Source organism: Pseudomonas sp. GW821-FHT11D10, assembly GCF_058808435.1.
This window is the reverse complement of record NZ_JBXARR010000002.1, coordinates 453098-566001: the sequence shown is the minus strand read 5'-3', so window position 1 is coordinate 566001 and position 112904 is coordinate 453098. Positions and strand designations below refer to the sequence as shown.

105 protein-coding genes and 1 pseudogene (2 of these 106 running past the window's edge) are annotated in these 112904 nt (G+C 60.5%); 68 read left to right on the top strand and 38 right to left on the bottom strand.

Annotated elements, in window-relative coordinates; translation table 11 throughout:
• Positions 1-811: the 5' portion of a D-hexose-6-phosphate mutarotase gene (locus AC1RT4_RS09035; RefSeq protein WP_493085068.1), read on the bottom strand. The gene continues 89 nt to the left of window position 1, outside the view; only the first 811 of its 900 coding nucleotides appear in the window; the start codon lies at positions 809-811; its stop codon lies beyond the left edge, outside the window.
• A gap of 57 nt (positions 812-868) precedes the next feature.
• Positions 869-1273 carry an acyl-CoA thioesterase gene (locus tag AC1RT4_RS09030; RefSeq protein ID WP_003229628.1) on the bottom strand — a complete coding sequence of 135 codons (405 nt, stop codon included), beginning with the start codon at positions 1271-1273 and terminating at the stop codon, positions 869-871.
• 378 nt (positions 1274-1651) lie between these two features.
• On the opposite strand from AC1RT4_RS09030, the gene AC1RT4_RS09025 reads away from it, so the two are divergent.
• Complete coding sequence (locus AC1RT4_RS09025) at positions 1652-2950, top strand: MFS transporter (protein ID WP_102718391.1); 1299 nt, start codon at positions 1652-1654, stop codon at positions 2948-2950.
• 14 nt (positions 2951-2964) lie between these two features.
• On the opposite strand, the gene AC1RT4_RS09020 is transcribed toward AC1RT4_RS09025, so the two are convergent.
• Entirely contained in the window at positions 2965-3456 is a 492-nt protein-coding gene (locus AC1RT4_RS09020) for a PIN domain-containing protein (protein WP_493085067.1), read from the bottom strand.
• Positions 3453-4511, bottom strand: coding sequence for a helix-turn-helix domain-containing protein (locus AC1RT4_RS09015; protein ID WP_493085065.1), 1059 nt, complete (start codon positions 4509-4511; stop codon positions 3453-3455). Before AC1RT4_RS09015 ends, AC1RT4_RS09020 begins: the two co-directional genes overlap by 4 nt.
• A 187-nt stretch (positions 4512-4698) precedes the next feature.
• On the opposite strand from AC1RT4_RS09015, the gene AC1RT4_RS09010 reads away from it, so the two are divergent.
• The 7 genes from AC1RT4_RS09010 (at position 4699) to AC1RT4_RS08980 (ending at position 13832) form a co-directional block, all read left to right on the top strand.
• Positions 4699-5700: a phosphate ABC transporter substrate-binding protein PstS gene (locus tag AC1RT4_RS09010; RefSeq protein ID WP_007954316.1), complete on the top strand. Its 1002-nt coding sequence runs from the start codon at positions 4699-4701 to the stop codon at positions 5698-5700.
• A 424-nt stretch (positions 5701-6124) separates the two neighbouring features.
• Entirely contained in the window at positions 6125-8158 is a 2034-nt protein-coding gene (locus tag AC1RT4_RS09005) for an ABC transporter permease subunit (RefSeq protein WP_230737782.1), read from the top strand.
• A gap of 16 nt (positions 8159-8174) precedes the next feature.
• Positions 8175-9845, top strand: a complete 1671-nt coding sequence (pstA, locus tag AC1RT4_RS09000; RefSeq protein ID WP_074689923.1) for a phosphate ABC transporter permease PstA — start codon at positions 8175-8177, stop codon at positions 9843-9845.
• A gap of 82 nt (positions 9846-9927) precedes the next feature.
• On the top strand, positions 9928-10761 hold the full coding sequence (pstB, locus tag AC1RT4_RS08995) for a phosphate ABC transporter ATP-binding protein PstB (protein WP_065258233.1): 834 nt from the start codon (positions 9928-9930) through the stop codon (positions 10759-10761).
• 71 nt (positions 10762-10832) lie between these two features.
• Entirely contained in the window at positions 10833-11594 is a 762-nt protein-coding gene (gene phoU / locus AC1RT4_RS08990; protein ID WP_007954334.1) for a phosphate signaling complex protein PhoU, read from the top strand.
• Positions 11595-11771: 177 nt separating this feature from the next.
• Positions 11772-12728 carry a response regulator gene (locus AC1RT4_RS08985; protein ID WP_011336612.1) on the top strand — a complete coding sequence of 319 codons (957 nt, stop codon included), beginning with the start codon at positions 11772-11774 and terminating at the stop codon, positions 12726-12728.
• Positions 12729-12935: 207 nt separating this feature from the next.
• Positions 12936-13832 (top strand): peptidoglycan DD-metalloendopeptidase family protein, encoded by an 897-nt coding sequence (locus AC1RT4_RS08980; protein WP_493085064.1) that lies wholly within the window; start codon positions 12936-12938, stop codon positions 13830-13832.
• 6 nt (positions 13833-13838) lie between these two features.
• On the opposite strand, the gene AC1RT4_RS08975 is transcribed toward AC1RT4_RS08980, so the two are convergent.
• The 3 genes from AC1RT4_RS08975 to phoB all read right to left on the bottom strand — a co-directional run bounded on the left by AC1RT4_RS08975 (position 13839) and on the right by phoB (position 17343).
• On the bottom strand, positions 13839-15179 hold the full coding sequence (locus tag AC1RT4_RS08975; RefSeq protein WP_007954342.1) for a hemolysin family protein: 1341 nt from the start codon (positions 15177-15179) through the stop codon (positions 13839-13841).
• 111 nt (positions 15180-15290) lie between these two features.
• On the bottom strand, positions 15291-16577 hold the full coding sequence (gene phoR / locus AC1RT4_RS08970) for a phosphate regulon sensor histidine kinase PhoR (RefSeq protein ID WP_218887987.1): 1287 nt from the start codon (positions 16575-16577) through the stop codon (positions 15291-15293).
• Between the two features lie 76 nt (positions 16578-16653).
• A complete protein-coding gene (gene phoB / locus AC1RT4_RS08965) occupies positions 16654-17343 on the bottom strand; it encodes a phosphate regulon transcriptional regulator PhoB (RefSeq protein WP_003229608.1) in 690 nt (229 codons plus the stop codon).
• A 151-nt stretch (positions 17344-17494) separates the two neighbouring features.
• Between phoB and AC1RT4_RS08960 the strand changes: the two genes are divergently transcribed.
• Positions 17495-17881 (top strand): COG4315 family predicted lipoprotein, encoded by a 387-nt coding sequence (locus AC1RT4_RS08960; protein ID WP_493085062.1) that lies wholly within the window; start codon positions 17495-17497, stop codon positions 17879-17881.
• A 65-nt stretch (positions 17882-17946) separates the two neighbouring features.
• Here the strand turns inward: AC1RT4_RS08960 and ubiA are convergent, their stop codons facing one another.
• On the bottom strand, positions 17947-18837 hold the full coding sequence (ubiA, locus tag AC1RT4_RS08955) for a 4-hydroxybenzoate octaprenyltransferase (RefSeq protein ID WP_493085060.1): 891 nt from the start codon (positions 18835-18837) through the stop codon (positions 17947-17949).
• Positions 18837-19388: a chorismate lyase gene (locus AC1RT4_RS08950; RefSeq protein WP_493085058.1), complete on the bottom strand. Its 552-nt coding sequence runs from the start codon at positions 19386-19388 to the stop codon at positions 18837-18839. Before AC1RT4_RS08950 ends, ubiA begins: the two co-directional genes overlap by 1 nt.
• 199 nt (positions 19389-19587) lie before the next feature.
• Here AC1RT4_RS08950 and AC1RT4_RS08945 point away from each other — a divergent pair, with 199 nt between their 5' ends.
• From AC1RT4_RS08945 to AC1RT4_RS08935, 3 genes are all read left to right on the top strand, one after another.
• Positions 19588-19755: a rubredoxin gene (locus tag AC1RT4_RS08945; RefSeq protein WP_347802562.1), complete on the top strand. Its 168-nt coding sequence runs from the start codon at positions 19588-19590 to the stop codon at positions 19753-19755.
• Positions 19756-19776: 21 nt separating this feature from the next.
• Entirely contained in the window at positions 19777-20925 is a 1149-nt protein-coding gene (locus AC1RT4_RS08940; RefSeq protein ID WP_493085056.1) for an NAD(P)/FAD-dependent oxidoreductase, read from the top strand.
• A gap of 190 nt (positions 20926-21115) precedes the next feature.
• The gene (locus AC1RT4_RS08935) at positions 21116-21391 is read left to right on the top strand and encodes an HU family DNA-binding protein (RefSeq protein ID WP_003213368.1); all 276 of its coding nucleotides are present in this window, start codon (positions 21116-21118) and stop codon (positions 21389-21391) included.
• Between the two features lie 99 nt (positions 21392-21490).
• On the opposite strand, the gene AC1RT4_RS08930 is transcribed toward AC1RT4_RS08935, so the two are convergent.
• From AC1RT4_RS08930 to tssI, 3 genes are all read right to left on the bottom strand, one after another.
• The gene (locus AC1RT4_RS08930) at positions 21491-21739 is read right to left on the bottom strand and encodes a hypothetical protein (RefSeq protein ID WP_493085054.1); all 249 of its coding nucleotides are present in this window, start codon (positions 21737-21739) and stop codon (positions 21491-21493) included.
• A gap of 257 nt (positions 21740-21996) precedes the next feature.
• Positions 21997-22668, bottom strand: a complete 672-nt coding sequence (locus AC1RT4_RS08925; protein ID WP_493085052.1) for a DUF2931 family protein — start codon at positions 22666-22668, stop codon at positions 21997-21999.
• Positions 22669-22678: 10 nt separating this feature from the next.
• Entirely contained in the window at positions 22679-26020 is a 3342-nt protein-coding gene (gene tssI / locus AC1RT4_RS08920) for a type VI secretion system tip protein TssI/VgrG (RefSeq protein ID WP_493085050.1), read from the bottom strand.
• 717 nt (positions 26021-26737) lie between these two features.
• On the opposite strand from tssI, the gene tssA reads away from it, so the two are divergent.
• The 28 genes from tssA to AC1RT4_RS08780 all read left to right on the top strand — a co-directional run bounded on the left by tssA (position 26738) and on the right by AC1RT4_RS08780 (position 56711).
• Positions 26738-28300, top strand: a complete 1563-nt coding sequence (tssA, locus tag AC1RT4_RS08915; protein ID WP_493085048.1) for a type VI secretion system protein TssA — start codon at positions 26738-26740, stop codon at positions 28298-28300.
• 32 nt (positions 28301-28332) lie between these two features.
• Positions 28333-28836 carry a type VI secretion system contractile sheath small subunit gene (tssB, locus tag AC1RT4_RS08910; protein WP_003229587.1) on the top strand — a complete coding sequence of 168 codons (504 nt, stop codon included), beginning with the start codon at positions 28333-28335 and terminating at the stop codon, positions 28834-28836.
• Between the two features lie 28 nt (positions 28837-28864).
• Entirely contained in the window at positions 28865-30340 is a 1476-nt protein-coding gene (gene tssC / locus AC1RT4_RS08905; RefSeq protein ID WP_007954371.1) for a type VI secretion system contractile sheath large subunit, read from the top strand.
• A 9-nt stretch (positions 30341-30349) separates the two neighbouring features.
• On the top strand, positions 30350-30757 hold the full coding sequence (gene tssE, locus AC1RT4_RS08900; RefSeq protein ID WP_007954373.1) for a type VI secretion system baseplate subunit TssE: 408 nt from the start codon (positions 30350-30352) through the stop codon (positions 30755-30757).
• Between the two features lie 11 nt (positions 30758-30768).
• Positions 30769-31275 carry a PAAR domain-containing protein gene (locus tag AC1RT4_RS08895; protein WP_493085045.1) on the top strand — a complete coding sequence of 169 codons (507 nt, stop codon included), beginning with the start codon at positions 30769-30771 and terminating at the stop codon, positions 31273-31275.
• A gap of 3 nt (positions 31276-31278) precedes the next feature.
• Positions 31279-32184, top strand: a complete 906-nt coding sequence (locus tag AC1RT4_RS08890) for a hypothetical protein (protein ID WP_493085043.1) — start codon at positions 31279-31281, stop codon at positions 32182-32184.
• A complete protein-coding gene (locus AC1RT4_RS08885) occupies positions 32185-32478 on the top strand; it encodes a hypothetical protein (RefSeq protein ID WP_493085038.1) in 294 nt (97 codons plus the stop codon). It abuts the gene before it with no gap.
• 123 nt (positions 32479-32601) lie between these two features.
• Positions 32602-32892, top strand: coding sequence for a hypothetical protein (locus AC1RT4_RS08880; RefSeq protein ID WP_493085036.1), 291 nt, complete (start codon positions 32602-32604; stop codon positions 32890-32892).
• Positions 32893-33020: 128 nt separating this feature from the next.
• On the top strand, positions 33021-33464 hold the full coding sequence (locus tag AC1RT4_RS08875; protein ID WP_493085034.1) for a hypothetical protein: 444 nt from the start codon (positions 33021-33023) through the stop codon (positions 33462-33464).
• The gene (locus tag AC1RT4_RS08870; protein ID WP_493085032.1) at positions 33461-33745 is read left to right on the top strand and encodes a hypothetical protein; all 285 of its coding nucleotides are present in this window, start codon (positions 33461-33463) and stop codon (positions 33743-33745) included. The genes AC1RT4_RS08875 and AC1RT4_RS08870 overlap by 4 nt, the downstream gene beginning before the upstream one ends.
• 27 nt (positions 33746-33772) lie before the next feature.
• Entirely contained in the window at positions 33773-35560 is a 1788-nt protein-coding gene (gene tssF / locus AC1RT4_RS08865; protein WP_493085030.1) for a type VI secretion system baseplate subunit TssF, read from the top strand.
• Positions 35524-36531, top strand: a complete 1008-nt coding sequence (tssG, locus tag AC1RT4_RS08860) for a type VI secretion system baseplate subunit TssG (RefSeq protein ID WP_007954381.1) — start codon at positions 35524-35526, stop codon at positions 36529-36531. Before tssF ends, tssG begins: the two co-directional genes overlap by 37 nt.
• Before the next feature lie 11 nt (positions 36532-36542).
• Entirely contained in the window at positions 36543-39200 is a 2658-nt protein-coding gene (tssH, locus tag AC1RT4_RS08855; RefSeq protein WP_493085028.1) for a type VI secretion system ATPase TssH, read from the top strand.
• A 10-nt stretch (positions 39201-39210) separates the two neighbouring features.
• Positions 39211-40737 carry a sigma-54 interaction domain-containing protein gene (locus AC1RT4_RS08850; protein ID WP_493085027.1) on the top strand — a complete coding sequence of 509 codons (1527 nt, stop codon included), beginning with the start codon at positions 39211-39213 and terminating at the stop codon, positions 40735-40737.
• A gap of 93 nt (positions 40738-40830) precedes the next feature.
• A complete protein-coding gene (locus AC1RT4_RS08845) occupies positions 40831-40971 on the top strand; it encodes a hypothetical protein (protein ID WP_003229566.1) in 141 nt (46 codons plus the stop codon).
• Between the two features lie 18 nt (positions 40972-40989).
• On the top strand, positions 40990-42183 hold the full coding sequence (tagH, locus tag AC1RT4_RS08840) for a type VI secretion system-associated FHA domain protein TagH (protein WP_115079714.1): 1194 nt from the start codon (positions 40990-40992) through the stop codon (positions 42181-42183).
• Positions 42184-42188: 5 nt separating this feature from the next.
• On the top strand, positions 42189-42689 hold the full coding sequence (gene tssJ, locus AC1RT4_RS08835; RefSeq protein WP_493085026.1) for a type VI secretion system lipoprotein TssJ: 501 nt from the start codon (positions 42189-42191) through the stop codon (positions 42687-42689).
• A 2-nt stretch (positions 42690-42691) separates the two neighbouring features.
• Positions 42692-44023 carry a type VI secretion system baseplate subunit TssK gene (gene tssK, locus AC1RT4_RS08830; RefSeq protein ID WP_011336586.1) on the top strand — a complete coding sequence of 444 codons (1332 nt, stop codon included), beginning with the start codon at positions 42692-42694 and terminating at the stop codon, positions 44021-44023.
• A gap of 5 nt (positions 44024-44028) precedes the next feature.
• Positions 44029-44904, top strand: coding sequence for a type IVB secretion system protein IcmH/DotU (gene icmH / locus AC1RT4_RS08825; protein WP_007954389.1), 876 nt, complete (start codon positions 44029-44031; stop codon positions 44902-44904).
• Positions 44905-44917: 13 nt separating this feature from the next.
• Positions 44918-48457, top strand: coding sequence for a type VI secretion system membrane subunit TssM (gene tssM, locus AC1RT4_RS08820; protein ID WP_493085025.1), 3540 nt, complete (start codon positions 44918-44920; stop codon positions 48455-48457).
• On the top strand, positions 48457-49185 hold the full coding sequence (locus AC1RT4_RS08815; protein WP_007954391.1) for a PP2C family protein-serine/threonine phosphatase: 729 nt from the start codon (positions 48457-48459) through the stop codon (positions 49183-49185). Before tssM ends, AC1RT4_RS08815 begins: the two co-directional genes overlap by 1 nt.
• Positions 49182-50183 (top strand): serine/threonine-protein kinase, encoded by a 1002-nt coding sequence (locus tag AC1RT4_RS08810; RefSeq protein ID WP_493085023.1) that lies wholly within the window; start codon positions 49182-49184, stop codon positions 50181-50183. The genes AC1RT4_RS08815 and AC1RT4_RS08810 overlap by 4 nt, the downstream gene beginning before the upstream one ends.
• A gap of 28 nt (positions 50184-50211) precedes the next feature.
• A complete protein-coding gene (locus AC1RT4_RS08805; RefSeq protein ID WP_493085021.1) occupies positions 50212-52437 on the top strand; it encodes a type VI secretion system Vgr family protein in 2226 nt (741 codons plus the stop codon).
• Positions 52434-53441: a DUF2515 family protein gene (locus AC1RT4_RS08800; RefSeq protein ID WP_493085019.1), complete on the top strand. Its 1008-nt coding sequence runs from the start codon at positions 52434-52436 to the stop codon at positions 53439-53441. The genes AC1RT4_RS08805 and AC1RT4_RS08800 overlap by 4 nt, the downstream gene beginning before the upstream one ends.
• Positions 53438-54316 (top strand): hypothetical protein, encoded by an 879-nt coding sequence (locus AC1RT4_RS08795; RefSeq protein ID WP_493085017.1) that lies wholly within the window; start codon positions 53438-53440, stop codon positions 54314-54316. The genes AC1RT4_RS08800 and AC1RT4_RS08795 overlap by 4 nt, the downstream gene beginning before the upstream one ends.
• Positions 54317-54573: 257 nt before the next feature.
• Positions 54574-55455 (top strand): hypothetical protein, encoded by an 882-nt coding sequence (locus AC1RT4_RS08790; protein WP_493085015.1) that lies wholly within the window; start codon positions 54574-54576, stop codon positions 55453-55455.
• Positions 55456-55663: 208 nt separating this feature from the next.
• Entirely contained in the window at positions 55664-56263 is a 600-nt protein-coding gene (locus AC1RT4_RS08785) for a lysozyme inhibitor LprI family protein (protein WP_493085013.1), read from the top strand.
• 22 nt (positions 56264-56285) lie between these two features.
• The gene (locus tag AC1RT4_RS08780; protein WP_493085290.1) at positions 56286-56711 is read left to right on the top strand and encodes a hypothetical protein; all 426 of its coding nucleotides are present in this window, start codon (positions 56286-56288) and stop codon (positions 56709-56711) included.
• Between the two features lie 58 nt (positions 56712-56769).
• Here AC1RT4_RS08780 and AC1RT4_RS08775 read toward each other — a convergent pair whose 3' ends face one another.
• Positions 56770-57129 carry a DUF6124 family protein gene (locus AC1RT4_RS08775; RefSeq protein ID WP_493085011.1) on the bottom strand — a complete coding sequence of 120 codons (360 nt, stop codon included), beginning with the start codon at positions 57127-57129 and terminating at the stop codon, positions 56770-56772.
• 434 nt (positions 57130-57563) lie between these two features.
• On the opposite strand from AC1RT4_RS08775, the gene AC1RT4_RS08770 reads away from it, so the two are divergent.
• Together AC1RT4_RS08770 and AC1RT4_RS08765 are read left to right on the top strand one after the other, a co-directional pair.
• Positions 57564-57947, top strand: a complete 384-nt coding sequence (locus tag AC1RT4_RS08770; RefSeq protein WP_493085009.1) for an SCP2 sterol-binding domain-containing protein — start codon at positions 57564-57566, stop codon at positions 57945-57947.
• A 295-nt stretch (positions 57948-58242) separates the two neighbouring features.
• Positions 58243-59529 (top strand): hypothetical protein, encoded by a 1287-nt coding sequence (locus tag AC1RT4_RS08765; protein ID WP_493085007.1) that lies wholly within the window; start codon positions 58243-58245, stop codon positions 59527-59529.
• A 104-nt stretch (positions 59530-59633) separates the two neighbouring features.
• On the opposite strand, the gene AC1RT4_RS08760 is transcribed toward AC1RT4_RS08765, so the two are convergent.
• The 6 genes from AC1RT4_RS08760 to exbB all read right to left on the bottom strand — a co-directional run bounded on the left by AC1RT4_RS08760 (position 59634) and on the right by exbB (position 66436).
• Positions 59634-61034 (bottom strand): aminoacyl-tRNA deacylase and HDOD domain-containing protein, encoded by a 1401-nt coding sequence (locus AC1RT4_RS08760; protein ID WP_085708861.1) that lies wholly within the window; start codon positions 61032-61034, stop codon positions 59634-59636.
• A gap of 79 nt (positions 61035-61113) precedes the next feature.
• Positions 61114-63189 carry an ATP-dependent DNA helicase RecG gene (recG, locus tag AC1RT4_RS08755; RefSeq protein WP_192562856.1) on the bottom strand — a complete coding sequence of 692 codons (2076 nt, stop codon included), beginning with the start codon at positions 63187-63189 and terminating at the stop codon, positions 61114-61116.
• Positions 63190-63198: 9 nt separating this feature from the next.
• The gene (locus AC1RT4_RS08750; protein ID WP_007954418.1) at positions 63199-64128 is read right to left on the bottom strand and encodes a hydrogen peroxide-inducible genes activator; all 930 of its coding nucleotides are present in this window, start codon (positions 64126-64128) and stop codon (positions 63199-63201) included.
• Between the two features lie 176 nt (positions 64129-64304).
• The gene (locus AC1RT4_RS08745) at positions 64305-65051 is read right to left on the bottom strand and encodes a TonB family protein (RefSeq protein ID WP_007954422.1); all 747 of its coding nucleotides are present in this window, start codon (positions 65049-65051) and stop codon (positions 64305-64307) included.
• Entirely contained in the window at positions 65048-65476 is a 429-nt protein-coding gene (exbD, locus tag AC1RT4_RS08740; protein ID WP_007954431.1) for a TonB system transport protein ExbD, read from the bottom strand. The genes AC1RT4_RS08745 and exbD overlap by 4 nt, the downstream gene beginning before the upstream one ends.
• Positions 65477-65482: 6 nt before the next feature.
• A complete protein-coding gene (gene exbB / locus AC1RT4_RS08735; protein ID WP_493085004.1) occupies positions 65483-66436 on the bottom strand; it encodes a tonB-system energizer ExbB in 954 nt (317 codons plus the stop codon).
• 188 nt (positions 66437-66624) lie between these two features.
• Here exbB and AC1RT4_RS08730 point away from each other — a divergent pair, with 188 nt between their 5' ends.
• Positions 66625-67482: an SDR family oxidoreductase gene (locus AC1RT4_RS08730; protein ID WP_493085002.1), complete on the top strand. Its 858-nt coding sequence runs from the start codon at positions 66625-66627 to the stop codon at positions 67480-67482.
• 63 nt (positions 67483-67545) lie between these two features.
• Here the strand turns inward: AC1RT4_RS08730 and AC1RT4_RS08725 are convergent, their stop codons facing one another.
• The 6 genes from AC1RT4_RS08725 to AC1RT4_RS08700 all read right to left on the bottom strand — a co-directional run bounded on the left by AC1RT4_RS08725 (position 67546) and on the right by AC1RT4_RS08700 (position 72855).
• The gene (locus tag AC1RT4_RS08725; protein ID WP_493085000.1) at positions 67546-68286 is read right to left on the bottom strand and encodes a hypothetical protein; all 741 of its coding nucleotides are present in this window, start codon (positions 68284-68286) and stop codon (positions 67546-67548) included.
• 72 nt (positions 68287-68358) lie between these two features.
• On the bottom strand, positions 68359-68739 hold the full coding sequence (locus AC1RT4_RS08720) for a RidA family protein (protein WP_003229509.1): 381 nt from the start codon (positions 68737-68739) through the stop codon (positions 68359-68361).
• A gap of 24 nt (positions 68740-68763) precedes the next feature.
• Complete coding sequence (spoT, locus tag AC1RT4_RS08715) at positions 68764-70869, bottom strand: bifunctional GTP diphosphokinase/guanosine-3',5'-bis pyrophosphate 3'-pyrophosphohydrolase (protein ID WP_007954439.1); 2106 nt, start codon at positions 70867-70869, stop codon at positions 68764-68766.
• A gap of 57 nt (positions 70870-70926) precedes the next feature.
• A complete protein-coding gene (gene rpoZ, locus AC1RT4_RS08710; RefSeq protein ID WP_003229503.1) occupies positions 70927-71190 on the bottom strand; it encodes a DNA-directed RNA polymerase subunit omega in 264 nt (87 codons plus the stop codon).
• A gap of 168 nt (positions 71191-71358) precedes the next feature.
• Positions 71359-71979: a guanylate kinase gene (gmk, locus tag AC1RT4_RS08705; protein WP_003229498.1), complete on the bottom strand. Its 621-nt coding sequence runs from the start codon at positions 71977-71979 to the stop codon at positions 71359-71361.
• A 12-nt stretch (positions 71980-71991) separates the two neighbouring features.
• Positions 71992-72855 carry a YicC/YloC family endoribonuclease gene (locus AC1RT4_RS08700; RefSeq protein WP_007954440.1) on the bottom strand — a complete coding sequence of 288 codons (864 nt, stop codon included), beginning with the start codon at positions 72853-72855 and terminating at the stop codon, positions 71992-71994.
• Positions 72856-73122: 267 nt separating this feature from the next.
• On the opposite strand from AC1RT4_RS08700, the gene rph reads away from it, so the two are divergent.
• Both rph and AC1RT4_RS08690 read left to right on the top strand, forming a co-directional pair.
• A complete protein-coding gene (gene rph, locus AC1RT4_RS08695) occupies positions 73123-73845 on the top strand; it encodes a ribonuclease PH (RefSeq protein WP_003229494.1) in 723 nt (240 codons plus the stop codon).
• 29 nt (positions 73846-73874) lie between these two features.
• A complete protein-coding gene (locus AC1RT4_RS08690; RefSeq protein WP_007954441.1) occupies positions 73875-74243 on the top strand; it encodes a DUF4870 domain-containing protein in 369 nt (122 codons plus the stop codon).
• Positions 74244-74306: 63 nt separating this feature from the next.
• On the opposite strand, the gene crc is transcribed toward AC1RT4_RS08690, so the two are convergent.
• Positions 74307-75086, bottom strand: coding sequence for a catabolite repression control protein Crc (gene crc / locus AC1RT4_RS08685; protein ID WP_007920349.1), 780 nt, complete (start codon positions 75084-75086; stop codon positions 74307-74309).
• Between the two features lie 82 nt (positions 75087-75168).
• Here crc and pyrE point away from each other — a divergent pair, with 82 nt between their 5' ends.
• A complete protein-coding gene (gene pyrE, locus AC1RT4_RS08680; RefSeq protein WP_007954442.1) occupies positions 75169-75813 on the top strand; it encodes an orotate phosphoribosyltransferase in 645 nt (214 codons plus the stop codon).
• A gap of 69 nt (positions 75814-75882) precedes the next feature.
• On the opposite strand, the gene argB is transcribed toward pyrE, so the two are convergent.
• The 4 genes and pseudogenes from argB to coaBC form a co-directional block, all read right to left on the bottom strand.
• The gene (argB, locus tag AC1RT4_RS08675; RefSeq protein ID WP_007954443.1) at positions 75883-76788 is read right to left on the bottom strand and encodes an acetylglutamate kinase; all 906 of its coding nucleotides are present in this window, start codon (positions 76786-76788) and stop codon (positions 75883-75885) included.
• 24 nt (positions 76789-76812) lie between these two features.
• Positions 76813-78189: pseudogene (locus tag AC1RT4_RS08670) on the bottom strand (phosphomannomutase/phosphoglucomutase); the annotation flags it as partial.
• Between the two features lie 257 nt (positions 78190-78446).
• The gene (dut, locus tag AC1RT4_RS08665; RefSeq protein ID WP_007954445.1) at positions 78447-78902 is read right to left on the bottom strand and encodes a dUTP diphosphatase; all 456 of its coding nucleotides are present in this window, start codon (positions 78900-78902) and stop codon (positions 78447-78449) included.
• 5 nt (positions 78903-78907) lie between these two features.
• Positions 78908-80116, bottom strand: a complete 1209-nt coding sequence (coaBC, locus tag AC1RT4_RS08660) for a bifunctional phosphopantothenoylcysteine decarboxylase/phosphopantothenate--cysteine ligase CoaBC (protein ID WP_197868878.1) — start codon at positions 80114-80116, stop codon at positions 78908-78910.
• 135 nt (positions 80117-80251) lie between these two features.
• On the opposite strand from coaBC, the gene radC reads away from it, so the two are divergent.
• A complete protein-coding gene (gene radC / locus AC1RT4_RS08655) occupies positions 80252-80926 on the top strand; it encodes a RadC family protein (RefSeq protein ID WP_207984328.1) in 675 nt (224 codons plus the stop codon).
• Between the two features lie 36 nt (positions 80927-80962).
• On the opposite strand, the gene AC1RT4_RS08650 is transcribed toward radC, so the two are convergent.
• The gene (locus AC1RT4_RS08650; RefSeq protein WP_493084996.1) at positions 80963-82549 is read right to left on the bottom strand and encodes an ABC transporter substrate-binding protein; all 1587 of its coding nucleotides are present in this window, start codon (positions 82547-82549) and stop codon (positions 80963-80965) included.
• Positions 82550-82995: 446 nt separating this feature from the next.
• Here AC1RT4_RS08650 and rpmB point away from each other — a divergent pair, with 446 nt between their 5' ends.
• Both rpmB and rpmG read left to right on the top strand, forming a co-directional pair.
• Positions 82996-83229, top strand: coding sequence for a 50S ribosomal protein L28 (gene rpmB / locus AC1RT4_RS08645; protein ID WP_003177273.1), 234 nt, complete (start codon positions 82996-82998; stop codon positions 83227-83229).
• 11 nt (positions 83230-83240) lie between these two features.
• Positions 83241-83396, top strand: a complete 156-nt coding sequence (rpmG, locus tag AC1RT4_RS08640; protein WP_003177274.1) for a 50S ribosomal protein L33 — start codon at positions 83241-83243, stop codon at positions 83394-83396.
• Positions 83397-83469: 73 nt separating this feature from the next.
• Here the strand turns inward: rpmG and AC1RT4_RS08635 are convergent, their stop codons facing one another.
• Positions 83470-83832, bottom strand: coding sequence for a cupin domain-containing protein (locus AC1RT4_RS08635; protein WP_007954453.1), 363 nt, complete (start codon positions 83830-83832; stop codon positions 83470-83472).
• Positions 83833-84067: 235 nt separating this feature from the next.
• On the opposite strand from AC1RT4_RS08635, the gene AC1RT4_RS08630 reads away from it, so the two are divergent.
• Positions 84068-85561: an aldehyde dehydrogenase gene (locus AC1RT4_RS08630; protein WP_007954454.1), complete on the top strand. Its 1494-nt coding sequence runs from the start codon at positions 84068-84070 to the stop codon at positions 85559-85561.
• A gap of 184 nt (positions 85562-85745) precedes the next feature.
• Complete coding sequence (locus AC1RT4_RS08625) at positions 85746-86891, top strand: MFS transporter (protein ID WP_493084993.1); 1146 nt, start codon at positions 85746-85748, stop codon at positions 86889-86891.
• A 21-nt stretch (positions 86892-86912) separates the two neighbouring features.
• On the opposite strand, the gene AC1RT4_RS08620 is transcribed toward AC1RT4_RS08625, so the two are convergent.
• Entirely contained in the window at positions 86913-88436 is a 1524-nt protein-coding gene (locus AC1RT4_RS08620; protein WP_493085289.1) for a phospholipase D family protein, read from the bottom strand.
• A 390-nt stretch (positions 88437-88826) separates the two neighbouring features.
• Here AC1RT4_RS08620 and AC1RT4_RS08615 point away from each other — a divergent pair, with 390 nt between their 5' ends.
• The 8 genes from AC1RT4_RS08615 to AC1RT4_RS08580 all read left to right on the top strand — a co-directional run bounded on the left by AC1RT4_RS08615 (position 88827) and on the right by AC1RT4_RS08580 (position 97953).
• Positions 88827-89489: a DUF1120 domain-containing protein gene (locus AC1RT4_RS08615; RefSeq protein ID WP_493084991.1), complete on the top strand. Its 663-nt coding sequence runs from the start codon at positions 88827-88829 to the stop codon at positions 89487-89489.
• Between the two features lie 130 nt (positions 89490-89619).
• Positions 89620-90327, top strand: coding sequence for a fimbria/pilus chaperone family protein (locus AC1RT4_RS08610; RefSeq protein WP_493084989.1), 708 nt, complete (start codon positions 89620-89622; stop codon positions 90325-90327).
• Complete coding sequence (locus AC1RT4_RS08605; protein WP_493084985.1) at positions 90327-92750, top strand: fimbria/pilus outer membrane usher protein; 2424 nt, start codon at positions 90327-90329, stop codon at positions 92748-92750. Before AC1RT4_RS08610 ends, AC1RT4_RS08605 begins: the two co-directional genes overlap by 1 nt.
• 13 nt (positions 92751-92763) lie before the next feature.
• A complete protein-coding gene (locus tag AC1RT4_RS08600; RefSeq protein ID WP_493084983.1) occupies positions 92764-93306 on the top strand; it encodes a hypothetical protein in 543 nt (180 codons plus the stop codon).
• Between the two features lie 220 nt (positions 93307-93526).
• Entirely contained in the window at positions 93527-94177 is a 651-nt protein-coding gene (locus tag AC1RT4_RS08595; RefSeq protein ID WP_493084981.1) for a DUF1120 domain-containing protein, read from the top strand.
• 101 nt (positions 94178-94278) lie between these two features.
• Entirely contained in the window at positions 94279-94989 is a 711-nt protein-coding gene (locus AC1RT4_RS08590) for a fimbria/pilus chaperone family protein (RefSeq protein ID WP_493084979.1), read from the top strand.
• Positions 94989-97412, top strand: a complete 2424-nt coding sequence (locus AC1RT4_RS08585; protein ID WP_493084977.1) for a fimbria/pilus outer membrane usher protein — start codon at positions 94989-94991, stop codon at positions 97410-97412. Before AC1RT4_RS08590 ends, AC1RT4_RS08585 begins: the two co-directional genes overlap by 1 nt.
• Before the next feature lie 13 nt (positions 97413-97425).
• A complete protein-coding gene (locus tag AC1RT4_RS08580; RefSeq protein WP_493084975.1) occupies positions 97426-97953 on the top strand; it encodes a DUF1120 domain-containing protein in 528 nt (175 codons plus the stop codon).
• Here AC1RT4_RS08580 and AC1RT4_RS08575 read toward each other — a convergent pair.
• Positions 97950-99371: an aminotransferase-like domain-containing protein gene (locus AC1RT4_RS08575; protein WP_493084973.1), complete on the bottom strand. Its 1422-nt coding sequence runs from the start codon at positions 99369-99371 to the stop codon at positions 97950-97952. The genes AC1RT4_RS08580 and AC1RT4_RS08575 overlap by 4 nt on opposite strands.
• 179 nt (positions 99372-99550) lie before the next feature.
• Between AC1RT4_RS08575 and AC1RT4_RS08570 the strand changes: the two genes are divergently transcribed.
• Complete coding sequence (locus AC1RT4_RS08570) at positions 99551-99796, top strand: DUF1127 domain-containing protein (RefSeq protein ID WP_007954481.1); 246 nt, start codon at positions 99551-99553, stop codon at positions 99794-99796.
• A gap of 108 nt (positions 99797-99904) precedes the next feature.
• Here AC1RT4_RS08570 and AC1RT4_RS08565 read toward each other — a convergent pair whose 3' ends face one another.
• Positions 99905-101215 carry an NAD(P)/FAD-dependent oxidoreductase gene (locus tag AC1RT4_RS08565; RefSeq protein ID WP_493084971.1) on the bottom strand — a complete coding sequence of 437 codons (1311 nt, stop codon included), beginning with the start codon at positions 101213-101215 and terminating at the stop codon, positions 99905-99907.
• Between the two features lie 145 nt (positions 101216-101360).
• Between AC1RT4_RS08565 and AC1RT4_RS08560 the strand changes: the two genes are divergently transcribed.
• The gene (locus AC1RT4_RS08560) at positions 101361-101714 is read left to right on the top strand and encodes a YkgJ family cysteine cluster protein (protein ID WP_007954485.1); all 354 of its coding nucleotides are present in this window, start codon (positions 101361-101363) and stop codon (positions 101712-101714) included.
• Between the two features lie 2 nt (positions 101715-101716).
• Here the strand turns inward: AC1RT4_RS08560 and AC1RT4_RS08555 are convergent, their stop codons facing one another.
• Positions 101717-102205, bottom strand: a complete 489-nt coding sequence (locus tag AC1RT4_RS08555; protein ID WP_003177284.1) for an Lrp/AsnC ligand binding domain-containing protein — start codon at positions 102203-102205, stop codon at positions 101717-101719.
• Positions 102206-102360: 155 nt separating this feature from the next.
• Between AC1RT4_RS08555 and dadA the strand changes: the two genes are divergently transcribed.
• The 6 genes from dadA (at position 102361) to AC1RT4_RS08525 (ending at position 108454) form a co-directional block, all read left to right on the top strand.
• Entirely contained in the window at positions 102361-103665 is a 1305-nt protein-coding gene (gene dadA / locus AC1RT4_RS08550) for a D-amino acid dehydrogenase (protein ID WP_007954487.1), read from the top strand.
• Positions 103637-103990 (top strand): RidA family protein, encoded by a 354-nt coding sequence (locus AC1RT4_RS08545; RefSeq protein WP_039765240.1) that lies wholly within the window; start codon positions 103637-103639, stop codon positions 103988-103990. Before dadA ends, AC1RT4_RS08545 begins: the two co-directional genes overlap by 29 nt.
• A gap of 95 nt (positions 103991-104085) precedes the next feature.
• Positions 104086-105159 carry an alanine racemase gene (gene alr / locus AC1RT4_RS08540; protein ID WP_493084968.1) on the top strand — a complete coding sequence of 358 codons (1074 nt, stop codon included), beginning with the start codon at positions 104086-104088 and terminating at the stop codon, positions 105157-105159.
• A gap of 88 nt (positions 105160-105247) precedes the next feature.
• Positions 105248-105796: a cupin domain-containing protein gene (locus AC1RT4_RS08535; RefSeq protein ID WP_003229444.1), complete on the top strand. Its 549-nt coding sequence runs from the start codon at positions 105248-105250 to the stop codon at positions 105794-105796.
• Between the two features lie 182 nt (positions 105797-105978).
• The gene (locus AC1RT4_RS08530) at positions 105979-106395 is read left to right on the top strand and encodes a c-type cytochrome (protein ID WP_045121730.1); all 417 of its coding nucleotides are present in this window, start codon (positions 105979-105981) and stop codon (positions 106393-106395) included.
• 136 nt (positions 106396-106531) lie between these two features.
• Positions 106532-108454, top strand: coding sequence for an acetyl-CoA hydrolase/transferase C-terminal domain-containing protein (locus AC1RT4_RS08525; RefSeq protein ID WP_493084963.1), 1923 nt, complete (start codon positions 106532-106534; stop codon positions 108452-108454).
• A 49-nt stretch (positions 108455-108503) separates the two neighbouring features.
• Here AC1RT4_RS08525 and AC1RT4_RS08520 read toward each other — a convergent pair whose 3' ends face one another.
• The gene (locus tag AC1RT4_RS08520; protein WP_007954497.1) at positions 108504-109076 is read right to left on the bottom strand and encodes a xanthine phosphoribosyltransferase; all 573 of its coding nucleotides are present in this window, start codon (positions 109074-109076) and stop codon (positions 108504-108506) included.
• A gap of 57 nt (positions 109077-109133) precedes the next feature.
• Positions 109134-111143 carry a DNA helicase Rep gene (rep, locus tag AC1RT4_RS08515; protein WP_007954499.1) on the bottom strand — a complete coding sequence of 670 codons (2010 nt, stop codon included), beginning with the start codon at positions 111141-111143 and terminating at the stop codon, positions 109134-109136.
• Between the two features lie 264 nt (positions 111144-111407).
• Between rep and AC1RT4_RS08510 the strand changes: the two genes are divergently transcribed.
• Positions 111408-112904 carry the 5' portion of a putative bifunctional diguanylate cyclase/phosphodiesterase gene (locus AC1RT4_RS08510; RefSeq protein WP_493084960.1) on the top strand. Its footprint extends 174 nt past the window's final position, so 1497 of the gene's 1671 nt are visible here — the first part of the coding sequence; its start codon is at positions 111408-111410; its stop codon lies beyond the right edge, outside the window.

Sequence of the window (112904 nt, the reverse complement as noted above, 5' to 3'; positions counted from 1 at the left end):
CGATGCAGAGCATGCGCTGCCAACCGTCGTTGTCCATGTCGCTGAACGCGGCGGCGCGGTCGATCCACGGGTTCCAGATCACCGCCGTGCGTGAACCGCTGGCGGTCAGCACGATGCGCCGTTCCCAGGCCGGGTCGACGATGCTCAGTTGCGGTGGAGCGTCGAGGTAGATGCGGTCGGTCTCCCCGGCAAAACGCAGGTCGCCTTGCTGGGTGTGAGTCTTCCAGTCGTCCAGGGTTTCGATGTAATCCAGGCCATCCACGCCTTCGACACGCACGTTGCGCACATCGCTGACCGCGAAATAGCTGTGCAATGCCTGACTGATGCTGACGGTGTCGGCACCACGGTTGTGGCTGGTCAGGCTGATGTGCAACTGATCGTCGAGGCGCAGGGTCAGGGTCAGGTCGACCTGATGCGGCCAGCCCGGAAAACCGCCTTCGGGGTAGGGCAGGGTGAACTCCACCTTCAGGCTTTCACCTTCGGTTTCGATGCCGCCCAGTTCCCAATCCATCGCCCGGACAAACCCGTGGGCGGCGGCCGGTTCTTCGCTGACGCGCATCGCCTGCACGCTCTGCGGGTTGCGGGCGAAGACGCCGAACCACGGCCAGCACACCGGCACGCCGGCGCGGATGCTCTTGCCGGTCTTGAACACGGCCTTGTCGTTCAGCCAGATCACCGGCGGCTGGCCGTCCACCTGATAACTGAGGATGTGCGCGCCTTGCTGGGCCACCAGCACTTCGGCCTGACCGTGGCGGATGCGCCAGCAGTTCAGTTCATCCAGTTTCACGGCTTCAACGTTGGGCGTGTTCATGGGACAACTCTCGATCAGCAACTTGGACGACTATCGACCGTGAAACGGCCGCGAGGTTTAACGTGCGCGTGGCGGAACCGAACGGGTGCGACCGCTGCCATCGATGGCAACGAACACGAACACCGCTTCGGTCACTTTACGCCACTCGCTGGACAGCGGATCGTCGCTCCACACCTCGACCATCATCTGGATCGAGCTGCGGCCGATTTCCAGGGTCTGGGTATAAAAGGACAATTGCGCGCCGACAGCCACCGGCACCAGAAACGCCATGCGATCGATGGCGACGGTCGCAACACGGCCACCAGCAACACGGCTGGCCATGGCAGTGCCGGCCAGGTCCATCTGCGCCACCAGCCAGCCGCCGAAAATATCGCCGAAGCCGTTGGTTTCGCGGGGAAGCGCGGTGATTTGCAGGGCCAGGTCGCCTTGCGGGATCGGATCTTCTTGTTCGAGCTCTATCATGCCGGGGGTGCCTCTGACCCGTGACTCTTCGTTGGGTATTGCTGGTGGTAGCCGTCTTCGGGAAAAACGATTCAGCACCGAACATACTACGTTCGTCACGTTTTCCATCAGGCGCCTAAGGAGAAACTCTGCGAAACCGGCTAATCCCGAGCAAGGGTCGGGCCAACGACGTTTTCGCACAGCAACCCCTTACAAACCGGAGCAAGGTTGCGAGTATATCGGTCGGTAGACTCCGCGACGACCGTCCGGTTCTGATTTCGACCGGCAAATACGCGCCTCTATGTGCTTTTTCGAACAATTTGCTATGGTGCCGAACCTGCCCGAGCCACAGCCAGCGTTGTTGTGGCGGCAGATCCGACTATAAGAGAAGACCTTGCCATGACCACAGCGCCCTCGAGCCTCGCGCAGCCCGACCAACCCGCACGACCGTTGACCCGCAATGACTACAAGACTCTGTCGCTATCGGCCCTGGGGGGCGCGCTGGAGTTTTACGATTTCATCATCTTCGTGTTCTTTGCCACCGTGGTCGGCAAATTGTTCTTCCCGGCCGACATGCCCGAGTGGCTGCGTCTGATGCAGACCTTCGGCATCTTCGCCGCCGGCTACCTCGCGCGGCCGCTGGGCGGGATCGTGATGGCGCACTTCGGCGACCTGCTGGGGCGCAAGAAGATGTTCACCCTGAGCATTTTCATGATGGCGGTGCCGACCCTGATCATGGGCCTGCTGCCGACCTACGCGCAGATCGGCATGTGGGCGCCGATCCTGCTGCTGTTGATGCGCGTCATCCAGGGCGCAGCGATTGGCGGCGAGGTTCCGGGGGCGTGGGTCTTCGTTTCCGAACACGTGCCCGGCAAGCACATCGGCTACGCCTGCGGCACCCTGACCAGCGGCCTGACGGCGGGCATCCTGCTCGGCTCGCTGGTCGCCACCGCGATCAACAGCATTTATACGCCCACGGAAGTTTCGGATTACGCCTGGCGGATCCCGTTCCTGCTCGGCGGCGTGTTCGGTCTGTTTTCGGTCTACCTGCGTCGCTGGCTGCACGAAACTCCGGTGTTCGCCGAACTGCAACAGCGCAAGGCGCTGGCCGAAGAAGTGCCGCTGCGCGCCGTGCTGCGTGACCATCGCGGGGCGATTGCGGTGTCGATGCTGCTGACCTGGCTGCTGTCCGCCGGTATCGTCGTAGTGATCCTGATGACCCCGACCGTGTTGCAGACGGTCTATCACTTCTCGCCGACCACCGCGCTGCAATCCAACAGCCTGGCGATCGTATTCCTTAGTCTGGGCTGCATCATTTCCGGCGCGCTGGCCGATCGCTTTGGTGCCGGTCGCGTGTTCGTGTTCGGCTGCCTGGGCTTGCTGGCCAGTTCCTGGACCTTCTATCACAGCCTCGCCGATCACCCGAACTGGCTGTTCCCGCTGTATGCGTTGACCGGTTTTCTGGTCGGCACCATCGGCGCGGTGCCTTATGTCATGGTGAAAGCGTTCCCGCCGGTGGTGCGCTTCAGCGGTCTGTCCTTCTCTTATAACGTCGCCTACGCGATCTTCGGCGGCCTGACCCCAATGGTGGTCAGCCTGCTGCTGAAAGAAAGCGCGATGGGGCCTGCCTACTATGTGGCGGTGCTGTGCGGGATGGGGATCCTGGTCGGCGCGTGGTTGTGGAAGAAGGGACGCTGATTTAGTTCCAGAACTCAGGGCTTTCGCCAGCGCGAAAGCCTTGTTTCACACTCGCCAATTGGCAGGCGAGCACCGTGTTCGAGCATGTGAGCCAAAGCATTTGCAGCTTCTGTCTCGTCGATGACTTGGTGCTCTACCATTAAATCGAGCAGCCATAGCGCGCCGTGTACCTCTAACCCATCTCTTTGGGCCTGACGGCGCAACCTGCCATCTCCGGTGAGTAAAGGACGGCCCGTTTCCTGCGCAAGCAAGTAGCAGGAGACGTCGGCTAAAGAGCTGTTGTTGTGCTCGATCCTCAGCCCCGACAATCTTATTACACCTGCCTCATCGAACGATTCGACAATCAACCCTCGGTCGAGCAGCTCGTCGTGTGAAAAGTCGTCGAGTTCGTACATTACGAAGTCAGTGCAACACAGCGTAAACGGCAAGCTGAACATCTGCTCCAGCAATCCGGCATTTCTGAAGTCGATCCAGATATTTGTATCACTGATATAGATCAGACTCATGCACTCTCCAGTGAGCCCAAGAAATTGGGGTCAAGTGCGCTCACTGGTTTGCGCAGGAGTTCAGCAGCCCGCGACTTGGTGATCAATCCTTCCGCCAATCCCCAGAACACCAGCGAATCAAAGCGCTGGGGCGGTTTGCACGGCATAGGTTCGGGCTCTGCTTTGCGCCAGCCGTTGGCACTGAATTGGATAGTGAGGGATTTGTAGCCACTTTCGCTAAGTAGCTTCAGATCCTTCAGGCGTCTCAACGCAGCGTGCATCGATATTCCGTATTGGCGTTTGGCGATCAGTAGCTCTCGTGGATGGACTCTGGACCGGGGATGGCTGCCGAAGTCGCTGGTTACGCTTTTGGCGGGGTAGAGAAATGCGCCGGCAAAGCGGTGACAACAGTTTTCTTTGTCTCTCTCCGGCATGTCTTCAGGTAACGCCATAACCCAATGGCCGAGCTCATGAGCAGCCGTAAATCGGATTCGCTCACCTGGACGGTCAGCATTCAAAGCAATGAGTACATGTTCGCCGTCACCGGTAGCAGCACAAGCGCCATCGAAATCATCTGGGCCGTTCAGCATTGCAACTTTGATGCTGTGCTCTTCCAGTTGCTCAGTCAGATTGGCGATAGGATCGCTACCGATTTCCCAAAACTGGCGAAGCTTCTCGGCTGCGAGCTCAGCCTCTTCGAGGGTTGAAACCGGGAGCATCTGTGCGGGGGTGGTAGGGGTCTGGATATCTGCTGGATCGAAACATTGCTCAAGTGAAATGTAGCGCTCGAGATGGTCCCGAATTTTTTCTTCAACTTGAGCTTGGCGATACTTGGGCATTCTGGCCAGCTTTCGAAACTCAAGAGGTGCCAGAGGAATAACCTCCGCGCGGAAAAAATATTCGGGACTGACCTGAAGTGCCTTGGCCAGTTGCAGCAGGCGAGAAGAGTTTGGAGTGCTCAACCCTTTCTCATATTTGCTCAACGCTTGTTTGGTGATATCGCCAAGCTGGGCCGCCAGACCCTCTAGGGTGAGGCCTCGTTGCAGGCGGGCGCGGCGAATTCGGTCGTTTATCATGAGTTCCTCTCGTGGTTGACAAGGCTATCTTTTGGATTCGATTTGTCAACCTGCTGCGGAATTCATTTTTTGTGACACCTCGGATGCTGGCCTTTCATCCAATTGTCATATTTCAGCCATAGAGTGTTCACACGGCCTGCTGATACTTGGCCCCGACTTAACACACCCTATCTGCTAGGAGTAAGGCATGAAACTGAAGCGTTTGATGGCGGCAATGACTTTTGTCGCTGCTGGCGTTGCGACTGCCAACGCGGTTGCCGCTGTTGACCCTGCTATCCCGAGCTACACCAAGACCACTGGTGTGTCGGGCAACCTGTCCAGCGTCGGCTCCGATACCCTGGCCAACCTCATGACCCTCTGGGCTGAGAACTACAAAAAAGAATACCCGAACGTAAACATCCAGATTCAGGCCGCTGGCTCCGCCACTGCGCCACCTGCGCTGACTGAAGGCACCTCCAACCTGGGCCCGATGAGCCGCAAGATGAAGGACACCGAACTGGCGGCCTTCGAACAGAAATACGGCTACAAGCCAACCGCTATCCCGGTTGCCGTGGACGCCCTGGCTGTTTTCGTTCACAAGGACAACCCGATCCAGCACCTGACCATGGAACAGGTTGACGCGATCTTCTCGTCCACCCGTCTGTGCGGCGCCAAGACCGACGTGAAAACCTGGGGCGACCTGGGCGTGACCGGCGACCTGGCCAACAAGCCGGTTCAACTGTTCGGCCGTAACTCGGTATCCGGCACCTACGGCTACTTCAAGGAAGAAGCCCTGTGCAAAGGTGACTACAAGCCTAACGTCAACGAACAACCAGGCTCGGCTTCGGTCGTGCAGTCGATCAGCTCCTCGCTGAACGGCATCGGTTACTCGGGCATCGGCTACAAGACCGCCAGCGTGAAAACCGTTGCTCTCTCGAAGAAAGGCAGCACTGACTTCATCGAAGACACCGAAGAAAACGCCCTGAACGGCAAGTACCCGCTGTCGCGTTTCCTGTACGTGTACGTCAACAAAGCCCCGAACAAGCCTCTGGCCCCGCTGGAAGCCGAGTTCGTGAAACTGGTTCTGTCGAAACAGGGCCAGGAAGTGGTAGTGAAAGACGGCTACATCCCACTGCCAGCCAAGGTTGCTGCAAAAGCACTGGCTGACCTGGGTCTGCAGGAAGGCGGCGCTGAAGTCGCAAAAAAGTAACAAACTGAGTCAGGGGTGAACCCCGCCTGACTCACGTGTGGGGCCCGGCCCGCAAGCGGCCCGGCCCCCACACTCCCCGAATTCTTCTATCCACTGCCAGTGCCCTGCTGGCGGCGGATTTGGTGCGTCACTGCATTGTCATCTTTCTGTCATACAGGATCGCTAGGGTGTGCGCATGAATGATCTGGCCAATTCCAAAATGACTACGAACCCTCCCAAGCGCATTGACTTCAATACGCCTGAGTTGCAACGCAAGCGCCGCATTCGCGCGCTCAAGGATCGCTTCACCCGCTGGTACGTCCTCGTCGGCGGTCTGGCGGTGCTGGCAGCCATCACCCTGATCTTCTTCTTCCTCGCCTACGTCGTTGCGCCGCTGTTTCAGGGTGCCGACCTGACCGCGAAAGACTCGATCACTCCAGCCTGGATGCAGGACGCCGGCAAGCCGCTGATGATTTCGCTCGAAGAGCAGAATCAGGTGGCGATGCGCGTTTCCGACAAGGGCCAGGCGCTGTTCTTCGACATCGACAGTGGCGCTGAATTGAAGCGCGTCGATCTGCCTTTGCCGGCAGGCGCCAGTGTGACCTCCATCGGCGAAGACCAGCCGGGCCATCCGCTGGTGGCCGTGGGCCTGTCCAACGGTCAGGCGCTGGTGTTCCGTCACACTTATAAAGTCAGCTACCCGGATGGCAAGAAAACCATCACCCCGGCCATCGAGTATCCGTACGGCGATGCACCGATCGCGCTGAACGAAAGCGGCGGTGCGCTGGAGCACGTCAGCCTCAACGCTACCGATTCGACCCTGATGCTGGTCGGTTCCACCGGTTCGCAACTCAATGTGCTGTCGCTGACCAGCGAAGAAAACATGATGACCGGCGAAGTCACCAACGAGCAGAAGCGTATCGATCTGCCGCAGATGACCGAGCCGGTGAAAAACATCTTCGTCGACCCGCGCCAGCAGTGGCTGTACGTGGTCAACGGGCGTGCCCAGGCCGACGTGTTCAGCCTGCGCGACAAGAGCCTCAACGGTCGCTACAAACTGCTGGAAAACGGCGAAGCCGAAGTCACCGCCGCCACGCAACTGGTGGGCGGCATCTCGCTGATCGTCGGTGACTCCAAAGGTGGCCTGGCCCAGTGGTTCATGGCCCGCGACACCGATGGCGAGCTGCGCCTGAAGCAGATCCGCACCTTCCAGATGGGCACCACGCCGATCGTTGAAATTTCCGCCGAAGAGCGTCGCAAGGGCTTCCTGGCCCTGGATGCCAGCGGCAAGCTCGGCGTGTTCCACAGCACCGCGCACCGCACCTTGCTGGTCGATCAAGTCGTCGAAGGCCAGGGTCTGTTCGGCCTGTCGCCGCGCGCCAACCGCGTGATCGTCGAAGCCGGCGGCAAGCTGCAACCGTTGCTGCTCGACAACCCGCACCCGGAAGTCTCGTGGAGCGCACTGTGGAGCAAGGTCTGGTACGAGAACTACGACGAGCCTAAATACGTCTGGCAATCGACTGCGGCCAACACTGATTTCGAACCGAAACTGAGCCTGTCGCCACTGACCTTCGGCACCCTGAAAGCCGCGTTCTACGCGATGCTGCTGGCTGCTCCGCTGGCCGTCGCCGCTGCGATCTACACCGCGTACTTCATGGCCCCGGGCATGCGCCGCAAGGTCAAACCGGTGATCGAGCTGATGGAAGCGATGCCGACGGTGATCCTCGGCTTCTTCGCCGGCCTGTTCCTCGCACCGTATGTGGAAGGGCACCTGCCGGGCATCTTCAGCCTGCTGATGCTGCTGCCGATCGGCATCCTGATCGCCGGTTTCACCTTCAGCCGCCTGCCTGAATCGATCCGCCTGAAGGTCCCGGATGGCTGGGAAAGTGCGCTGCTGATTCCGGTGATCCTGTTCGTGGGCTGGCTGTCGCTGTACATGAGCCCGTTCATGGAGAACTGGTTCTTCGGCGGTGACATGCGCATGTGGATCTCCCACGACCTGGGCATCACCTACGACCAGCGCAACGCACTGGTGGTCGGTCTGGCCATGGGTTTTGCGGTGATCCCGAACATCTACTCGATCGCCGAAGACGCCGTCTTCAGCGTGCCGCGCGGCCTGACCCTGGGCTCGCTGGCCCTCGGTGCCACGCCGTGGCAGACCATGACTCGCGTGGTGATCCTGACCGCCAGCCCGGGCATCTTCTCGGCGCTGATGATCGGCATGGGCCGTGCAGTCGGCGAAACCATGATCGTGCTGATGGCCACCGGCAACACCCCGGTCATGGAAATGAACCTGTTCGAAGGCCTGCGCACCCTGGCCGCCAACGTCGCGGTGGAAATGCCGGAGTCGGAAGTCGGCGGCAGCCACTACCGCGTGCTGTTCCTCTCGGCGCTGGTGCTGCTGTTGTTCACCTTCGTCATGAACACCCTCGCGGAACTGATTCGTCAGCGTCTGCGCAAGAAATACTCGTCGCTTTAAGCAAAGGTAGAAGTCTGTGAAACAGAACTCCCTGAAAGGATGGTTCAAGAGCGGCGCCCCCGGCGTCTGGATCAGCGGCGGCGCGGTGTCCATCGCGGTCATCATGACCATTGGCCTGCTGGCGGTGATCGCCGTGCGCGGTCTGGGTCACTTCTGGCCGGCGGATCTGATCCACGCCAGCTATGACGTACCGGGCCAGGGCCAGCATCTGGTCGTGGGCGAAGTCGTACAGAAAGAAGAAGTGCCACGCGCCCGTCTGAAGAGCGCCGGCCTGCCGGTGCCGGACGAAGGTCCGGAATTCATGACTCGCGAGCTGATCAAGGTAGGCAACCGTGACCTGAACGGCAACGACTTCACCTGGATCGTCGGCGAGTGGCTGACCAACCAGACCACGCCGGTGGAACTGATGGCGCTGGAGCGTCGTGAGTGGGGCAACTTCTACGGCTACCTGGTCAACGTCAAACAGGACGGCAAGGTGATCGCCGAAGGCGAAGCCGCCTGGCCTGAGCTGCAAGCGCGGATCAACCGTGTGAACGGCCTCGCCTCGCAGCTCAAGTCGCTGGAAAAAACCGACATCGGCGCGATCAACGCCGGCCTCGAGCGCATCCGTCTGCACGGTCGCAAGCTGGAGCTGGAAGGCAAGCTCGACGCCACCGCGCAAGCGGACATGGAGTCCGAGCGCGCCGAGCTGAACGCCCGCTATCAGGACATCGAAGCCCGTCTGGCCGACCTGCATGCGCAGTTCAACCGTGACGCGCTGACGGCCCGTGACGCGAACGGCAAGGAAATCGAAATCGGCCTGGGCAAAGTGGTTCACGCCTACCAGCCGAACGCGATGGGGACGTTCACCAAGATCGGTTTCTACTTCAGCAAGGTCTGGGAATTCCTCTCCGACGACCCGCGTGAAGCGAACACCGAAGGCGGGATTTTCCCGGCGATCTTCGGCACCGTGATGATGACCCTGATCATGGCGATGATCGTGACCCCGTTCGGTGTGCTGGCGGCGGTGTACCTGCGTGAATACGCCAAGCAGAACACCCTGACCCGGGTTATCCGGATCGCGGTGAACAACCTGGCGGGTGTTCCGGCGATTGTTTACGGCGTGTTCGGTCTGGGCTTCTTCGTCTACGTGCTGGGTGGCTCGCTCGACCGTCTGTTCTTCCCTGAAGCGCTGCCGGCACCGACCTTCGGTACGCCGGGTCTGCTCTGGGCTTCGTTGACCCTGGCGCTGCTGGCGGTGCCGGTGGTGATCGTGGCCACCGAGGAAGGTCTGGCGCGTATCCCGCGCACCGTGCGTGAAGGCTCGCTGGCCCTCGGCGCGACCAAGGCTGAAACCCTGTGGAAGATCGTTCTGCCGATGGCCAGTCCGGCCATGATGACCGGCATGATCCTCGCCGTGGCTCGCGCCGCCGGTGAAGTGGCGCCGCTGATGCTGGTGGGTGTGGTGAAACTGGCGCCGTCGCTGCCGGTGGACGGCAACTACCCGTATCTGCACCTGGATCAGAAGATCATGCACCTGGGCTTCCACATCTACGACGTCGGCTTCCAGAGCCCGAACGTCGAGGCCGCGCGGCCGCTGGTGTACGCCACGGCGCTGTTGCTGGTGCTGGTGATCGCCACCCTGAACCTGTCGGCGGTGTACATCCGTAACCACCTGCGCGAGAAGTACAAGGCGCTGGACAGCTGATCGCCGTCACAAGAATTGAAGGGCTGTCGGTCTAGATTCCGGCAGCCAACCGAACCGAATTTGTTAGCACAGGGGATCTCCCATGCAGCACGAAACACATACCCACGGCATCAACATGTCTGCCCTGGGCCGCGACAAGCAGAGCCTGAACCTCGAGCAGGAAACCGTGGCCATCGAAGTGCCGGGCCTGAGCCTGTTCTACGGCGAGAAACAAGCGCTGTACGACGTCAGCATGAACATCCCGAAACAGCGCGTTACCGCCTTCATCGGCCCGTCCGGCTGCGGCAAGTCCACGCTGCTGCGCACCTTCAACCGCATGAACGACCTGGTAGACGGCTGCCGCGTCGAAGGCGCGATCAACCTGTACGGCAACAACATCTACCGCAAGGGCGAAGACGTGGCCGAGCTGCGTCGTCGGGTCGGCATGGTGTTCCAGAAGCCTAACCCGTTCCCGAAGACCATCTACGAAAACGTGGTCTACGGCCTGCGCATCCAGGGCATCAACAAGAAGCGCATCCTCGACGAAGCCGTCGAGTGGGCGTTGAAAGGCGCGGCCCTGTGGGACGAAGTCAAAGACCGTCTGCATGACTCGGCCCTCGGCTTGTCCGGTGGTCAGCAACAGCGTCTGGTGATCGCCCGTACCATTGCGGTGGAACCGGAAGTGCTGCTGCTCGACGAACCGTGCTCGGCCCTCGACCCGATCTCGACCCTGAAAGTCGAAGAGCTGATCTACGAGCTCAAATCCAAGTTCACCATCGTCATCGTGACCCACAACATGCAGCAGGCGGCACGGGTGTCCGACTACACGGCGTTCATGTACATGGGCAAACTGGTGGAATTCGGCGACACCGATACCCTGTTCACCAATCCGGCCAAGAAGCAGACCGAAGACTACATCACCGGTCGTTACGGCTGACAGTTGCGGGTTATTCACAGAATTGACGCTGCGGCCCGCCGCACCTTACCGGACGCTCCAAGGACGCCAACATGATTAGTAAAGAAGGCCTTACCCATCACATTTCCGCGCAGTTCAACGCCGAACTGGAAGAAGTGCGCAGCCACCTGCTGGCCATGGGCGGGCTGGTCGAGAAGCAGGTCAACGACGCGGTCACCGCGCTGATCGAGGCCGACTCGGGCCTGGCCCAGCAAGTGCGCGAGATCGACGACCAGATCAACCAGATGGAACGCAACATCGACGAAGAATGCCTGCGCATTCTGGCCCGTCGTCAGCCGGCGGCCTCCGACCTGCGTCTGATCATCAGCATCTCCAAGTCGGTGATCGACCTGGAGCGCATCGGCGACGAAGCGACCAAGATCGCCCGCCGTGCGATCCAGTTGTGCGAAGAAGGCGAAGCGCCGCGTGGTTACGTCGAGGTTCGCCACATCGGCGACCAGGTGCGCAACATGGTGCGTGATGCGCTGGACGCCTTTGCCCGCTTCGACGCCGATCTGGCGCTGTCGGTGGCGCAGTACGACAAGATCATCGACCGCGAATACAAGACCGCCCTGCGTGAGCTGGCGACTTACATGATGGAAGACCCGCGCTCTATCTCGCGGGTCTTGAGCATTATCTGGGTGCTGCGTTCGCTGGAGCGGATCGGCGACCACGCGCGCAACATCTCGGAGCTTGTGATTTACCTGGTGCGCGGCACCGATGTGCGCCACATGGGCCTCAAGCGCATGAAGGAAGAAGTTGAAGGGACAAGTGGCGAAACCGCTAATGTTCCGGGCGATGCTGACGATAAGTAAGATTGCCTGAGAAAAGCGCCCGGCCCTTTGGCCGGGCGTTTTTGTTTCTGCTTTTCATAGGCAGAAGCGAATTAAAAAGCAGCACCCGCGAACGAAAAGTCCCGGCGTGACTGAAGAGTTTTGGCAATGTGCCATCAGCCAGCGTTATGCTTGCCGGGATTTTAATAGGGGTGTTGGATGAGCAAGATCAGTGTGTTGGTCGTGGACGATGCATCGTTCATTCGTGACCTGGTGAAAAAGTGCCTGCGTAATTACTTCCCGGGGATCCGCACCGAGGACGCCATCAACGGCAAGAAGGCCCAGGCCATGCTGGCCAAGGAAGCCTTCGACCTGGTGCTGTGCGACTGGGAAATGCCGGAAATGTCCGGCCTCGAACTGCTGACCTGGTGCCGTGAGCAGGACAACCTCAAGACCATGCCGTTCATCATGGTCACCAGCCGGGGCGACAAGGAAAACGTCGTGCAGGCGATCCAGGCCGGTGTCACCGGTTACGTCAGCAAGCCGTTCACCAACGAGCAACTGCTGACCAAGGTCAAGCAGGCCCTGAACAAGGTCGGCAAGCTCGACACCCTGATGAACAGCGCCCCGACCAAGATGAACTCGGCGTTCGGCAACGACTCTTTGAGCGCGTTGACCGGCGGCAAGGCTGCCGTGGTCGGTTCCGCACCGGCTGCTGCTGCTGCGAACCCGTTTGCAAAGCCTGCCGCTGCAGCCCCGGCACCTGCCGCGGCGCCACAGCGTGGCCTGCTCAACAGCCCGCCGGTGAAAGCCCCGGCAGCCTCCAGCGCTCCGGCGGGTGGTCGCGGTCAGGGCCAACTGCGCCTGCCGAGCGGCACCCAGCAATGCGTGATCAAGGCCCTGAGCATCAAGGAAGCGCTGTTGGTGGTGAAACGCACCGACACCCTGCCGCAGATCCTCGACAGCGCCGTGCTCGATCTGGAGCAGGGCGACAACGCCGAAATCGCCCGCCTCAATGGCTACCTGCACGCCGTCGTCGCCCACGAGCCGAAACCCGACAGCGACTGGCTGCAATTGACCTTCCGCTTCGTCGACCAGGACGCGCAGAAGCTCGACTACATCTCCCGCCTGATCGCCCGCGGCACGGCGCAGAAGCACTTCGTTCCGGGTGCGTGATCTTCGTCGCCTGACAGTCCGCCATCGCCAGCAGGCTGGCTCACACGGGGTTCACACCGAACCTGTGGGAGCCAGCCTGCTGGCGATGGGGCCATCAAAAGCACCACCCATCTCTCGCGCTGCCCAATTTGAAACATCTGTCGACTAGCCTGGTCTGCTTCAGCTGCTAGGCTCATTCCCAGGCCTTACTCGACAGAATTTTTGCCCATGCCCCTGCGCCTGCTGTTTTTCTGTGGTCTGTTCATGGCCTCCACCTCGACTGTGGCCATGACGATCTACAAGTCCACCGATGCCAACGGAGTGGTTTCGTACAGCGACCGTCCGAGCAAAGGCTCCCAGGTGTTCGTGTTTCAGGACCGGATGGTCGAGCGACTCGAGCGCCAGGTCTATCTCGACATCAAGAAGCAGAAGGGCGCGGACGTGGTGTTCGTGCGCAACGACCTGTACGCGCCGGTCGAGGTCGCGCTGGCGTTTACCGGGATGAGCAACGTGCGCGGCGCGCCGGCGCAAACGATCCGCCGGGTGTTGCCGGCGCGCAGCAATACGCGGCTGGCGCTGCTGACGGCGGTGTCCGGTGGCAAGCCGCTGGTGTATACGCCGCAGTTCCATTATTCCCTCGGTGACCCGGCTGGCGCGGCTCAGGGCTATCGCTATCCGTTTCCGTGGCGTGGCGGGCCGTTTCGCCTCAGCCAGGGCGCCAATGGCGATTACAGCCACTTCGGGCCGAAGAACAAATACGCGATGGACATCGCCATGCCGGTCGGCACGCCGATCATTGCGGCGCGCGCCGGCGTGGTGGTGAAGACCGAGAATTCCCAGAACGGGCGCGGCAACGATCCGTCCGGCAACTTCGTGCGGATACTGCACGACGACGGCACGATGGGCGTGTACCTGCATCTCAAGCAAGGATCGGTGAGTGTGCGCGAGGGGCAGCGGGTGACGGTGGGCAGCCCGCTGGCGCTGTCCGGCAACACCGGCAACAGCAGCGGCCCGCACCTGCACTTTGTGGTGCAGCGCAATACCGGGATGGGGCTGGTGTCGATTCCGTATCAGTTCAATAAGCCGCTGGGGGCGTTGCCCAACTTTGCGTTGGGCAAGCAGTAAACCCCGTCAGTCGAGCATCAGCACCTTGGCCAGAATGATCTTCGGACCTTTCATCTTCTTGATGATGATGCGCAGGCCTTCGACTTCCAGCACTTCTTCCTCTTCCGGGACCCGTTTCAGGGTTTCGTAGATCAGCCCGGCGAGGGTTTCGGCTTCGATGTGATCCAGGTCGATCCCCAGCAGGCGCTCGACCTTGAACAGCGGCGTATCGCCCCGCACCAGCAACTTGCCCGGCTGGTAGGCGAGGATGCCGCGCTCGGCCTTGCGGTGTTCGTCCTGGATATCGCCGACCAGCACTTCCAGCACGTCTTCCATGGTCAGGTAGCCGATGATGTTGCCATCGGCCTCTTCGACCACGGCGAAGTGCGAGCCGCCCTTGCGGAACTGTTCCAGCAACTGCGACAGCGGCATGTGCCGGGAGACGCGCTCCAGCGGGCGGGTCAGTTCGGCGAGGTTGAACGACTCGGGAATGTGATCCAGCGCCGCCAGTTCCAGCAGCAGGTCCTTGATGTGCAGCAGGCCGACGAATTCCTTGCGCTCGCTGTCGTACACCGGATAACGGCTGAACTTGTGGCGACGGAACATCGCCAGGATTTCTTTTAGCGGGGCGTTGAATTCGAGGGTGATCAGGTCTTCCCGGGAGTTGGCCCAGTCGACCACTTCCAGCTCGCCCATTTCCACCGCCGAGGCCAGCACGCGCATGCCCTGGTCGCTCGGGTCCTGGCCACGGCTGGAGTGCAGGATCAGTTTCAGTTCTTCACGGCTGTAATGGTGCTCGTGATGCGGGCCGGGCTCACCTTGCCCCGCGATGCGCAGGATGGTGTTGGCGCTGGCGTTGAGCAGGTAGATCGCCGGGTACATGGCCCAGTAGAACAGGTACAGCGGCACCGCCGTCCACAGCGACAGCAATTCGGGTTTGCGGATCGCCCAGGATTTGGGTGCGAGTTCGCCGACCACGATGTGCAGGTACGAAATGATGAAGAACGCGGTGAAGAACGAGATGCCTTTGACGACTTCGGCCGACTGCACGCCAACCGCACTCAGCAGCGGTTCGAGGATGTGCGCGAACGCCGGCTCGCCGACCCAGCCAAGGCCCAGGGAGGCGAGGGTGATACCGAGCTGGCACGCCGAGAGGTAAGCATCGAGCTGACTGTGCACCGTGCGCAGGATGTGCCCGCGCCAGCCGTGCTGCTCAGCGATGGCTTCGACCCGGGTCGAGCGCAGTTTGACCATGGCGAATTCCGCCGCAACGAAGAAGCCGTTGAGCAAAACCAGGATCAGAGCGAAAAGAATCATGCCGAAATCGGCGAATATTGTTGCGAGGGACAAGCCAGGGGAAGGGTCCATGATGGAGTTTTGCGGGTTCCGTGTGATTCGAAAGAAAGAAAAATCCGCACCTGAAAGGCAGGCGCAAGTCAGCCAATGTAGCGGCTGACCTGGCGATTGCCTAGTCCGGCATTACTCAGCGGCGCTGATGACCCGTGCCTGAGCGACCTGCGCCGGGGCGAAATGGCAGGTGAACGTGCTGCCGTGACCGGGCACGCTGCTGATCTCCATCCGTGCGCGATGGCGCAGCAGCACGTGTTTGACGATGGCCAGGCCCAGGCCCGTGCCGCCGGTGTTGGAGTTGCGGCTGGAGTCGACGCGGTAGAAGCGTTCGGTCAGGCGCGGCAGGTGTTTGCTGTCGATGCCGATCCCGGAATCCTGCACGCTCAGGTGCGCGCCTTGATCGTCGCCCCACCAGCGGATGCGGATATTGCCTTCGGCCGGGGTGTATTTGACGGCGTTGAACACCAGGTTGGAAAACGCACTGCGCAGTTCCGCCTCGCTGCCCTTGAGCAGAATGCTGGTGTCGGCTTCCAGGGTGATGCGCTGATTCTTCGATCCGGACAACTGCTGGGCGTCGCTCTTGATCGACTGCAGCAGAGTGTCGATGTGCACCGGCTGGTTGTCCGACGGGTAATCGGTGGCTTCCAGTTTGGCCAGCAGCAGCAAATCGTTGAGCAGGGTCTGCATGCGTCCGCCCTGTTGCTGCATCTGCTGCAGGGCACGGCTCCAGCGCGGGTTCACTTCCTCGACGTTGTCGAGCAGGGTTTCCAGGTAGCCGCAGATCACCGTCAGCGGGGTGCGCAGCTCATGGGAGACGTTGGCGATGAAGTCTTTGCGCATCTGTTCCAGCTGATGGATGCGCGTGACGTCGCGCACCAGCATCAAGTGTTCGTTGTTGCCGTAGCGTGTGAGGTACAGCTGGATGCGTACGCGATCGTTGGTCGGCGAAGGGATTTCCAGCGGTTCGGCGTAGCTTTCCTGCTCGAAGTATTCCTTGAAGCGCGGATGCCGGACCAGGTTGGTCACCGGCTGGCCGCTGTCCTGCGGGGTCTTGAGGCCGAGCAGGGTTTCGGCGGCGCGGTTCCACCATTCCAGGTTGCCGTCGCTGTCGAGCATGATCACCGCGTCTTTCAGCGCGGCGGTGGACTCCTGAACGCGGTCGATCACCGCTTGCAGGCGCCCGCGTACACGTTGGTCGCGGCGTTGCAGGTGGTAGATGCTGTCGAACACCTCACCCCACAGGCCGTAGCCGTCGGGCGGTGCTTCATCGGGTTGGTGCAGGCGCAGCCATTCGTGCAGGCGCAGCAGTTGCTTGAGCGTCCAGGCCAGGTACAGGCCCAGGCCCGCCGCCAGACTCCAGCCGTAATAACCGGTGATCAGGCCGATCACCAGGCAGCCGGTGACCAGCAACAGCATGTGGCGAATCAGGGTGCCATGCCAGTTTTGGTTCACGGAAAATGCGGTCCTTGTCTACGGGGGGCTGGCGCTCGGCTCAGGCCTTGGTGGAGAACCGGTAGCCGGTGCCGCGCACGGTTTGTACCAGATTTTCGTAGGCGTCGCCGAGGGCCTTGCGCAGGCGCCGGATGTGCACGTCGACGGTGCGCTCTTCAACATAGACGTTGCCGCCCCAGACCTGGTCCAGCAACTGGCCACGGGTGTAGGCGCGTTCCTGGTGGGTCATGAAGAATTGCAGCAGACGGTATTCGGTCGGGCCCATCTCGGCCGGACGGCCGTCGATGGTCACGCGGTGGCTGATCGGGTCGAGCAGCAGGCCGCCGACTTCGATCGGCGCTTCGCCATCGGTCGGGCCGGCGCGGCGCAGCACAGCCTTGAGGCGTGCCACCAGTTCGCGTGGGGAAAACGGTTTGGTGATGTAGTCGTCGGCGCCGACTTCCAGACCCTGGATCTTGTTGTCCTCTTCGCCCTTGGCGGTGAGCATGATGATCGGGATGTCCCCGGTCAGCTCGTCACGCTTGAGGCGGCGGGCCAGCTCGATGCCGGAGGTGCCGGGCAGCATCCAGTCGAGCAGGATCAGGTCCGGCTTGCGGTCGACGATGATGGCGTGGGCCTGCTGCGAGTTCTCTGCCTCGAGGCAGTCATAGCCGGCCATTTCCAACGCAACGGCGATCATTTCGCGAATGGGCGCTTCGTCGTCGACGATCAGAATGCTCCTGCCAACCATGCCTTAATCCTCTTGTCATTTAACTGTCTTGCGCCGCATTAGATAACGGAATTATTGCAGTCGTGTGACAGTATTTTAGTCCGGCGGCGATTGTGCAAATCCTGAACTAAGCTCTAAGTCCGAATCCTGACAACCACAAGAGAAGGTTTCTATGAAGCACATCGCTCAATCCTGGAAGGCGCTGCTGGTAACGGCTGCACTGACCTTGCCGACAATGGCCTTCGCTGCCGACCCGGGCATGGTCAAAGATGGCATGCTGGTCGACCACAAGGGCATGACGTTGTACACCTTCGACAATGACACGGGTGGCAAGTCCGCGTGCACCGGCAAATGCGCGGAAAACTGGCCGCCGCTCAAAGCTACCGCGGCCGACAAGGGTGAAGGCAAGTGGAGCATCATCAGCCGGGACGACGGCACGATGCAGTGGGCGTTCGATGGCAAACCGCTGTACTACTTCGTACAGGACAAGAAGCCGGGAGACATGACGGGCGACAAGAAAATGGACAAGTGGCACGTCCTTCAGGGGCCGAAGATGTAACAAACCCGGAGCCACAGCCTCGCGCCCTGTCGGCGCGGGGCTTGCCCGCCAGGGCGCCAGCCGCCTCAGCGCAACGCGTAATCCAGCACGATCCCGACGAAAATCGCCAGCCCGGCCCAGTGGTTGTGCAGGAACGCCTTGAAGCAGCGCATCCGGTCGCGGTCGCGGGTGTACCAGAATTCCCAGGCGTAGCACCCGGCGGCAACCAGCAGGCCGAGGTGGAACCAGATCCCCAGCTCGAATTTCGATCCCGCCAGCACCAGACAACCCAGCGACAGTGCCTGCAAGGTCAGGATGATCACCCGGTCCGCTTCGCCGAACAGGATCGCCGTGGATTTCACGCCGATCTTCAGGTCATCGTCGCGGTCGGTCATCGCGTAATAGGTGTCGTAACCCACCGTCCACAGCAGATTGGCGATCCACAGCAGCCAGGCGGTCGCCGGCAGCTCACCGGTTTCGGCGGTGAACGCCATCGGCATGCCCCAGGAAAACGCCATGCCCAGTACCACTTGCGGGTAATAGGTGTAGCGCTTCATGAACGGATAAGTGAACGCCAGCGCCAGACCGCCCAGCGACAGCCAGATGGTCGCCGCGTTGGTGCACAGCACCAGCAGGAAACTCACGCCCATCAGCAGCGCGAAGAACACCAGCGCCTCTTTCGAACTGATCTTGCCGGCAGCGATAGGTCGCTGCGCAGTGCGTTTGACGTGACCGTCGACCTTGCGGTCGGCCCAGTCGTTGATCACGCAGCCGCCGGCGCGGGTCAGCACCACGCCGAGGATGAAAATCACGATGTTGGCCAAGGATGGCGAGCCTTTGCCGGCAATCCATAGCGCCCAGAGCGTCGGCCACAGCAGCAGGTAAATGCCGATCGGCTTGTCCATCCGGGTCAGCTGGATGAAGTCCCAGGCGCGCGGGTTCAAGCGATTCAGGGATTTGAGCAGGCTTTGGTACATCAGCAATTCTCCGGACGGGCGCGGACGGCTTCCCACAGCGTAGGCAGGAAAATCTCCGCCACCAGTACGCTCAAGGCACCACGGTCGAAACGCGAACGCCGTCCCCACAGGCCGGCAGCCCGTGAACCTTCGGGCAGCCAGTGTTCCGGGTAATGGCAGACTTCGATGGCGCGACGCTCGAAGGCGTGATCGCAGAACAGCAGCTCGCCCAGCGAGCGGCTGCCCAGTTCATCCATGTGCAAGCCGTCGCCCTGCAAGGCACTGCGCGACGCCACGCTGCGGGCGAACACCCAGGCCTCGCCATGCCCGCGCAGATACACCTCGCGCACCCAGCCCTCGCTGCCTTCGGCCAGGTCCAGCGCTGAGCATTCGTCGTCGCGCAGGGTCTGCCAGCCTTCGAACAGCGGCGTCACGCTGAAGCCGTCATCGGACAGGCGCGTCAGCCGGCGGGTCAGGGAGCCTTCGTCGAACAGCCAGTCGAGCGTGGATGTGTCGGGGAGGGGTGTCAGTTCGCTTTGCGGGCGCCACAGCGGAGCGTTTGTGTGTTGCACAATGAGTCATTATTGGCAGCAAATGAGGCGGCGAGCTTACCATGGCGAGCCGCGAGTTTGATTGATCCGGGTCGCCACTGCGCCGAACAGGCTTGCATCTGCCCGGCCCGATCAGTACAAAACGCCCTGAGCCGGACGGCAGCGCTGCACCATCGACCGTCCGCGCCGGCTGAAGCCTGAACCCTGAGGAAGTACCTGAATGAAAAAGTGGCAATGTGTGGTCTGCGGCCTGATCTACAACGAAGCCGACGGCTGGCCGGATGACGGCATAGCGGCGGGCACCCTGTGGCAGGACGTGCCGGAAGACTGGCTGTGCCCGGACTGCGGCGTCGGCAAGATGGACTTCGAAATGATCGAAATCAACTGAGAAAACACTGAGGAGTAGGGCATGAGCGCACCTGTCGTAATCGTTGGCACCGGGCTTGCGGGTTACAACCTGGCCCGCGAGTTTCGCAAACTCGATGGCGAAACCCCGTTGCTGCTGATTACCGCCGATGACGGTCGCTCCTACTCCAAGCCGATGCTGTCCACCGGCTTCGGCAAGAACAAGGATGCCGACGGCCTGAGCATGGCCGAACCGGGTGCCATGGCCGAGCAGTTGAAGGCCGAAATCCGCACCCACACCCGCATCAGCGGCATCGATCCGGGCCACAAGCGGTTGTGGATCGGCGAGGAAACGGTGAGCTATCGCGACCTGATCCTCGCCTGGGGCGCCGAAACCGTGCGTGTGCCGATTGAAGGCGATGGCGGGGATCTGGTGTTCCCGATCAACGATCTCGAAGACTACGCGCGCTTTCGCGCCGCAGCGGCCGGCAAGCGTCGGGTGTTGCTTCTCGGCGCCGGGCTGATCGGCTGCGAGTTCGCCAATGATCTGATTCTGGGCGGCTACGAGGTGCAACTGGTTGCACCGTGTGAACAGGTGATGCCGACCCTGCTGCATCCCGCGGCAGCGGCTGCGGTGCAGGCCGGGCTGGAAAGCCTCGGCGCACGTTTCCATCTCGGCCCGGTGCTGACCCGCCTGCAAACAGTCGCTGATGGGCTGGAAGCGCACCTGTCCGACGGTCAAATTGTTCCTTGCGATGTGGTGGTCTCGGCCATCGGCCTGCGCCCGCGGATCGATCTGGCCGCAGCAGCCGGCATCCAGACCAATCGCGGTGTGGTGGTCGACCGTCATCTGCAAACCTCTCACGCCAACATTTACGCCCTGGGCGACTGCGCCGAGGTCGACGGGCTGAATCTTCTGTACGTCATGCCCCTCATGAGTTGTGCGCGAGCGCTGGCACAGACCCTGGCCGGCAACCCGACCGTGGTGAACTACGGACCGATGCCGATCACCGTGAAAACCCCGGTCTGCCCGCTGGTGGTTTCCCCGCCGCCACGGGGCCGCGAGGGTGTCTGGACGGTCGAGGGGCAGGGCGCCGACATCAAGGTGCTGTGCCACGACGCAGACGGGCAATTGCTCGGTTACGCCCTGACCGGCGCGGCGGTGATGGAAAAACTCGCGCTGAACAAACAGCTTCCGGCCTTGCTGGCGTAAATACCGGTCGTTCTGTCGGAATCACCCCGCTTTTGCCCCCACAAAGGTCGCGGGGAGACTGGCGCCGCCCTTAACCGCGTGCCATCCTCACTCCCGTCTGCCGCAGAGTAGAGCCTGCGGCGCCTTGGGCGCTGTTCCAACGAGAACAGCACGGACATAACAACAAAAAACCGTCAAAGGGGCTTCACTAATGCGTAAACCAGAACTCGCCGCTGCAATCGCTGAAAAAGCGGATCTGACCAAAGAGCAGGCCAACCGCGTTCTCAACGCCGTTCTCGAAGAAATCACCGGCGCCCTGCACCGCAAGGACAGCGTCACGCTGGTGGGCTTCGGCACCTTCCTGCAACGCCACCGCGGTGCCCGCACCGGCAAAAACCCGCAAACCGGTGAACCGGTGAAGATCAAGGCCAGCAACACCGTTGCGTTCAAGCCAGGCAAATCGTTGAAAGACAGCGTCAATCCATAATCGCGGCGAATGCCCGGTCAGCCGGGCGCGCTGCATGAAAAATGGGCATACCGATTGCGGTCGGATGCCCATTTTTTGTGGCTGATGATTTCGTCCGGATCAGCCATAGGTAGCCAATACCATCCTGGCAAACTCTTTCTTGCTTGCCTGAGGCCCATACTGTTTCAGGTAATTGCGCCATTCAGACTCGAGTATGGGACCTTCATGAACGCCGTCAGTTGCCAGATGCGCTGCAACATCATCTATCAAGGCCTGGGTGTAGTGTTTCGACGGACCGTCGTCACTGGCCTCTGAGGTTGTAATGATCGGCCTGACCGTTGTGTAGAGAAAACCAATTCCAGTCAGCATTGAGAATTCGAGGGGACCACCGTTTACTGCGCATCCAAACCCAACACAGCCTTCAGCTCGAACGGAGATATTTACCGCGAGAGTTACCACGACAACCCAACAATATTTGCGGAGAAGTCCTGATCTATCATGGCGTCGATCTGTCATTAATGCGGTGCCTTTTCTTGCTACGGTTAAATAGTGCAAAGCTTCTTAATCTGGATGGCATCTAGCTTGTCGAGGTATCGACGACCTGACGACGAAGGCTCTTGCGGGCTTCACCAACTGTTATATGGGATACCGTATTTTTCGATGTAGGCCTTGGACTCCTCATGGAGCTGTCGATGTCTTCCGTTGGATCTCCCATCGTAGGGGCCTTTGGGGTTGATCGTGGCCTGGACTCGCATGATTTCGGTTGACCGAAGACATCGACCGCGTAACCAGACCTTGGCGATACCGCCTGGCGCGAGACCAATGACCATCATATTTCGGTAATCCGTGATCCATCTGTCGTCTGTTCCACAGAAAGCTTTTTCACTCTTGAGCATGACTTGGCGCGCCGACTCCGGGATCTCTATGTAGGCTTCGTAGGTTTGCGGCTCGGCCATGGACTGCCAGCGCACGTAGACCAGACGTGGCAGTGCGGCGCCGGTGACATATCGGCCTTTACCTGCCGCACTTTCCGGCCACCCTATCGGTTTCCCCCGGAACTTGGCGGGTACACCTTCACTGAGTGGCCGAGGGTAGGAAATGGCCGGAATTCCAAAGGCTGCGCCTCGAAACACGCGCTTGTTGACGTCCACAACGTCGGCAGTTTCGATCCAGACCTCCATGTAATCGGGAGCAAAGAATCTGAGCATCCAGCCGTCGTAAGGCAGTGATTTTCTGTCGGCGAACGCGCAGCCGCCCAGCAAAACAGCCAATGTCAGAGCGAAGACAATCTTGAGCATGTACGAGTTCTCACGCATTGGGGTGCACCACACGAGCGGACTTGTCGGCGGGGCGATTGATAAACAGGATGTTCAGCCCGGTTTCGTTGAATCCCTTCGCAGCATTCCAGTTGGATGACAGATGAATGTAGCGTTGCGCGAGTAGCGCTTGCTCGTTCAGGTTCAGATCGATACTGCGGGTTTCGCCCAGCGCATAAGTCATCAGTTTCTTGGCGATACCTTTCAGCTCTTCTGGTAACACGTATTTCTGATCTTCTTCATCAATTGTCTGGAACTCGACCCCGTGCCGGGTCGCCAACTCCCGCATGATTCGCAGGTAAATCAGGGACAGGTCATTGCGCACGACCCTTTCGCTGTAGACCGCTGCATAGACATTTTTTGATTTGCGCCGATCACCCTTGACGTTGCTGGCCGTTTCCACCGCCCAGGTTTTGACTTGAAGCGTCAGTCCATAGAAATGCAGTTGGTCCTGAAGCCTGCCGAGTTCTTGCTTGGCCAATCGATAAGCGTTGGTCGACGACGAAGGGGTATTAAAGTCCACGTCGCGACTGCAGCGCGGCTTGCTAAGCAGTACCCGTTCGACAAGATTCGGTAAGTATCCGCCGCCCAGGTCGGAGTGGACGCCCGGCAACACAATGTCGGCATTTGCGGCGCTGTTAAGCGAAAAGTTGTGGCGGCGTTCGTCCCGGGCAACCAGGTGCACAACTTTCTTCGCAATGTCCGGCGCCAGATACAGGTTGACTCCGGGATTGTTGGCGTCATGGACGCTGAAGTCGCCGTTAGCCATGCTGCCTATGGCGGCAACTGTGTCGAAGATGCCAATGAAGTTGATGCTGACGTCAATGCTCGTCCGCCAAGCGAAACCCTCAAGGAACAATGACGAGTTTGCCGGTATTAACTGTGCCAATGGACTTTGCTCGCCCTTCATCACTTCATTGGCAAAATGCCTCGCGGCAGCCGCGCCGCGACTGAAGCCGAAGATGTCGAACTGAACTGTCTTAACCTTCCGGATTGGGTTTTCCGACTTGAAAATATCAATTCCTTCAAAGATGCGCGCTGGGCATTGTTTGACTTTCGCCAATACACCTTGCGCACCTGTGCCGGTTATTTGCGAGAAATCCGAGTCGTCTTGATTGCCACTTGTACCGATGCCATCAATGTAGATCGGGATGTACGCGATAGTTTCGTCCTCAGATAGTTGCCGGTTCTGATCATCTCTATACAACCCATACAACCTCGCGATATTGCTCGCATCATTCCCATAACTGCTATCCGGCGCATTGCCCTGTCCGTCATACCCATGCATCTGGCAGAACCGTTGAATGTCCTCGGCTTCCTTCTCAAGATTCACATCCCGCGCATAGCAGCCTTTCACTTGTTCGCTATTGAACAGATTGTTCCCCGTCCCATCGAAAAACACGCCGATCCGCAAGGTGATGCCAGCAGGTAACTCGTCTTCCAGTTCGACCTCTTCCTCCTCCTCTTCGAGTTCGGCGTCTTCCGGGTCTTGAGTGGATGAGGGCGTCAGTCCGGCCGCCAATGCCCCCGCCATTGCGGCTTCTGGATGATCAGCGGCTCCGCTGGCGGACGTCTTTCCTCCCGCCACCATCTCGGTACTGCTGAAGATCCCGCCCCTGTCGATCACGATATGGTGACCGCCCGCCTTCAGCGTGATGCTGGCGCCTGCATCCAGCACCACGCTGGCGCCGGCCTTGATCTGCACCTGCTGGCCCGCCTCGACAGTGATGATTTTTCCGGCCGTCGTCTGGCTGCTGCCCTGGATGCTTTCCCAACGATCGCGTCCGACCGCCAGTCGACTGTCATGGAGAACCTGCCGCTCCATGTCGCGCTGGGCGCGCAGGTAAACCAGTTCCTGACCGGCGCGGTCTTCAAGCGTCAGTTCGTTGTAGCCACCCGTGTCAGGCGAGCTGCGGCTGCGCAAAACGGTTCGGGTCTTGTGCTCGGGCAGTTTGTAAGGCGCAGGCGTGAGCCTGTTGATCACGCAGCCGGTAATCAGCGGCTTGTCGGGATCACCTTCCTCGAAGGTCACCACCACTTCCATCCCGATGCGGGGGAGGGTGACGGCACCGAAACCGTTACCGGCCCAGCTCGACGACACCCGCACCCAGCAACTGCTGCGCTCACTGTTGAATTCGGCCCGATCCCAGTGGAATTCGACTTTTACTCGGCCGAACTCATCGCAGTAAATCTCTTCCCCTATGGGGCCGGTTACTCGAGCGGTCTGGCTGACCAGCGGTGGCCTGCGTGGGGGGAGCGGCGGACGGAACACCACCTCGGCCGGAATGGCGCGGAAGGTGTTGCGATAGCCTTGGGTAAAGCCGTCTGCAAATTGAGTTTCGCTGCTGGCCGACTCTTCGAGCACTTGCGGCTGTCGTCCGGTGTGAGTGACACCGAGCAGCAGCCACAGAGCGTTGTATTTCTGGCGAGGGTGTTCGGTCAGCTCAAGCAGATGGCCACAGCGCAGGGTCGTCTGGTTGCTTTGCCCCTCTGCCATTTCATAGTCGGCGCGATGGCGTTCCAGGGCCTGACGGGCCAGTTGCTTGCCACGCTTTTCGTTGTCCAGCGGCAACGGGTATCGGTAGTCCTCAAGTGTTGGCGTGAATTCGGCGCTGAAGCGGCTTTCGAGTAAAAGCGTCGGTCGTCTCAGGTCATAGTCGCGTCGCGTGACCCGGCTTGTCCGAGTGGCGGCGCGCAAGGAAAACCTGCTGACCACCGGATATTCCGGGACCATCCCGCTATCCCGGCGATAGGGTGTGGCACGCAATGTCGGGAGAAACACAGCGTCATCGTTGAACACCAGCAAATGACCTTGCGCCGAGTGCTGGTGATGCCACGCGATTCCCTCCTCGGCACACAGGCGCTGGATGAACTCGAAATCGCTTTCGCCGTATTGGGTGCAGTACTCCCGTTCCGCGAGGGGCTGGACATGAAAGGTGAACGCGTCGGCGAGGATGCCGTGTCGCTTGAGCGTCTGCGTGATGATCTGCGGGACAGTCTGCCCCTGGTAAATCCGTTGATCGTGACTGAACTGCAAATAGTGCAGGCTCGGCACCAGTGTCAGGCGATAGCGGGTCAGCCGTTTTCCCGATTCACCCGCCAACACATCGTCGATGCGCCCGTGAATGCCTTCGCCGTTGAGGCCGAACTGCAGGAAGGCAGGCTGACTGAGCAGGCCTTCCATATCGAAGTCGGGGTCTTCACTGACCAGTTCGACGTGGAGGACATAAAGGGTACTGACGGTCTCGGTGCCTTCGAAGGCCAGCACCTTGAAGTCGTTGCGAACAGCAGAAATCTGCAGAGTGAAGTGCGCAGAACTGACAGCTCCAGGCATACGCTTGTCCTTAAGCAGAGAGGGGAAGACGGCGTGATGTCGAAACCCTCCCTGGTCAGCGCACGCGAATATTGGCCGGAACGCTAACAAGGCGTTAAACAGATTTATGTAAGAAGGATCGCTTGTTTAAGTCGGAGCTTTCCGGGTTGTAAAGCAACGTGGAAATTGTGGGAAATGGCCGTGAGAAAGTGACGGCAGGATGATTGGAGTCCTGCGTAATAGTCTTGTGTCTCAAGGATCAAGCACTATTAAACAAATAAAATGCCATCAAATTGATGGCACTTTTAATGTTGTCTGTTGTCGCCAGTCATTTGTTAATAAATGGTGGTGTATTTTCGGAAGCGTCCTACTTCAAATTTTTTCCGGGTTTGTCATGCTTTCTCCGCTTACTTGTGGAACGACCGTGCAGATGTTCTCGATGATGCGCTCCGACCGCTCTGGCTCAATGCTTTCGGAAGGGATAGGCGTAAAAGTGAAATATAAAGGGATATCAGGGAAACCCCTGACACATATAGGGCGATCTCCTACAGCGCCCAATGAACAGTTCGTCTTGTTGTTTAATCAGATGCTTGCTAGTGGCCATCATAGTGATTACGATGCGCCCACTTGAAAGAGCACACACTCAATTGGATGAGTCTTCTCACTGCTCTTCGATACTGTCCCGGCGCCGCTGCAACTCCAATAGGCGCACGACCGTAATCCAAACAAAGGCCATGGATGTCCTACTCAAGCAAACTTTCCGCCCATTACCTCGAACTCGCTAAAGTCTCTGTTTCCAAAGAGAATTTTGCGGGCGAAGACGTTCGTTTCTCGAGCGAATTCGAGGCCCTGGAAAGCGAGCTGGCCAAAGCCTCTTCGATGCACGAAAGCGGGCAGATCGACTGGCTGAAAATTCGCGAAAACAGCGAAAGCCTCCTGCGTACCCAATCCAAGGATTTGCGTGTCGGCGCCTGGCTGACGTGGTCGCTGTACCAGCGTGAATCCTTCCCCGGCCTGCTGGCTGGCCTCGGTTTGCTGCACCACTTGTCGGAAAACAACTGGGCCGAAGTTCACCCGCTCAAACCCCGCACCCGGGCCGCCGCCATTGGCTGGCTGGTGCCGCGTCTTGAGCAGGTGATCACCGAGAACATTGCGATCAAGGAACAGCTGCCGATGTTCCGGCAACTGTCCGAGCACCTGTCCGGTCTCGACGCCGCCTGCACCGAGCATCTGGGCGATGATGCGCCGCTGTTGCTGCCGCTTTCCCGTCGCCTGAAAACCATGATCCAGCGCGCCGCCGACAACCAGCCGGCACCCGGTGTGGTGGGCGCGGCGGTGGCGCAGGTCAAGCAGGCCGCCAGTCAGTTGCTGGCGCCCGGCGCGCCGATCGACAACGAGAAAGAAGCCCACAAGGCTCTGCGCGCCCAGCAGGAAAGCGCCCGCCCGCTGTGCGCCTGGTGGCTCAAGCAGAAAGCCACCGACCTGCGCGCGCTGCGCCTCAACCGCACCTTGCTGTGGATGACGATCGACGCGGTACCCGAGCGCAACGCCGAGCAGATCACCGTGCTGCGCGGGTTGCCGGTCGACAAGCTCAAGCAGTATCAGGACCGTTTCGATCAGGGCAAATACGCCGACCTGCTGGTGGAACTGGAGGCGAGCCTGGCGAAGGCGCCGTTCTGGTTCGATGGCCAGAGGATGGTCTGGGAATGTCTCCAGAACCTCAACGCCGAGCTGGCCATGCGCGAAGTGGAAATCCACTTCGCGCTTTTGATTCAGCGCCTGCCCGGCATCATCGAGCTGCGTTTCCATGACGGCGCGCCGTTCGCCGATCCGTCCACCCGGGCGTGGATCGCCGGCAACGTCATGCCGCACCTGCAAAGCGCCAGCGCGCCGCGCAAGGTCGAGACCGAGAACGTCGAAACCCAGCCCGCCTGGGAAAAAGCGCTGGAAGACGTCCAGCCGATCCTGCGCAAGGAAGGGCTCAAACCGGCGGTGCAGATCCTCAAGCAGGGCCTGCAATCGGCGTACGGCGGGCGCGAGCGCTTCTTCTGGCAGCTCGCCCTCGCGCGGTTGTGCTTCCTGGCCAAGAAATACGAACTCGCCAAGAACCAGCTGGAAACCCTCGATCAGACATTACAGGACTCAGGCCTGCACGCCTGGGAGCCCGATCTTGCATTGGAAGTGCTGCACCTGCTGCACAGTTGCTGCGAGTTGTTACCGCAGAACCATGCCGTACGTGAACGCAAGGAAGAGATTTATCGCAGGCTGTGCCACCTCGATCTCGAAGTGGTACTCGAATAGGCCCCAGGGCCACAACCGCAAGGAGAAAAGCCATGGCCAAAGAAGGCTCGGTAGCCCCCAAGGAACGCATCAACGTCACCTTCAAACCCGCCACCGGCGGTGCTCAGGAAGAGATTGAACTGCCGCTGAAGCTGCTGGCAATCGGTGACTACACCCACCGCAAGGACGATCGCAAGATCGAGGATCGCAAGCCGATCAGCATCGACAAGATGACCTTCGACGAAGTGCTGGCCAAGCAAGAGCTGGGTCTGACGCTGAGCGTGCCGAACCGTCTGCAGGAAGATGGCGAGGCCGACGAGCTGGCTGTGCAACTGCGCGTCAACTCCATGAAGGACTTCAACCCGGCCAGCCTGGTCGAGCAAGTGCCTGAGCTGAAAAAACTGATGGAACTGCGCGACGCGCTGGTGGCCCTCAAAGGCCCTCTGGGTAACGCACCTGCGTTCCGTAAAGCCATCGAAGGCGTGCTCGCCGACGACGAATCCCGCGGTCGCGTACTCGGTGAGCTGGGCCTGAACGCCGCAGCCCCGGACGCTTGAGACTCCAGCAGCCAAGGAAGCCAACACAATGAGCACTAGCGCAGCACAACAGAACGCCGCAGAAAACGGCGAGTACAGCATCCTCGACAGCATCATCGCCGAAACCCGCCTGACGCCGGACGACGAAGCCTACGACATCGCCAAGCGCGGTGTGTCGGCGTTCATCGAAGAGCTGCTCAAGCCGCAGAACAACGGTGAGCCGGTCAAGAAAGCCATGGTTGACCGCATGATCGCCGAGATCGATGCCAAGCTCAGCCGTCAGATGGACGAAATCCTGCACCACCCGGACTTCCAGGCGCTGGAATCGTCGTGGCGTGGCCTGCAACTGCTGGTCGATCGCACCAACTTCCGCGAAAACATCAAGATCGAAATCCTCAACGTCTCCAAGGACGACCTGCTGGACGACTTCGAAGATTCGCCGGAAGTGATGCAGTCGGGCCTGTACAAGCACATCTACACCGCTGAATACGGCCAGTTCGGTGGTCAGCCGGTTGGCGCGATCATCGCCAACTACTACCTGTCCCCAAGCTCGCCGGACGTGAAACTGATGCAGTACGTTTCCAGCGTAGCCTGCATGTCCCACGCGCCGTTCATCGCCGCCGCCGGCCCGAAATTCTTCGGCCTGGAAAGCTTCACCGGTCTGCCGGACCTGAAGGATCTGAAAGATCACTTCGAAGGCCCGCAGTTCACCAAATGGCAGAGCTTCCGTACCTCGGAAGACTCCCGCTACGTTGGCCTGACCGTCCCGCGTTTCCTGCTGCGTAACCCGTACGACCCGGAAGAAAACCCGGTCAAATCGTTCGTGTACAAGGAAAACGTTGCCAACAGCCACGAGCACTACCTGTGGGGCAACACCGCTTACGCGTTCGGCACCAAGCTGACCGACAGCTTCGCCAAATTCCGCTGGTGCCCGAACATCATCGGCCCACAGAGCGGCGGCGCCGTTGAAGACCTGCCTCTGCACCACTTCGAAAGCATGGGCGAAATCGAAACCAAGATTCCTACCGAAGTTCTGGTTTCCGACCGTCGTGAATACGAACTGGCCGAGGAAGGCTTCATCTCCCTGACCATGCGTAAAGGCTCCGACAACGCGGCGTTCTTCTCCGCCAGCTCGGTGCAGAAGCCGAAGTTCTTTGGCATCAGCGCAGAAGGCAAGGCTGCAGAGCTGAACTACAAGCTCGGCACCCAACTGCCGTACATGATGATCGTCAACCGCCTGGCTCACTACCTGAAAGTGCTGCAGCGCGAGCAACTCGGTTCGTGGAAAGAGCGTACCGACCTCGAGCTGGAACTGAACAAGTGGATCCGCCAGTACGTGGCCGACCAGGAAAACCCGAGCGCCGAAGTCCGTGGCCGTCGTCCGCTGCGCGCTGCGCAAGTGATCGTCAGCGACGTTGAAGGCGAGCCGGGCTGGTACCGCGTCAGCCTGAACGTGCGTCCGCACTTCAAGTACATGGGTGCCGATTTCACCCTGTCGCTGGTTGGCAAGCTGGACAAAGAGTAAGAGCGACTCATGGACGGATACGGCAGCCTTTTCGAACGCCTCAACGGCGACGCGGAACTACGCAAGGGCAGGAGCCTCGAGGCTTCTGCCATGGCGTCGGTGGCTGCCCATCTGGCCAAAATGCTCAGCACCCGGGCCGGCAGCGTGCAAACGCTGTCCGACTACGGGTTGCCCGATCTCAATGACATGCGCCTGAGCCTGCACGACTCCCTGAGTCAGGCCCGCCTGGCCATCGAAAGCTTCATCGAAGCCTACGAGCCGCGCCTGAGCAACGTGCGTGTCATTTCCCTGCCGCGTGACCACGATCAGCTTCGCCTGGCCTTCAGCATCGAAGGCCTGCTGGAAGTCGAGGGTTTCAAGCGTCAGGTCAGTTTCGCCGCGCGCCTGGATGGCAGCGGTCAAGTGAAGGTCAACTAAGGAGAACCCCGATGTCTGGCAAACCAGCAGCACGCGTATCCGACCCCACCGCTTGCCCGCTCCCCGGCCACGGCACCAACCCGATCGCCGCCGGTTCCGGCGACGTGTTCTTCGACGGCCTCGCGGCCGCCCGCGAAGGCGATGCCTCCGCGTGTGGTGGTGCGTTGGTCGGCGATCTGGCGACTACGGTTCTGATCAACGGCAAACCGGCCGCCACGGTCGGTTCGGTTGGATCTCATGGCAATAAAGTAACGGCCGGATCCGGGACGGTGATTATCGGCAATTCGCATTCGCCGGCGCCGTTTGTTCCGCCGTTGCCGTTGATTCTTCCTGGTTTTGATGAGCAGTTCGCCCTTACCGACGAGTCTGGCGCCCCGATGGCTGATCGCCGATATCTCATCGTTCGGCAAGATGGGTCGCAGGAAGAGGGTGTTACCAACGCAAAAGGATTCACTCATCGGCTATCTCGCCACGAAAGTGCAGAGACAGTTGAAATCTATGTCGCACAGGGAGATTGATAGATGGGCGCTGACGTCATCAATACTTCAAGTGGTGCTTTTTCGAAAGTCGCAACGATGAGCAGTACCCCAACCAAGGACCTCACGCCTAAGCCTATTGTTGTTGAACAGGGTCTGACGGTATTCCTGGGTGGTGCTGGAATGATCGGCGCTTACAACGCGGATATGGTTGCAGCACTCAAGGAAGCCGGCATTCCCAACGCTGTATTTGGTAACTATTCATCTCTCACGGCAGGGCTGGATAAACATGTCCCAGACATGGTGGACATGCTCAGCGATGCGGCCTCTGTCGTTTTATATAATCAAGATGAAAGTGATCCGGTCATCTTTGAATATGGCGAGCTGCAGAAGTGCACTTATGGTGGTGAGTACATAGAGAAGAAGTATCTCTATGGCTTAATTACGATCAAAAGTAATAGCGTTGTGGAGTGTGCGCCCACCAGCGACATTCTAGCCGTAAAAATTAGTCGCGATGTTTCGAAAATAAAGGCGACGGAATTTCCTCTCGGGTCAATGGAAATTACAAAACCATTACCCAAGGTCGGGCAGTTCAATATAGTCGGATACTCTTGGGGTTCCGTAATCGCAGCTCGAACGGCAATGTATTACGCGCGCTCGGGCGTAAAAGTTGATCACGTTGTCCTCATCGGTGCTCCGATTAATAAAAGCCTGAAGGATGCAGTGAGCAGTCACGAGAATATAGGTAAGGCAATAATCATAAACCTGCAGGACAAGGGCGACCCTATTTACGCCGGCATGACTGACAAGGAGTTGGTGGACTCTGCACTGGAGTTGGGTAAGCAGATGCCTACGGCGGAGGGGCACTTTTACTACTCCGGAGACACGGCTGACGGGAAGGCCAGACGGCGTGAGCTTGCGAAACTCCTTTACTTAAAGGGTCTTCGTTAAATGTTTCGCATTTTCTATTTTTTGATATCAGCTCTTTTGCTGCTGATGTCATTCACCGAGCCCCAGAGTAAATGGTCGGTGGGTGGCGTTGAGTTGTATGGGTATTTTTTTGTTTTTTGTATTGTTGTTTATGTTCCATTGATGGCCGCTGCCTTGCTTTTTTTTGCAAGGTCGTTGGTTGTAATCGTTAAAACAAGAAAGCTGCGAAATGGGGTCATGCCTTTGGTTTCGGCTTTTGCAGGTGCGATCGCCCTCTATGAATTTAACTATTGGGTGTTCAATGTTATTTATTGATTCGAAAAGTATGAGGCTGTCCGGATCCTGTTATTGCGACATTTTTGGCGCACCAGAAGCTCTACGTCAATTATGGGTCGTGCCCCCTCTTCGTTTTGAGGCCCTGCTGTGATGAATTACGCAGTGAAAATCAAGTTGATGATCTTCGTGGCGATAGCCCTTGTTTTTCCATTTTTGGTGTTCGAGGTGTTCGCAGTTTTCAAATTGGGTTTTGCGGAGCCGTATAGTTACGCGTTGTTCGTTCCTTTAGTAATTCTTTCTTTTTTTATTTTGCAGGTTGCTATCGGCTTGAGCGTTGTAAAAGGTTGGGCCTCTAGTGGTATGCCTAAAAACTACGTTTATTTGTTTTTTTGGATTTTTAGCACCGCTTTGCTTTTCGCTCTTCCTAAGGCTTTTGGCAGAGGTGGAGTTTAAATGCAGGGATATCGGGCGGGAGTGGCTGACAGCAAGTCGGGCTGGCATCGTTTGCTGACCTACATCGTTCTGGCGTCTGTCGTCGCAATTCATGGTGCAGGTACTTGGTACGGGAATCTGAACCCGACATGAACATCTACGCCCGCGTTGCCATGAACCTGGCTTTCCATGCCGCTGGATGTGTTGCGTACGCTTTCCTGAACGACGCAGTGGTCGTTGCCTACAAAGCATTCAACGGCGGTTTCACCACCCGTGGCGTGGGCATCGGCATCGCACATTACATGTTCATTTATATTTTTTTCGCGGTGAACGCACTGGCTGCCGTGTTCCCGAACCTATGGGCAAAACTCGGCCTGCTCGCGCTGATGGTTGCCTGGATTCTATTCATGATGGTGCCCGACAACCCGTTGCGGGCGCTGTTCTACACCGTGGCTCAGGGCGGAGTGACGTTGCTGGCGATTCTGGCCACGCAGGTCATTGAGCTGCGCCTGGAAAAGCGCGCGTTGATGCGGCAGGCATTGCCTGCGATTGCTTCGCAGGACGTGGTTTCGAAGATGAGGGCCTGCCCGTGATCGGTGTATCGAACGAGATGCCCATCCTCAGCCGCGCGCAGCTGAGTTTTTTCATGGGTGCCTTGTGGACGCCATTCTTGGCCATGCTGGCGTTTTCATCCTATGGCCTCATCCCTTTCTACGCGCTGCCCTGGATGCTTTATGGCTTGTGTAGCCTGGTCGGCGGGCCGTTCGACGATGCTTTCATGGCCTACGGCTGGATCCTGCTCGTGCCGTGTCTCCTGATCGCCGGTTACGTCTGCGCCGGCGTGACGGTTGCGCTCTACAGGATATTTTTTTGATGAGTTCCACTACCAGGCAGGTAACCCGTGTCCTTTAACCACTACTACCAAAGCGAACTCACCGCACTGCGCCAACTGGGTCGCCGTTTCGCCGAGCGTAGTCCGGCGTTGGCGCCGTTCCTGGGGCAGGCCGGGCGGGATCCGGATGTGGAGCGGTTGCTGGAAGGCTTTGCGTTTCTGACCGGACGGCTGCGCCAGAAGCTCGATGACGAGCTGCCAGAGCTCAGCCATTCCCTGATGCAGTTGCTGTGGCCGAACTACATGCGTCCGCTGCCGGCGTTCAGCATTCTGCAGTTCGATCCGCTCAAGCGTTCGGGGCCGGCGCTGAAGGTCGAGCGCGATACGCCGATCGAGAGCGTGCCGATCGAAGATGTGCGCTGCCGCTTCCGCACCTGCTACCCGACCGAAGTCATGGCGCTGGATCTGGCCGCGCTGAACTACTCGGTGAAGGGCGACGGTTCGCTGCTCAGCCTGCGCCTGGAGATGAGTGCCGACGGCCACCTCGGCGAGCTGGAACTGAGCAAGCTGCGCCTGCACTTTGCCGGCGAGCGCTACATCAGCCAGATGCTCTACCTGAGCCTGCTGCGCAACCTCGACGGCATCGAACTGATCCCGCTCGACGGCGCCGGCAAGCCGATCGATGGCGTGAGCGGCAAGCCGATGGCGTTCAAGATTCTGGGCGACCGCGTGAAGCCAGTGGGCTTTGCCGAAGAAGAAGCGTTGATCCCGTATCCGCTGAACACCTTCCGGGGCTATCGCTACCTGCAGGAATACTTCGCCTTCCAGGACAAGTTCCTGTTCGTCGATGTCCACGGCCTGGACATTCTCAAGGCGCTGCCGGAAGACACCCTCAAGCAGATGCGTGGCCTGGAATTGCGCTTCGATATCCGCAAGAGCGGCATCATGCGCATGCGTCCGACGACGGATAACGTGAAGCTGTTCTGCACACCGATCGTCAACCTGTTCAAGCACGACGCACTGCCGATCCGCCTCGACGGCAAGCAGGACGAATACCTGCTGCTGCCAGCGGAATTCGATCTCGAAAACTGCGGTGTGTTCTCGGTGGAAACTGTGACTGGCTGGAAGCCCGGCGGTCTCGGTTATCAGGAATACGTGCCGTTCGAATCCTTCGAGCACGACCCTAGTTTCGACGTGCCCAATAGCCGTCCGCATTACAGCATCCGCCAGCGCTCGTCGCTGCTGCACGACGGTCTCGACACCTACCTGAGCTTCGGCATCCGTCATACCGAAGCACACGAAACCCTGTCGATCGAGCTGGTCTGCACCAACCAGAACCTGCCGCGCAAACTCAAGCTCGGGCAGATCTGCATGGCCTGCGAAGAGACCCCGGAGTTTCTGAGTTTCCGCAACATCACCCCGGCCACTTCCAGTTTCGCGCCGCCGCTGAACCGTGACTTCCTGTGGAAGCTGATCAGCAACATGTCGCTTAACTATCTGTCGCTGGCCGACGTCAATGCACTGAAGGTGATTCTCGAAACCTACGACCTGCCGCGCTACTACGACCAGCACGCGGAGAAGGTCAGCAAACGCCTGCTCGGCGGACTGAAACTGATCAAACATCACCACGTGGACCGGTTGCACCGTGGTCTGCCGGTGCGCGGTTTGCGCACCGAACTGACCATCGACCCGGAAGGGTATATCGGTGAAGGCGACCTGTTCGTCTTCGCCTCGGTTCTCAACGAGTTTTTCGCGCTTTACGCCAGTCTCAATTCATTCCACGAGCTGCGGGTAAAAAGCACACAGGGAGAGGTGTACCAATGGACACCACGTATGGGCCTGCAGCCCCTGCTTTAAGCGGGCTGACGAAGGTAATACGCGAGTACTCGCTGTTTCAGGCCGTGCTGCTGGTGATCGACCGGCTGCGCGATGCGCACCCGTACCTGAGCGAAGACGACCTGTACGACCAGCTGGAATTCCAGGCCAATCCGAGCCTCGGATTTCCGCGCAGCGATGTCGATCGTGTGGAGTTTTTCGAAGAACACGGGCAGATGCGCGCGCGTCTGCGCTTCAACCTGATCGGCCTGGTCGGTTCCGGCTCGCCGCTGCCTGCGTTCTATGGCGAGCAAGCCCTGGGCGACAGCGAAGACGGTAACCCGACGCGCAACTTCCTCGACCTGTTCCACCATCGCCTGCAACGGCTGATGCTGCCGATCTGGCGCAAGTATCGCTATCGCGCGAGCTTCCAGAGTGGCGCGGTCGACCCGTTCTCGTCGCAGCTGTTCGCCCTGATCGGCCTCGGTGGCGACGAGATCCGCAAGGCCAAGGAACTGAACTGGAAACGCCTGCTGCCGTACCTCGGCCTGCTCAGCTTGCGGGCGCACTCGGCGGCGCTGATCGAAGCGGTGCTGCGTTACTACTTCAAGCACGAAGACCTGGTCATCGAGCAGTGCATCGAGCGCCGCGTGGAGATCCTCGAAGAACAGCGCAACCGCCTCGGCTTCGCCAACAGCGTGCTGGGTGAAGACCTGGTGCTGGGCGAACACGTGCGCGACCGCAGCGGCAAGTTCCGCATTCACATCACCGAACTCGACTGGGAGCGATTCCACGAATTCCTGCCCATCGGTTTCGGTTACCAGCCGCTCTGCGCGCTGGTGCGGTTCACCTTGCGTGACCCGCTCGATTACGACATTCGCCTGGTGCTGCGTCCGGAAGAAATCCGCGAACTGCGCATTGGCGAGAAGAACGACTGTCGCCTGGGGTGGACCAGTTGGCTGGGCTGCGAAAAAGCAGACGGCGTGGTGACCCTGGGCAGCAAAATTCATTAAGGACGTGAGCCATGATCAACGTAGACCTGCAACAACTCATCCAGGCGCTGGACGCCGAAACCCGTCGCGATCTGGAGCGTTCGGCCGAGCGCTGCGTGGCCCGTGGCGGCAGCAAGATTCTGGTCGAAGACTTGCTGCTCGGCCTGCTGGAGCGCCCGAACGGTTTGCTCTCCCGCGCGCTGCAGGATGCCGACGTTGACGCTGGCGAACTGAGCGCCGCCCTGCAATCGCGGGTCGAGCACAGCGCTTCGCGCAATCCGGTGTTCGCCCCGGAACTGGTGCAGTGGCTGCAAGACGCACTGCTGGTGGCCAATCTTGAACTGGGCCAGACCTCGGTCGAAGACGCGGCGCTGATCCTCGCGCTGCTGCGCAACCCGATGCGCTACGCCGGCAGCCGCTACCAGCCGTTGCTCGCCAAACTGAACATCGATCGCCTGAAGGAATTTGCGCTGTCGCAACAGCCTCAGGCAGCGGCCAACGGCAAACCGGCCGCCCAGGGCGAATCGCTGCTGGAGCGCTTCACTCACAACCTGACTCAACAGGCCCGCGACGGCAAACTCGACCCGGTGCTGTGCCGTGATGGCGCGATCCGCCAGATGGTCGACATCCTCGCCCGCCGCCGCAAAAACAACCCGATCGTGGTCGGTGAAGCCGGTGTCGGTAAAACCGCCATCGTCGAAGGCCTGGCCTCGCGCATCGCTGCCGGTGAAGTGCCGCAGGTGCTCAAGGGTGTCGAGTTGCTGTCGCTGGACATGGGCCTGTTGCAGGCCGGCGCCAGCGTCAAAGGTGAATTCGAGCGTCGTCTGAAAGGCGTGATCGACGAGGTCAAAGCCTCGCCGAAGCCGATCATTCTGTTCATCGACGAAGCCCACACCCTGATCGGCGCGGGTGGCAATGCCGGCGGTTCCGACGCGGCCAACCTGCTGAAGCCGGCGCTGGCTCGCGGTGAGCTGCGCACCATCGCTGCGACCACCTGGGCCGAGTACAAGAAATACTTCGAGAAAGACCCGGCGCTGGCCCGTCGTTTCCAGCCGGTTCAACTGCACGAACCGACCGTGAGCGAAGCGGTGACCATCCTGCGTGGTCTGGCTCAGGTCTACGAAAAGAGCCACGGCATCTACCTGCGCGATGACGCGGTGGTTTCGGCAGCGGAACTGTCCGCCCGTTACCTGGCCGGTCGGCAACTGCCGGACAAGGCTGTCGACGTGCTCGACACCGCGTGCGCCCGCGTTCGCATCAGCCTCGCTGCTGCCCCGGAAAGCCTGGAACGCCTGCGCGGCGAACTGGCTGAAGGTGGCCGTCAGCGTCAGGCCCTGCGCCGCGATGCCGAAGCCGGTCTGCTGATCGACCACGAAGCGCTGGAGGCACTGGAAGCGCGTCTGGACGAAGCCGAGGCGGAAATGGTCGCACTGGAAACCCTGTGGACCGAGCAGAAGCAACTGGCCGAGCGCCTGCTGGAACTGCGTCAGCAACTGGCCAAGGCCCGTGAAGCCGCTGCGGTCGAGCCGGTGGTCACCGTTGAAGAAGACGCCGAAGGCACCGTGATCGAAACCCACGCCGCCGAAGTCGACGAAACCCTCAGCGTCGAAGCGCTGGAAGCGCAACTCAACGAAACCCACAGCGCCCTGACCGCCGCTCAGGTCAAGGAGCGTCTGGTCAGCTTCGAAGTCTGCCCGCGTCTGGTGGCCGAAGTGATCAGCGCCTGGACCGGCGTGCCGCTGGCGCAACTGGCCCGCGAACACAACGCCAAGGTCGCGAGCTTCGCCACCGACCTGCGCACCCGCATCCGTGGTCAGGAACAAGCCGTGCACGCACTGGATCGCTCGATGCGCGCCACCGCTGCCGGCCTGAACAAGCCTGACGCACCGGTCGGCGTGTTCCTGCTGGTGGGCCCGAGCGGCGTCGGCAAGACCGAAACCGCACTGGCGCTCGCCGACCTGCTGTACGGCGGCGACCGTTTCATCACCACCATCAACATGTCCGAGTTCCAGGAGAAGCACACCGTTTCCCGCCTGATCGGTGCACCCCCAGGCTACGTCGGTTACGGCGAGGGCGGCATGCTCACCGAAGCCGTGCGGCAGAAGCCGTACTCGGTGGTATTGCTCGATGAAGTCGAGAAGGCCGACCCGGACGTGCTCAACCTGTTCTACCAAATCTTCGACAAAGGCGTGGCCAACGACGGTGAGGGTCGCGAGATCGACTTCCGCAATACGTTGATCCTGATGACCTCGAACCTGGGCAGCGACAAGATCAGCGACCTCTGCGAAGACGGCGCGCGTCCGACCGCCGATGTGCTGGAAGAAACCATTCGCCCGGTGCTCAGCAAACACTTCAAACCGGCGCTGCTGGCGCGGATGAAAGTGGTGCCGTACTACCCGGTCGGTGGCCCGGTGCTGCGCGAGCTGATCGAGATCAAACTCGGTCGTCTGGGCGAGCGCCTGAACCGTCGTCAGCTGGACTTCAGCTGGTGCCAGAACCTTGTCGATCACCTGTCCGAGCGTTGCACTCAAAGCGAAAGCGGTGCGCGCCTGATCGACCACTTGCTCGACCAGCACGTGCTGCCGCTGGTGGCCGACCGTTTGCTCGACGCCATGGCCACCGGTGAAAGCCTCAAGCGCGTGCATGCGACGCTCGACGGTGAAGCCAGCGTGACTTGCGAGTTCGCCTGAGGTGAGTGTGATGTTCACTCAAGTGCCGCAGCCACTGCTCTATGCCGAAGCCTTGCTGGCGCAGTTCGCCAGCCTGTCGCGGGCGGCGGATGGTGCTGCGCTGCTGGGTGACTTCGTGCGCGGTCTGGCCGGGCTGAGCGGTTGCGAACTGACGCAACTGTATTTGCTGGATGCCACGCACACGTCGCTGGGGATGAACGCCGAATGCCTCGACGGTGTGCTGCAACCGCGCAGCGCGGCGAGCCTGCCGGCGGATTACAACGGCGAGCAACTGTTGCAGTTCGCCCTGTGCCAGAACCGTGTGGTGTGCTTCGACGACCTGGGCGGCAGCCTGCAAGAAACCAGCTTTCTGCCGGCATCGTCCACGCCGTGGCAGTCGCTGTTGTGCGTGCCGCTGGTTAATCAGCAGAAGGCTGTCGAAGGCCTGTTGCTGTGCGCCAGCCGTCGTCACATCAACCTGCAAGGGTTTGCCGATTCCCTCGGTCAGCTCGGCTCGTTCGTGCTCGGACAGTTGCACTTGCTGCAACGTCTGCGCCAGCCCGTAGATGCGGCGGCGCCGGTCGTGCGCAGTCTGCCGAGTGCCAGCGGCTACGGCCTGATCGGCAAGAGCGCGGCGATGCGCCAGACTTACTCGCTGATCAGCAAAGTCCTGCACAGCCCGTACACCGTGCTGTTGCGTGGCGAGACCGGCACCGGCAAGGAAGTGGTCGCGCGGGCGATCCACGATTGCGGCCCGCGCCGGTCACAGGCGTTCATCGTGCAGAACTGCGCGGCGTTCCCGGAAAACCTGCTGGAAAGCGAGCTGTTCGGCTATCGCAAAGGCGCGTTCACTGGCGCCGATCGCGACCGCGCCGGGCTGTTCGATGCGGCTAATGGCGGCACCCTGTTGCTCGATGAAATCGGTGACATGCCGCTGTCGCTGCAAGCCAAATTGCTGCGCGTGTTGCAGGAAGGCGAGATCCGTCCGCTAGGTTCCAACGACACCCACAAGATCGATGTGCGCATCATCGCCGCGACGCACCGCGATCTGTCGGTGCTCGTCAGTGAAGGCAAATTCCGCGAAGACCTGTACTACCGCCTCGCGCAATTCCCGATCGAGTTGCCGGCCCTGCGCCAGCGCGAAGGCGACATCCTCGACCTGGCCAAACACTTCGCCGACAAGGCCTGCACCTTCCTGCAACGCGATCCGGTGCGCTGGTCGGACGCGGCGCTGGAACACCTGTCCGGTTACACCTTCCCCGGCAACGTGCGTGAACTCAAAGGCCTGGTCGAGCGTGCGGTGCTGTTGTGCGAGGGCGGCGAGTTGCTGGCCGAGCATTTTTCGCTGCGCCTGGAATCGGCGCCGGCACCGGAAGACCACTGCGGCCTCAATCTGCGCGAACGACTGGAAGCGGTCGAACGCAATCTGCTGCTCGATTGCCTGCGCAAGAACGACGGCAACCAGACGCTCGCCGCCCGGGAACTGGGCCTGCCGCGACGCACGCTGCTGTACCGGCTCGGCCGCTTGAACATCAATCTGGGTGATTTCGATGGGTAGGCGAAAGTCCGTCGGCTTCACCTCGAACACCTATTTCAGCGCCGCCCGCAAGGGTCGGCGCTTTGTGCTTTGTCTACACCTGGAGACCCTCTGATGTCTGTTCGTCACTGGCACGCTGTCCTGCTGACCCTCGTCGTTCTATGCGGCCTCGGCGGCTGCAGCGGCAATTACAAATTCAACGATAACGATTACCGCCCGTTGGGTGATCCGCAGGCGGTCAATCGCGGCAAGTGACCGCAAGGAGCATCAAACATGGAATTGGTTTTCGAAATGCTGAACACCAAACAGTTCGTGCCCACCGAGCTGTGCCAGCGGACCTTCAAACAGGCCGGCGGCGTGATCGGGCGGGGCGAGGACTGCGACTGGATCATCCCTGACCGCAAGCGTCACTTGTCCAATCACCACGCGATTGTCAGCTATCGCGAGGGCACGTTCTTCCTGACCGACACCAGCAGCAACGGTGTTCAGGACGGCGACAGCGGCGCACGCCTGCACAAGGGCGAACCGGTGCGCATCGAGCACGGCAGCACCTACGTGCTGGGCGACTTCGAGATCCGTGCGCGACTGGTGCGCGACCCGGCGACCTTCGACGGTGAAGTCGGCCTGCCACGTGCCGCCGGCAGCATCATTCCGGACGACGCGTTCCTCGACCTCGATCCGCTGAAGTCGTTGGAGCAGCAAGAGCGCGTGTACTCGGAATTCGAGGAAATGCTCGCACCGGTTACCGACCCTGAAGACTCCCGTCAGCGCGCCGACTACGCGCGCATCGACATGGAAAGCCTGATGGTGCCGGAGCTGATCGTCGAGCCCACGCCTGAGCCAGCGCCGGCACCGAAAGCGGTCGAGCGTCAGAGCGAAACCTTCTGGGATAAATTCGGCGCGGCTCTCGGCGTGAACGTGAAGAACCTCAGCCACGACGAGCGTGAAGCCCTCGCGCTGAACGCTGCACGTCTGCTGCGCCAGAGCGTCGGCGGCCTGCAACAGAGCCTGCGCACCCGCTCCGAGCTGAAGAACGAACTGCGTCTGGCCCAGACCACCGTGCAAGGCACCAACAAGAATCCGCTGAAATTCGCCGTCGACCCGAGCGAAGCGCTGGACATCCTGTTGCAGCCGAACAAGCCGGGCCACTTGCCGGCCGAGCAGGCGATCTCCCGCGCGTTCCGCGACTTGCAGGCGCATCAGGTGGCGCTGCTGACCGCCAGCCGCGCGGCGGTGCGCGGCACTCTGGAGCACTTCTCGCCGGAACAACTGACCCTGCGTTTCGAGCGTGACAACAAACCGTTGCTCGCCACCGCCGGCGGCCGCTGGAGAGCGTTCAACCGTTACCACCATGCGCTGCGTCAGGACGACGACTGGAGCGAGCGCCTGCTGGCCCGCGACTTCGCCCAGGCCTACGAAGAACAGATCCGCCTGATCTCCACCCTCCACACCGACCACCAAGGATGATGCGCATGTCTCGCCGCTCGACCGCTTTTTTCAAGACGCTGACCGCGCTCACCCTGTTGGTGCTGCTCGCCGGTTGCTCGTCGCTGTCGCCGTACTCGAAAGTGACCAAGATCAACCTGAAGCTGACCGGCAGCGATCAGTTGAACCCGGACCTCAACGGTCGTCCGTCGCCGATCGTGGTGCGCCTGTTCGAACTCAAGCACCCGGTGACGTTCGAGAACGCCGATTTCTTCAGCCTCTACGAGCGCGCCAAGGAATCCCTCAACCCGGATCTGGTGGCCAGCGAAGAACTCGAACTGCGCCCGGGTGAAACCGTGGAGCTGAAACTCAGCGTGGAGGAGGGCAGCCGCTTCATCGGCATCCTCGCCGCATACCGCGACCTGCCGGAAACCAAATGGCGCCACACGTTCCCGATCACGCCGCTGGAAGTCACCGGAGCCGATCTGACCCTGGATCAGGCCGGTATCCGCAAGACCAACGAAGTGCTCGCCAAGGCGGATGACTGATCATGAATACCCATAAAGTCATCTGGCAGGAAGGCATGCTGCTGCGCCCGCAGCACTTCCAGCACAACGACCGCTACTACGATCACCAGATGAAGACCCGCACCCAGTTGCTGGGCGGCTACACCTGGGGTTTCCTGAACCTTGAGATCGACTTGCAGTTCCTCAACATGGGCAAACTGGTGATCAGTGAAGCCTCGGGGATCCTGCCGGACGGCAGCCTGTTCGAACTCGGCGGCAACACCGAACCGTTGGCGCTGGACGTGCCGCCGAACACCGGCAACATGCCGATCTACCTGGCACTGCCGCTGGTCACCGGTAACCACATCGAGGCCCGCCGTCCGGAGCAGTCCGATGTGCTGGCGCGCTACACCGCGTATGACGCCGAAGTCGCCGACTCCAACGCCGGTGATGATTCCGCCAGCCAGGTCAGCTGCGGTCGCCCGGACTTCAAACTGTTGCTCGGCGAGCAGCAGAGCGACCAGGCCTACGTGAAGCTGAAGATCTGCGACGTGCTCGACACCACGCCGGACGGCGTGATCAGCCTCGACCCGGATTTCGTGCCGACCTACATTCAGGCCCACGCCTCCAGCTACCTGCTGTCGTGCCTGAAAGAAGTGATCAGCATGCTCGGTCACCGGGGCGACACCATTGCCGAGCGCATTCGTTCGAACGGCAAGGTCGGTGGCGCGGAAATCGGTGACTTCATGATGCTGCAACTGATCAACCGCACCGAACTGCTGCTGCGCCACTATCTGGGCCTGGAGCAGGTTCATCCGGAGGAGTTGTACCGCACGCTGCTGACCATGCTCGGTGATCTGGCGACCTTCTCCAGCGACAGCAAACGCCCGCGTCTGGACAGTCGTTACTCCCACGCCGACCAGGGTGCGAGCTTCCGCAAACTGATGGAGTCGATCCGTCAGGTGCTGTCGATGGTGCTGGAGCAACACGCCATCGAACTGATCCTGCAAGCGCGTCAGTACGGGATCATCGTGTCGCCGCTGCACGACCACAAACTGCTGGGCTCGGCGTCGTTCGTGCTGGCAGCCAGTGCCAACTGCGACTCCGAAGAACTGCGCAACCGCTTGCCTGCGCACCTCAAGGTCGGCCCGGTGGAGCGCATCCGCCAACTGGTCAACCTGCACCTGCCGGGGATCAAGGTCAAACCGTTGCCGGTGGCCCCGCGGCAGATCGCGTTCCACTCGAACAAAACCTATTTCATCCTCGAACTCAGTTCCGAAGACCTGGCACAACTCGAGCGCTCCGGCGGCTTCGCGTTCCACGTGTCCGGCGAATTTGCCGAGCTTGAACTGAAATTCTGGGCCATCAGGAACTGACCGACATGATCAAGGACATGGAACACAACCAGGACGACAAAACCGTCCTGCTCGACCGTCAGGGCCATGGCCCGGCGGCGAGTCCGCTGACCGACTTCGCTGCGCCACCGCGCTTCGAACAACTGGAAGAACGGATGATCTACGCCGCGCGCTTGCGCCCGGCGGAAGCCTTCAACATCAGCCTCAATTCGCTGGTGGCGGCGTCGTCCGAACTGCTGTCGGAAGTGGTGCGCCTCAAGCACAGCGAAACTCGCGAAGACCTCTACGCGCTCAACGAGCGCCTGACCGCCGGGCTCAAGCTGTTTGAAGTGCGCGCCCTGCACAACGGCGCCGAAAGCAGCCAGGTGATGGCTGCCCGTTACGTGCTCTGCACCGTGGTCGACGAAGCCGTCGTGACCACGCCTTGGGGCAACGAAAGCGAGTGGTCGCAGATGAGCCTGCTCAGCAGCTTCCACAACGAAACCTTCGGTGGCGAGAAGTTCTTCCAGCTGCTCGATCGGCTGTCGAAAAACCCGGTCAAGCACCTGCCGATGCTGGAGCTGATGTACCTGTGCCTGTCTCTCGGTTTCGAGGGCAAGTACCGCGTGCAGGCGCGCGGCATGCTGGAACTCGAAGGCATCCGCGACGCCCTGTACCGGCAGATCCGTCAGTTGCGTGGCGACGTGCCGCGCGAATTGTCGCCGCAGTGGGAAGGCCTCAACGATCAGCGCCGCAACCTGGTGCGCATCGTGCCGGCGTGGATGGTGGTGCTGTTCACCTTCGTCTGCCTGGTGATGATGTATTCGGGCTTCGCCTGGGTCTTGGGCGAGCAGCGCGACACCGTTCTGCAACCTTATCAGCCGCTTGATCCGGCCGCGGTCCAGCCGCAGTCGCAGCCGTAAACAGGGACGTGTGATGAAAAAGTTTTTCAAGAAAGTCGGCGCCTTCCTGCGCCAGACCTGGGTCTGGACCCTGCTGCTGGTGCTGTTTGTGGCGCTGCTGGTGTGGTTCGTCGGCCCGCTGTTGGCGGTGGATGACTACAAGTTCTGGGAGAGTTCCACCTCGCGCTTGCTGACCATCAGCGTGCTGTTCCTGATCTGGGGCCTGACCATGGTCTTCGTCAGCTGGCGCGCCGGTATCCGCAAGAAAGCCGTCGAAGAAACCGAAGACGGCCAGGACCGTATCCGCCGTGACGAACTGATCGAAGAAGAGCAGAAAGAGTTGAAGGAGCGTTTCAAGGACGCCCTGAAAACCCTCAAGACTTCGAGCCTGTATCGCGGCCGCAGCGAGCGCTGGCGCAGTGACTTGCCTTGGTACTTGCTGATCGGCCCGCAGGCCAGTGGCAAGACCAGCCTGCTGGACTTCTCCGGGCTGGAATTCCCGATCAACAAGATCGACCGCAAGCTGACCCGCGACACCCACGGCACCCGTCATTGCGACTGGTACTTCGCCGATCACGGTGTGCTGATCGATACCGCCGGCCGCTACCTGACCCAACCGGATTCGGAAGTCGACGGCAGCGCCTGGACCACTCTGCTGGAGCTGCTGCGCAAGCGTCGTCGCGGTCGTCCGCTGAACGGCGTGCTGGTGACCATTCCGGTGGAAACCCTCACCAGTGGCAGCGAGCAGGACATCGACACGCTGGCTCGCCAGGTGCGCGCGCGTCTGCAAGACGTCTATCAGAAGCTGCACGTCGACGTGCCGGTGTATCTGGTGCTGAGCAAGGCTGACAAGCTGCTGGGTTTCGACGAATTCTTCGACCAACTGACCCGCGAAGAAAGCGATCAGGTGCTGGGTACCAGTTTCCGCAAGGATCAGGTCGGCACCGACGTGGCTGTATTGCGCGGCGAGTTCGAAGAGCTGCTGCGTCGCCTCAACAGCCAAGTGATCATGCGCATGCACTCCGAGCGCGACACCCAGCGCCGTGGCCGCATCCTCGACTTCCCGCACCAGATGGGCCAGATCGGCGAGCGCCTGTGCCTGTTCGTCGACATGGCGTTCACCGGCAACCGCTACCAGCGTGCGACGCTATTGCGTGGTTTCTACCTGACCAGCGCACCGCACCTGACCCACGAAATGGATTCGACCACCGCCGGCATCGGCGCGAGTCTGGGCATGAGCGCCGGCGTGTTGCCGACACTGCGCAGCGGTCGTTCGCGGTTCATCCACCATTTGCTCAGCCGCGTGATTTTCCCCGAGGCCGATCTGGCCGGTCTGGACAAGCGCGAGCGCAGCCGCATCCATTGGGGCCAGCGTGCGTTGTACGTCGGTGCACTAGGTGCACTGGTACTGTTCGGCATGCTGTGGGCCGGTGGTTTCTCGGCCAACTACGAGCGTCTGGAAAACCTGCGCAACCTGGCGCAGAACTGGACGCAGCAACGCACGGTGCTATCGCCACGCGATGACGCGATGGGCGCGCTGAAAACCCTCGACACCAGCTACGCCGCCACCCAGGTGTTCCCGAACAAGAGCGACGTGTCTTACCACGAGCGTGTCGGTCTGTATCAAGGCCAGCACGTCAGTCCGGTGGTCAAGGAAGCCTACGAGCGCGAGCTTGAAAAGCAACTGCTGCCACGCGTTGCCACCATGCTCGAAGGCCAGATCCGTGCCAACATGAAGGACCGCGAAAAGCTGATCAACAGCCTGCGCGCGTACCTGATGCTGAACATGAAGGATCGTCGTGACGCGGCATGGCTGAAGGATTGGATCGCTACCGACTGGTCCCAGCGCTACAACGGCAACACCGCCGTACAGAACGGTTTGAATACGCATCTGGAGCGTCTGCTGAAGCTGCCGTTTATCTACCCGCTGAACGAGCAACTGGTGACTCAGGCGCGTCAGGTTCTGCGCAGTGAATCGCTGGCAAACGTGGTTTACCGCATGCTCCGCGAGCAGGCGCGCAACCTGCCGGATTACCGTTTCAGCCAACACCTCGGGCCGCAGGGCTCGCTGTTCATTGGCACCGAGTACGTGATCCCGGGCTTCTACACCCAGACCGGTTATCAGCAGTATTTCTCGGTGCAAGGCGCGTCGCTGGTCACCGACATCCTGCGTGACAACTGGGTGCTGGGCGAAGGCGCGGGCATCAGCGACATGGACTTGCGTCGCCTGATGGTCGAGCTGGAGCAACTGTACTTCCGCGACTACGCCAACTACTGGAGCGAGGCCGTTGGCCAGGTGGCATTGCCGCCGATCAGCGATGCCGGTGAAGGCGCCGAGCAACTGGCGGGCCTGACCTCGGCCAACTCGCCGGTGCTGGCGCTGCTGACTGAAGTGCGCGAAAACACCCGATTCCAGGCGGCTCCCGAGCCGGTGGATGAAGCCGGTGACGCTGCCGATGCGCTGGCGGGGCAGAAGGGCAAACTGGGCAAGGTTGGCAAACTCGCCGCTGCGGCAGCGGACAAGGCCTCGGCCCTGAACGTGGCGAAGAACCTGCCGGACACTGCCAAGAAGTCGCTGCAACGTCGCTTTGAGCCGCTGCATAAACTGCTCGACGACAACAACGGCCCGGCCGCTGACCTGACCCCGGCCTTCACCGCGCTCAACGACCTGCAGCTGCAACTGGCGGGCCTCGCCCGTTCCAGCACACCGGAGCAAGCCGCGTTCGAACTGGCCAAGACCCGCATGAGCGGCCAGCGTGATGCGCTGACCAACCTGCGCAATGCGTCGGGTCGTCTGCCGCGTCCGCTGAGCGTGTGGTTCAACGTGCTGGCCGAAGACTCGTGGCGCCTGGTGCTCAACGATGCCTACCAATACCTGAACGGCCGTTATCAGAACGAGCTGTACAGCGTGTATGGCAAAACCATCAACAAGCGTTACCCGTTCAGCGCGTCGAGCACCAGCGACGTGGCGATCAGCGATTTCCGCGAGTTCTTCCGGGCTCAAGGCACCATCGACCGCTTCTTCGACAACTACATGCGTCCGTTCGTCAGCGGTGATCCGGGCAACTACCGGATGCGCAGCATCGACGGTCGCAGCCTGCCGGTGTCCAAGGTCTTCCTCGACCAGATGGCGGCTGCCCTGAACATTCGCCAGAGCTTCTTCTCGATCAACCCGGCCGAGCCGACCGTGCAGTTCAAGCTGGAGCCGTACACCCTCGATCCGGCGGTCAGCCGTTCCGAGTTCAAGTTCGGCGACAAGACCATGGAATACCGCCACGGTCCGATCCTGCCGATGAGCTTCAAGTGGCCGACCGACGCTGAAGACGGTCGCACCAGCCTGGTCATGGACAAGATGGCCGGCCGCCCGATCGGCATCGAGAAGAACTCCGGCCCGTGGTCGCTGTTCCGTCTGTTCGACCTGATGCAGACCGAGTACCTGACCGGTCGCGACGTGCTGGTGCTGAAAGCCGATGTGGGTGGCCTTCGCGCCAACTACCTGCTGACCAGCCAGCGTACGCCGAACCCGTTCGACATGGGCGTGATGCGCACCTTCCGTATGCCGGTGCAGCTCTGATGCTGGTGGCCAGTCCCTGGCGCAGCGCGGCGCGAACCGACCCGGGCAAGGTGCGGTCGCGCAACGAAGATGCCTTCCTCGACACCCCGCAGCATGGGCTGTGGGTGGTCGCGGACGGCATGGGCGGTCATCAGGGTGGCGACATCGCCAGCCAGTTGATCGTCGCCAGCCTGGCTGAACTGCCGCAACACGAGGACTTCGACGAACGCCTCAAAGCCATCCGCCAGTGCCTGCACTGGCTGAACCGGCGCCTGGGGCAGGAGTTGACTGTCACCGCCGGGCGTCACGACAGCATCATGGGCAGCACCGTCGTGGCGCTGCTGGTGGACGGCAATCGCGCGGCCTGCATCTGGGCCGGCGACAGCCGTTGCTACCTGTGGCGCGGGCAGCGGTTGTATCAGCTGTCGAAAGACCATTCGCTGCAGCAGCAACTGATCGACGAGCAACAGATGAGCGTCGAACAGGCTGCGGCGCACCCGGCAGCCCAGGCCTTGACCCGGGCGGTGGGCGCAGCGGAACAACTGACCCTGGATGTGCTGGAGCTCGAGGTCTATCCGGGCGATGTGTTCCTGCTGTGCAGCGATGGTTTGTATCAAGGCCTGAGCAGCGATGCCCTCGGCAATGCCCTCAGCCTGGCGGCGCCGCATGTGGCGCTGGAACGTCTGTTCGACGGCGCCCTGCGTGGCGCCGCTCGCGACAATCTGACTGCCGTGGTGATCCGCCAATGACTGAAATCGAATCCTCAGTCGACGACTTGCTGATGAGCGAAGAGCAGGCCAACAACCTGACTTACTTCGCCTTCGCCAAGCAACATAACGCCGAACCCGCGCTGGCGCCTACACGGGTCAGCGTCGGCGAACTGCCGGATGTTCTGGCAGGCCGTTACCACCTCGAGCGTCTGCTCGGGGCCGGAGGCATGGGTGCGGTTTACCGGGCCCGGGACCTGCTGCACGAACAGTTCGGCGATCCCGATCCTTACATTGCGCTGAAAATTCTCAGCGAAGAATTTGCCGAGTCGCCGGACGCCAGTGCCTTGCTCTACAGCGAGTTCGCCCTGACCCGACGCCTGCGCCACGACAACGTGCTGCGACCTCACACGTTCGAAGTGGACACCGATTGCCAGCGGGCATTCATCACCATGGAACTCATGCGTGGCCTGACCCTGGACAAACTGCTCTGCGAGCGGCCACTGGGCCTGCCGTGGAAAGAACTGCGCGACATCGCGCTGCCGCTGCTCGACGCGCTGGCGTACGCCCACCGTCGCGGCGTGCTGCACGGTGACATGAAACCGAGCAACGTCATGCTCAGCGAAGACGGCGTGCGCCTCTTTGACTTCGGGCTCGGGCAAGCCGAGGAGGGCATCCTGCCCGGCCTGCCGCACCTGAGCCGCGAGCGCTTCAACGCCTGGACCCCGGGCTACGCCGCCCCCGAACTGCTTGAGGGCCAACCGCTGTCGGCCAGCGCGGACGTGTACGGCGTGGCCTGCGTGATCTATGAACTGGCGGGCGGCAAACACCCGTTCCGCCGCTTGCCGTCGACCCAGGCCCGTGACGAACACCTGGATCGCGAACTGCAAGCCCCGGCAAATCTGCCAACACACTGCTGGCCCGCGCTGCGCACCGCGCTGGCCTTTGACGCGGCAGAGCGCAACATTTCTGCCGACCAATTGCGTGACGCCTTGGGCGCCACTTCGTCCTGGTTGCAGCGTTTGCGACTGCGGGCGTAACGGATGACATTCGAACAGGGAGCACACTATGTTCAACCCAGCTAACGAAACGCACTTCAGCCTCACGGTCGAAGACTACGTAGGCGACCTGCAAGTGCTGTCGTTCACCGGCACCGAAGGCATCAGTCAGCCGTTCCGTTTCGATCTGGAACTGGTCAGCGAAAACCCGGATCTGGACCTGGAAAAACTCCTGCACAAACAGGCCTTCCTCGCCCTCGATCCACAGGGCTCTGGCATCCACGGACAGATCTACCGCGTCGCCCAGGGCGATGCCGGCAAGCGCCTGACCCGCTACAAAGTCTCCATGGTGCCGCAGCTGCAATACCTGCATCACCGCACCAACCAGCGCATCTACCAGCAGATGTCGGCGCCGAAAATCATCGCGCTGATCCTCGACGAGCATGGCATCAAGGGCAACGCCTACAGCTTTCAGTTGAGCCAGCCGTGCCCGGATCGCGACTACTGCGTGCAGTACGACGAAACGGATCTGCACTTCGTCCAGCGACTGTGCGAAGAGGATGGCATTCACTACCACTTCCAGCACAGCAAGAAAGGCCATCTGCTGGTGTTCGGCGATGACCAGACCGTGTTCCCGAACCTCGGCCAGCCGACCGCGTATGTGCAGGGCAGCGGCATGGTCGCCGAAGAACCGGTGATCAAGGGCTTCAAACTGCGCCTGGAAACCCGCACCAGCCGCACCACGCGCCGCGACTACGACTTCGAAAAACCACGCCTGCAAATGGAAGCAGCGTACAAACCCGATGGCGAGAGCACTGAACCGGATCTCGAAGACTACGACTACCCCGGCCGCTTCATCGACCGCGCGCGCGGCAAATTCCTCAGCCAGCGCGCCCTCGAACGTCATCGCGCCGACTACCGTCAGGCCGAAGGTCGCGGCGACCAGACCAAACTGGTCAGTGGCCACTTTATGGAAATGTCCGACCACCCGCGCAGCGAGTGGAACGACCTGTGGCTGCTCACCGAAATCTTCCACGAAGGCAAACAGCCGCAAGTCCTCGAAGAGTCGGTGACCAGCGACACCACCGACAACAAGGACGACTTCCACCAGGGCTACCGCAACACCTTCCTCGCCACCCCGTGGGACGTTTTCTACCGCCCCGCGCTGGAGCACCCGAAACCCCGCGTGCTCGGCAGCCAGACCGCGATGGTCACCGGCCCCAAAGGCGAAGAAATCCACTGCGACCAGTACGGCCGCATCAAGGTGCAATTCCACTGGGACCGCGAAGGCCTGGCCGACGACAAGACCAGCTGCTGGCTGCGCGTCTCCAGCAGTTGGGCCGGCGACCGATACGGCGCCATCTCCATCCCGCGCATCGGCATGGAAGTCCTCGTCACCTTCCTCGAAGGCGACCCCGACCAACCACTGGTGACCGGCTGCCTGTACCACAAGGAAAACCCGGTGCCGTACGCCCTCCCGGCGAACAAGACCCGCAGCGTCTTCAAAACCCTCAGCTCCCCGGGCGGCGGTGGCTACAACGAACTGCGCATCGAAGACAAAAAAGGCGCCGAACAAATCTTCATCCACGCCCAGCGCGACTGGGATGAAAACGTTGAGCACGACCAGAAGATTCGGGTCGGCAATGAGCGCCACGACACGGTGGTGAAGAACACCTACACCGAGCTGAAGGCTGAAGAACACCGCACCACCATCAGCGACCGCAAGATCGAAGCGAAAGCCGACGATCACCTGACGGTAGGAGAAAGCCAGCACATCAAACTCGGCACTGCCCAACTGACCAGTGTGGGGAAAGAGATCCACCTGAAGTCTGGCGACAAGATGGTGATTGAGGCTGGCACCGAACTGACCATTCTGGGCGGTGGGAGTTTTATCAAGCTCGATGGCGGTGGCGTGACGGTGGTTGGGCCGGTGGTGAAGATCAATGCCGGAGGCTCGGCGGGAAGCGGTACGGGGATTGGCATTCTGGCACCGGTCATTCCGCTGATTGCGGATCAGGCTCGGGCGGGGAACACACTGAAGTCCGGTACTGCCAATAGTCCGAAGTATGACGAACAAATCCGTTTTGTGACCGGGCTCGGTCAGCCCATCAAGTCTGTGAAGGCAGCGATTATTGTCCCTTCGTCGGTCGCTCCGAAAATCTCCAAAAGCAACACGGATGGCCTGCATCCACGTGTGGTGACTGACAGCGAGGAAACCGCTGAGGTCCATCTGATGTGGGACGAACTCATCGTGCCGGAAGGCTCCGACGATTACGAAGCGAGTAGAAATAAATGAGCGCACCCGTTGCTACATTCAAAACCAATAACCAAAGCTGCTCCGTTCAAGACATCACGTTGAAGTGCGACAAGCTATGGACGATGGGGCAGCAAGAGGCTATCAGCCGATTGAGTGTGCCAGAAAAGAGCTGGTTTTCTTCGTCGAGCAAAATGGTGTTGGTGGGTGACTTCAGCGCACGAGCCGCGCGCATTGCAGCAGCCTATGCTGAGTTTTACCTAGAGCGTGGTGAAGACGGCAAACCTGACTTGAAGGGACGCTTTTACTGGATGGGATTGGCAGCTTTCGCGAGCAAGCAAGTCATGTGTGGTCTCGATTACATTCCTTCGGAACCGTACCTGACAGGCATAGTGCCGTTGCCATTTCAGATCCCCTACAAAATAGGCAAAAATGGCCTCGGCATGGGCAACTTTTGGCTGTTTCAAGATATTTTTGTTTGGCATTGGTTCTATAAAAAATATCCGGAGCAGTTTAATGACTGTGCCCCGAAGCGGAACGCGAAGAGCTGCGATGCGCAAGTTCAGATGAATATCGATGAGTTACCTTGGGCGGATAAAGCACTACCTGTTCTGAAAAATCTGGGACTGACTCCTGACATCACTGCAGGCTTCAACCTCATAAAAAAATCCGAGACGACATCTGATCCGGTTGCGAAAAGAAATATTCAACAGCAATCACTTTTGGCAATTGCTGATCATGAACAAAGAAGAATTCTTCAGCCGCTTATCTATAACGGCTTTTTGTTTCAGAAGGTTCTGCAGACACAAGCTGCCGCTGAGGGTGCGCCGTTTGTACCGTTGCGGGTTGCTTCTTTCAGTTCTGCCTGCGATGTAAATAATAAGGAGTTGCGGGTTCAGATGACTAAAGGTGACTTGTTTAACGAATCTGATCGAATGGAGTTTATTCTGGAAATTGCAAAGCAATACCATAAAATGATGGGGCAAAAGAAAGATTATATGGAGCAGCAAATAGAGACGATTTCTACCTGGAAAAGCCGAAAATGAAATTTTACGGGTTGTTGATTTTTTTATTACTCGCTGCATGCGGTGACTCAGACAAAGTAGGGACTGTTTCCATGGCAAACAAAACCCAGTTAATCAATGTTGAGATTGGTGAGGAGATAAGCAATCTACTTTCTAGTTCTCCTGTGTCTTTTTCAAAAGAGTGCATTTCTGATGTGGATATGTGCTGGTATAAAGTTAAAAAGTCATTCGGTGATGAAGATCTTCCATCAGTCGAGGTGAATAAATCTCTGCGTCTAGACCAAGTTGCGAGTGTCAGTACTGCAGTGGATGGTGAGGTAGGCACTACTGTGGAGAACCTCGACTTATCAGTTCGGAGTCTCCCGGATGGAAGCAAGCATGATGAGTATCGAGCGTTTCTATACGATCTCATAAACGATATAAAGAAAGCAGGCTGGGTACACTATTACGCACCTTCTGATCCTAGAATTTCAGGGAGTCAAATTGGCAAAATTAACTCGGCTGATGAAGTCATGGGTGATAACGTATTAAGTCATCCGTGGCTGGATCCGAACTATAATCTGGATCATGAGCGATGGTTGAAAGTCGGTAAGTTTTACAATTGGCATTTTTATAAAGATGGCAATCATCTTACGTTGCAAGCATGGCGGCGAGACTCTGATGATGCGCCTGATGAGCGCGGAACGTATTTGGTAAGTTTGAGCTTCACCACCGAACGTGAATACTGGAGTGCTGCTTTCACCGAGGCTGAAGATAAAAAGCGTTGGAAAGAGCTGCTGCCCGCCAAGATGACAGAATATGCTGCTATTCGGAAGTCCCGAGAAGACAAGGCGGAAAAAGCGGGTATTGAAATTGACTCAAATTATCAAGATCCATCCATCAAAGCATTGAAGTAAGTTAGAAGGAGACGGGTTGTATTCTTCCTGTCTCCTTTGAATTCCACCGCTCTCAAGGCAGACGGTAAGGAAACAGAGTGCTAGCCTGCTACCTACTTTGCTTTTTTCTCTTGAAATAAATATGCCGGAATGCAGGTGGCGGGCTTTCTATCGAACGATTTGAATACTGTGGATGGCTTAAGTTATTCTGCTTTGTCTATTGTGTTCGTTAGATTTGTTTTAAATTTGTTAACACTGTTTATTGCTGGGGGTGGCGTGTGAGGTTGTATTGGATTGTTCTACTCTCATTGCTGGTTGGGTTCGATCGCGCCACGGCTGAATATGAAAATATCGGAGGTGAAAGCTCCCGCATTTTTTTTGAATTGGGTACATCAATTGACAAGCTGTTGAACAGTAGCCCCTTCGAATTCACACCCGACTGTCTGCACGCAGTCAATATGTGCTGGTACGAACTTGATCTCTCAGGAAAAAAGAATGCGCTAATTGACCTGACGATTACTCAGCCAACCAGCACGCTGGAAATAAAGCGAGTGGTGGGCGTCGACGTAGTTGTGGATGGCGATGTGACGAAAGACATCGAAAATGTTGTTGTGACGCTGCGCGGCTTGCCAGATAACAGCTCTCACGAGGAAAACAAGAAGCTTGTTTATGATCTTATAAGCGACCTTCGCTCCGCGGGCTGGAAAAAATATTATTTCCCCTCCGATCCTCGAATTTCCAGCTCGGAGCTGAATAAGTTCGATTGGAAAGACAGTGTGTTTGGGGTTACGCCATTGAGTCATCCGCTTTTCGATTCAGATCATGAAATGAGTATGCAACAGTGGCTGACGAACGATGGTTTTTATGACTGGTACTTGTACAGTGGTCAGTACATTGCACATATCAAAGGGCAAAGACGCAACTCTGCTACCGACTCTTCCCGTTCCGGCACTTACCTTGTGAAAGTTGAGTTCAAATCGCTGGAGAACTTCTGGAGAACAGACTTTGAAGAGAAAGACCGGCCGCAGTGGAAAACGCTATTTCCCGGTCGCATAGCCCAGCTACTGAAAAAACGCTCGGAAGCTGAAGTCAAAGCTGAGGCCGCTGGTGTCTCGTTGGACGAGAGTTACAGGGCTCCAGAAATGGAGCAGGTCAAATAATAGTGATAGATAAGGAGTGAGCAACGGTTATCCCGGAATTATTCCTTTTCTAAGTTTGGTGAAAAGTTGACGGATTTATTTGTACTATTTAAATATATCCGTCCCCCTTTTTTAAGCAAATCGAAGAGCTGAAATGCGGCGCCTCTAAGCCCGGTGCCTAGAAGGTATCTGGACGGGTAGCTGAGCGCAGTGCCGGAGTATCTGGATCATGATTAAACTCAAAGCGTTCTTTCGGCTGACCGCGGGTGCTTTTTTGGCTGCTTTGCTGGTCCCTGCGCATGCCCAGGAAACCTGTAATCCCGACAGCTTTTCCACTCCCGATATGATTATTTGCGGTCAGCGGACTTTCGAGAAAGTCGACGCAGTGTTGAATGAGCAATACAAGAAAGCGCTGGCCAGTTTGGCGCCCGCCGACAAGAAGCAACTGACTGATGTGCAAAAGAAGTGGGTGCGCTTCAAAGAGGCGTATTGCGAGGATATCTATCAGTCGGCCTTGCCCGGTGCAGAGGCGCCCATCGAAAAGCTTGGGTGCCTGGTGCAAACAACCAATGCCCGGTTGGGGGAATTGGTTGCCCTGCAGACTGGGTTACCCCTGGACGGATTTTATAAAGCTGCATCGGCCGTGGCGGGGCAGGATCGAGAGAAAGGTCTGGCGGCTTCGATGGAGCGATTGGGGGGTGACAACTTTGACGAACCGTTATGGAGGCAATACGTCGATGGGCACTGCGAAATGAGTGAGCGTGTGTTCCGGGAAGACATCGCTAGCTGCGCAGTGCGAATGCGTTTTCAGTTACCTCTGAATCGTTGAAGGAATGATCAGATTGAAGTCAATGCGAGTTTTATCTGCTGTACTGTTTGTTCTCTTTCCTATGGCGGCACACAGTGAGGTCTCGACGGAGATTTATTGCTTCCGTTCGCAAGAGAACGCCAAAAGCATCAATTTCGAACTCAGAACTTATTACGACTCCTTCTCCAGATGGAGCGGAGCTGCTGTCAGGTACAGCAAGTCGAAGAAGGCCATTTCTCTGGTGCATCGGAATACCGAGCAAGAAATTCTGGCAGAGGATCGTCCGTATCAGTTCACGACGACTTGGGTTGAGGTTTCGGAGGGCGCGCTGACGGGTGAGTATGAAATGGTCAGTCAGGGTGCCCGGGTCTATGGCATGACTTATACGAACTACAAAACCAGGAAGAAGTACTCCTTCGAACACGATTTCAGTATGGATTTCTCACCGGAGACGGGCTGTCAGTGGTGAGGAATTGGTCAGTTGGAAAAGGGGACTCAACGTCCCCTTTTTTCCGCCCGCGATTCAGCTACGGCTTGGCCTGATACTCCCGAAACTCAATGTGATCGAGCGTGCCTTCCACCATCAACCGCACGCCATCCGCCATTCTGCTCAGGCCCAGCGCCATCGAGCGGCGGGGGCCGTCGAGGTCGTCGGCCAGGTTGGCGGCGATGGCGCTGATGGACAGGAGGTCTTCGGAGGCGTTGGCCATGAGGGCTTCGGCGTCGGCGTTGGGGCAGAGGGCGAACAGGCCGCCCAGGCGTTTGGGGCGTGGGGCTCTGGGTTTGAAGTGGTGGTCGAGGGCGCGTTCGGCGGCTTCGTGGAGTTTCTTTGAGTCTGGGAATTCGTAAGGGGAAACTTCTTCGTCAGTGAAGGTTGGGTCGATCATCGGTGTAAATCCTTTTGAGTTGGAAAGATTTGCTCCGGTTTTCGGACTTGCACATCCGGTCACCGATTTTGCGGTGACGGAAAGAGGTTATCGATGAACCCCAAGCTCGCCTAGTTCATGGACAGCGCCGCAGTTTGAAGGACATTTCCCAAGGATTTGCGGGGTAGAGGAACAAGAAACCACAGCCTTCGGCAGCTCCTACAGGAATGTGTTTCTTCAGGTGTAGGACGGGGGATGGTGTGACGCGGAGCGTCACGGGATGCATTCCCACGCAGAGCGTGGGAACGATTAAGGCTAGGGGCTGGAAATCGTGACTTGGTAGTCATCATGCTAGAAAAGGCCTACATCGTCTTCTATCAGTCCAAGATGGTGGCGAATCCGCCCGAATCCCTTACACTCCCCCAGCCGTTCATTTTCCTTTTGAGGCTGTGCGCATGAAATTTCGTTTTCTTCTGTGGATGCTGGGTCTGTTGATGGGTAAGGCCAGTCGGACAAATCCTGCGTTCCAGCAGCAGTTGGGTGACAAGGATCTGGTGTTTCAGCTACAGACTCTGGACGGGAAAGTGGCGCGGCATTTCGTGGTGAAGGATCAGCGCATTACCAGCAAGTCTGGCGTGGTGGCTGAGCCGGCGTTTGCGATTGCCTTTAAAGACGCGGCGTTCGGGTTTGCCACTATGCAGGCGAAGAACAAGCAGTTGGCGTTCATGCAGGGGATTCAGGACAAGTCGATCCAGCTCAAGGGCAATCCGGCACTGGTGATGTGGTTTCAGGGATTAATGAAGTATTTGAAGCCGCGGAACCCCAAGCCCAAAGACTGAGAGTGAATCCGTTTCGTTGTTGGGCCTTTTTCGGTGGGGGCAGAGTTGGATTGGTGTGCAAGCCTGTTCCCATATTCGATCAAGTGTGCAAGCGATGTTTATATGTGCGCAAATTCCGAAGCCAGCTTACACAGGAGCTTCGATCCCGCTCGTTCTGGGTGAAGCTTGGCTCGATTAGTCGGTCATTTGGCCTTTAACGACAACCTAGCTGTCATTTCTAACAGGTGATTTGATTGTGATGATTGTGGCTCCCTATGGAGGGTTTTATACCCCTTACCCATAGAGGAGTCTGTTCATGAGCAACTCTCAGTTAGGAAGTACAGCAAATTTCTACGACCCCACTTTTGGTCGAAGTGGGGTAGTTCGCTTGCCAATTGAAGGTATTCCAGATAGTAGCTCTGCCCGAGCGATAGCGCACTTACCTGATAATAGCTTATTAGTTGTTTCACCCGGGCACCCGAGTATCAAATTGATAAAGCTGAGAAAGGATGGGTCACTTGATTTGTCATTCGCATCTCGAGGATTTGTCGAGGTTCCATTAGAACGTATCGGTTGGTTTATGGTTCATGGGCTGAGTGTGACTCATGACCAAAAGTCAATTATCAGTGGGATTAATCTTGATGGAGGTGTAAGCCTGGTCAGGCAACTTCCTACTGGAGCCGCAGACGCCTCTTTTGGTCCCGCGGGAGACGGTCAAGTTGCATATGGGATTAGTGATTTTGTAGATGACAATACTCATCCGAACGCAAAATTTTGTGTGGAGGATGTTCATAAAATAGCGGAAGGTGAATCTGCTACTTATTCTAATAGCGTTTTAGCGGTTGCGAGTGCTCCAGACGGAAAAATCATCTGTTCAGTCGGCATACAGCTAGGCGAAAACAACTTTGTGACAGTTGTAATCCGCCTGCTTGATAATGGCTCGCTGGATAATACGTTTAACAATAAAGGCTTTCTATTTATTGACTTTCTAGGGTTGATTAATAATTTGAACTCTCGGGTTCTGATGCAGCCGGATGGCAGCGTCGTGGTTTCTTTTGTAAGTGAAAACTACTTAGCCTATATCGCTCGTTATAACAAGGGCGGGACAGTAGACAAAAGTTATGGTTGCCTAGGAACCGGTTATGTATCTTTCCCTGAGTGGTGGGCGGCAATAGCCATGAAGGAGGATGGCGGGCTAGCGGTATTTGGTAGTGCGTATGTTGGTGGAGCGAGAGCGGTAATTGCTTCTTTGACCCCTGAAGGAAAGTATCAATCAGGATTCAATGATGGTTCGCCTGTGTTGATTGAATATCCCGAGGGTGCGTTAGGTACTCCGAGGACTCTGGCTGTGCAGAAAGACGGGAAACTGGTGGTCGGGACGGATCTGTTTTTTGGGGGGGAAGAAAAACAAATCAACAAAATTGAGCGTTATAACGCCGATGGATCTATAGATGAAACATTTTGTGGAGTGGGCTACATAACTCTTGATGGTGTGCCGGGTAGCGCTGTGGCCGCATCTTTAGCATTGACGACGGATAATCGAGTGACTTATCTGGTTAAAAATATCTGGGCTTCAGATTCTATCGTACGAATTTTGGCTTGAGCAAAGTGATCTGCCTTAAGTGTCGCAAACGACGTACTCCCACAGTTAGCTGTTGAAGCACTGTGGGAGCGCGTTTTGATTCGGACAATGTTTCGACGAGGTTTTTAGGCCTGGCTGAACTGCGAAGCCAGTTCACGCAGCAACACTTCCGCCTCAAGCACTTTGCTGACGACGTCATTGGCCTTATCACGAGTCAATCCAACGCGCTCCAGCAGCGCATCCGGAATGTCTTCATCCGGGCCGGAGCCGATTCCGCGACCGCGCAGCAGGCGCACGGCCAGGCAGACGAGGTTCGGGTATTCGGCGTAGGCGCCGTCGTAGTTCGGGTCGTGCTGGAAGCGCAGGGCGGTGGCCAGTTCGTCCGGCATGTCCCAGTAGCGCATCAGCCAGGAGCCGATCTGTTCGCGGCTGATGCCCAGCAGGTGTTGCTCGACGTAGCTGTGGCACAGGTGCGGGTTGACCTCCAGGTGGCGGCAGATCAGCGAGAAGTGCGGTGGGAACACGTGGGCCAGCAGCAGGTAGCCGAAGTTGTGCAGCAGACCGGCGAGGTAGGTCAGGCCGGCTTCCGGGCGCTGGGCGCGCGGCATGGCGCGGGTCAGGCCTTCGATGACGGCGGCGGTATAGATCGACTGCTGCCAGTACGGCGTGGTGTGTTGCGGATGATCTTTTGGCAGGCTCAGGGTCTTGCCGAGGGCCAGGCCCAGCGCCAGGTTGATCACCAGATCGAAGCCCAGCACGCGGACGATTGCGTCTTCCACCGAACGGATCTTGCCCGGCGAGGCGTAGTACGGCGACGCCGCCCAGCTCACCACTTGCGCAGCCAGCGCCGGGTCGGTTTCGACCACGCCGGTGATGTCGTCGATGGTGGCGTTCGGGTCGACGCGCAGCTTGATGATTTTTTGTGCGGTTTCGGCCAGCGGCGGAATCTCGATGGTCGCTTCCAGACGCTGCTGGATGCGCCGCGCGGTGAACGCCTGCACGGCCTGGGTGATTTCCTCGCGGTCATCGTCCGGGCGGTCGAGGTTCGGGCGGATGCTGCTCAGGGCTTCGCCGAAGTTGGCGGCACTGGCCTTGGTCAGCATGGTCTTGAAGTCTTCGCTGGCGATTTCCAGCAGCAGGCCCGGCTCGCCGGAGTTGATCAGCAACTTCGGCTCGCGCAACAGGCTTTCTTCGTAGAGGCACGGCGAGCTGGTCAGCGCCGGCAGGCCCGGCAGCAGGCTCAGGCTGTGTTTGCCGAGCATCTTTTCCAGGCGCTCGGTGGACACGGCGGTCAGGCGACGGCCCGTCAGCTCGGCGAGGCGGTTGAGATCCAGCAACTGGCTCTGTGGAAACAGCACCATCAGCGCACCGACCGCGTCGTCCAGCAACACGGCCTGCACTTTGCGCGAGGCGTTGAGGCCGTGGTGGTCGAGCACTTCTTCGTAGGCGACGCCCAGCTTGTTGAGCAGCAGCCGAATAACAGACGGAGCGTGCGGGGATTCGGGGGCGAGAGCAGCTTCGGTCATGGTCTGTATCCGTTTTTGAAACAATTGCTGGAGTATAACCAGCTTGGTTGGAACGAGCTTTGAGAAACTGCGACGGTGCTCACACTTGGCCGTATTGCTGCCCGTGTCGCAGCCATCGGTCGAGCAGCGGGCTGACGTGGGTGGGCCAGCGTTCGAGCAAGGCCTGGGCGGCATCGCGTACAGCGGGCAGCAGGTCGGCGTCGCGCATCAGGTCAGCGACCTTGAATTGCAGCAGGCCGGTCTGGCGGGTGCCGAGCATTTCGCCGGGGCCGCGCAGTTCGAGGTCTTTTTCGGCGATGACGAAACCGTCGTTGGTCTCGCGCATGATGCCCAGGCGCTGGCGGCCGATCTGTGACAGCGGCGGATGATAGAGCAGCACGCAATGGCTGACCGCGCTGCCCCGGCCGACACGACCGCGCAACTGGTGCAGTTGCGCAAGGCCCAAGCGCTCGGGGTTTTCGATGATCATCAGGCTGGCGTTGGGCACGTCCACGCCGACTTCGATCACGGTGGTGGCGACCAGCAGTTGCAGGTTGCCGGCCTTGAACTCGGCCATGACGGCGGCTTTCTCGGCGGGTTTCATGCGGCCGTGGATCAGCCCGACCTTCAGCTCGCCGAGGGCGGCGGTGAGGTCTTCGAAGGTGGTTTCGGCGGCCTGACAGGTCAGCTCTTCGGACTCTTCGATCAGCGTGCACACCCAATAGGCCTGACGACCTTCGGCGCAGGCGCTGCGCACCCGCTCGATGACTTCGACGCGGCGGGTGTCGGTGACCAGCACGGTGTTGACCGGGGTTCGGCCGGGCGGCAGTTCGTCGAGGATCGAGGTGTCGAGGTCGGCGTAGGCGCTCATCGCCAGCGTCCGTGGAATCGGCGTGGCGGTCATGATCAATTGATGCGGGCACATGCGCCCGCCAACGCCTTTCTGCCGTAGCGCCAGACGCTGTTGCACGCCGAAGCGGTGCTGTTCGTCGATGATCACCAGCGCGAGGTTCTTGAACTGCACTTCGTCCTGAAACAGCGCGTGGGTGCCGACCACCATCGGCGTGCCGCTGGCGATCTGTTCCAGCGCGGCGACGCGGTTCTTGCCCTTGAGCTTGCCGGCCAGCCATGCCACGTCGATGCCCAGCGGTTCGAGCCAGCGCTTGAAGGTGATGAAATGCTGTTCGGCGAGGATCTCGGTCGGCGCCATCAGTGCGACCTGATAACCCGCTTCCAGCGCTTGCAGCGCTGCGAGGGCGGCGACCACGGTTTTACCCGCGCCAACGTCACCCTGAATCAGCCGCAGCATCGGTTCGTGCTGACTGAGGTCGTAGGCGATTTCGTTGCCGACTCGCTGTTGCGCGCCGGTCGGATTGAAACCGAGGTTGGCCAGGTATTTTGGCGGCAGCTTCGTGGCTTTCGGCATCGCCGGCGCGCGCAGGGAGCGCATGCTTTCGCGCAAGCGCTGCTGCGATAGCTGGTGAGTCAGCAGTTCTTCGAAGGCCAGACGATGCTGGGCCCAGTGATGGCCGAGGGCGAGTTCGTCGACGTCGGCATCGGCGGGCGGGTTGTGCAGGTAGCGGATCGCGTCGGCCAGTGGCGCCAGTTGATAGTCGCGGGCCAGTTCGGTCGGTAGCCAGTCGGGCAGGGTGGCCGGCTTGAGCAGGGTCAGCGTCTGCATGCACAACTGGCGCAGACGGGCCTGGGTCAGGCCTTCGGTCAGCGGGTAGACCGGGGTCAGGGTTTCATCCACCGGTGGCGGTTCGTCGCCGTTGATGGCGCGGTATTCCGGGTGGTAGATCTCCAGCCCCGAGGCACCGGGCCGGGCTTCGCCGTAGCAACGAATCCGCGTGCCGCGCTTGAGACCTTCTTTCTGCGCGTTGCTGAAGTGGTAGAAGCGCAGGCTCAAGCCGCCGGTGCCGTCCTGCAAACGCACGACGAGGCTGCGACGCCGGCCCATGACCACGTCGGCACCGCTGACAGTGCCTTCGACCACGGCGTCCTGCCCCGGCCGCAACGCGCCGATCGGCACCACGCGGGTGCGATCCTGATAACGCAGCGGCAGGTGGAACAGCACGTCCTGGAGGTTTTCCAGGCCGACCTTGGCCAGTTTCTCGGCCATGGCTTCACCGACACCCTTGAGTGCGGTGACCGACACCTGCGACAGCTCAGTCATGACGCTGACTTAACCGGCCGTAACCGGCGCGGCAGGCTTGGCAACCGAGCACAGGCGAATGGAGTCGGCGAGGATCTCGATGGCTTTCGGCCGTGGGAAGCTGGCGCGCCAGGCGATGGCCACGGTGCGGAACGGCACCGGTGCCGACAACGGGCGCACTTCGATCACGCCCGGGGCGTAGTGATGGCTGTCCACCGCCGACAGTGGCAGGATCGAGATGCCCAGGCCGGACGCGACCATGTGGCGAATGGTTTCCAGCGAGCTGGATTCGACCGTGGTGTGCTTGGCGCCGTCGTTGCCCTTGGTCAGGGTCGGGCAGGCTTCCAGCACCTGATCGCGGAAGCAGTGACCTTCGCCGAGCAGCAGCAGGCTCTTGTCGTTGAGCAGCGCGGCGTCGATGGATTCTTTCTGGGTCCACGGGTGCTGGGCCGGCATCAGGACGTAGAACGGCTCGTCGTAGAGTTGCAGGGTCAGCACGTCGGCTTCGTTGAACGGCAGGGCGATGATGATCGCGTCCAGTTCGCCGTTGCGCAGTTTGTCGCGCAGCACGTGGGTGAAGTTTTCTTCGATGTACAACGGCATCTGCGGGGCGACCCGGTGCAGTTGCGGAATCAGGTGCGGAAACAGGTACGGGCCGACGGTGTAGATCGCACCGACTTTCAGCGGGGCGGTCAGCTGGTTCTTGCCGGCCTGGGCCAGCTCGCGGATGCCCTGGGCCTGCTCCAGCACTTTCTGCGCCTGGGCGACGATGCCTTCGCCGACCGGGGTCAGGCGCACGGCGCTTTTGCTGCGCTCGAAAATCAGCACACCGAGTTCGTCTTCAAGCTTTTTCACGCCCACCGACAGGGTCGGCTGGCTGACGTGGCAACGCTCGGCCGCGTGGCCGAAATGCTGCTCTTGGGCGAGGGTAACGATGTAGCGTAATTCTGTGAGGGTCATAGCAAGCGTCCATGAAGATGCGGGCCAAGCATACCGGCTGCAATCGATAGACGCACGTTATCAGACTGAGTGATGAATGCGACACCGGGCAATGCCGGTTTGCCGTGGATGGATAAGCAAAAGGCACCTTTCGGTGCCTTTTTGGGTTGGATCAAGCCGAGCTCCGCGGGTGCGGATCAGCGGCGGCGTTCCAGCGAGTACACAAACGGCGCAACGATTTCGATCGCGCCATTGGTCAGCATGTCGGCCGGTGGCTTGGGCAGCGGTTGGGCGCGGCGGATCATTTCCAGGGTAGCCCGGTCCAGATCGGCGTTGCCGGAACGGCCCACCAGTTCGAACGACAGCACGTTGCCTTCGCCATCGACCACGAAACGCAACCGGTTCAAGCCTTCCTTGCCCCGTGCCTGAGCGCTGGCCGGGTACTTCTTGTACTTGGCCAGGTGCGCGAGCAGGGTGCCTTGCCAGCTGGCCTTCGCGGCCATTTGTGCAGGCGACGGGCCCGGTGCAGGCTGGGCGGATTTCTCCGTTGGGGCCTGAGTCGGCTGGGTATCGGCCGGCTTCTCTTCGGACGGCTTCTCCTTCGGCGGATCGGGCAGTTTCTTCTCGATCGGCTTCGGCGGTTTTGGTTTCGGCTTGGGTTTCGGTTTCTGCACCGCGATCTCGGCTTTTGGCGCTTCGGCCAGTTTCGGGATCGGCAGTTCTTCAACCGGAGCCGGTGGCTGCGGTGGCGTGACGACTTTCGGCGGTGCGGGCGGTGGCGGGGCCGGAACCGGTGCCAACTCGACCATCATTGCCTGCGGCGGCAATTCGATGGGCGGGCGGGCGGTCCAGTTCAGCGCCAGCGCGATGGCCAGCGCGTGAACACCCAGCACCACGGCCAGGCTACCGCTGTAACGCGTCAGCTTATGGCGCGTCGTGATCATTTCTTGACCGCGCTCTCGAGTCCGACCAGACCGACCTTCAGGTAACCGGCGGCGCGCAGGTTATCCATCACGCTCATCAGGTCGCCGTAATCCACACCTTTGTCGGCCTGGAAGAAGATCGTCGTGTCTTTCTTGCCCTGGGTCTTGGCGTCGAGTGCGGCGCCGAGGGTTTCGGCTTTCACTTCGTCTTCGCCCAGGAACAGGCGCTGGTCAGCCTTCACGCTGAGGAACACCGGTTTCTCCGGCCGCGGCGCCGGTTTGGCGGTCGAGGCAGGCAGGTCAACCTTGATGTCCACGGTGGCCAGCGGCGCGGCCACCATGAAGATGATCAACAGCACCAGCATCACGTCGATGAACGGCGTGACGTTGATTTCGTGGTTCTCGGCCAGATCGTCGTCTGCGCCTTCTTTCAAATGCAGGCCCATGGCCGATTACCCCACTTTCACCATGTGCGGTTGCGAGCTGTTGCGCTCAGGCTGGTGGTCGAGGTCGCGGCTGACCAGCAGCAGCACCTGAGCCGACGCATCGGACACCTGAGCCTTGTAACCGGCGATGGAGCGGGCGAAGACGTTGTAGATGACCACGGCAGGAATCGCGGCAACCAGACCCAAAGCGGTAGCCAGCAGCGCTTCAGCGATACCCGGTGCTACGACGGCAAGGTTGGTGGTCTGGGTTTTGGCGATGCCGATGAAGCTGTTCATGATGCCCCACACGGTACCGAACAGACCGACGAACGGCGCGGTGGAACCGATAGTGGCGAGGACGCCGGTGCCGCTGCTCATGTTGCGGCCACAGGCGGCAACCAGGCGCTCGAGGCGGAAGCTGACGCGTTCCTTGATGCCTTCTTTCTCGCGGGCGTTGGTCGACAGGCGCATTTCTTCCAGTGCGTCGTGAACCAGCAGATTGGCGAGGGTGCCTTCCTTCGCGGCGGTGGTGCTGGCTTCTTTGAGGGTGGCGGCTTTTTTCAGGGCGGCAATCTCGCCACGCAGACGGCGTTTGGCGCCCATCAGCTCGAAGCCCTTGGCGATCCAGATGGTCCAGGTGATGATCGAGGCGATGGCCAGGCCGATCATCACGGCTTTAACGATCACGTCGGCGTTCTGGTACATGCCCCATGGCGACAGGTCGTGGGCCATGCCGAGGGTGTTGTCGGCTTCAAGGACTTCCGGCGCATCGGCAGCGCTGGCCTCTACGGCCTGCACTGGGTCGGTCGCGGCAGGTGCGGCGGCCGGAGCGCTTTGCTCGGTGGCGGCTGGTGCGGCCGGGGCTTGTGCGTCAGCGAATGCGGCGGCTGGCGCCAGCATCAGGCTGAGCAGCAGGGCAGCCACGGCGCTCCAGGCGCGAGGTCGGTTGGTTGGCGAAGCGGAGTTTTGAATGCGTGTCATGCTGGCCGGACCTGAGATAGAAAAACGGTAATGCTCTTCCAGGCCTCGTGAGGCCGAGAACAAAAGTGGCGTGCATTATTGCAAGTAATTCTTGTTAACAGAAGTAATAGAGTTGCTTTTTTTCCTTCATTGCTAGCCGCTCGTCCCTTGCCGAGGCTAGTCTGTCGCTTTCCGATGGGAGATTTTTGATGTCCGCGCCTTCTGTTTTGATCGCCGGTTGCGGTGATGTCGGCAGCCGTCTGGCCACGCAATTGCTGGCTGCCGGCTTCCAGGTCTATGGCCTGCGCCGTGATATTTCACGTTTGCCGGCCGGCGTTATCGGTGTGGCCGGTGACTTGTTCAATGAAGATTGCCCCGAGACCTGGCCGGTGGGCGCTATCGATTACCTGGTTTATAGCGCGGCAGCCACCGATCACGATGAGGCCGGTTATCGCGCGGCGTATGTGCAGGGTTTGCAGCATGTGCTGGGTTGGCTGAACGATTACGGTCAGGAGCCTGAGCGGCTGCTGTTCGTTTCCAGCAGCAGCGTTTATGGCCAGCAGAACGGCGAATGGGTCGATGAAAAATCCGAAACCGTCGCTGCGGGTTATTCCGGTCGGGTGATGCTGGAAGCCGAGCAGGTTGCGCTCAACAGCGGCATTCCCGCGAGCATCGTCCGCCTGACCGGTATTTACGGCCCCGGCCGTGAGTGGCTGCTGACCCAGGTTCGTCGGGGTTATCGCGTGGCGATCGATCCGCCGCTGTATGGCAATCGTATCCATGCCGATGACGCGGCGGGGTTGATGGCTTATCTGCTGGAAGCAGATCGCAAGGGCGGGGCGCTGGATAACATCTATATCGGCGTGGACGACGCGCCAGCGCCGCTGGCCGAGGTGGTGGCGTGGCTGCGTGAGTATTTGGGTGTCACCGAATGGTCGGAAGACGAGAGCGTGCGTCGCACCGGCAGCAAGCGTTGCAGCAATGCCCGGGCGAAGGCGCTGGGTTGGGTGCCGAAGTATCCGAGTTATCGCGAGGGGTATGCCGCGATTCTTGAGGGGCGCTGCTGATCTTCGGGCGTAAAAAAGGCGGGAGCAAATGCTTGCTCCCGCCTTTTTTGTCTCAAGCGCCGATCACTGCTTTTCGAGCAACCACTTGCGCTCACCCGGGGTGAACTGCGGTTGTTCGTCTGCCAGTGCCGTGTTCACGGCCTGCAGGATTTCCAACTCTTTGCCCTTGCGCACAAAGATCCAGTTGTTGCCCTGACCGTTCTGCTGCAACCACATGCTGTCGTTGCCGCTGCTCATAGATGCGCAATCGCCTGCGAGGCACAGCGCATAGCGGTCGGCACCCGGCAGGCCGGAGACTTGCCCGTCCGCCTGGAATTGCACAGTGGCGCCTTCGCCCTGGCCGCTGGTGATCGTCCAGTTGCCGCCCAGATAAGCGGAATACAGCGCGCGCTCGAAGCTGGCGCCGATCGGTGCGCCTTCCGGCACAGGAATCTGTGCGCGGTCGAAGACCTGTTCCGGTTCGTTTTCGTTGGCAGCTTGTTGCAGTTGGCCGCCGTCACGTTTCAGCTCGCTGGCGGAGCTGCCATAGAAATCGACTTTCCAGGTACCGGACTCTTCGCCGAGCAAGCGACCTTCGACGTTTTCGAAACCGTTGGTGTAGCGGGCCTGACTGGCCTTGGTATTGACGTCCCACTCCAGGTTCGGGCCGTAAGCCTGAAGCGCTTCGCGCAGGGGGCCGCCTTTGGCAGCGGCATCGATGGCGACCTGATTGATCCAGGTGCCGCTGATGTCACGGTCGGCAGGGTTGCTGGCGCAACCGCCGAGGAAAATGGCGAGCAGCGAGAGAGCAAGCGCTTTGCGCATGGTGGAATCCTTTCAAAACCTTTTCTTTACCGCAGAGCAGTCGGCGCGGCGTCTGAGGCCGCGCCGTGCGCATTACTCGATGACCAGAATGGCATCCATTTCAACCTGCGAACCCTTTGGCAGGGCAGCCACGCCGATGGCGGCGCGCGCCGGGTATGGCTGGTCGAAGTACTTGCCCATGATCTCGTTGACCTTGGCGAAGTGGCTCAGGTCGGTGAGGAAGATGTTCAGTTTGACGATGTCCTTGAACGAGCCGCCGGCGGCTTCGGCCACGGCTTTCAGGTTCTCGAACACCTGGACGGTCTGGGCTTCGAAGCCTTCGACCAGTTCCATGGTTTTTGGATCGAGGGGAATCTGACCCGACATGTAAACGGTGTTACCGGCCTTGATCGCCTGGGAGTAAGTACCGATGGCGGCCGGGGCCTTGTCGCTGGTGATAACGGTCTTGGTCATGTATGACTCCTTGTAATGTTTGAGTTATGCACGCATGCGGGTGATGCGGATCACCCCGGTCAGGGCGCGCAGTTTCTTGATCACGCGGGCCAGGTGCACACGGTCGTGGACGCTGACCACCAACTGGACAACGCTGATGCGGCCATCGCGTTCGTCCATGCTGATTTTCTCGATATTGCCGTCGGCTGCGTTGACGCTGCTGGCCAGCAGGGCGATCAGGCCGCGCTGGTGTTCCAGCTCGACGCGCAGTTCGACGTTGAATTCGCCGGTGACATCCTTGGCCCACGAGAGCTGGATGCATTTTTCCGGGTTGTGGCGGATTTCGCTGATGTTGCGGCAGTTGTCCAGGTGCACGACCATGCCTTTGCCTGCCGACAGGTGACCGACAATCGGGTCGCCCGGGATCGGCGTGCAGCATTTGGCGTAGCTGAGGACCAGGCCTTCGGTGCCGCGAATCGCCAGCGGGCCTTCCGGGCTTGGCAATTGCTCGCCTTCGCCGAGCAGGCGGCGCGCCACGACGTAGGCCATGCGGTTGCCCAGGCCGATGTCTTCGAGCAGGTCTTCGATCAGTTCGAGGCGGTACTCGGTGAGCATCGCCTTCACGCGTTCGGCCGGAATCTGTTCCAGCGCGCTGTCGAAGCCGTTGAGCACCTTGTTCAGCAGGCGTTCGCCGAGGCTGATGGATTCGGAGCGGCGTTGCAGTTTCAGCGCATGGCGGATGTGTGTGCGCGCCTTGCCGGTGACCACGAAGTTGAGCCACGCCGGGTTCGGCCGCGCGCCGGGGGCGCTGACGATCTCGACCGTGGAGCCGCTTTGCAGCGGTTCGGACAGCGGTGCGAGACGACGGTTGATCCGGCAGGCGATGCAGCTGTTGCCGACGTCGGTGTGCACCGCGTAGGCAAAGTCGACCGCCGTGGAGCCTTTGGGCAGCTCCATGATCCGGCCTTTGGGCGTGAACACGTAGACCTCGTCCGGGAACAGGTCGATCTTCACGCTCTCGATGAATTCCAGCGAGTTGCCGGCGCGTTGCTGCATTTCCAGCACGCCCTTGACCCACTGACGGGCGCGGGCGTGGGTGCCCTTCGGCTGCTCGTCGCCGCTGGATTTGTACAGCCAATGGGCGGCGATGCCGTTGTTGGCCATCTCTTCCATTTCACGGGTGCGGATCTGGATCTCGATCGGGACACCGTGCATGCCGAACAACGTGGTGTGCAGCGACTGATAGCCGTTGGCCTTGGGGATCGCGATGTAATCCTTGAAGCGCCCCGGCAACGGTTTGTACAAATTATGTACAGCACCCAGCACGCGGTAGCAGGTATCGACCTTGTCGACGATGATCCGGAACGCGTAGACGTCCATGATCTCGTTGAAGGCCCGACGCTTGCCGCGCATTTTCTTGTAGATGCCGTAGAGGTGTTTCTGACGACCGCTGACTTCACCCTGGATGCCGTCGATGGCGAGGCAGTGGCCAAGGGATTCTTCGATCTTGTTGACGATTTCCTTGCGGTTGCCCCGGGCGCGTTTGACCGCCTGGTAGATCCGCGCGGAACGCATCGGGTGCATCGCCTTGAAGCCGAGGTCTTCGAACTCGATGCGGATCGCGTGCATGCCCAATCGGTTGGCGATGGGTGCGTAGATCTCGAGGGTTTCCTTGGCGATGCGCCGGCGTTTTTCGCCGGACAGCACTTCCAGCGTGCGCATGTTGTGCAGGCGGTCGGCGAGCTTGACCAGGATCACGCGAATGTCGCGCGCCATGGCCATGGCCATCTTCTGGAAGTTTTCAGCCTGGGCTTCGGCCTTGGTCTCGAAGTTCATCTGGGTCAGTTTGCTGACCCCGTCGACCAGTTCGGCCACGGTTTCACCGAACTGCGCTTGCAGCGCTTCCTTGGCGATACCGGTGTCTTCGATCACGTCATGCAGCATCGCGGCCATCAGGCTCTGATGGTCCATGTGCATGTCGGCAAGAATATTCGCCACGGCAAGAGGATGCGTGACGTACGCCTCGCCGCTGCGGCGGCGTTGGCCGTCGTGGGCTTGTTCGGCGTAGAAATACGCTCGGCGGACCAGGTTGACCTGGTCATTGCCGAGGTAGGTCGATAAGCGATCGGCGAGGGCGTCTATGCTCGGCATGATGTCTCCTGCCGTAGGCTGTGATCCCGCGCCGTGCTACGTCGACCAGGCATAGGCTTAGACGGCCTCGTTGGACTCGTCCTCAAACGCAGCGAAGACAGGGTCTTCGTGGACGATTTCCTGCTCGGCGATGAACTCGTAGCTCATCAGGCCTTCAGCGATTTCACGCAGCGCAACTACGGTCGGTTTGTCGTTTTCCCACTGAACCAGGGGCTCTTTGCCGCCGGTGGCCAGTTGACGGGCACGCTTGGTAGAGAGCATGACCAGCTCAAAGCGGTTTTCCACGTGTTCTAGGCAGTCTTCAACGGTTACGCGGGCCATGGTATTCCTCGGAGCGAATGCAATATGCGCGCTGCCCGGTTGGGCGAGCGGACTCAACAGTTTAAAAAATCACCAGCGATTAGGGAAGCGCTGATTTTTTGACCAGACTCTTCAACGCGCTGCAAGTGCCAATGTAAAGCCCTTGCAGCGGTTTTGGGAAGTGCTGTTTCAGCCCAGCAATTCAGCCAGCAATTTGCCGAAACGCACCTGTTGGCGTTTCTGTTGCAGCTGATTGGCGCGGAAAATCGCTTTCAGATCGTCCAGCGCGTGGGCGAAATCGTCGTTGATGATCAGGTAGTCGTACTCGACGTAGTGGCTCATCTCGCTGACCGCTTCGCGCATCCGGCCGTCGATGATCTCGTCGCTGTCCTGGCCGCGGTTGGTCAGACGCTGGTGCAGGGCCTGCAGCGATGGCGGCAGAATGAAGATCGAACGGGCCTGCGGCATCAGCTTGCGCACTTGCTCGGCGCCTTGCCAGTCGATTTCCAGAATCAGGTCGTGGCCTTCGTCCAGGGTCTGCTGCAGACGGCTTTGCGAGGTGCCGTAGAAGTTGCCGAAGACTTCGGCGCGTTCCAGAAAATCGCCGTGCTCGCCCATCTTCACGAACTCTTCGCGGGTCACGAAGTGATAGTTCACGCCGTCCACTTCGCCCGGGCGCATGGCGCGGGTGGTGTGTGAAATCGAGACGCGGATCTCCGGGTTGGCGTCGGTCAGGGCCTTGACCAGACTGCTCTTGCCCGCGCCCGAGGGGGCGGAAATGATGTACAGGGTGCCGGTGCTGTGGGTCATGTCGGGGTAGCCTTACTCAATATTCTGCACTTGTTCGCGCATCTGCTCGATCAACACCTTGAGGTTGACCGCCGCCTGGGTGCTGCGCGGGTCGAAGGCCTTGGAGCCCAATGTGTTGGCTTCGCGGTTGAGCTCCTGCATCAGGAAGTCCAGGCGCCGGCCGGCGGCGCCGCCGGATTTCAACACCCGGCGAACTTCGATGATGTGGGTGCTCAGGCGATCCAGTTCTTCGGCCACGTCGCTCTTTTGCGCGAGCATGACCATTTCCTGTTCCAGGCGCTGCGGGTCCATCTCGGCCTTCATGTCGGCGAAACGGTCGAGGACTTTCTGGCGCTGGGTGGCGAGCATCTGCGGAACCAGTTCGCGCAGGGTCACCACGTCTTCCTCGATGGAGGTCAGGCGATCGTTGATCAGGCGGGCCAGCTCCGCGCCTTCGCGCTCGCGGCCGGCCTTGAGGTCTTTCAGGCCTTGATTGAAGAGGGCCAGCGCTTCGGCGTTCAACGCCTGCGGGTCGGTGGCGTCGGCCACCAGCACGCCCGGCCAGGCCAGCACTTCCAGCGGGTTCAGCGCGGCCGGGTTCTTGATCAGGCCGGCGACGGTTTCGGCAGCGGCGACCAGTTGCGCGGCGCGCTCGCGATCCACTTGCAGCGGCTTGCCAGTGCTTTCCTCGGTAAAGCGCAGGGTGCATTCCAGTTTGCCGCGCGACAGGCCCTGACGCAGGGCTTCACGGACGGCGCCTTCGAGGTCGCGAAACGACTCCGGCAGGCGCAGGTGGGGTTCCAGGTAGCGGCTGTTGACCGAGCGCAGCTCCCAGCTCAGGGTGCCCTGAACGCCGGCTTTTTCGACGCGGGCGAAGGCGGTCATGCTGTGCACCATGGGGTGACCTCGCGATACAGATCGGCGCGAATTGAAGCTCCGCAGCTCGATATCAATGAATTTAAGCCGACTGGCAGCAAAGGCGCAGGATTGTAGCGCAGTGCGGCAGATGCGCCCAAACACACGGTGTGACAAAGGGCTGCAGGCCGTCGGCGAAGCGCGTTTCAGGGCCTTCGGTCGTCGGCCGGAATTTTTAACGAGTGCCCAGGCGCGGTGCGCGGCTCTATAATGCTCCGCAGTTTTCCGTCCCCAGTACAGGTATCTCCTATGAAACGTCCAAGTGGTCGCGCTGCCGATCAGCTCCGCTCGATCCGCATTACCCGCAACTACACCAAACACGCCGAGGGATCCGTACTGGTCGAATTCGGTGATACCAAAGTCATCTGCACCGTCAGCGTCGAAAACGGCGTGCCGCGCTTCCTGAAAGGCCAGGGCCAGGGTTGGCTGACCGCCGAATACGGCATGCTGCCGCGCGCCACCGGCGAGCGTAACCAGCGTGAAGCCAGCCGTGGCAAGCAGGGCGGTCGTACCCTGGAAATCCAGCGCCTGATCGGCCGTTCCCTGCGCGCCGCGCTGGACATGTCCAAGCTGGGCGACGTCACCCTGTACGTCGATTGCGACGTGATCCAGGCCGACGGCGGTACCCGCACTGCGTCGATCACCGGCGCCATGGTGGCGCTGGTCGATGCACTGAAAGTGATCAAGAAGCGCGGCGGCCTGAAAGGCGGCGACCCGCTCAAGCAAATGATCGGTGCTGTTTCCGTGGGCATGTACCAGGGCGAGCCGGTGCTGGATCTGGACTATCTTGAAGATTCCGCTGCCGAGACCGACCTCAACGTGGTGATGACCAGCACCGGTGGTTTCATCGAAGTGCAGGGCACCGCCGAAGGCGCGCCGTTCCAGCCTGAAGAGCTGAACGCGATGCTGGAGCTGGCCAAGAAAGGCATGAACGAGATCTTCGAACTGCAAAAGGCTGCACTGGCCGACTGAGCAGGTTCGTAACCCGCAAGGAGGACGCGATGAGTGATGAGCAAGAGTTGCTGCCCAAGCCGAGCCAGGAGGTTCGCCAATGGGCCATGTTTTGTCACTTGTCCGCCTTGCTGGGGATCTGGATTCCGTTCGGCACGCTGATCGGGCCGCTGGTTCTGTGGCAGATGAAGCGCGAGACCGATCCGTTCATCGATGCCCAGGGCAAGGAAGCGTTGAATTTCCAGATCACCGTGGCGATCGCTTCGATGATCTGCTTCGTGCTGATGCTTTTGCTTATCGGGTTCGTGTTGTTCGGCCTGCTGGCCATTGCGGCGCTGGTGTTGACGATTATCGGCGGGGTGAAAGCCAACGAAGGTTTCCCCTACCGTTATCCGTTCACCTGGCGGTTAATCAAATAACGAACGATCGCCCACAAAAAAACCGACAGTGATGTCGGTTTTTTTGTGTCTGCGAAAGGCCGCTTAGATGGTCAGCGTCCAGTCGTAGTCGACGATCAGCGGCGCATGCTGCGAGAACCGAGGCTGACGCGGCAGGCGTGCACTGCGCACGAAGCGCCGCAGGCCCGGGGTCAGGATCTGGTAGTCGAAGCGCCAGCCCAGATTCAGCATCTCGGCCTGTTCGTTGTCCGGCCACCAGCTGTACTGGTCGCCTTCGCGGCTGACTTCGCGCAGGGCGTCTACGTAGCCCATGTTGCCGACAATCTCGTCCATCCAGGCGCGTTCCGGCGCCAGGAAACCCGGGGATTGCTGGCTGTCGCGCCAGTTCTTGATGTCGAGCTTCTGCTGCGCGACGTACAGCGAGCCACAATAAATGTACTCGCGACGTTTGCGCCGCTGTTTGTCCAGGTACTTGCCGAAGTCGTCCATGAGCTTGAACTTCTGGTTCAAGTCCTCATCGCCGTTCATCCCCGAAGGAAGCAGCAAGGTGGCAATACTGACTTTGTCGAAATCTGCTTGCAGGTAGCGCCCGTAGCGGTCGGCCGTCTCGAATCCGAGACCGCTGATGACAGCCTTCGGTTGCAACCGCGAATACAAAGCCACGCCGCCTTGGGCAGGGACTTCAGCATCGCAGGCATAAAGGAAGTAGCCATCCAGTTGGAAGGCTGGGTCGTCCAGTTCAAAGGCGGAGGCACGGGTGTCCTGCAGGCAGATGACGTCGGCATTCTGTGCCTGCAGCCAACTGAGCAAACCGCGCTCGACTGCAGCCTGAATACCATTGACGTTCACACTGATGATCCGCATAAATGGCCCCAAAAATCGCGTGCGTGTATGATACACGGCGTCAAGCTAATTAGCTAAATCCGTGGTATTTGGGGTTTTTTTCATGCAAGCGTATCAGCGCGATTTCATTCGTTTTGCCATCGATCGCGGCGTTTTGCGCTTCGGTGAGTTCACCCTGAAGTCCGGGCGCACCAGTCCTTACTTCTTCAATGCCGGCCTGTTCAACTCGGGTTCCGCGCTGGCGCAGCTGGGTCGTTTCTACGCCGCAGCCATCGCCGAGAGCGGCATTCCGTTCGATGTGCTGTTTGGCCCGGCCTACAAGGGCATCCCGCTGGCGGCAACCACCGCCGTGGCGCTGGCCGAGCACCATAACCGTGACCTGCCTTGGTGCTTCAACCGCAAGGAAGCCAAGGCCCACGGCGAAGGCGGCAGCCTGGTTGGTGCACCGCTGACCGGTGAAGTGCTGATCATCGACGACGTGATCACCGCCGGCACCGCGATCCGTGAAGTGATGCAGATCATCGCTTCCCAGGACGGCGCCAAGGCTGCCGGTGTGCTGATCGCCCTGAACCGTCAGGAGCGCGGCAACGGCGAGCTGTCGGCGATTCAGGAAGTCGAGCGTGATTTCGGCATCCCGGTCATCAGCATCGTGTCGCTGAACCAGGTGCTGGAATTCCTGGCTGACGATCCGCAGCTCAAGCAGCACCTGCCAGCCGTTGAAGCCTATCGCGCCCAGTTCGGCGTCTGATCACAGCTTCAGGCAAAAAAAGACCCCGCTCAGCCAGGCTGAACGGGGTCTTTTTGTATGCGCTACGGCTTACGGACGCTTGCGATTGCTGATCAGCGTACCCACACCGGTGTCGGTGAAGATTTCCAGCAGGATCGCGTTTGGCACGCGACCGTCGATGATCAGCGAGCTGCCCACGCCGCCCTGAACCGCTTCCAGTGCACAGCGGATCTTCGGCAGCATGCCGCCGTAGATGGTGCCGTCGGCGATCAGGTCGTCGACCTGCTGGGTGCTCAGGCCGGTCAGCACGGTGCCCGACTTGTCCATCAGACCGGCGATGTTGGTCAGCAGCATCAGCTTCTCGGCTTTCAGCGCTTCGGCGACCTTGCCAGCCACCAGGTCAGCGTTGATGTTGTACGACTCGCCGTTTTCACCCACGCCGATCGGCGCGATCACCGGGATGAAGTTGCCTTTGACCAGCAGGTTCAGCAGTTCGGTGTTGATCCCGACCACTTCGCCCACATGGCCAATGTCGATGATTTCCGGCTGGGTCATCTCCGGGGTCTGGCGGGTGACGGTGAGCTTCTTCGCACGAATCAGCCCGGCGTCTTTACCGGTCAGGCCGATGGCGCTGCCGCCGTGGCGGTTGATCAGGTTGACGATGCTTTTGTTGACCTGGCCGCCGAGGACCATTTCCACCACGTCCATGGTCGCGGCGTCGGTGACGCGCATGCCGTCGACGAAATGGCTTTCGATCGACAGGCGCTTGAGCAGATCACCGATCTGCGGGCCACCGCCGTGCACGACCACCGGGTTGATGCCCACGGCCTTCATCAGCACGATGTCGCGGGCGAAGCCGGTTTTCAGCTCCTCGCTTTCCATCGCGTTGCCGCCGTATTTGATCACCAAGGTCTTGCCGACGTATCGGCGGATGTAAGGCAGCGCTTCGGACAGGACCTTGGCAGTGTTGGCGGCGGCATCGCGTTCGAGGGTCATTCAGGGCTCCGGGTGAATCAGCAATCAGAACGGTAGTTGGAGATCAGGTGCAACGCGTTTCAGTTGGGCATGGAACACAGCCTTGATGCGCTGCAATTCAGCCTCGTCATCGGCCTCGAAGCGCAGCACCAGCACCGGTGTGGTGTTGGACGCGCGCACCAGGCCCCAGCCTTTGGCGTAGTCGACCCGCACGCCGTCAATGGTGGTCAGGTCGGCGCCTGGGCCCCACTGGGCATCGTGCAGTGCATCAATGATGCTGAATTTGCTCTCTTCGGTCACATGGATATTGATTTCCGGCGTGGAAATATCGTTCGGGAAGGTCGCGAACAGCGTTTCCGCGTCGGATTTTTCCTTGCTGAGGATTTCCAGCAGCCGTGCGGCGCTGTAAATGCCGTCGTCGAAACCGAACCAGCGTTCCTTGAAGAAAATGTGCCCGCTCATTTCGCCGGCCAGCAGTGCGCCGGATTGTTTCATTTTCTTTTTGATCAACGAGTGACCGGTCTTCCACATTAGCGGCCGACCGCCATATTCCTTGATCAGTGGGATCAGGCGACGGGTGCATTTGACGTCGAAGATGATCTCCGCGTCCGGGTTGCGCGCCACCACGTCACGGGCGAACAGCATCAGCAGGCGGTCCGGGAACACGATGGTGCCGGTGTTGGTCACCACGCCAACGCGGTCGCCGTCGCCGTCGAAGGCCAGGCCGATGTCAGCCTGGGTTTCCTTGACCTTGGCGATCAGGTCGACGAGGTTTTCAGGCTTGCCCGGGTCCGGGTGATGGTTCGGGAAGTTGCCGTCGACTTCGCAGAACAGCGGGATGACTTCGCAGTTCAGCGCTTCGATCAGTTGCGGGGCGATCACGCCGGCCGCGCCGTTGCCGCAGTCGACCACGACTTTCAGGCGTCGGGCCAGTTTGATGTCCTGGACGATTTCGGTGTTGTAACGGTCGAGGATTTCGACCTGGGTCACGCTGCCCGTACCGCTGCTCAGATTGCCGGTCTTGAGGCGCTCGTGCAAGGCCTGGATCTGTTCGTTGGCGAGGGTGTCGCCGGCGATCACGATCTTGAAGCCGTTGTAGTTCGACGGGTTGTGGCTGCCGGTGAGCATCACGCCGGATTTGCCGGCCAGCACGTTAGCGGCGTAATACAGCGCAGGCGTCGGCACCAGGCCGACGTCGCTGACGTGGCAGCCGCTTTCGGCGATGCCGCGAATAAGCGCAGCAACCAGTTCCGGACCGGACAGGCGACCGTCACGGCCGACGGACACGTTCGGTTCACCTTGAGCCAGGCTCTGGGAGCCGATGGCGCGACCGATCCAGTAGGCGGTTTCGGCATTGAGGAATTCCGGCACGGTGCCGCGAATGTCGTAGGCGCGGAAGATGCTGTCGGGAAGCTTCGGGGCGACTTGGGCGGGGGTGCTCATCTGCGAAAATGCTCCATCTCGAAAGTGGCTGGACACACCGACGACTCATTCGACGGCAAGCTCAAACTGAAGGGTATGACGGCGGTTTTCACAGAGAGTTCGTGGTGTGAAAGGGCCATGACGCCTTGTGCGGCGTGGCTTTGGCCTGCCAATGCCTTGATTTTCAGCGGTAAAGCTTCCAGATGAATCTGCGTATTTTTGTGGCGAAGGAGCAGGCTCCCTCGCCACAACACCAATCACTTGGTGCCGGAATGGCCGAAACCGCCAGCACCGCGCTCGGTCTCGACGAACTCTTCAACCATTTCGAAGTGCGCCTGCACCACTGGCACCAGCACCAACTGCGCCAGGCGCTCGCCGACCGGCATGGTGAATTCGGTCTGGCCACGGTTCCAGCAGGACACCATCAGCGGGCCCTGGTAGTCGGAGTCGATCAGGCCGACCAGATTGCCCAGCACGATGCCGTGCTTATGGCCCATGCCCGAGCGCGGCAGGATCAGCGCGGCAAGGTTCGGGTCGCCGATGTAGACCGACAGACCGGTCGGGATCAGCACGGTTTCACCCGGCTTGATCACGATGTCCTCTTGCAGCATGGCGCGCAGGTCGAGGCCGGCGGAGCCCGGTGTGGCGTATTGCGGCAGCGGGAATTCGGTACCGATGCGTGGGTCGAGGATCTTGGCTTGCAAAGCGTGCATGTAAATTAAACCTGGTTCAGACGTTCGGCGATAAAAGTGACCAGCTGGCGAGCGATCTTGCCCTTGCTGGTCTGGGCGAAAACCGTGGCGTGCAGCCCACGGTCGATGACGCTGCAGGCGTTTTCTTCGCTGTTGAAGCCGATGCTCGGGTTGGCGACGTCGTTGGCGACGATCAGATCGAGATTCTTGTCCTTCAGCTTGCGTGCAGCGTAGTCGAGCAGGTGTTCGGTCTCGGCAGCGAAGCCGACACTGAACGGACGGTCGGGACGGGTCGCGATGGTGGCCAGGATGTCTGGGTTACGCACCATTTGCAGGACGAAGCCGTCGCCGCTCGTAGGGTCTTTCTTTAATTTTTGCGGGGCGACGACTTCCGGACGGTAGTCCGCCACCGCCGCCGAGGCGATAAAGATGTCGCAAGGGATCGCGGCTTCGCACGCGGCGAGCATGTCTCGGGCGCTGACCACGTCGATCCGGGTGACGCGATCCGGCGTCGGCAGGTGCACCGGGCCGCTGATGAGGGTCACGCGGGCGCCGGCTTCCACCGCCGCTTCAGCCAGGGCGAAGCCCATTTTGCCGGAGCTGTGGTTGGTGATGTAGCGCACCGGGTCGATGTTTTCCTGGGTCGGGCCGGCGGTGATGACCACGTGCTTGCCGGTCAGTGCCTGGCGCTGGAAGCAGTCTGCCGCGAGCTGGGCCAGATCGGTGGCTTCCATCATGCGGCCCATGCCGACGTCGCCGCAGGCCTGGCTGCCGGAGGCCGGGCCGAAGGTCTTCAGGCCACGGCTTTCAAGGAGTTGCAGGTTGGCCTGGGTCGCCGGGTCGCGCCACATGGCCTGGTTCATGGCCGGGGCGACCGCGACGATGGCGTCGGTGGCCAGCACCAGCGTGGTCAGCAGATCGTTGGCAATGCCTTGGGCCAGGCGGGCCAGCAGGTCGGCGGTGGCCGGGGCGATCAGCACCAGATCGGCCCATTTGGCCAGTTCGATGTGGCCCATCGCCGCTTCGGCAGCCGGGTCGAGCAGATCCAGGTGAACCGGGTGGCCGGACAGCGCCTGCATGGTCAGCGGGGTGATGAATTCGCTGCCGCCACGGGTCATGACCACGCGCACTTCGGCGCCCTGATCGATCAGGCGGCGCACGAGGTCGGCGCTCTTGTAGGCAGCAATACCGCCGCCGACGCCCAGAACGATGCGTTTCCGATACAGCCGCTGCATAGGTCTGCCTTTCATTTCGTTGGTGACATACGTGGCGAAACCCCCTCCCCAGGGTGAATTCGCCCGCAAAAAAGATGGGCTACGATATCACAGCGACCGCTACGGAACAGCGGCGCCCACAGACAAGGAAGGTGTATGAGTATTCGCGATTGGCCGGCGGCGGAAAGGCCGCGGGAGAAGCTGTTGGAACAGGGCTCGGGAAGTCTTTCCGATGCCGAATTGCTGGCGATTTTTCTGCGCACCGGGGTATCCGGCAAAAGCGCGGTGGATGTCGCAAGACACTTGTTGGGTCAGTTCGGCAGCTTGCGTGCCTTGCTTGAGGCCGATCTCGCAACGTTCAGTGAGCAATTGGGCCTGGGCCCGGCGAAGTTCGCCCAGTTGCAGGCCGTGCTGGAAATGGGCCGGCGACACCTGGCCGAGCGCATGCGCCAGAAAACGGCGCTGGAAAACCCGCAGGTCGTGCGTGATTACCTCAAGGCCATGCTGCGTCACGAACCGCACGAGGTGTTCGGTTGCCTGTTTCTCGACTCCAAACATCAGGTGCTGACTTTCGAGACGCTGTTTCGCGGCTCGATCGACAACACCGCCGTGCATCCCCGGGAAGTCGTGAAACGTTCCCTGGCCAACAACGCGGCGGCGGTGATCCTGTGCCACAACCATCCGTCGGGAAACAGCGATCCGAGTCAGGCTGATCGATTATTGACCAAGCGTTTGCAGAAGGCTTTGGATTTGATCGATGTGCGGGTGCTCGATCACTTTATCGTTGGCGATGGCGAGCCGTTGTCGATGGCGGAGTGTGGCTGGATGTAGCTTGCAGCGACTGCAGTCGCTGCAAGCCGGGACGGATTACTTCAGGGTGACCTTGGAGTAATCCTGCCGCCCGAACGGGCTCACCGAGTAACCCTGCACGTCTTTACGCGTCAGCGCATACGCCGTCGGATGCGCCAGCGGCAGCCACAATGCCTGCTGCTGGATCTGCGCCTGCGCCTGCTCATACAGCTTGGTGCGCACACCTTGCTCGCTGGTGGTCTTGCCGGCGCTGATCAATTTGTCCAGGTCGGCGTTGCAGTAGCGGGCGAAGTTGGTGCCGGACTTCACCGCGGCGCAGGAAAACTGCGGAGTCAGGAAGTTGTCCGGGTCGCCGTTGTCGCCGGCCCAGCCCATGAACAGCAGGTCATGCTCGCCAGCCTTGGCACGACGGATCAGTTCGCCCCATTCGATCACGCGGATTTCCGCCTGAATGCCGATTTCCGCCAGATCCGACTGCAGCAACTGCGCACCGAGGCTCGGGTTCGGGTTGAGCAGGCTGCCGGACGGGCGGGTCCAGATGGTGGTCTGGAAACCGTCTTTCAGTCCGGCCTTGGCCAGCAATGCCTTGGCCTTGTTCACGTCGTGGGCGTAACCCGGCAGATTCTTCGCGTAGCTCCAGGTGTTCGGCGGATACGGGCCGTTGGCGGCTTCGGCGGTGTCTTCGAAAACAGCCTTCAGGTAATTGGCCTTGTCGAAGGCGAGGTTGATCGCCTGACGCACTTCCGGTTTGTCCAGTGGCGGATGCTGGCTGTTGATGCCGACGAATGCGGTCATGAACGCGTCAGTCTTTTCGACTTTCAGCGTCGGCTCCTGCTTCGCCGCCTGCACGTCCAATGGTTTCGGTGACAGGGCGATCTGGCACTCGTTGCGCCGCAGCTTTTGCAGGCGCACGTTGGCGTCCGGGGTGATGGCGAAGATCAGCGGGTCCACCGCGGGTTTTCCGCGGAAGTAATCCGGGTTGGCCTTGTAGCGGATCGAGGCGTCTTTCTGGAACCGGTTGAACACGAACGGACCGGTGCCGACCGGCTGGCTGTTGAGCTTGTCGGTGGCATCGGCCTTCAGGAGCTTGTCGGCGTATTCAGCAGAATAAATGGAGGCGAAGCCCATGCTCAGGGTCGCGAGGAACGTCGAATCCGGGTGGTCGAGGGTGAAGCGTACGGTCAGTGGATCCAGTGCGTCGATCTTCTTGATCAGGCTCGGCAGCTGCATCGACTGGGCGTGCGGGAAGCCGCTCTGGGCAACCTTGTGCCACGGGTTGGCCGGGTCGAGCATGCGGTCGAAGCTGAATTTGACGTCTTCGGCGGTCAGTTCGCGGGTCGGCTTGAAGTAGTCGGTGGTGTGGAACTTCACCTGCGGGTGCAGCTTGAACACGTAGGTCAGGCCGTCAGTGCTGACTTCCCAGCTGTCGGCCAGGCTCGGGACGACCTTGCCGCTGGCGGTGTCGAAGTCCACCAGACGGTTCATCAGCACGTCGGCCGAGGCGTTGGTGGTGGTCAGCGAGTTGTACTGCACCACGTCGAAGCCTTCGGGACTGGCCTCGGTGCAGACGCTCAGGGCGGCGGCCTGGGCCAGTGGACTCAGTAACAGCGGGGCGAAGAGCAGGGGGAGGGCAGCGAGGCGCATGGTCGGCTTCCTTTACAGATCGAAGGCCCATCTGCAAGTGCAGTCTGGAAAAGGCCTACCCTAGTGGTCGCGATTGCAAATGACTATCCCCTTTTTGCATTTTCGGGGCTGTGCGGCCGAGGATTTGTCGGAAGAGACGGCAGGAAAAGTCTCGATCGCGGGTATGATCGTTTTTCTTCGACGAATGGTAAAAATTGCCGGCAGCCTTTGCCCAAGGCGCTTGCGGCCAGAAAAAGCGGCTTTTTAGCCATTCTTTGCACACGGAAAGTTGTTGCTCCGTGGTCTTTCTGGTATAAAGCAGCGCTCTTTTCTAGGGGCCCGGTTCCTTCGCTTGTAGGTGTAGCCGGTAAGACCTCTAAAGAATCGCGGCGCCTGGCGCCACAATGACTAGAGATTAAGCGGCCAACCCATGCCGGGTTGGGCATGTGGTTTTAGAGGGCTGAGGCATGTCTAGAGTATGTCAAGTTACCGGTAAGGGTCCGGTGACTGGGAACAACATTTCCCACGCAAACAACAAAACCCGTCGTCGTTTCCTGCCGAACCTGCAGCATCACCGCTTCTGGGTTGAAGAAGAGAAACGTTTCGTACGCCTGCGCGTTTCCGCCAAAGGCATGCGTATCATCGACAAGCGTGGCATCAGCGTTGTGCTGGCCGAGCTGCGTCGCGACGGCAAGGTTTAAGGGAGCTAATCATGCGTGAATTGATTCGTTTGATCTCGAGCGCCGGTACTGGTCACTTCTACACTACCGACAAGAACAAGCGTACTACCCCGGACAAAATCGAGATCAAGAAATATGATCCGGTTGTTCGCAAGCACGTGATCTACAAGGAAGGCAAAATCAAGTAATTGATTTTTCCCGACTTACGAAAAAGGCCCGTATCTCACGATACGGGCCTTTTTTGTTGCCTGGCGAAAGGCCTCAGGCCTTCTGCTCGAAGATCACATAGACCTTGCGGCAAGCCTCCAGCACTTCCCAGGTGCCACGGAAACCGGCGGGAATCACGAAGCGGTCACCGACACGCAGGGTCTTGGCATTGCCTTCGCCGTCACGCAGCACCGAAACGCCTTGCAGGATTTCGCAGTATTCGTGCTCGGTGTAATTCACCGTCCACTGCCCGACCGCACCTTCCCACACGCCGACGCCCATTTGCCCGCATGGGCTGTCGTATTGATTGAACACCGCTTGCTCGGGATCACCTTTGAGCACTTTGGCCGGGTCCGGGCGATAGCGTTCGGCTTCGGTTGTGGTCAGGCTGATGTCGACGACGTTCTGGATGTTCATTGTTGTTTTCTCCCGTGATGACGGCGCGATGGCGTGAAAGGGCCAAAGTCTATGTTGATTAAATTGAACGCCGCAAGGCCGTATGGCGAGCTTATGTCAAATATATTGAAACAACCCCGGCCGCTGGTTTAGGGTGGCGGATGCCTTGGGCCGAAAAGCAGGCTGGCCGGGCAGTATTCCTGAGGACGACCGCGACGATCGCGGCGCTCGTATTGAACAAGAGGAGGACACTCGAATGACCACCCTGACTCGTGCCGACTGGGAACAACGCGCCCGCGACCTGAAGATCGAAGGCCGCGCCTACCTTAATGGCGAGTACACCGATGCCGTCTCCGGCGAGACCTTCGAGTGCATCAGCCCGGTCGATGGCCGTCTGCTGGGCAAGATCGCCAGCTGTGACGCCGCCGACGCCCAGCGCGCCGTGGAAAACGCCCGCGCCACCTTCAATTCCGGCGTCTGGTCGCGTCTGGCGCCGACCAAACGCAAAGCCACCATGATCCGTTTCGCCGGCCTGCTCAAGCAGCACGCCGAAGAACTGGCCCTGCTCGAAACCCTCGACATGGGCAAGCCGATCAGCGATTCGCTGTACATCGACGTGCCGGGCGCAGCGCAAGCCCTGAGCTGGAGCGGTGAAGCGATCGACAAGATCTACGACGAAGTCGCCGCTACGCCACACGATCAACTGGGTCTGGTGACCCGTGAGCCAGTGGGCGTGGTCGGCGCCATCGTGCCGTGGAACTTCCCGCTGATGATGGCCTGCTGGAAACTCGGCCCGGCCCTGTCGACCGGTAACTCGGTGATCCTCAAACCGTCGGAAAAATCCCCGCTGACCGCCATCCGTATCGCCGAACTGGCGGTCGAGGCCGGTATTCCGAAAGGCGTGCTGAACGTCCTGCCGGGCTACGGCCACACCGTCGGCAAGGCGCTGGCGTTGCACAATGATGTCGACACTCTGGTGTTCACCGGTTCGACCAAGATCGCCAAGCAGCTGATGATCTATTCCGGCGAATCGAACATGAAGCGCGTCTGGCTGGAAGCCGGTGGCAAGAGCCCGAACATCGTATTTGCCGATGCGCCGGATCTGCAGGCCGCCGCCGAATCCGCCGCCAGCGCCATCGCCTTCAACCAGGGCGAAGTCTGCACCGCCGGTTCGCGCCTGCTGGTCGAGCGTTCGATCAAGGACAAATTCCTGCCGATGGTGATCGAAGCGCTGAAAACCTGGAAACCGGGCAACCCGCTGGATCCGGCCACTAACGTTGGCGCGCTGGTCGACACCCAGCAGATGAACACCGTGCTGTCCTACATCGAATCGGGCCACACCGACGGCGCCAAACTGGTGGCCGGCGGCAAGCGCATTCTTCAGGAAACCGGTGGCACCTACGTCGAGCCGACGATTTTCGACGGCGTGAGCAACGCGATGAAAATCGCTCAGGAAGAGATCTTCGGCCCGGTACTGTCGGTCATTGCTTTCGACACTGCCGAGGAAGCGATCAACATCGCCAACGACACGCCTTACGGTCTGGCGGCAGCGGTCTGGACTCAGGACATTTCCAAGGCACACCTGACCGCCAAGGCCCTGCGTGCCGGCAGCGTGTGGGTCAACCAGTACGACGGCGGCGACATGACCGCACCGTTCGGCGGCTTCAAGCAGTCGGGCAACGGTCGTGACAAGTCGCTGCACGCGTTCGACAAATATACCGAGCTGAAGGCGACCTGGATCAAGCTGTAAATCGTTGACGGGAGCCTGAGTGAATCAGGCTCCCGAATCGAACAGAGATCCCTGTGGGAGCGAGCCTGCTCGCGATAGCGGTGTGACAGTCGACATCAATGTTGAATGTGACACCGCTATCGCGAGCAGGCTCGCTCCCACATTGGTTTTGTGTGAATAAAAAATATCCACAGGAGCGTGGACCATGCGTTGGGCGACGTATTTCGCCGTGTTGGCGTCTGTCTTGAGTGTTGGCCTGGCCCTCGGTGTCAGCATGCCGCTGGTGTCGTTGCGCCTGGAGGGCTGGGGCTACGGCTCGTTCGCCATTGGCGTGATGGCGGCAATGCCGGCCATTGGCGTGTTGCTGGGGGCGAAGATTTCCAGTCATCTGGCGGCGCGTTTTGGCACGGCGAACCTGATGCGTCTGTGCCTGTGGGCCGGGGCGCTGTCGATCGGCCTGCTGGCGCTGCTGCCGAGCTACCCGATCTGGCTGGTGCTGCGGCTGATGATCGGGGTGATCCTGACCATCGTGTTCATCCTCGGCGAGAGCTGGATCAATCAACTGGTGGTCGAGCACTGGCGCGGTCGACTGGTGGCGCTGTATGGCAGCAGTTATGCGTTGAGCCAACTGTCTGGTCCGTTGCTGTTGGGCGCACTGGGCACCGATCACGATTATGGTTTCTGGGTGGGTGTCGGTCTGTTGATCGCTTCGCCGTTTCTGCTGCTGGGTCGCAGCGGTGCGCCAAGCAGCGAGGCCAGCAGCGTGACGTTCGGTGATTTGTGGGGGTTCGCTCGTGAACTGCCGGCCATCGCCTGGGCCGTGTCGCTGTTCGCCGCGTTCGAAGCGATGATCCTGACCCTGTTGCCGGTGTATTGCCTGCAACAGGGTTTCACCGCAGAGATTGCGCTGGCGATGGTCAGCACTGTGGTGGTGGGCGATGCGCTGCTGCAATCGCCCATCGGTGCGCTGGCGGATTATCTGTCACGGCGGACCCTGTTCACCGGCTGCGCTGTGGTGCTGATGCTGTCGAGTCTGGCGATCCCGATGTTGCTCGACACTTTGCTGATCTGGCCGCTGTGGGTGCTGTTCGGCGCCAGTGCCGGGGGTTTGTTCACCCTGTCGCTGATCCTGATCGGCGAGCGCTACCGCGACGATGCGCTGGTGCGCGCCAACGCGCATGTCGCGCAGCTGTGGGGCGTCGGTTGTCTGATCGGGCCGTTGATGGCGGGGGCGGGCAGTCAGTGGATCAGCGGGCATGCGTTGCCGTGGTTGATGGCAGCCGGGGCGTTCGGGCTGGTGATTCTGCTGTCGCGGCAAGGGGCGTTCGGCAAGGTGCCGGAGCCCGCTTGATAAGCCGGCTGGAGCGGGCTGCTACAGCATCCGCTCCAGTCCCACGGTGGTGCTGAACCACGCATTGAATCGCCTCCACCAACTGCCCGGTTCCTTGGTCAGCGTGTGCATCTGGCCGTTGTCCTCGGTGACCCACACTACTTTTCCGTCCTGCAGTTTCGCTTCGTAGCTGAGCGCCGGCGCCATGCCTTGCAAGGCCAGTTCGCGCACGTGAGCCGCCAGTTCGGGGCTGTCCACCAGCACCCCGACTTCAGTGTTCCACAGCACCGAGCGCGGGTCGAAATTGAACGAGCCGATGAACGATTTTTTGCCGTCGAAGATCATTGCCTTGCTGTGCAGGCTCGAATCCGAGCCGCGATAGGACTTGCTGTAAAACAGGTGCGGGCCGCTGCCGTAGTTATCCCCAGGCTGGCGCCGCAGCTCAAACAGCTTCACGCCATGTTCCAGCAACGCCTTGCGGTACGGGGCATAACCACCGTGCACCGCCGGCACGTCGGTGGCTTCCAGCGAGTTGGTCAGCAGGCTCACCGACACGCCGGCATCCGCGCGGCCGGTCAGGTAGACCAGCCCCGGCTGCCCCGGGACGAAGTAGGCAGAAATCATCACCAGCTCTTTGCTGACACCGGTCAGCTCCGGCGCCAGTTGGGTCGTCAGCAGCAGTTGCGGATCGGGTTCGCCTTTGGCCAGCACCTTGCTCGGCGCATCCCACAGCGCCTGGTTCCAGGCCCAGATCAGCTCTTTGCGCCAGATATCCATGCGCGGGTCGGTGCGGTAAGTCATCAACTGTTGATACAGCGCGTGATTCTGTTTGCGGGTTTCCTCCAGGGATTCTTCCAGGCGTGTGCGGGTGTTCTGCAGGTCTTTTGACGTGGGTTTGCTGGAGAGGAACTCGTCGATCGGCTTGCTCAGGGCGCTGTTCCAGTACTGGTCGAAACTGTGCCCGAGCTGTTCGGCGACCGGCCCGACACTGAGCATGTCGATATCGGTGAAATTCAGGTTGGGCTCGGCATCGAAGTACTCGTCGCCCAGGTTGCGCCCGCCAACGATGGCCGCGCTATTGTCCGCCAGCCACAACTTGTTGTGCATCCGCCGGTGTTGCAGCGACAGGTTGAACAGCCGCCCGGCCGCCCGGGTCACGCCGGTGCTGCGCCCCAGGTGCAGCGGATTGAACAGGCGGATCTGGATCTGCGGATGTGCCGCCAGGGTGGCGATGATCAGGTCGAGGCCGTCGCTGGTGGTGTCGTCCAGCAGGATCCGCACCCGCACACCACGATCGGCGGCCTTCAACACTTCTTCCACCAGCATTCGCGTGCTGATGCCGTCATGGACGATGTAGTACTGCAAGTCGAGGCTGCGTTGCGCATTGCGGATCAGCTCGGCGCGGGCGGTGAAGGCTTCGGTGCTGTTGGACAGCAGGCGAAAGCCGGACTGGCCCTTGTAGGGCGCCGCCTGGGCCTGGATCGAACGACCGAACGTGGAGTCGGACGCCGGCAGCGCCTGGCTCGGTTCGCGCGGGACATCCAGCGAGGCGCACCCGGCGAGCATCAGGGCGGACAGCAGTGCAGGCGGCAGGAAATGTCTGGAGCTCAAGTCGGGTCGTTCCGGGTGTGGGCGAGGTCAGGAGTATGGCACGGCGCACGCCGCCTGTTGCCTGTTCGAAAAAGGCAGTCAATCCGATCCCTGAAGCAGAGCGGTTTGTAGCTCATGGCTGTCGGCAGTACGCGTTTTCTTAAACAAACCGAGGATTTTTCCGGCTCATATCAGCTACGCCTTGCAGCGATTTTTCCGTTGCTGATTGTGCCCTCGCCTTACATCGCTGCCGGGAAGCAATCTGAATAATGACGGCGCTGATTCTGAGGCAGGAAAGTTCCTGTTTTTCAGCAGAAGAAGCGCAGCTGGCTGTCATCTTTCGATTCTTATGGAGTGAGAATTTTCATGCGCAAGACCTTTCGTGCAATCGCTGTCGCAAGCGCCCTGTGTCCGGCATTGGCCATGGCCGATGGTGCAGACCTGAGTATCACCGGAACGATCATCCCGACCTCGTGTACTCCGGCCTTCACCGGCGGCAACACGGTCGACCTGGGGAATATTCCTGCCGGTTCACTGAATCGCGATCGGCAGACCGAGTTGCAAAACCACAACGTAACGCTGAGCATCAGTTGTTCGGCAATCGCGCCGATGGCGATCAAGGTGCATGACAACCAGGCGCATACCCAACTGCCTGGCATCGTCGTCGATGGCACCGATTGGTCGATGTACATCTACGGAATCGGACAAGTCGCAGGCGCCAAGATCGGTGGTTACGGTCTGCGTTACGGTACACCGACCGTCGATGGAAAGCCTTCGATGTTGATGTACAAGCAAGGGGACATGGCCAACTGGGAAGGTCTCGATACTGCAACGCTGGTCGGAAAGAATGCTGACGGCGGCAATCTTCGCTACTCGTGGGGAGGATCCGTGGCCGCAGGCCCGATGCCGGGCGTCGTGCATACGTTTCCCATGACGCTGGTGCCGGTCATCGGCCCGTCGGCGAACCTGCCGATTACTTCTGAAATCGCACTCAACGGCTCGGCAACGTTCGAGCTGCTCTACCTCTGACAGGGCGCGCAACGCGCAAACCATCGACAGGCGTCGGTCGCTTCCGAAGCCTGTCATCTTCAATCAATGTTATCGGCTGGCCTGTGGCCCGGCATGGAAGCCGGCTGCGCGCTCGCCTGTGGACAACGTCATGAACGCCTTTGTGCGAAATGCCATCGCCAGCATCTTGCTGGTTTTCTTGTGGGTGCCCGGCCCTCTCCGGGCGGCGGGAATGGTGCCCGAGACGCCTGTCGTTGTGCTCGACGAAGGCGTGGGTGAGGCCGGTATCAATGTGTTCAACAGCGAGTCGCATCCCGCGCTGCTGCACACCTCTGTTGAAGACGTGCCGCAAGACACCGAGTCATTGCTCCTGCTGACTCCGCCGGTGGCACGGGTCGAGCCCGGTGCGACGCAGCGCGTGCGCTTCATCCTGCGCAGTGCGGAACCTTTGAAGACCGAGCGCCTCAAGCGCGTGATCTTCGAGGGAATCGCGCCGCAGGACTCGACGGGCAAGGCGCAAGTGAGCCTGAGCGTGCGGCAGAACATTCCGGCGATCCTGCGTCCGGCGAATCTGCCGGTCGACCGCGAGCCCTGGAAGCATCTGGTGTGGTCGCGACAAGGTGCTGAGATACAAGTGCGCAATCCCAGTCCATATGTGGTGCGGCTGGGCCATTCGGTGACGCTACTGCCCGGCAGCAAAGAGATGGATCTGGGACGCACCTACGTGTTGCCCGGCGAGCAACTGACCTTGAGTGGGACGCCTGACCCGAGCAGTTCGCCGCTCCAGGTGCGGCTGTTCCCAGTAACCACCTACGGTTTCGCCATTGCGCACTTCGATGCTCCTTTGGTGACGGATTGATGCATTGGCGTTGCTATGCCGGCGCTGCGCTGATGATCTTCCTGGGATGTGCCCAAAGTGCTTGGAGCGCAGAGCGTGAGGCCGTGCAGTTCAATCAGGATGTACTCAAGTCACGTGGACTGGACCCGCGCCTTGCAGAGTACTTCAGCCAGGCGCCGCGTTTTCGAGAGGGGGTACAGGCAGTCTCGCTGTCAGTGAACGGGGTCCCGAAGGGACAGGTTCAGGTCATGTTCAATGCCGAGGGGGAACTGTGCTTCACGCCGTCCCTTCTGGAGCGGGGCGGCATGCGGGCGGCGGATTACGTCGAGCCGGCGGGTGGCGCGGGATGCGAGCTGTTCGCCCGGTACTTTCCGGGTGCGGTGATACAAGCCGATCCGTCGCAGGAACACATCGCATTGCTGTTGCCCACCGATGCGCTGGTGCCTGATCGCTCGGCCCGTCGCAGCTTTCTCAACGGGGGCACGGCAGGCCTGTTCAACTACGACGCCTTGCTGCTGGGCAGTCGTTTCGCCGGCCAGTCTTCGCAATTTCGCAATCTGAATGCCGAGCTGGGCCTGAATGCGGCGGACTGGTCGTTTCGCAGTCGCCAGGTGTACAGCGAGTTTGCCGGAGAAAATCGCCTTGAGCATTTGTATGCCTACGCCTCGCACACATCGGAACGCTATCAGGCCAACCTGCAACTGGGTCAGTTGAACATGGTCTCGCCGTTGTTTTCCGGTGAGGCGTTCAACGGCTTCCAGGTGCAACCGGAACTGGCCCTGATGGCGCTGGACGATGACAGCTCCGGTGCGCGGGTTGAAGGCATTGCCTATTCCGCCGCGCGGATCGAAGTCACCCAGAACGGTGCGCTGATCTACACCACGGTGGTGCCCGGTGGGCCGTTCACGCTGGTGGGTTTGCCGCTGCTCAGTCAGAGCGTGGATCTGGAAGTGACGGTGCACGAAGAGGACGGGCAGCAGCGGCGCTTCATTGTGCCGGCGACGCAGTTGCGGGGCGGGATGACGGGCAGGGCGGCAGGTTATGCGCTAGCGGTCGGTCAGGTTCGCCGCTATGCCGGCGACGAGCGTGATGCGCCGTCCTTTGCCGCCGCCAGCAAGGACTGGCAGTTGGGCCCGCGTGGGCAGGTCACGGCCGGCGCCATGTTCGGTACGGGTTATGAGTCGCTGGGCTGGGCGATGCAGGGCGGCATCGGTGATCGGCTGATACTCGGTGGGCGCCAGGTGCTTTCCCGGGCGCAGGATCAGGCTGTATCCGGCACGCAATTGCAGTGGACTGCCAGCGGTCGATTGAGTGAAGGGTTGTCGACAAGTGTTGCGCTGACCCAGCAGACCCAGGGTTTCCGCACGCTGTCGGACACCACCTGGGATTCGCGTAATGATCGACCGTTCCAGCGAGTGCGCAATCAACTGACGGCAAACCTCAGCACCAGCAGTCCGGTGTACGGAGGCTTTTCTGCCGGCTACTCGCGGTTTTCCATGTTTGACGGGACGGCCACGTCCAGAGTCGCTCTGGCCTGGTCGCAGAGCATTCGGCGGGCCAATGTGACCTTCACGGTTGAACGGGATGTCGCCGGGGCGCCTGACGACGCTCGGGGCACAGCGGCCTATCTGAGTGTCAGCTTGCCTCTGGGCGCGCGCCAGACCCTGCGCGGTTACGTGCGTAACGACGACGTGAGCGGCACCCGCAGCGGTCTGCGATTCAATGAACAGCTCAGCGACACCCTGGCCTACAGCATCGGCGCCGAGCGACCGGATGACGGCAGCGCCGGGTTCAACGGGCGGGTCAACCTGTTGCCCCGCTACAGTCAGATGGACATGGGCTATTCGCGCAGCGGCGCCGGTAACCAGAACTATGACATCGGCCTGCGCGGCGGTGCGCTGGTACACCGTGATGGCGTGACGCTGTCGCCTTATCCGCTGCGCGAAACCTTCGGCTTGCTCAAGGCCGGCGACAGCGCTGGCGTCAAATTGAACACCCCGCGTGGCCCTGTCTGGACAGACCATTCCGGGCACGCTGTGGCAGCGAGTCTGCCGGCGTACAGCAAAGGCCGGGTCGAACTGGATACGGCCAGCCTGGGGCGTAATGTCGATGTGCACAACGCTTATCAGGAGGTAGAAGCCGGGCGTGGTGCGGTCGCGCATCTGGTGTTCGACATGGTGATCGCGCGGCGCTTGCTGTTACAGGCGCGCACCGCCGACAACGTTCTTCTGCGCAAGGGCGGAGTCGTTTTCGACGCGCAGGGACAGTACATCACCAACGTACTGGAGGCCGGCACGATCTTCTTGCCCGATGTCCGGCCAGACACGAGTTTGCACGTGGTGCTGCCCGATGGCAGTCGCTGCCGGTTGGTCTACAGCCTCGGCGAACAGTCCGACACGCGATCGCTGTACGAAACGGCGCAAGCCACCTGCCACGCGGTTTAAGGAGTCAGTGACCATGCATCGTTTGAATACCGGCACGATCGGCCTGGCATTGCTCAGTGTCGTGTTTATCGCCGATCAGGCACAGGCGCAGTCGGGCTGTGCAGTCAGGCTGGGGCAGCCTTCCATCGATTTTGGTGCGATGACGCGCGGGCAGTTGCTGCAACAGCCCCTGGACAATGACCAGTTGAGTTTCGGGCGCCGACGGGTGCAGATCACCGTCCAGTGTGAACGGACAGCGCCGCTGCGACTCGACCTGGTGGCGCCGGCAGCCGATGCCGTGGACTATCGGTTTGGCGCAGGGGCGTTGAGGGTTCATGTGATGGCTGTCCGGGTGGATGGCAAAGCCGTGCAGTGGCTTGGATTTGAACCGGGTGTCGCATCCGGTGCGGCTGTCTGGCCTGCCGGGCAAAGCCTGATTCCCGCGCGGGCGGGCGTTGCACTGGAAGGTCAGCGAATGGATGTCGAAGTAGAACTTGAAGGGCGGGTAGGGGCAGCGCAGACCCGGGTTGCCGATCTGACCCGGTTCGGGATCGATCTGCGCTTTCAGGCGTACTGAAATTCGGACCCTGGAGACATGGCGGTCAATGCATCCGGCCGTGGCGGCGTAGGATCCCGCCACTGAGCTCAAATTACCTATTAAACCAGTCGTGATTTCGCTGTTTTAGCGTTCCCGTTTCCTACAGATTTATCTCTCATAAGCCGCAATCATCAGCCCGCTTACCTACATACCAGGTTTGTAGGGACTGAACTGTCAATCAAATGGAAGATTACGGCTTATGAAAAAGACATACCGTCTTGCAGTACTGGCGGCGGCGCTGCTGCCAACAATGGCAATGGCAGAAAGCGTTGATCTGAATGTCATCGGCACCATTATTCCGACCTCCTGCATTCCGGCCTTTGCCGGTGGCAGCACGGTGGATCTGCGCAAGATTTCGGCGGCGACGCTGAATCCGACCACCCAGACCCTGTTGGCCGGTCGCGATGTGTCCCTGCACATCAATTGCGATGCGCCGGCTCCCGTGGAAGTGTCGGTGCGCGATAACCGCGCTGGCACCAAGCTGCCGGGTATCAGTGACGGTGCCGGGCAAAGCGATCCGGCACTGTTTTACGGGCTGGGTGAAATCGACGGTACACCTATTGGAGGTTTCGCCTTGCGCCACGGCATTCCAGAGACCGACGGCAATGCCCAGACACTGCTGACCCGGACGCTGGCAGCCCCGGCATGGGGTGTACCGACCAGCACGCTGGTCAGCAATGCGCCGCAGTTGTACTCGTGGGGCGCCAGCGCCGCGACCGGCCCGGTTGCCGCCCGCCACCACGGTTTCCCGATGCACCTGCTGCCGATCATCGGCCCAAGCAACGCCCTGCCGATTGCCAACGAAATCCCGCTGGACGGCTCCGTGACGTTCGACATGTTCTACCTCTGACGGCGGCGTCCCGGTGCCTCTCAGGCACCGGGACTGGCTGGCGCATGCGAGCGCGGTCCGGCATCTGACGGATCGCATCCCGGATTTCACGGACTATCCCGATGCTCATTTCTTTCAAGACTGCTCTCAAGAAGGCACCGCTGTGCCTGTCCGCATGGTTTTCAGTACCGCTGGCCCACGCCGCCGGAATGGTTCCGCAGACGCCGGTGCTGTTGGTGGAGGAGGGCGCGGGTGAAGCGGTGATGAACGTGCGCAATACCGACACGCATCCCGCGCTGCTGCACACCACGATTGAGAACATTGAGGACAGTGACGATGTTCTGCTGATCTTCACCCCGCCCATCGCCCGGGTCGAGCCGGGCGGCATTCAGCAAGTGCGATTCATTCTGCAAAACCGGCAACCGTTGAAGACCGAACGCCTGAAGCGAGTGATCTTCGAGGGCATCAGCCCGGCCAGTGACGCCGCCGGAGCGCGGGTCACCCTCGGTGTACGCCAGAACCTGCCGGTGATTCTGCGTCCCGCCGGGTTGCCGGTCGAGCGCGAGCCGTGGAAGCGGCTGACCTGGTCAATGGATGCCAATGGTGTACAGGTCATCAATCCGAGCCCCTATGTGGTGCGGTTGGCGAAAACCATTGTGCCTCTGCCGGGCACCCGCTCGGTGAATCTGCCCAAGACTTACATCCTGCCCGGCGAGCGCCTGCACGCCGAGTTGCCTTTGCACACCTCGGCACGGGCAATGGCGGTCAGGATCTTCCCCGCCACGACCTACGGCTTTGCGGTCGACCATTACGACGCGCCGGTTACCCGCTGATGAAGTTTTGCGTTCGTTTGGGCGTGTTGCTGCTCGCGGCCAACGGCACCGTGCTGGCGGCCGAGTCACTGGAGTTCGACGCCCGCGTGTTGCGAGACCGAGGCATCGATCCTGCGTTGGCGGCGTATTTTCGTGAGGCGCCGCGCTTCACCCAAGGCGAACATGCAGTGGCGCTTGAGGTCAACGGGCAGGCCAGAGGCCGTGTACGGGTGGCATTCAACGAGCGGGGCGAATTGTGCCTGCACCCTCAATGGCTGAACGCTGCCGGAGTACGCCCGCCACCCTCGATGGACAAGCTGCAACCGGAGCAGTGCATGACGCTGGTGGAGGGATTTCCCGAAGCAGTCGTGCAACTGGATCCGGGACGCGAACGGATTGATCTGCTGGTACCGACCGACCGACTGGTGCTGCCGGAACGTGCACCCAACAATTTCGCCCATGGCGGTACGGCCGGCGTGTTCAACTACGACGCGTTGATGGTCGGCAGCCAGCATGAAGGCCAACACGACAGGTTTCAAAGCCTGGGCTCGGAGGTCGGCCTGAATGCCGGGGACTGGGTGTTGCGCAGCCGACAGTCCTACACGTCGACCTCCGGCAATTCGCGGTTCGAGCACCTGTATGCCTACGGTGCGCGAACCCTGGAGGACGCCGAAGCCAGTCTGCAGGTCGGGCAATTGAATCTCGCATCGCCCTTGTTTGCCGGTGAGCCGTTCAACGGTGTGCAGATCCTGCCGGAAGTGGCATTCACGCAATTGCGAACGGCGCAGGACGGTGCGCGCGGGCAGGTGGAGGGTGTCGCGTATTCGCCGGCCCGTATTGAAGTCCGGCAGAACGGCGTAATGATCTACACCACGATGGTGCCGAGTGGGCCGTTCACGCTGCGAGCGCTGCCGTTGCTGAGCAATCAGATTGATCTGGAGGTGACTGTCCACGAACAGGATGGACAGGCGCGGCGCTTGCGGGTGCCGGCGGCCAGTCTCCACGAAGCGCAATGGGCCGGGCCGAGCGGGTTCAACTTTGCGCTGGGCACGGTGCGCCGGCTGGGCTCGGACGACCGACAGACACCTTCTTTCACCGCATTCAGCAAGGATTGGGAGTGGGGGCAGGCCACCCGACTGAGCGCCGGTGTGCTCGCGGCAACCGACTACCTGTCGACAGGCTGGGGCCTTCAACGACAGTGGGCCGGCGGCTACGCACTGGGCGTGAAGCAGGTGCTGTCCGATGACCGCTCCCGAGGCGCGGGAGGTAGCCAGACACAACTGACGCTCAGTGCGCCACTGTCCGAGCACCTGTCGACAAGCCTGGTCGCGGTGCGCCAGAGCCGGAATTTTCGCACGCTGTCAGACACCGGCTGGGATCAGGAGCTCCACCGGGCCGAATCCCCCGGTCGCGATCACCTGGTGTTTTCTCTCACCGGATCGGTGGATCAATGGGGTGCATTCGGGGCGACGTGGTCGCGGTATTCGACCCAGGGTGAACCGTCGCAGTCGCGTCTTGGCCTGTCGTGGTCGCGCACGTTGCCTAAGCGCATCAGCCTGTCATTGAACCTGGAACGTGCCGTCGGTGATAAGGCCCCCGATCGCTTGGGCAACTCCGCTTACCTGACGCTGGGAATGGCGCTCGGTGGCCAGCGAAGGCTGCGCGGCTATTTGCGCCGTGATGATCGATCCGGCCTGCGCCGGGGCGTGGCCGTCAGCGACGTACTGGGTGAAAACCTGGCCTACAACGCCAACGCGGAGTACCGCGATGAGACTGCGGCCAGTTACGGCGTGCGTTTCAATGCGCTGCCGCGCTACACCAGCCTGGACGTCGGCGTCGGCCAGCGATCCGGAGCGACCGATTACGATGTGGGGCTGCGCGGTGGTGTGGCGCTGCATCGCGACGGCGCAACCTTGTCGCCTTATCCCCTGCGCGACACCTTCGGCGTACTCAAGGCCGGTGATCGCTCGGGCGTAAAACTGAACACGCCTCAAGGACCGGTCTGGACCGATGGCTCGGGCCACGCCGTCGCAGCGAGCCTGCCGGCCTGGTCGACCGCACGGCTGGAAATCGACCCGCTCAGTTTGTCGCGCAACGTCGAAGTGCTCGACGGAGTGAAGGAGGTGCAGCCGGCTCGTGGGTCAGTGCAGCATCTGGACTTTTCCCTCGTCACCGTCCGGCGATTGTTGCTCAACGCCATGACTGTCGACCGGCAATGGCTGGCCAAGGGGTTGAGTGTTCACGATGAACAGGGCCGCTACCTGACGACGGTCCAGGACGCCGGAACGATTTTTCTGCCTGACGCAAAAGCCGGTCAGCGCCTGCATGTGCAGCTCCCTGACAACACGCGGTGCGTGTTGCGTTTTCCGCTTTCCGAATCTCCTGACGACAGCGCGCTCATCGAGCGGGTCGATGCCACCTGCGCCCCGGCCGAACTGTCCTGAACGAGTGCATCTGATGAAATTTCTGCTGGTCCTGGTCGTGTTGCTGTACCTGGTATTTCAACCGGCGTCGGGCGCCGAGACGTGTCAGTCGAGCCTGTCGCCCGCGAGCGTGAACCTGGGTAGCGCAACGCGCGCCGACCTGCTGCAACGCACGGCGCTTGATGGCCGGGGCCCGGGCTTTGGTCTGCGCAGCGTGCACTTGCGGGTGCTGTGTCCCGACGTGCGCTTGATGCGCTGGGCTTTTGTCGCGCCCCCGGCCGATCCGCAACGTTTCCGTTGGGCGGCGGGCACGTTGCAACTGCGTATCGTGGCCGTGCGTCTCGACGGTGCGGCGGTGCACTGGCGGCTGGACAGCGGCCAAGCGCTCGAAGGCGATTTTCTGCGACCGGGTATCCACGTTGTTCCATGGCGGGCGGACGCCGGTATCCAGGGCAGCCTGCTGGAAGTGGAGCTGGAGCTGGATGCGCGGGTCGATGACGCCTCAAGCCGCCCCGTCGATTCGGTGCGGTTTGAAGGTCATGGCGCATTTACGGTGGATTAATCGGCTTCGGCCAACAGCTTGATCGCGGCCGCGCCGACCTTGCGCACGGCCTCTTCGATCAGCGCTGTGGGTTTGGCTGCGTAGTTCATGCGCAGGCAATTGCGGTACTTGCCCGAGGCGGAAAAGATGCTGCCGACGGCAATCTGTACGCCCTGATCGTGCAGCGCACGATTCAGTTTCAAAGTATCGAAACCTTCCGGCAGTTCGACCCAGAGCATGAAGCTGCCTTGCGGGCGGCTGGCGCGGGTGCCGGCCGGGAAATAACGGGTCACCCAATCGATCATCACATCGCGATTGCGCTGGTATTGCGTGCGCATCCGCCGCAAATGCGGCTCGAAGTGTCCGGACTTGAGAAATTCGGCAATGGCAATCTGCGGCTGTGGTGCTGTAGAGCCCGTGCTGATGTATTTCATGTGCAGCACCCGCTCGAGATAGCGACCGGGCGCGACCCAGCCGATGCGCAATCCCGGCGCGAGAGTCTTGGAAAACGAACTGCACAGCAGGACGCGGCCATCTTCGTCGAAGGATTTGATCGTGCGCGGACGCGGGTAGGTGTAAGCCAGTTCGCCATACACATCGTCCTCGATGATCGCCACGTCGAAGCGCTGGGCCAGGTTGAGCAGGGCGCGTTTGCGCGACTCCGGCATGATGTAGCCGAGCGGGTTGTTGCAGTTGGGCGTGAGCTGGATAACCTTGATCGGCCATTGCTCCAGCGCCAGTTCCAGCGCTTCGAGGCTGATGCCGGTGAGCGGGTCGGTGGGGATTTCCAGGGCTTTCATGCCCAGGCCTTTGAGGGTCTGCATGGCGCCGTGGAAGCTCGGCGAATCCACCGCGACGATGTCGCCGGGCTCGCAGATCGCGTGGATGCTGGTGGACAGCGCTTCGTGGCAACCGGTGGTGACCACCAGATCGCTGGCGCTCAACTGGCAGCCGGAATCGAGCATCAGCCGGGCGATCTGTTCGCGCAGTTCGAGGGTGCCGTGGATGTTGTCGTAATACAGACCGGGCATGTCCTGACGGCGGCTGATACGGGCCAGCCCGCGCAGCAGCGGTTTCATCGTCGGTGACGAGATGTCCGGCATGCCGCGACCGAGCTGCACCACGTCCTTGCGTGGCACGGCGCGAATCAGTTCCAGCACCTGATCCCACTGGGAAATCTCCACCGGCCGTTGCGCGGGGCGCCCGACTGCCGGCAGTTCAGGCAGCTCTCGACCCACGGGCACGAAGTACCCGGACTTGGGTTTCGGCGTGGCCAGGCCGCTGTCTTCCAGCATGCGATAGGCCTGCTGCACCGTGCTCAGGCTGACCCCGTGTTCTACGCTCAAGGCGCGCACCGACGGCAGGCGATCACCAGGACGGTAGAAGCCTTGTTCGATGCGGGTGCCGAGCAATTCGGCGAGATTCACATAGAGCGTCATGGCACTGCCTCGATGCAGATGATTCGTTAAACCAGTACAGATGCGGCGTAAATCGACAATTCAGTCTCGGGAACAGCAAATCTGTATGGAATTAATACAGATGTGTTGAATCTGTAATGCTTTTGCTCGCCCGCGCATCATGGAATCTCTGGCTACCCAAGTAAACAGGAGCAATGAAAATGAACGGTTTGAGCGATGTGCGGCTGACGTTACACAGTCAGGAACTGGAGGCAGGGCAACAGGACAACGCGCGCAACGAGATCATGCGCAATGCGCCGTCCGGCCTGAGTCGCTGGGGCCTGTTCTGGCATCGTCTGCACACGCGCAAGGCGTTGCTGCGCCTGACGCCCGAGCAGCTCAAGGACATCGGGCTGACCCGGGAGCAGGCGCTGGAGGAGGGGTTGAAGCCGTTCTGGCGGATTTAGAGGGATCGTTCCCACGCTCTGCGTGGGAACGCCGCCCCGGACGCTCCGCGTCCGCTGTGACGCAGAGCGTCACTGGATGCATTCCCACGCAGGAACGTGGGAACGAGCTCACACCAACTCTTTCAATCGATGCCACAACATCCCCAACGCCAACAGCGGCGAGCGCAGATGCTTGCCGCCGGGGAAGGTGATGTGTGGCACTTTGGCGAACAGGTCGAAGCCGCCGCTGTGCTGGCCACTGATGGCCTCGGCCAGCAGCTTGCCCGCCAGGTGCGTGGCATTCACGCCGTGGCCGGAATAGGCCTGGGCGTAATACACGTTCGGCTGCTCTGCGAGCCGGCCAATCTGCGGCAGACGGTTGGCACCGATGCCGATCATCCCGCCCCACTGAAAATCGATCTTCGCTGACGCGAGCTGTGGAAACACTTCGAGCATCTTCGGCTGCATGTACGCGCCGATGTCCTTTGGATCACGCCCCGAATAATGGCAGGCGCCACCGAACAACAGACGACGATCCGCCGAGAGTCGGTAGTAATCCAGCGCCACGCGCTGGTCGCAGACGGCCATGTTCTGTGGCAGCAGGGCGTGGGCCTGTTCTTCGCTCAGCGGTTCGGTGGCGATGATGTAGCTGCCGGCCGGCAGCACCTTGCCGCTGAGTTGCGGATTCAGATTGTTGAGATAGGCATTGCAGCCCAGCACCAGGGTTTTTGCTCGCACCGAGCCTTGCGCCGTGTGCACCCGGACTTCAGGGCCGTAGTCGATACGGGTGACCGCCGATTGCTCGAACAGCTTTACCCCGAGTTGCTGCGCCGCGGCGGCTTCGCCGAGTGCCAGGTTCAGCGGGTGCAGATGCCCGGAACCCATGTCGATCAAACCGCCGACGTAGCGTTTGGAGCCGACCACGGTGTGCATTTCGTTGGCCTGCAGCAGTCGGGTTTCATAGCGATAACCGAGGCCGCGCAGCTCTTCGGCGTCTTCGGCAAAACCTTCCAGGTCGGAAGGTTTGTTGGCGAGGTCGCAGTAACCCCAGGTCAGGTCGCAGGAGATCTGAAATTTCTCGACGCGCTGGCGGACGATTTCCACCGCTTCCAGGCCCATGAGTTTCATCTGGCGCACGCCGTCGGCGCCGATCACGTTGGCGAACTGATCGAGACCGTGACCGACCCCGCGAATCAGCTGCCCGCCGTTGCGACCGCTGGCGCCCCAGCCGATCCGGTGCGCTTCCAGCAGCACTACGCTCAAGCCGCGCTCCGCCAGCTCCAGCGCGGTGTTCAGCCCGGAGAAACCACCACCGACCACGCACACGTCCGCGATCAGTTCACCTTGCAGCACCGGATGGTCGGGTTGCGGCAGGCTGCTGGCGGCGTAATAGGAGGCAACGTGGGGTTGGCTCGCGGTGGCTTGGGCGCGGGCATTCATGGGCGTCATCCTGAGCGGGTGTCGAGAAAATTTGACGGAGCATAAGCCGCAGGCCCGAGGCTGGGCAACATTGGTCGGCCCGTGGTGTCTGGATCACGGCTTTTGCGGCACAATTGCCGCCTATTTCACTCCGGTTACCGCTGCAATGAGCTGCAACAGTCAGAAAATCCGCACCCTGCGTCAGCAGATTCCCACGTTTGAATGCGTGCCGGGCTGCCATGACTGTTGCGGGCCGGTGACTACCTCGCCCGAGGAAATGTCCCGCCTGCCGCGCAAGACCCGTGCCGAGCAGGACGCAGCGATGGAAGAGCTCAACTGTGTGCACCTGGGGCCAAATGGCTGCACGGTGTATGACGAGCGGCCGCTGATCTGCCGTTTGTTCGGCACCACCCAGACCTTGCCCTGCCCCAACGGCCGGCGGCCGGTGGAGCTGATTCATCCACGGGTCGAGAAGCAGGTGTTCGAGTACATGGCCGAAAATCGCCAGGTGCTGGTCTGAGCTCAGTCCGGAATCGGCAGGCTCAGGCTCTCTTTCACTTCTTCCATCACGATGTAGCTCTTGGATTCGCGTACGTGCGGCAGCTTGAGCAGGATGTCGCCCAGCAGCTTGCGGTACGAGGCCATTTCGGAAATCCGCGCCTTCACCAGATAGTCGAAATCCCCTGACACCAGGTGGCATTCGAGTACGTGGGGCAATTTCAGCACCGCGCGTCGGAACTCTTCGAAAGTATCGCCGGATTTGTAGTCGAGGCTGATCTCGACGAACACCAGCAGACTACCCTTCAAGTGCTGCGGATTCAGGCGGGCGTTGTAGCCCATGATGATCCCCTCGCGCTCCAGGCGCCGCACCCGCTCGGTACACGGCGTGGTGGAGAGCCCGACCTTCTCGCCCAGTTCGGTGAATGAAATCCGCCCGTCCGCCTGCAGGATCCGCAAGATGTTGCGGTCGATCTTGTCCAGCTCACGTTTGGTCTGAGTGTTGGTACGCATAGGGGATGCGCCTCCGTGAAAAGGGTTTTTGCCGAGAATTGTCGCCAAATATAGGCGCTTATACAGTGAAAAGCACTGGCAGATCTTTTTTACACTGCGCGCATCATTGCTCTAACAACAGACGTATGCGGCACGCCGCGATGAGGGATACAAAAATGCGCGTTATGGTCTTGGGTAGCGGCGTCATCGGTACCGCCAGTGCTTACTATCTGGCCCGTGCCGGGTTTGAAGTGGTGGTGGTCGACCGGCAGCCCGCCGCGGCCATGGAGACCAGTTTCGCCAACGCCGGCCAGGTCTCCCCGGGCTACGCCTCGCCGTGGGCCGCGCCGGGCGTACCGCTCAAGGCCATCAAGTGGCTGCTGCAACGCCATGCGCCGCTGGCAATCAAGGCCACCGCCGATATCGATCAGTACCTGTGGATGGCGCAGATGCTGCGCAACTGCACCGCCAACCGTTACGCGGTGAACAAGGAGCGCATGGTGCGTCTGTCCGAGTACAGCCGCGACTGCCTCGATGAATTGCGCGCCGAAACCGGCATTGCCTACGAAGGCCGCAGCCTCGGTACGACCCAGTTGTTCCGCACCCAGGCGCAACTGGATAACGCCGCCAAGGACATCGCCGTATTGAAAGAATCCGGCGTGCCGTTCGAAGTGCTCGACCGCGCCGGCATTGCCCGCGTCGAACCGGCTCTGGCCGGTGTCACCGACATCCTCGCCGGTGCCCTGCGCCTGCCGAACGACCAGACCGGCGACTGCCAGATCTTCACCACCCGCCTCGCCGAAATGGCCACCAAGCTCGGTGTGGAGTTCCGCTTCGGCCAGGACATCCAGCGCCTCGACTTCGCCGGTGACCGCATCAACGGCGTGTGGATCGACGGCAAGCTGGAAACCGCTGACCGCTACGTGCTGGCCCTCGGCAGCTACTCGCCGCAACTGCTCAAGCCGCTGGGCATCAAGGCCCCGGTGTATCCGTTGAAGGGCTACTCGCTGACCGTGCCGATCACCAACCCGGCGATGGCCCCGACCTCGACCATTCTCGACGAGACTTACAAAGTCGCGATCACCCGTTTCGACAACCGCATCCGCGTCGGCGGCATGGCGGAGATCGCCGGTTTTGACCTGTCGCTGAACCCGCGCCGGCGCGAAACCCTGGAGATGATCGTCAACGACCTTTATCCTCAGGGCGGCAATCTGGCCGAAGCGAGTTTCTGGACCGGCCTGCGTCCAACCACCCCGGATGGCACGCCGATCGTCGGCGCCACCCCGTTCAAGAACCTGTTCCTGAACACCGGTCACGGCACCCTCGGCTGGACCATGGCGTGCGGCTCCGGTCGCTTGCTGGCTGATTTGATGGCGAAGAAAAAGCCACAGATCAGCGCCGAAGGCCTCGATATTTCCCGTTATGGCAACACCACCCAGGAGTCCGCAAAGCATGGCAATCCAGCGCCAGCTCACCAATGAGCGCATGAGTCAGATCGTCAGCCACAACGGTACGGTGTATCTGTCCGGGCAGGTCGGCGATGACTTCAACGCCGGTGTCGAACAGCAGACCCGCGACGTCCTCGCCAACATCGAGCGTCTGCTCGATCTGGCCGGCACCGACAAACAGCATCTGCTGTCGGCGACGATCTACCTGAACGATATCGAAGCGCACTTTGCCGGCATGAATTCGGTGTGGGATCAGTGGCTGCCCAAGGGCGCCGCCCCGGCCCGTGCCACGGTTGAAGCGAAGATGGCCAAGCCGAGCATCCTGGTCGAGATCTCCATCGTCGCCGCGTTGCCGTAACCCGTTGTAAAGATCCCTCTCCCGGTGCTGTTGGCGGTTCACGCCGTCAGCCAGCGCCGGTTTTTATTCCCATGACCGCCAAGAAGTCTGCTGCCATGCGTCCTGCCCGTGCCCTGATCGACCTTCAAGCCCTGCGTCACAACTACCGTATCGCCCGTGAAGTCACCGGTGCCAAGGCACTGGCGGTGATCAAGGCCGATGCCTACGGCCATGGCGCGGTGCGTTGCGCTCAGGCGCTGGAGGCTGAAGCGGACGGCTTCGCGGTGGCCTGTATCGAAGAAGCGCTGGAGCTGCGTGCCGCCGGGATTCGCGCGCCGGTGCTGTTGCTCGAAGGTTTTTTCGAGGCCGATGAGCTGGCGCTGATCGTCGAGCACGATTTCTGGTGCGTGGTGCATTCGCTGTGGCAGCTCGAAGCGATCGAGCAGGCGGCGTTGAGCAAACCGATTACCGTGTGGCTGAAGCTCGACTCGGGCATGCACCGGGTTGGCCTGCATCCGAAGGATTACCCGGCGGCTTACCAGCGTCTGCTGGCCAGCGGCAACGTGGCGAAAGTCGTGCTGATGAGCCACTTCGCCCGGGCCGATGAGCTGCACGAGCAGAGCAGCGCCGATCAGGTTGCGGTGTTTGAAGCAGCGCGTCTGGGCCTGGCCGCTGAAGTCAGCCTGCGCAACTCGCCGGCGGTGCTGGGCTGGCCGCAGATTCATAGCGACTGGGTGCGGCCGGGCATCATGCTCTACGGCGCCACTCCGTTCGAAGAAGCCAACGCCGTGGCCGAGCGCCTGCAACCGGTGATGACGCTGGAGTCGAAAGTCATCAGCGTGCGTGAGCTGCCGGCCGGCGAACCGGTGGGTTACGGCGCGAAATTCATCACCGACAAGCCGATGCGCATCGGCGTGGTCGCCATGGGTTACGCCGACGGTTATCCGCGTCAGGCGCCCACCGGCACCCCGGTGCTGGTGGCCGGTCAGCGCAGCCGCATTCTTGGCCGGGTGTCGATGGACATGCTGTGCATCGATCTGACCGACGTGCCGGAAGCCGGCCTCGGTTCGACCGTCGAGTTGTGGGGCAAGAACATCCTCGCCAGCGACGTGGCGAAGTGGGCGGACACCATTCCGTACCAGATCTTCTGCAACCTGCGCCGGGTACCAAGGCTCTATTCCGAGGGTTGAAGCGCAAGCGGGGCCCAAGTGTTGTAAATACTGAACGCTGTCGCCATGATAACGCTCAATATTTCTACAGCATCAGGAGGCTCCAGCCTTGGACGTCGGTGAACGACTGCAATCGATCCGCAAGCTCAAAGGGCTTTCCCAGCGTGAACTCGCCAAGCGCGCGGGCGTCACCAACAGCACCATTTCGATGATCGAAAAGAACAGCGTCAGCCCTTCGATCAGTTCGCTGAGGAAAGTTCTGGGCGGGATTCCCATGTCCATGGTCGAGTTCTTTTCCGAAGAGATCCTGCAGGAAAAACCGACCCAGATCGTCTACAAGGCCAACGAGCTGATCGACATTTCCGACGGCGCCGTGACCATGAAACTGGTCGGCCGCGCGCACCCGAGCCGGGCCATCGCGTTCCTCAATGAAATCTACCCGCCGGGCGCCGACACCGGCGAAGAAATGCTCACCCACGAAGGCGAGGAAACCGGGATTCTGGTGGAAGGTCGCCTGGAACTGGTGGTGGGTCTTGAAACTTTTATCCTCGAAGCCGGCGACAGCTACTACTTTGAAAGTACCAAGCCGCATCGTTTCCGTAATCCGTTCGATGCACCGGCGCGACTAATCAGCGCAGCCACGCCGGCGAATTTTTAAACAAAGAGGCGCCAGGCCATACCGGCGAAGGCACCCGAAACGTTTTTCCACAGCGCGATATAACCCCTTCGACTTTGGGGTTGTTTCAGTGAAGCGGGCTAACCGCTATACTTGCGCCCGCCTGCGAACCGTGGCCGCAGGCGTGAATAGCCACCATTGAGGGTGAACGCGTGAACCTAATTATGAAAATGCTGGCTGCACCAGCAACCGTACTGGCCCTCTGGGCTGTCAGCGCTCAAGCTGCGACGAATGACGACATTGCCAAACGCCTCGAGCCTGTCGGCCAGGTGTGTGTTCAAGGGCAAGAGTGCAAGGGGATGGAAGTCGCTGCTTCGGCAGGCGGCGGTGGCGGCGCCAAGACGCCGGACGAAGTGATTGCCAAACATTGCAACGCTTGCCACGGCTCCGGCCTGTTGGGCGCTCCGAAAATCGGTGACGCCGCAGCCTGGAAAGAGCGCGCCGATCACCAGGGCGGCCTCGACGGCATCCTGGCCAAGGCCATCACCGGCATCAACGCCATGCCGCCGAAAGGCACCTGCGCTGATTGCTCGGACGACGAGCTGAAGGGCGCGATCCAGAAGATGTCCGGCTTGAAATAAGCCGCGCTTCTGACGAAAAAAACCGTCTTCGGACGGTTTTTTTGTGCCCGCGATTTGGGCCCGAGGCTGTTCTTTGCAGCAAACAACCGGCAATCTCGGTCGTACCTCTATTCACGGAACGGGCAGGAGGCTTCAGATGGTGCAGTTGTGTTCGATCGAACAGGCAGTGGACGACGTGCTGGCGCGGTTGCCGGCGCACATCCACATGGGCCTGCCGCTGGGGCTGGGCAAACCCAATCCCTTCGTCAACGCGCTGTACCGGCGGGTTGCCGGATTGCCCGAACGGCAGCTGACGATCTACACCGCCCTGTGCCTCGGCCGTCCGGCGTTGGGCGACGGTTTGCAGAAGCGGTTTATCGAACCCTTCGTCGAGCGGGTGTTCGGTGATTACCCGGAATTGGAATTTCTTGCCGACCTGCACCGCGACAGCCTGCCGTCCAACATCCGCATCGAGCAATTCTTCATGCAGCCTGGCAGCCTGCTCAACAGCGCGCCAGCCCAGCAGGATTACGTCAGCAGCAACTACAGCCACGCCGCCCGTGACATCAACGCCGCCGGCCTGAACCTGGTGGCGCAGTTGCTCGCCAGCAGCAGCGAACACCCGGATCGCTTGAGCCTGAGCTGCAACCCGGACATCACCCTCGACCTGTTCCCGATGATCGCCAAACGCCGGGCAGCGGGGGAGACCATTCTGCTGGTCGGCCAGGTGCACACCGAGTTGCCGTACATGCCGGGCGATGCCGAAGTCGATATCGATACCTTCGACCTGCTGATCGACGAGAAGGACAGCAGCACACTGTTCTCCACGCCAAACATGCCCGTCGGGTTTCAGGATCACTTCATCGGTTTGCACGCCAGTACCTTGGTACGCGATGGCGGTACTTTGCAGATCGGCATCGGTTCGATGGGCGACGCGCTGACCGCTGCGTTGCTGGCGCGTCAGGCCGACAACGCCGGATACCAGGACTTGCTGGCCGATGTGAACCTCAGCCAGTGGGCACAGTTGATCGAACGCGAGGGTGGCATCGAGCCGTTCGCCAAAGGCCTGTACGGTTGCAGCGAAATGTTCGTCAACGGTCTGCTGGTGCTGGCCGAAGCCGGGATCATCCGGCGCAAGGTTTACCCGGATGTGCAGACTCAGGAGCAGGCCAACGCCGGCACCCTCGACGAGGCTGCGCAAACCGATGGCCTGTCGATCCATGGCGGTTTCTTCCTGGGGCCGCGTAGTTTTTATGAGCGTTTGCGTGAGTTGCCGCTGAGCAAACGCCTTGAGTTCAACATGACCCGCATCAGCTACATCAACGAGCTGTACGGTCAGGAAGAGCTCAAGCGCCTGCAGCGTCTGGATGCGCGGTTTATCAACACCGTGTTCACCATGACCCTGCTGGGCGCCGGGGTGGCGGATCAACTGGAAGACGGGCGGGTGCTCAGCGGCGTCGGCGGCCAGTACAACTTCGTTGCCCAGGGCCATGCGCTGCACGATGCGCGCTCGATTCTGCTGCTGCGCAGCTGGCGCGAATCCGGTGGCGATGTCAGTTCGAACATTGTCTGGGAATACGGCCACTGCACGATTCCACGGCATTTGCGCGATATCGTGGTGACTGAGTACGGCATCGCCGATCTGCGCGGCAAGCCGGATGCGGTGGTGATCGAGGCGCTGTTGAACATCAGCGACTCGCGCTTCCAGCAGGGCCTGATCGAGCAGGCACAGAAGGTCGGCAAACTGCCGAAGGATTTCCGTCTCGATCCGCGCTTTACCGACAACACCCCGCAACGCTTGCAGGCGATTGCCGCGCGGCATCCGAACCTGTTTCCGGAGTATCCGCTGGGCTGCGATTTCACTGAGGTCGAGAAGGATCTGTTGCGGGCGCTGAACTGGCTCAAGAGCAAGTTCAAGCTGACCGAGATTCTGGAGCTGGGCAAGGCAGCGCTGGATGCGCCTGAGGCTTCGCTGTATCCGGAGCATCTGGAGCGGATGCAACTCACGAACCCGGAAGGTCTGAAGGAAGACCTGTTTCAGCGGTTGTTGCTCACTGGCCTGAAGGCCACCGCGCAGTAGCATCCGCCGCATCCCGGGGATGCGGCGGCAAGCTTGCGCCTTTCAGCGATTACTCGATGAAAGTAACCACGCCATCCTTCAGCGACTTCACGCGAGCCAGCGACTCGACGCGGTAACCCTGCGAATCCAGCTCCGCACGGCCGCCCTGGAACGACTTCTCGATCACGATGCCCAGGCCCGCGACGGTGGCGCCGGCTTGCTTGATGATCGAGATCAGCGCCTGGGACGCCTTACCGTTGGCCAGGAAGTCGTCGATGATCAGCACGCGGTCGCTGCTGGTCAGGTGACGCGGGGAGATGGCCACGGTGCTTTCGGTCTTCTTGGTGAACGAGTAAACGGTCGCCGACAGCAGGTTTTCAGTCAGAGTCAGGGACTGTTGCTTGCGGGCGAAGATCACCGGCACGCCGAGGTTCAGACCGGTCATGATCGCCGGAGCGATGCCCGAGGCCTCGATGGTGACGATCTTGGTGATGCCCGAATCCTTGAACAGCGTGGCGAATTCGTCGCCGATCAGCTTCATCAGGGCCGGGTCGATCTGGTGGTTCAGGAAGGCGTCGACCTTCAGGACCTGGTCGGAAAGCACAATGCCTAGTTCGCGGATTTTCTGGTGCAGGGCTTCCATGAAGCTGTCCTCTGTTGGCGCCTTGTGCGCCCTAAGGTTTTAAAAAAGTGGTCAATTCTAGCGCTTTAACATCGCGCGTATATCAGCCAATGCGCTGTTGCCCCGCACGGCTTTGACTTCGGTCGGTGTGTCGTCGTTGCCTTCCCAGGCCAGGTCGTCCGGCGGCAGCTCATCGAGGAAGCGGCTTGGCGCGCAGTCGATGATCTCGCCGTACTGTTTGCGCTTGGCGGCGAAGGTAAACGCGAGGGTCTGGCGCGCGCGGGTAATGCCCACGTAGGCCAGGCGGCGTTCTTCTTCGATGGTGTCGGCTTCGATGCTGGAGCGGTGCGGGAGGATTTCCTCTTCCATGCCCATGATGAACACGTAAGGGAATTCCAGGCCCTTGGACGCATGCAGGGTCATCATCTGCACGCCTTCGGCGCCGTCTTCCTCTTCCTGCTGACGTTCCAGCATGTCACGCAGGACGAGTTTGCCGATGGCGTCCTCTACGGTCATTTCGCCGTCTTCGTCTTTTTCCAGGGTGTTCTTCAAGGCTTCGATCAGGAACCAGACGTTGCTCATCCGGTAGTCCGCGGCCTTGTCGCTGGAGCTGTTGGTGCGCAGCCAGTTCTCGTAGTCGATGTCCATGACCATGCTGCGCAGGGCGGAGATCGGGTCTTCGCCGGCGCACTGCTCGCGCACCTTGTCCATGAAGCGCTTGAAGCGCGACAGGCGATCGGTGAAGCGGCTGTCCAGATGCTCGCCCAGGCCGAGTTCATCGGTGGCGGCGTACATCGAGATCTTGCGTTCGGTGGCGTAGTTGCCGAGTTTTTCCAGGGTCGTCGAGCCGATTTCCCGGCGCGGCACGTTGATCACCCGCAGGAAGGCGTTGTCGTCGTCCGGGTTCACGATCAGGCGGAAGTAGGCCATCAGGTCTTTCACTTCCTGGCGCCCGAAGAAGCTGTTGCCGCCGCTCAAACGGTACGGCACCTGATGGTGCTGCAGTTTCAGCTCGATCAGCTTGGCCTGGTAGTTGCCGCGATAGAGGATCGCGAAATCGCTGTACGGGCGGTCGGTGCGCAAGTGCAGGCTGAGGATTTCCATGGCCACGCGCTCGGCTTCGGCGTCCTCGTTGCGGCAGCGGATCACGCGGATCTCGTCGCCGTGGCCCATCTCACTCCACAGCTGCTTTTCGAATTCGTGCGGATTGTTCGAGATCAGCACGTTGGCGCAGCGCAGGATGCGGCTGGTGGAGCGGTAGTTCTGCTCCAGCATCACCACTTTCAGGGACGGATAGTCGTCCTTGAGCAGCATCAGGTTTTCCGGCCGCGCGCCGCGCCAGGCGTAGATCGACTGGTCGTCGTCGCCTACCACGGTGAACTGGTTGCGTTTGCCGATAAGCATTTTCACCAGCAAATACTGGCTGGCGTTGGTGTCCTGGTATTCGTCGACCAGCAGGTAACGGACCTTGTTCTGCCACTTTTCGAGGATGTCGGCGTGCTCTTCGAAGAGTTTCACCGGCAGCAGGATCAGGTCGTCGAAGTCCACCGCGTTGAACGCCTTGAGCGTGCGCTGGTAGTGGGTGTAGACGATGGCGGCGGTCTGTTCCTTGGGGTTGCGGGCATTTTCCAGGGCTTGGGCCGGCAGGATCAGGTCGTTTTTCCAGGCGCCGATCATGTTCTTGATCTCGTCGACGCCGTCGTCGCCTGCATATTCCTTCTGCATGATGTCGGTCATCAGCGACTTGACATCGGTTTCATCGAAGATTGAGAAACCGGGTTTGTAGCCCAGCCGTTCATGTTCCTTGCGGATGATGTTCAGGCCCAGGTTGTGGAAGGTGCAGACCGTCAGGCCGCGACCTTCGCCGGCACGCAGCAGGGTGCCGACCCGTTCCTTCATCTCGCGCGCGGCCTTGTTGGTGAAGGTCATGGCGACGATGTACTGGGCACGGATGCCGCAGTTCTGGATCAGGTGCGCAATCTTGCGCGTGATCACGCTGGTCTTGCCGGAGCCAGCACCGGCGAGCACCAATAGAGGGCCGCCGACGTAGTTCACGGCTTCTTGCTGCCGGGGATTGAGTCGGGACATACGAAAATTCGGGAGTCGTTGACGAAATGGGCCGGCATTTTAACAGGCTCAGCGATTTGTGCTGCTCTCTCCGACTTGTGACGCAGCACGCGATTCAAATTTGCCGGTTTTGTTACTTTCACGCAGGATGCGCGGTGATTTTGCGGCTAATGTTCTCATTCGTGACACAAAATAACGTTTTGATAACCGTTGTCGTTTGGTCATTGGTAGCCGCAACGGCATAATGCCCGCCGCCCACATCATTGCAGAGTCTAGGGAGTCAGCTTGACTACGCCTGTCGAACCCTTGCGTTTGCTGCTACTGGCCGAAGAGCCAGCGTGGACAGCGTTATTGCGCGAGTGTCTGGCTCCGTTGGGGAGTGCGGCGGTGCTGATCAGCGCGCCGAACTGGGAGTCGGTCAGCAGTCTGTTCGAAGACAACCGCCACGCGGTGTTGTTGACCGTTCCCGCGTTGCAGCCGGCGCCCGGCCGTTGCAGCCTGCCGACGGTATTGCTTCTGGAACACGAGCCGGCGACCGCGCCCGACGGCGTCAGCGACTGGCTGGTGTTCGATGCCCTTGATGCCGGCATGCTCCGGCGTTGCCTGCGGCATGTGCGCGAGCGCGGCGTGCTGGAAAACACCCTGCAACGCCTGGCCGAGCAGGATCCGCTGACCGGCATCGCCAACCGTCAGGGTTTCCAGACTCTTCTGACGGCGCGCTTGGCCGAAAACGACGGCCGCGGCCTGGCCCTCGGGCACCTCGATCTCGACAACTTCCGCCACGCCAACGACGCCCTCGGCCACCAGGCCGGCGACCGCCTGATCCTGCAAGTCGTCGCACGGCTGAAAAGCCAGCTGGAAGTCGGCGATCAACTGGCGCGCCTCGGCAGCGACGAATTCGCCTTGCTGATCGACACCCGCCGCGCCCCGCAACGGGCGGAATGGATGGCCGAACGCATCACCGAAGCCCTGGCCGAACCTTACTGGGTCGACGGCGAAAGCCTGTTGATCGGCTCCAGCCTGGGTATCGCCCATGCCCGGGCCCAGGGCGGCGCCGATCCGCTGATGTGGCACGCGCACATCGCCATGCAGCAGGCCAAGAGCACTCAGGGCTGCACCTTTCATATCTTCAACGAACGAATCAACCGCAACGCGCGAAGCATGGCCGACCTCGAAAGCGAGCTGCGCCGGGCCTTGCGCCGTGACGAGCTGGAGCTGCATTACCAGCCGCGCCTTAATCTGCAGGACGGCCAGATCGTCGGCCTCGAAGCCTTGGTGCGCTGGCGCCACAGTGAGCGCGGCCTGCTGCCACCGAGTGAATTCGTGCCGCTGGCCGAGCAGAGCGGCCTGATCGTGCCACTGGGTTACTGGGTGATTTCCCGGGCCCTGCGCGACATGCAGGCGTTGCGCGAGCGCGGTCTGCCGGCGCTGCACATGGCGATCAACCTGTCGTTCCGCCAGTTTCAGGACAGCCAGTTGCTGCCGACGCTCAGCCGTCTGATCGCCGAGCGCGGTGTCGAGGCGCAGTGGCTGGAATTCGAACTCACCGAAACCGCCGTGATGCGCCGCAGTGATCTGGTCAAGCAGACCATGGACGCGCTCGGTCGCCTCGGCGTGCGTTTCTCGCTGGATGATTTCGGCACCGGGTTCTCGTCGTTCGTGCACCTCAACAGCTTGCCGATCACCTTGTTGAAGATCGACAAGAGCTTTGTCGGCGGCATGGAGCAGCGTGAAGAGAACCGCAAACTGGTGCACGCGATGATCAACCTCGCGCACAACCTG

Bases quoted from the DNA above. Each gene is read 5' to 3' on its own strand.
- AC1RT4_RS08940 (WP_493085056.1), top strand. From the start codon at position 19,777: ATGAGCGCACCTGTCGTAATCGTTGGCACCGGGCTTGCGGGTTACAAC.
- AC1RT4_RS08580 (WP_493084975.1), top strand. From the start codon at position 97,426: ATGAAATTTCTGCTGGTCCTGGTCGTGTTGCTGTACCTGGTATTTCAA.
- AC1RT4_RS08960 (WP_493085062.1), top strand. From the start codon at position 17,495: ATGAAGCACATCGCTCAATCCTGGAAGGCGCTGCTGGTAACGGCTGCA.
- AC1RT4_RS08975 (WP_007954342.1), bottom strand. From the start codon at position 15,179: ATGGACCCTTCCCCTGGCTTGTCCCTCGCAACAATATTCGCCGATTTC.
- argB (WP_007954443.1), bottom strand. From the start codon at position 76,788: ATGACCCTCGAACGCGATGCCGCCGCCAACACTGCCAAGGTCCTGTCC.
- icmH (WP_007954389.1), top strand. From the start codon at position 44,029: ATGATCAAGGACATGGAACACAACCAGGACGACAAAACCGTCCTGCTC.
- coaBC (WP_197868878.1), bottom strand. From the start codon at position 80,116: ATGCAGCGGCTGTATCGGAAACGCATCGTTCTGGGCGTCGGCGGCGGT.
- tssA (WP_493085048.1), top strand. From the start codon at position 26,738: ATGTCCTACTCAAGCAAACTTTCCGCCCATTACCTCGAACTCGCTAAA.
- AC1RT4_RS08620 (WP_493085289.1), bottom strand. From the start codon at position 88,436: ATGCTCGCCGGGTGCGCCTCGCTGGATGTCCCGCGCGAACCGAGCCAG.
- AC1RT4_RS08805 (WP_493085021.1), top strand. From the start codon at position 50,212: ATGTTCAACCCAGCTAACGAAACGCACTTCAGCCTCACGGTCGAAGAC.
- AC1RT4_RS08650 (WP_493084996.1), bottom strand. From the start codon at position 82,549: ATGCGCCTCGCTGCCCTCCCCCTGCTCTTCGCCCCGCTGTTACTGAGT.
- tssE (WP_007954373.1), top strand. From the start codon at position 30,350: ATGGACGGATACGGCAGCCTTTTCGAACGCCTCAACGGCGACGCGGAA.
- phoB (WP_003229608.1), bottom strand. From the start codon at position 17,343: ATGGTTGGCAGGAGCATTCTGATCGTCGACGACGAAGCGCCCATTCGC.
- AC1RT4_RS08750 (WP_007954418.1), bottom strand. From the start codon at position 64,128: ATGACCCTCACAGAATTACGCTACATCGTTACCCTCGCCCAAGAGCAG.
- AC1RT4_RS08555 (WP_003177284.1), bottom strand. From the start codon at position 102,205: ATGCGTACCAACACTCAGACCAAACGTGAGCTGGACAAGATCGACCGC.
- AC1RT4_RS08885 (WP_493085038.1), top strand. From the start codon at position 32,185: ATGTTTCGCATTTTCTATTTTTTGATATCAGCTCTTTTGCTGCTGATG.
- AC1RT4_RS08945 (WP_347802562.1), top strand. From the start codon at position 19,588: ATGAAAAAGTGGCAATGTGTGGTCTGCGGCCTGATCTACAACGAAGCC.
- tssB (WP_003229587.1), top strand. From the start codon at position 28,333: ATGGCCAAAGAAGGCTCGGTAGCCCCCAAGGAACGCATCAACGTCACC.
- AC1RT4_RS08745 (WP_007954422.1), bottom strand. From the start codon at position 65,051: ATGATCACGACGCGCCATAAGCTGACGCGTTACAGCGGTAGCCTGGCC.
- AC1RT4_RS08700 (WP_007954440.1), bottom strand. From the start codon at position 72,855: ATGGTGCACAGCATGACCGCCTTCGCCCGCGTCGAAAAAGCCGGCGTT.
- dadA (WP_007954487.1), top strand. From the start codon at position 102,361: ATGCGCGTTATGGTCTTGGGTAGCGGCGTCATCGGTACCGCCAGTGCT.
- rpmB (WP_003177273.1), top strand. From the start codon at position 82,996: ATGTCTAGAGTATGTCAAGTTACCGGTAAGGGTCCGGTGACTGGGAAC.
- AC1RT4_RS08930 (WP_493085054.1), bottom strand. From the start codon at position 21,739: ATGCTGACTGGAATTGGTTTTCTCTACACAACGGTCAGGCCGATCATT.
- AC1RT4_RS08985 (WP_011336612.1), top strand. From the start codon at position 11,772: ATGAGCAAGATCAGTGTGTTGGTCGTGGACGATGCATCGTTCATTCGT.
- phoR (WP_218887987.1), bottom strand. From the start codon at position 16,577: ATGCTGTTGCTGGTCACCGGCTGCCTGGTGATCGGCCTGATCACCGGT.
- AC1RT4_RS08590 (WP_493084979.1), top strand. From the start codon at position 94,279: ATGCTCATTTCTTTCAAGACTGCTCTCAAGAAGGCACCGCTGTGCCTG.
- AC1RT4_RS08845 (WP_003229566.1), top strand. From the start codon at position 40,831: ATGTCTGTTCGTCACTGGCACGCTGTCCTGCTGACCCTCGTCGTTCTA.
- rep (WP_007954499.1), bottom strand. From the start codon at position 111,143: ATGTCCCGACTCAATCCCCGGCAGCAAGAAGCCGTGAACTACGTCGGC.
- AC1RT4_RS08600 (WP_493084983.1), top strand. From the start codon at position 92,764: ATGCATCGTTTGAATACCGGCACGATCGGCCTGGCATTGCTCAGTGTC.
- AC1RT4_RS08850 (WP_493085027.1), top strand. From the start codon at position 39,211: ATGTTCACTCAAGTGCCGCAGCCACTGCTCTATGCCGAAGCCTTGCTG.
- alr (WP_493084968.1), top strand. From the start codon at position 104,086: ATGCGTCCTGCCCGTGCCCTGATCGACCTTCAAGCCCTGCGTCACAAC.
- AC1RT4_RS08785 (WP_493085013.1), top strand. From the start codon at position 55,664: ATGATTAAACTCAAAGCGTTCTTTCGGCTGACCGCGGGTGCTTTTTTG.
- AC1RT4_RS08895 (WP_493085045.1), top strand. From the start codon at position 30,769: ATGTCTGGCAAACCAGCAGCACGCGTATCCGACCCCACCGCTTGCCCG.
- AC1RT4_RS08795 (WP_493085017.1), top strand. From the start codon at position 53,438: ATGAAATTTTACGGGTTGTTGATTTTTTTATTACTCGCTGCATGCGGT.
- AC1RT4_RS08615 (WP_493084991.1), top strand. From the start codon at position 88,827: ATGCGCAAGACCTTTCGTGCAATCGCTGTCGCAAGCGCCCTGTGTCCG.
- AC1RT4_RS08780 (WP_493085290.1), top strand. From the start codon at position 56,286: ATGCGAGTTTTATCTGCTGTACTGTTTGTTCTCTTTCCTATGGCGGCA.
- AC1RT4_RS09020 (WP_493085067.1), bottom strand. From the start codon at position 3,456: ATGAGTCTGATCTATATCAGTGATACAAATATCTGGATCGACTTCAGA.
- AC1RT4_RS08815 (WP_007954391.1), top strand. From the start codon at position 48,457: ATGCTGGTGGCCAGTCCCTGGCGCAGCGCGGCGCGAACCGACCCGGGC.
- tssJ (WP_493085026.1), top strand. From the start codon at position 42,189: ATGTCTCGCCGCTCGACCGCTTTTTTCAAGACGCTGACCGCGCTCACC.
- AC1RT4_RS08760 (WP_085708861.1), bottom strand. From the start codon at position 61,034: ATGACCGAAGCTGCTCTCGCCCCCGAATCCCCGCACGCTCCGTCTGTT.
- tagH (WP_115079714.1), top strand. From the start codon at position 40,990: ATGGAATTGGTTTTCGAAATGCTGAACACCAAACAGTTCGTGCCCACC.
- AC1RT4_RS08610 (WP_493084989.1), top strand. From the start codon at position 89,620: ATGAACGCCTTTGTGCGAAATGCCATCGCCAGCATCTTGCTGGTTTTC.
- AC1RT4_RS09030 (WP_003229628.1), bottom strand. From the start codon at position 1,273: ATGATAGAGCTCGAACAAGAAGATCCGATCCCGCAAGGCGACCTGGCC.
- AC1RT4_RS08525 (WP_493084963.1), top strand. From the start codon at position 106,532: ATGGTGCAGTTGTGTTCGATCGAACAGGCAGTGGACGACGTGCTGGCG.
- AC1RT4_RS08725 (WP_493085000.1), bottom strand. From the start codon at position 68,286: ATGCGCAAAGCGCTTGCTCTCTCGCTGCTCGCCATTTTCCTCGGCGGT.
- AC1RT4_RS08560 (WP_007954485.1), top strand. From the start codon at position 101,361: ATGAGCTGCAACAGTCAGAAAATCCGCACCCTGCGTCAGCAGATTCCC.
- AC1RT4_RS08595 (WP_493084981.1), top strand. From the start codon at position 93,527: ATGAAAAAGACATACCGTCTTGCAGTACTGGCGGCGGCGCTGCTGCCA.
- AC1RT4_RS08810 (WP_493085023.1), top strand. From the start codon at position 49,182: ATGACTGAAATCGAATCCTCAGTCGACGACTTGCTGATGAGCGAAGAG.
- AC1RT4_RS08545 (WP_039765240.1), top strand. From the start codon at position 103,637: ATGGCAATCCAGCGCCAGCTCACCAATGAGCGCATGAGTCAGATCGTC.
- dut (WP_007954445.1), bottom strand. From the start codon at position 78,902: ATGCACGCTTTGCAAGCCAAGATCCTCGACCCACGCATCGGTACCGAA.
- tssI (WP_493085050.1), bottom strand. From the start codon at position 26,020: ATGCCTGGAGCTGTCAGTTCTGCGCACTTCACTCTGCAGATTTCTGCT.
- AC1RT4_RS09010 (WP_007954316.1), top strand. From the start codon at position 4,699: ATGAAACTGAAGCGTTTGATGGCGGCAATGACTTTTGTCGCTGCTGGC.
- AC1RT4_RS08530 (WP_045121730.1), top strand. From the start codon at position 105,979: ATGAAAATGCTGGCTGCACCAGCAACCGTACTGGCCCTCTGGGCTGTC.
- AC1RT4_RS08625 (WP_493084993.1), top strand. From the start codon at position 85,746: ATGCGTTGGGCGACGTATTTCGCCGTGTTGGCGTCTGTCTTGAGTGTT.
- AC1RT4_RS08520 (WP_007954497.1), bottom strand. From the start codon at position 109,076: ATGGAAGCCCTGCACCAGAAAATCCGCGAACTAGGCATTGTGCTTTCC.
- AC1RT4_RS08690 (WP_007954441.1), top strand. From the start codon at position 73,875: ATGAGTGATGAGCAAGAGTTGCTGCCCAAGCCGAGCCAGGAGGTTCGC.
- radC (WP_207984328.1), top strand. From the start codon at position 80,252: ATGAGTATTCGCGATTGGCCGGCGGCGGAAAGGCCGCGGGAGAAGCTG.
- phoU (WP_007954334.1), top strand. From the start codon at position 10,833: ATGATTAGTAAAGAAGGCCTTACCCATCACATTTCCGCGCAGTTCAAC.
- spoT (WP_007954439.1), bottom strand. From the start codon at position 70,869: ATGCCGAGCATAGACGCCCTCGCCGATCGCTTATCGACCTACCTCGGC.
- AC1RT4_RS08875 (WP_493085034.1), top strand. From the start codon at position 33,021: ATGAACATCTACGCCCGCGTTGCCATGAACCTGGCTTTCCATGCCGCT.
- AC1RT4_RS09005 (WP_230737782.1), top strand. From the start codon at position 6,125: ATGCAGGACGCCGGCAAGCCGCTGATGATTTCGCTCGAAGAGCAGAAT.
- AC1RT4_RS08890 (WP_493085043.1), top strand. From the start codon at position 31,279: ATGGGCGCTGACGTCATCAATACTTCAAGTGGTGCTTTTTCGAAAGTC.
- tssG (WP_007954381.1), top strand. From the start codon at position 35,524: ATGGACACCACGTATGGGCCTGCAGCCCCTGCTTTAAGCGGGCTGACG.
- AC1RT4_RS08720 (WP_003229509.1), bottom strand. From the start codon at position 68,739: ATGACCAAGACCGTTATCACCAGCGACAAGGCCCCGGCCGCCATCGGT.
- AC1RT4_RS08585 (WP_493084977.1), top strand. From the start codon at position 94,989: ATGAAGTTTTGCGTTCGTTTGGGCGTGTTGCTGCTCGCGGCCAACGGC.
- AC1RT4_RS08575 (WP_493084973.1), bottom strand. From the start codon at position 99,371: ATGACGCTCTATGTGAATCTCGCCGAATTGCTCGGCACCCGCATCGAA.
- AC1RT4_RS08935 (WP_003213368.1), top strand. From the start codon at position 21,116: ATGCGTAAACCAGAACTCGCCGCTGCAATCGCTGAAAAAGCGGATCTG.
- AC1RT4_RS09025 (WP_102718391.1), top strand. From the start codon at position 1,652: ATGACCACAGCGCCCTCGAGCCTCGCGCAGCCCGACCAACCCGCACGA.
- exbB (WP_493085004.1), bottom strand. From the start codon at position 66,436: ATGACACGCATTCAAAACTCCGCTTCGCCAACCAACCGACCTCGCGCC.
- AC1RT4_RS08730 (WP_493085002.1), top strand. From the start codon at position 66,625: ATGTCCGCGCCTTCTGTTTTGATCGCCGGTTGCGGTGATGTCGGCAGC.
- tssK (WP_011336586.1), top strand. From the start codon at position 42,692: ATGAATACCCATAAAGTCATCTGGCAGGAAGGCATGCTGCTGCGCCCG.
- AC1RT4_RS09015 (WP_493085065.1), bottom strand. From the start codon at position 4,511: ATGATAAACGACCGAATTCGCCGCGCCCGCCTGCAACGAGGCCTCACC.
- AC1RT4_RS08635 (WP_007954453.1), bottom strand. From the start codon at position 83,832: ATGAACATCCAGAACGTCGTCGACATCAGCCTGACCACAACCGAAGCC.
- tssC (WP_007954371.1), top strand. From the start codon at position 28,865: ATGAGCACTAGCGCAGCACAACAGAACGCCGCAGAAAACGGCGAGTAC.
- AC1RT4_RS08770 (WP_493085009.1), top strand. From the start codon at position 57,564: ATGAAATTTCGTTTTCTTCTGTGGATGCTGGGTCTGTTGATGGGTAAG.
- pstB (WP_065258233.1), top strand. From the start codon at position 9,928: ATGCAGCACGAAACACATACCCACGGCATCAACATGTCTGCCCTGGGC.
- tssH (WP_493085028.1), top strand. From the start codon at position 36,543: ATGATCAACGTAGACCTGCAACAACTCATCCAGGCGCTGGACGCCGAA.
- tssM (WP_493085025.1), top strand. From the start codon at position 44,918: ATGAAAAAGTTTTTCAAGAAAGTCGGCGCCTTCCTGCGCCAGACCTGG.
- ubiA (WP_493085060.1), bottom strand. From the start codon at position 18,837: ATGTACCAAAGCCTGCTCAAATCCCTGAATCGCTTGAACCCGCGCGCC.
- AC1RT4_RS08565 (WP_493084971.1), bottom strand. From the start codon at position 101,215: ATGAATGCCCGCGCCCAAGCCACCGCGAGCCAACCCCACGTTGCCTCC.
- AC1RT4_RS08630 (WP_007954454.1), top strand. From the start codon at position 84,068: ATGACCACCCTGACTCGTGCCGACTGGGAACAACGCGCCCGCGACCTG.
- AC1RT4_RS08925 (WP_493085052.1), bottom strand. From the start codon at position 22,668: ATGCTCAAGATTGTCTTCGCTCTGACATTGGCTGTTTTGCTGGGCGGC.
- AC1RT4_RS08775 (WP_493085011.1), bottom strand. From the start codon at position 57,129: ATGATCGACCCAACCTTCACTGACGAAGAAGTTTCCCCTTACGAATTC.
- recG (WP_192562856.1), bottom strand. From the start codon at position 63,189: ATGACTGAGCTGTCGCAGGTGTCGGTCACCGCACTCAAGGGTGTCGGT.
- AC1RT4_RS08605 (WP_493084985.1), top strand. From the start codon at position 90,327: ATGCATTGGCGTTGCTATGCCGGCGCTGCGCTGATGATCTTCCTGGGA.
- gmk (WP_003229498.1), bottom strand. From the start codon at position 71,979: ATGACCCACAGCACCGGCACCCTGTACATCATTTCCGCCCCCTCGGGC.
- AC1RT4_RS08765 (WP_493085007.1), top strand. From the start codon at position 58,243: ATGAGCAACTCTCAGTTAGGAAGTACAGCAAATTTCTACGACCCCACT.
- AC1RT4_RS08980 (WP_493085064.1), top strand. From the start codon at position 12,936: ATGCCCCTGCGCCTGCTGTTTTTCTGTGGTCTGTTCATGGCCTCCACC.
- AC1RT4_RS08570 (WP_007954481.1), top strand. From the start codon at position 99,551: ATGAACGGTTTGAGCGATGTGCGGCTGACGTTACACAGTCAGGAACTG.
- pyrE (WP_007954442.1), top strand. From the start codon at position 75,169: ATGCAAGCGTATCAGCGCGATTTCATTCGTTTTGCCATCGATCGCGGC.
- exbD (WP_007954431.1), bottom strand. From the start codon at position 65,476: ATGGGCCTGCATTTGAAAGAAGGCGCAGACGACGATCTGGCCGAGAAC.
- rpoZ (WP_003229503.1), bottom strand. From the start codon at position 71,190: ATGGCCCGCGTAACCGTTGAAGACTGCCTAGAACACGTGGAAAACCGC.
- crc (WP_007920349.1), bottom strand. From the start codon at position 75,086: ATGCGGATCATCAGTGTGAACGTCAATGGTATTCAGGCTGCAGTCGAG.
- rph (WP_003229494.1), top strand. From the start codon at position 73,123: ATGAAACGTCCAAGTGGTCGCGCTGCCGATCAGCTCCGCTCGATCCGC.
- AC1RT4_RS08800 (WP_493085019.1), top strand. From the start codon at position 52,434: ATGAGCGCACCCGTTGCTACATTCAAAACCAATAACCAAAGCTGCTCC.
- rpmG (WP_003177274.1), top strand. From the start codon at position 83,241: ATGCGTGAATTGATTCGTTTGATCTCGAGCGCCGGTACTGGTCACTTC.